Raw genomic sequence first — 115343 nt, forward strand, 5'->3', positions numbered from 1 at the left:
GATGGCAAAGAGGCCACACCCGTTCCCATCCCGAACACGGAAGTTAAGCTCTTTTGCGCCGATGGTAGTTGGGGGTTTCCCCCTGTGAGAGTAGGACGTCGCTGGTCTGTTTTTTTTTGGTCCCGTGGTGTAGCGGTTAACATGCCTGCCTGTCACGCAGGAGATCGCCGGTTCGATCCCGGTCGGGACCGTATTTCAAGAATAAACACAGCGATCCCGCTGTGTTTATTTTTTTTGTGTTTCTATCGCTAATCAGAAAATAATAATGGGTTCTTATGCCAAATGGGCTTTTGAAGAAAGATATTTTGATTTACTGCTATTTCTTCGCTAAACTATGTTAAGACTCAAACGAGGTGACACGCTAAATGATGTATACAATAGAAGTTAATTCTCCAGAAGAAACGGAAGAATTTGCAGCCAAACTTGCGGGCTTTCTGCAGCCGCAGGACCTTTTGACATTGGAAGGAGACCTGGGCGCCGGAAAGACGACGTTCACAAAAGGGCTCGCCAAAGGGCTCGGAATTGAACGGATGGTGAATAGCCCGACGTTTACGATCTTAAAGCAATATGAAGGGGACTTGGATCTAAACCATTTTGATGTCTATCGTTTAGAAAACAGCGATGAAGATATCGGTTTTGAAGAGCTTTTCGAAAGCGAAGCAGTTTCCGTGGTTGAATGGGCCTCCTTTATTGACGAGTACTTACCGAAAGAACGGCTGGAAATCATCATTACCCGGCAGGCTGAAGAGAGCCGGAGCATTGAGCTTCATCCCATTGGCAGCCGTTATGAAACTTTGTGCAAGGAGCTAAACTTATCATGATTTATTTAGGCATCGATACATCAAATTCTCCATCAGCCATTGCGCTGATGTCAGACGATACCGTTCTAATAGAGGAAATCACCAACTTAAAAATCAATCATTCGTTGACAGCCATGCCGGCTATTGAAGAAATGATGAAGAAGGCCAAAATTGCTCCGAAAGATTTAACCCATATTGCGGTGGCTGAAGGACCGGGTTCTTACACCGGCGTCCGCATTGGCCTGACCATTGCCAAGACGCTTGCCTGGTCATTAAAATTGCCTTTGCATATGGTTTCAAGTTTAAAAGTACTGGCAGCAAACGGCCAGTATTTTGACGGGCTGATTTGTCCGGTTATGGATGCGCGCCGCGGCACGGCTTTTACTGCGTTATACGACGGGGAAACCCTGGAGCCGGTCATTGAGGATCAGCACAGCCATTTCAAGGAGTTTTTAATAAAAGCCGAAGCATTGGGCAAACCGGTATTGTTTACAGGGATTGATGTTTCCATCCACGAAGAAACCATTCGGGAAGTATTGGGCAGCCGGGCATTTTTCACGGCGCCTCAAAACCGTTTGCCGCGTGCTGTGAATCTGATCATGCTGGCGAAAGAAGTTCCGGCAGCAGATATCCATCACGCCGTTCCGGAGTATCAACGCATTACGGAAGCTGAAGCGAATTATATCAAAAGCCAGGAAGGGCAAAACTCATGAGCGAAGATGTGATTTTCCGCAAAATGACGGTAAAAGACATTGATGAAGTGTACGAAATTGAAAAACTTTCGTTTACCTTGCCTTGGACAAAAGAATCGTTTTACTATGAAATGCTGCATAACGAAAACGCCTATTACGTGGTTGCGGAAACCGAAAAAGGAATTGTCGGCTATTGCGGGATGTGGCTCATCATAGATGAAAGCCATGTGACGAATATTGCGATCCTTCCAGACCAACGCGGCAAAAAATTAGGCGAACGCTTGATGCGGGCAGCGATAGAGATTGCAAAAGCGCACGGCGCGGTGCTGATGACCTTAGAAGCGAGAGTCAGCAATCATGTGGCGCAAAATCTGTACCGGAAATTAGGATTTCAAAATGGTGGCATCCGGAAACGGTATTATACCGATAACCTGGAAGATGCCATAGTGATGTGGGTGAATTTTAATGAGTAAAGATATTTATGTATTGGGAATTGAAACCAGCTGCGACGAAACAGCCGCTTCCATTGTGAAAAATGGACGGGAAATCATTTCAAATGTCGTAGCTTCACAAATCGACAGCCATAAACGCTTTGGCGGAGTGGTGCCTGAAATCGCTTCACGCCATCATGTGGAACAGATTACACTGGTAATCGAAGAAGCGCTTCAGCGCGCTCAGATGGAGCCGCAAGAGCTGGATGCAGTAGCAGTAACGGAAGGGCCGGGATTGGTCGGTGCATTGTTGATCGGCGTTAATGCAGCAAAGGCATTTGCGTTTGCCAACAGCCTGCCGCTTGTCGGCGTCCATCATATCGCCGGGCATATCTATGCCAACCGCTTAGAGCAGGAAATGGAATTTCCTTTGCTTGCCTTAGTCATTTCCGGCGGCCATACGGAACTGGTCTATATGAAAGAACATGGCAGTTTTGAAGTGATCGGGGAAACGCGTGATGATGCAGCAGGGGAAGCGTATGACAAAGTGGCAAGAACCTTGAATCTGCCTTATCCAGGCGGGCCCCATATTGACCGCTTGGCGCACGCCAGCGACGGTGCCATTGATTTTCCGCGGGTATGGCTTGAAGAAGGATCGTATGATTTCAGTTTCAGCGGTTTAAAATCTGCTGTGCTGAATTATATGCACAATGCCAAGCAGCGCGGAGAAGTGGTTCTGCCTGAGCACGTCGCTGCCGGGTTTCAAAACAGTGTCGTCGAAGTGGTAACAGCGAAAGCGCTGCGTGCTGCAAAAGAGTACAAGGTGCGCCAAGTCATCGCAGCAGGGGGCGTGGCTGCCAACAAAGGGCTCAGAACGTCTCTATCCGGAGCGTTTGAACAGCAAGGCATTCCGTTCTTCATCCCGCCTCTTTCCTTGTGTACGGATAACGCAGCTATGATTGCAGCAGCTGGCACCGTCATGTTCGAAAAAGGCCTTACAGGAAATATGGCGATGAACGGCCGGCCAGGAATGGTCTTGTCTTCCTGGGGATAAAATTATTTGCCCTGTGGAAAGCCGATCTGTCTCAATAAACTATTAAAGTTCAAAAAAAGCGCAGTTGCTTCCTGAAAAGGAATGCCAACTGCGCTTTTTTTCTGTTTTCAGATTATTTATTACACAAAAAATCCGTTCGTTGTCAATAGAGAACATTTGTACTTATGCACAATTTGTGCATAACATGTTCATAACTTTCTGAAAAACACCCTTATTTCTATATCTTGTGTACTAGTTAGGGGAAAACTTTGTGGACAATAATTAAATTGCCTGTGGATAATGTGGAAAAGCCTGTTGATAGTTGATTTAATAAGAGGAGACATGTGCGCAACTTTGTGGAAACAAAAATTTACGGAAAAGGTATTGACCTATATATAGAAAAAGAAAAACCGCATACAATAGTATGCGGTTAACTGTGGACTTTTTCAAGCTTTTCTTGCAATTCGAGCCAAAATAACATTTTTTCTTCGTGCGCTTCTTTCAGCTCGTCCAACTGGCTTTGGAGCGGCAAGACCTTCTCGTGGTCCTGGAAAATTTCAGGCTGGCACAGCAATTCCTCGACTTCGGCGATTTGCTGATCGAGCTGCTCCATTTCCTGTTCGGTTTCTTCGGATTGGCGCAGCAGCTGGCGTTCCAGTTTTTTAGCTTCTTTGTTGATCTGGGAGGTGGTGGCAACGGGAACTGTCTTTGTGACGGTTGCTTTTTCTGCATCTTCCAATGCCTGCAGCTCTTCGGTCTCCAGTTTCTTTTCCACGTAATAGTCGTAGTTGCCCAAATACTCGGTCGTGCCGTCACGGGTCAATTCCACGACTTTTGTCGACAGGCGGTTCATGAAGTAACGGTCGTGGGAAACGAAAAGAATAGTGCCCGGATAATCGAGCAGGGCGTTTTCCAGCACTTCTTTGCTGTCGAGGTCCAAGTGGTTGGTCGGCTCATCCAAAAGCAGCACATTGGCTTTTTGCATCATCAGCTTAGCGAGTGCCACACGGGCTTTTTCGCCGCCTGACAGTGTAGAAATCGGTTTTAATACGTCGTCTCCGGTAAACAGGAAGCGGCCCAGAATGCCGCGGATGTCTTTTTCGTTAACGTGCGGATAGTCATCCCATAATTCATTCAGAACAAGCTTATTGCCTTTTAAGTTGGCTTGTTCCTGGTCGTAGTAGCCGAACTGGATGCCGGTGCCGTAGTGGATGGTTCCGGCAAGCGGCTCTAACTCTTTCATGATGGTTTTCAGCAAAGTCGACTTGCCGACGCCGTTAGGGCCGACAAGCGCCAGGCTGTCCTGGCGGTACAATTTCATAACGATGTTTTGCGAAACGGGCTGGCCGCCGTAGCCAATGGCGAGCGACTGGACATTCAGCACGTCGTTGCCGCTTTGCTTTGCAATGGTGAAACCGAAGCGGGCGGATTTCTCGTCGCCGTCCGGAGCATCCATCCAGTCGGTTTTCTCAAGCACCCGCCGGCGGCTTTGCGCCATTTTGGTAGTGGAAGCCCGGACAAGGTTGCGCTGGACATAATCTTCGAGCTTCGCTTTTTCGCTTTGCTGCTTCTCAAACTGCTTTAAGTCGAGTTCGTATTGTTTCGCTTTTTCGTCGAGGTAGCGGCTGTAGTTGCCTGTGTACTTTTTAACGCGGTGGCGCGATACTTCGTAGACAAGCGTTACGACTTGATCGAGGAAGTAGCGGTCATGCGAAACGATGAGAATCGCACCCGGGTAGTTCTTCAAGTAGTTCTCAAGCCAGCTCAGCGTTTCAATATCCAAGTGGTTCGTCGGCTCATCGAGAATTAGGAGCTGGGGTTTGCTAAGTAAAAGCTTCGCCAGCATCAGGCGTGTTTTCTGGCCGCCGGATAACGACACCACTTTTTTATCGTAGTCTTCCGGATAAAATTTCATGCCGTGGAGAATGGCGCGTGTATCGGCTTCAAACTGGTAGCCGCCCGCATCCTTGAAATCATGCTGCAAAGTATCGTATTCTTTCATGACTTTTTCGTATTGGACGGCATCGTCGTAGACAGCTGGATCGGCCATTTGAGCTTCCAGTTCCCGGAGTTTTGCTTCCTGTTCACGGAAATGACTAAAAATCGTCATCATTTCGTCCCAGATGGTCGCTTCCGATTCGAGGTCGGTTTGCTGTTCCAAATAACCGATGGTCAGATCTTTCGGCATGATGATATCGCCGCTATCGTATGACATTTCACCGGAAATGATCTTCAGCAAAGTCGACTTTCCTGCGCCGTTGCGGCCCACGAGTGCAACGCGGTCGCGGTGTTGGACTTCCAGTTTGACGCCGGCGAGAATCTCATCGGCGCCGAACGATTTATGGACTTGGTTAACTTGTAATACAATCATGTGGGTCACCTCTATTCCTCTTAAGTGTAGCTGATGGGCGTATTGTTCGCAATCAAGCCAGCTTTACATATCGAGCCGCCTCAGGTAAGATAAAATCGATTTGATTCAGCATTCATAGACGCGGGGAAAAAGAGAATCCCCAATGAGTTTTTAGACGACCGCAGGAGGTAACGTTGCATGTTACACGAACCATCAAAAATTCCACAAGCCACTACGAAACGGTTGCCGCTTTATTACCGCTTCCTCCAGAATTTCGCGAATGCCGGGCAAAAACGGATTTCTTCGCAGGAATTAAGTGAAGCGATGAAAATCGATTCGGCCACAATACGCCGCGACTTTTCCCATTTAGGTGCACTGGGCAAAAAAGGGTACGGCTATGACGTTCAGGACTTATTGGCGTTTTTCCGCAAAACACTCGACCAGGATGAAGCGACCAATGTGGCGCTGATCGGCGTCGGGAACTTGGGAAGCGCATTTTTAAAGTATAATTTCCAGCGCAATCACAACACGAAAATCGTGCTGGCGTTCGATTCGAATTCACCTCTTGAAGGCGAGAAAATCAGCGAAATCGATACATTCCATCCCGACCGGATCGAAGAGAAAATCGAGGAATACGGGATTGAACTGGTGATTTTGACGGTTCCTTCGCGCTCGGCCCAGGAAGTTACGGACCGCTTGGCGAAAACGAACATTAAAGGCATCTTAAACTTTACGCCTGTCCGCATTTCAGTGCCGGACCACATCCGCGTGCAGACCATCGATTTATCGGTCGAACTGCAGACCTTGATCTACCAAATCAAACAGCATTGAAAAAACCTTCCGCCGAAACGAGTTCGGGGAAGGTTTTTTTATTGGCGAGTTTTTTCACTGCATCTGTTCAAGCTGTTTCAGGAAATTTTCGAGTTTTTCCATGTTTAATTGCGCAATCATGACAAAGCCGTTGAGCATCACGTGGGCTATGATCGGCGTAATGATCCGCTTCGTTTTCTGGTAAAGGAAAGCGAGCACAAGGCCGGTCGAGAAGTAAATCAGCAAATGGCTGAATTCCAAGTGCACAGCGGCGAACACGAGCGCGCTGACCGCGGTGGCGAGAAAGAAATTGGTGGTCTGGTTCAAGGAACCGAATACCACCCGGCGGAACACAAGCTCTTCCAGTACGGGTCCAAAAAAGACAACCGCCAGAAGCGCCCACGGGACGACTTCAACCAATTTGGTGATGGATGCGGTATTTTGAGATCCCGGAGCGATGCCGAACAATTCTACTTCTATCAGCGCCGCGATGATTTGGGCGAAGTAGACAAGGAAAAAGCCGAGTATACCCCAGCCGATTGCTTCAAGCAAACCGGCTTTTTTGCCTTTCCAAATATTGAAGAATTGCTTGTCCCGGAGAATAAGGATCATCGCTGCAATAAACCCGATGCCCATCGTCCAGACAATCAGCCAACCGGAAGTGCTGGCGGCCGCTGTCGCTTGGTCCATGCCTTGGCCGCGGAAATAATTAAGTGTCGGTGTTATAAATAAAATCGGTGCAAGCTGCACAGCGATAAAAATCAACAGGATATAAAGCGGCGTTCTTTTGCCTTTTCGGCTCGCTTTGACACTGTACTTGGAGCGGCCTGTATCGGCTTTTGCTTTAATATTCATTTTCATAAAGCGGATTTCCTTTCGTTTAACAGATTACTTTCATTGTAGAGGTTTCAAATCGGAACCGCAAAGAATAAAAAAAAGTGAATGTTTAGACTTGCAAACGGCAATGGATTTTATTAAACTGAGAAGTGGGTTAGCACTCTAGGTGTTAGAGTGCTAATGTGGAATATTTAGATAATCTGAGGAGGGTGTTTCAATTGTTAAGACCATTAGGAGATCGCGTTATTATTGAGCTTATCGAAGCAGAAGAAAAGACTTCAAGCGGAATCGTATTGCCGGGTTCGGCACAGGAAAAACCGCAGGAAGGCAAAGTGATCGCTGTAGGTAATGGAGTTATCCGTGACAATGGACAGCGCACTGAACTGGAAGTCCAAGAAGGCGACCGGATTATCTTCTCAAAATACGCAGGCACTGAACTTAAATATGAAGGCAAAGAATATTTGATCTTACGCGAAAACGATATTTTAGCGGTATTGGGCTAAAAATAGAAGTTGATATTCCGCAAAACAGCTTTGCTTTCCCGCGGGAGTCTCCGCTGTTTTGCTCCATATCATGACTTAAAATACTTGGTAATTAATATAGAGGAGGAAACTATTCATGGCTAAAGAAATTAAATTCAGCGAAGATGCACGCAGTTTGATGGCTGCTGGTGTTGATAAATTAGCAGATGCAGTAAAAGTGACGCTTGGGCCAAAAGGGCGCAACGTGGTACTTGAGAAGAAATTCGGTTCACCTCTTATCACCAACGACGGTGTGACGATTGCAAAAGAAATCGAGCTTGAAAATGCATTTGAAAACATGGGTGCGAAATTGGTAGCTGAAGTCGCTTCTAAAACGAACGACATCGCAGGTGACGGTACGACAACTGCAACGGTTCTGGCGCAAGCTATGATCCGTGAAGGCTTGAAGAACGTAACTGCAGGCGCTAACCCTGTCGGCATCCGCCGCGGGATTGAAATGGCTGTAGAAAGCGCTGTTGAAGGCTTGAAAGCTGTTTCCCAGCAAATCGAAGGCAAAGAATCGATTGCGCAAGTTGCAGCGATTTCTTCTGGAGACGCTGAAGTCGGAAACTTGATCGCTGAAGCAATGGAGCGCGTTGGCAACGACGGCGTTATCACTTTGGAAGAATCACGCGGCTTCACAACTGAACTGGATGTAGTCGAAGGGATGCAATTCGACCGCGGATACCAGTCTCCTTACATGGTAACGGATTCCGAGAAAATGGAAGCTGTCCTGGACAACCCATTCATCTTGGTAACAGATAAGAAAATCGGCAACATTCAGGAAATTCTTCCTGTGTTGGAGCAGGTTGTACAACAAAGCAAACCGCTGTTGATCGTTGCGGAAGACGTTGAAGGCGAAGCCCTTGCTACATTAGTAGTGAACAAATTGCGTGGAACATTCAATGCAGTGGCTGTTAAAGCTCCTGGATTCGGTGACCGCCGCAAAGCGATGCTTGAAGACATTGCAACATTGACTGGCGCTGAAGTGATCACGGAAGATCTTGGCCTTGAGCTGAAATCAACGAACATCACACAACTTGGCCGCGCTTCTAAAGTGGTTGTTTCGAAAGAAAACACCACCATCGTTGAAGGTGCCGGAGACCAGAAGAACATTGTGGCTCGCGTATCGCAAATCCGCAGCCAATTGGAAGAAACAACTTCTGAATTTGATAAAGAGAAATTGCAGGAGCGTCTGGCAAAACTTGCGGGCGGCGTTGCAGTCATCAAAGTCGGAGCAGCTACTGAAACTGAGTTGAAAGAACGCAAACTTCGCATTGAAGATGCATTGAACGCAACTCGCGCAGCAGTTGAAGAAGGCATCGTTGCCGGCGGCGGTACTGCGCTTGTCAACGTATACAACAAAGTAGCTGAACTTCTTGAAACACAAGAAGGCGACATTGCTACAGGCGTTAACATCGTTCTTCGTGCTTTGGAAGAGCCGGTTCGCCAAATCGCAACAAACGCAGGCCTTGAAGGATCGATCATCGTTCACCGCCTGAAATCAGAAGAAGTCGGCATCGGCTTCAACGCAGCTAACGGCCAATGGGTCAACATGCTTGCAGAAGGAATCGTTGACCCAACGAAAGTGACGCGTTCAGCACTACAAAACGCAGCTTCTGTTGCGGCTATGTTCCTGACAACTGAAGCAGTTGTTGCAGACATCCCAGAACCAGCAGCACCAATGGGCGGAATGCCTGATATGGGCGGTATGGGCGGCATGATGTAATATACATCCCGAAAACCTCGGCAAACCGAGGTTTTCGGTTTTTTTGTTTTGTGGTGTCACAAAAAATAAATGAAATTCATCCTAAAAAGATAGCCAATAAAATGGCTGTCTTTTTATTTGTTTAAATAGGATTGTTAATGGAAAAGAGGTGGTATAGAATAGGAACAAGTGTTCTTATTTAGATTAGGAGGCAATGGGGATGGAAATTAATCAACAATTAAGGGTCATTAAGGACCGGGGAACCATCAAGTGGCAAGGCATGTTGTTAAATGAACCTGTAAAAATGCGGCGTGAAGAAGTGGAAGAAGATAAACCAATGCCTCAACCGAAATTGGACGCTTATGACCTGCAGCTGATCGAGGAAGAATTGGAATCGGCCCTTAAACGCCGATGCAATGTCATTATCCATACGTGGAAGGAAGGCAAAGTGACCAGGCACTATGGCACGATTTTAAGTATTGATCGGGATGCCTGCATCCTTACTTATGCAGATCCATTTAAAGACCGAACATTAAATCCAGATGAGATTGTGTCGGTAAATATTGTTGAGTAAAAAAAGACTCCCCCTATGCATTCATTACAGGAGGCAGAGGGGGATGCCTAAAAATGATGCTTTAATTTACATGGCTAAAGAAGCGCAGCAGCAATCTTGGGATGAATAAAAGAACATTCCAGATGATACTAAATATGATTTCAAAAACTAATGTGAAACTAAACTCCGTGAATAATTCCACAAACCAATTGTCTCTTAGTTTCTTTTTCTTTTTCTCAATCTCCATGATCAGCACTCCGTTTCCTTTATAAATTCTGCTGCAGCAAATCTCTTTATTAAGAGTATTCATCGTGAAATCCTATTTCTTCCAGTATACTTGATATCGCAAAACCAGCGATATATAGAAATGAAATTTTTTGCTTACTCAAACTGCAGCTATACATCGATGGACAAATCGCGCCGCTTTCCACAATCGCACGAGTCATGTAAACTAGTTAAAGTTAATGGGAAATAAAGTGGCAGCACAACGAAAATTGATATTTTTATTTTGAAGATAGATGCAGAGAAGATGATTGGATGAAGGGCTCATTCTTCGTCCCGCAACGAAAGGATTGGAAGTTAGAGATGACAGAGAATTTTTGGCTCGATTTGCCGCGGCCGTTTTTTATTCTGGCGCCAATGGAAGAAGTCACGAATGTGGTGTTTCGCAAAGTGGTGGCGAAAGCGGCTCGGCCGGATGTGTTTTTTACGGAGTTTACGAATACGGAAAGCTACTGCAACCCGGACGGGGTTTTCAGTGAAGAAGGGCGCTTAACGTTTGAAGAAGATGAACAGCCAATTGTCGCGCATATATGGGGAAACATTCCTGAGCAATTCCGGGAGATGAGCATCGGAATGGCGAAGCGGGGCTTTAAAGGCATCGACATCAATATGGGCTGTCCGGTAGGGAACGTGGCTGCGAAAGGCAAAGGAAGCGGCATGATCCGCTATCCCGACAATGCGGCGGAAGTCATCCAGGCCGCCAAAGCGGGCGGTTTACCAGTCAGTGTAAAGACGCGGCTTGGCTATACGGATGTCGAGGAGTGGAAAGGCTGGCTGACCCATGTCTTGGAACAGGATATCGCCAATTTATCGATCCACCTGCGCACCAAGAAAGAAATGAGCGCTGTCCCGGCGCACTGGGAACTGATTCCGGAAATTAAGAAGCTCCGGGACGAAGTAGCGCCTCATACCTTATTGACGATTAACGGAGATATTCCGGATTACCAAACCGGTGTGGAACTTGCCGAAAAATACGGCATTGACGGTGTTATGATCGGCCGTGGGATTTTCCAGAATCCGTTCGCCTTTGAAAAAGAGCCGCGCGAGCACAGCTCTAAAGAAATGCTGGACCTGTTAAAGCTGCACCTGGATTTGCATGACAAATATTCCACTGAAGAAGAGCCGCTGCCGTTCCGGCCGCTGCGCCGTTTCTTCAAGATTTATGTCAGTGAAATCCCGGACGCCGATGAATTGAGAAATCAATTGCTGAAAACGGATTCGACGGACGAAGTGCGGGCATTGCTTCAGGCGTTCGAGCAACGAATTGCTGTTCGTTGAATAAAGCAGGCTTCCATGAAGAGTCTAATTAGGTTCTTCATTAAACCGGGAGTGTTTTGTTTGCCGTTTAGGTCAACCCAATCGAGAAAGCCTTACACCATTTCAAGAAATCGGTGTAAGGCTTTTTATATTGCTGACGGATGGATAAGTAAGATAAGTTCAAATTATGTCTGCGCTTTCAAAAGATTGAGCTTATGTGACACCTGTCACTAGGCGCCCCCTTGCTTCCTCAGGTAAATTATCCGTAGCAGAAAGCTGCTTCCGATACGGAATTGCATTTAAAGGAGAATTTATTCATGAAGAAAATAGCTTGGATTACGGACACAGCAGCGCAGCTGGATGAAGCATTCATCGAAAAGCATGACGTGTATGTTCTGCCTCTTAGCGTCATTTTTGGGGACGGTGAATACAAGGAATCGATCGATCTGACACAAGAGGAATTTTACAGTAAATTGCGCTTGGCGAAAGTGTCGCCTAAAACATCGCAGCCTGCAATCGGCGAGATGCTTTCCTTGTATGAAAAACTGCAGTCGGAAGGATACGATTTTGCGATTGCTTTGCATTTATCCAGCGGACTTTCGGGCACATTTGCGACGGCACAATCTGCTGCAGAGATAGCGAATTTTAAAGTCTATCCGATTGACTCACTGATTGGATCATTTCCAATGGTGAAGATGATTGAGACTGGGTCTAAGCTGTTTTCAGAGGGCAATGAGGTAGAGGCAGTTGTCGCAACACTTAAAAGTATGGCGGCAAATTCCCATCTGTCCTTTATTCCATCAAGCCTGAACCAATTGCATAAAAGCGGGCGTGTGTCCGGGACGCAGGCATTTTTGAGCAATATCCTAAACATCAAATTGGTCATCACGTTTGAAGACGGCAAAACAGTCATGAAAGAGAAGGTCCGCTCGAACAAGCGGGCAAAAAACTCGGTCATGGATGCACTCCGTACAGATATGGCGGCGGGCAGCGTGCCCGAAGTGGCGGTTAATCACTGCAATAATGCCGCTGATGCAGAAAGCTGGAAGAATGAGCTCTTGCGGGAGTTTCCAGACCTAAAAGTCCAGGTGGTTCAGCTTAGTGTGTGCGTTGGAGTACATGCCGGAGAAGGGACGACTGGCTTAAGCTGGGTGGCTTATTGAGTTTGATGCCCCATTTCGAATACCAATATTTATAGAGATAGACCTGTGGATGAACACACTCGTTGAGTGCCAACCATCTGGCGTTCTGTCTTTATTGGGAAATTAAACTTTTGATGTTTTCATGGGCAATCCTTGGCACCAGTAAATACATCAAATAGAAGGAGAACCCTTAGTTTCCTATGTTAAACTTTAGGGAATAAAAATTATATTGAATTTCCGAAAAATGACATGCAAAATTATTGGTGAATTAAAGATGATGTAGATGAGGTGCTTTATGGGGATGACATTTCAAGAACTTCAGATGTATGCGAATTTTGAAGAGCTGTCCAGGGATGTCCTGGATCTGGCAAAAGAGATTTTGCCTGACCAATTGCTTTATTTGAGTTCGATCAACGGGACGCAGCAAATCATTTTAAAACTTTCGAGCGAAAAGTCAAAAATTCCGATGAGCGAAGGGATGACATTAAACCTTAACCAATCGCTGTGCAGCTTTGTGGATTTTGAAAAAAATCAGCCGGCAATTTTTGAAGATGTGCGGGAAGAGCACCGACTGGACGATTTAAGAAATGCGCTCGAAAAAGCCAATGTCCGGTCTTACTTGGGAATTCCTATTTCGCTTGGAAATGGCGAAAGGTTTGGAACCTTATGCGCCATCCATGATGAAAAAAGCCATTTTGATGAGAAGAGCGTCGGGCTGCTGCAGAGAATCGTACGGATGTTTTCTTATTACCTCAATCTTGAACGTTTTGCTTATCGAGATGCCTTGACTGACCTTTACAACAGACGCTATCTTTCCAATTTTTTTGAAGATCATCCTAAAGCGGAAGGCGTGATTTTCTTTCTTGACCTGGATGGTTTTAAAAAGGTGAACGATGTCCACGGCCATGATGCGGGGGACTTGGCATTAAAAGAAGTCGCTTTAAAGCTGCAGAAATTTGTGGCGGAGTATCAAGAAGCTTTTGCGGTTCGGTTAGGCGGCGATGAATTCGTCGTGCATTTCTCCAGTCTATCCAGCAAGGAAACAATGCAACAGCGGGCGGAGCAATTGCTCGACAGCTTAAGTACTTGGGATACGGGGTATGAGCTTTCCACCAGCATTGGAATTGTCACGTATACAGAAGATGGCATCTCCGATTTAAATGCACTGCTTAAAAACGCAGATGAGGCTTTGTATCGTGCCAAGCAGGCGGGAAAGAACACGTATAAGTTTTTTTAGCCGCGGAAATTGTTTTGCGTTTTCCGAAGCTTCAAAGCTTCCAATAAAAATAAGCAATGTTGATGAGTGCCTTCAAATGACAAAGAGCACTGCTTCCCAATGACGTGGAGCAGTGGTCTTTTTTTTTTATTTTCATTTTTTCATTGTATCCGTAATTTTAAAAGTTTCCCTGCATGCGAATCATAAATCATATTTAACGTTCCCCCGCAATAAACTGGATGGGCAATTGCCCCAACGTCGAATAGTTATGCGGGTGTTAGCCTTCTATATGGCTCTGAAAAAAAGGATATGATTTTTTATTAAATGATGGTTATGCTATAATAACTTGAAAGTTCTGATAATTTATATCTTTTTAGTTTCTTTTTAACGTAAAATCCATTTATGGAAGGAGAGAGAACATGAAAAAGTATTTGGCAGAATTTATCGGTACATTCATCTTAGTGTTCTTAGGGACAGGCACTGCGGTGGTTTTAGGCGGTTACACAGGAGGGACCGACACCGGATTTCTTGGAGTAGCGGCCATTGCCCTTGCTTTCGGTCTGTCGATTGTGGCAGCAGCTTATGCCATTGGCCACATTTCAGGGTGCCACGTGAACCCGGCGGTTTCGTTAGCTGTCTGGATGTCTGGAAATTTAACCACTAAAGAATTTGGCGGCTATGTCATTGCACAAGTAGTGGGTGCATTTGCAGGAAGCACGTTCCTTGCTTTCGTCATTGCCAATTCTACAAGCCTGGAAGGGTACGGGGCAAACGGCTACGGCGAATTGAGTGCAGTCGGCTTAAACTTGATCGGTGCGCTTGGCGTCGAAGTGATTCTTACTTTTATCTTCGTGTTAGCTATTTTAGGTGTAACTTCGAGCAAGGCAACTTCGCATATGGGCGGAATTGTCATCGGCTTAACCCTGACGCTGGTGCACATCATTGGCGTCCCGTTGACGGGCACCTCGGTCAACCCGGCAAGAAGCTTGGCTCCGGCCGTTTTTGCTGGCGGCGATGCACTGGCGCAGGTATGGGTGTTCTTACTCGCCCCTCTTGCCGGGGCAGCGCTTGCAGCCCTAGTCTTTAAATCATTCTTTACGGTAAAAGAAGAAACCGGACTTGAAGTAGCCGGTGATGAACGGCTTGACGGGGCTCGTGATTCCCGCCATGACAAAACGCGCAGATAAGCAAGAGGGGGCTGTCCAACAAGTCGAATAATAGACTTATTGGACAGCCCCTTTCTTTTAAAAAAGGGTGTGGTAATACTTTTGCTCCTGTCTCTGCATCGCTGCGCTAGCTTCGTCGCAAAGGGAGTTATCCCAAATTACTTTTGGGATAACTCCCTTTTTTATGGATCCGGAAGAATCACAAATTCTTAATAAAGAAGATGATTTGGATATACATTTCCGCCATTTCACTCGGCGTCTCGGCCAGCCCGTTTTCGAGCCATTGTTCGATCAAGCCAAGGAAAGCGGATGTGGCGAACGAAGACAGGTAATCTTGTGGTACAGCCACGCCTTTGAAAAAGTTTTCGTTTTTCATCATTTTATCCATAAAGTGCTCGACGAAAAATTGCTTGAGCCGTTTGTGAAAACCGATGTGGTTGTTTTCCCCCAGGAAGACTTGAAAGCGTTCGGCGTTCATCTGAATATAACGGAACACTTCCACCGCGTGCATCGAGATATTGCCTTTTTCTGCTTCTTCCAGCAGTACGTCCGGCTTGAGCCGTTCCAAATGCTTTTCGAGGTCCAGAAGCAAGCCTTCTTCCATTTGGTCCAGCAAATCGTATTTGTCCAAGTAATGCAGGTAAAAAGTGCCTCTGTTGATTTCTGCTGCCTCAGTGATATCCCGCACCGACACTTTCATGAAGTTCTTTTCCTTTAAAAGCTGCAGGAAGCTTTGCTGGATTTTCTCTTTTGTCTTTTCAACCATTTCGTCGTAAATCGAAGCCATTTGATTCCCTCCGGACCACTGAACAGTCACGCCTATTCTGTTTATTGCTTTCATTATAGCAGGGGCATAAAATTAAACCATACCAATCAACAGAGTGTTGAGTGGAATCTGCGGAATGGGTGATAAAGATGAAGAAATCATATATAGCGATGATTGTTGCGTTTTTGATTGGAGTCGGTATGTTGGCCAAAGGTTTTATATTCAATGAAGACATTAAAGTGTTTCTGCTGATTTTCTGGGGTATTGGGATGGCACTCGCGTTCTTGCGTCTCTTTGTAAATAATTCGATCAAGAAGATGAAAGGCAAGAGCTGGACGGTAAAAGTTGTGTTTTTTGCCGTATTGTTAGGATTCGGGTTGCCGTTCCAGTCCTGGTTCAGAAATGAAGTCTTGTTTAAAATGGATTCCGCTTACTTAGGCGGCAGTGTCCTGATGCTGGTAGTCGGCATGGTGTTCATGACCTTTTTCACTGGAATTGCAAAAGAGAAGTTTCAGTCTGCAAAGTTAGAGCCGTCGAACAGTTAACACTTTACGGCTGTATGTGAATGCAAGAGGCCAAGTAAATTCCAATTATATTATTTGTTACAAAAAATTATGTATTTTATTTACATTTCTTAATGGTTAATTAATATCCACTCCATATTCACTTCCTATAATAAGGGAGACATCAAATAAGGAGTGGTTAAATGAAACGGATCGTGACAATTTTAGTAGTAAGCCTGGCAGCAGCATCTTTCAGCGGACCTGTACTTGCGGCTGAACACGGAGAAGTGAGCAAAGTGATTTCGAAGCAGGAACAGCAAAAAATGGTGAACGTCGCACACCGAGGCGCTTCGGGGCATGCACCTGAAAACACGATGGGCGCTTTCCAAAAAGGTTTCGAAATGAAGGCAGATTACATTGAAATTGACGTTCAAATGACCAAAGACGGCGAGCTTGTCGTGATCCATGACACCACGGTTGACCGCACCACAAATGGAACGGGCAAAGTCGGCAGTTTAACGTTCGAGGAAATCAGGCAGCTGGATGCCGGCAGTTGGTTCAGCGAATCCTACGCGGGTGAGAAAGTTCCGACCTTTGAGGAAGTAATCGATGCGTTTCGCGGGAAAGTCGGCATTTTAATCGAGTTGAAAGCGCCGGAGCTTTATCCAGGAATGGAGAAGAAAATTGCGGATGCGTTGATGGAAAGAAACATGCATCTTTCGAACAACGGAAAAGTCATCCTGCAATCCTTTAACCACGAATCCATGAAGAAATCCAAAGAGCTGCTGCCGAATCTTCCTCACGGCGTTCTAGTAGGAGCGGGCTGGAAGAATGTAACGGAAGAACAACTGGCTCAGTTCGCTACGTATGCCGATTTTTTCAATCCGACGATGAGCATTGTAACGGATGAACTGGTCAGCGATGTCCACGAAGCGGAGATGAAGATTTACCCATACACTTCAAGAACCCAGGAACAAGCCTTGCGCCTATTCGATTTAAATGTAGATGGAATCATTACCGATTACACGGAACATGTCTACTACCATCCTGTAAAAAATAATTAACAGTAGAAAGCATCGGTGCAACAAGCCGGTGCTTTTTTTATTGCCGAATGGAGTCCGGGTATACAGCGGTGCAGCAGCGTGAAGTCAGGTCCGAAATTGTACAGTTGGATTAGGTTCTCCTTCTGTGCGCATCCGTGCTATAATGAAGAACTTAGGATGATGCCGGCATTTGCTCGAATTGAACGGATGGCGAACCGCCTACCAATAAACTATAGAGGTGTAAGAAAATGAATAAACGATGGACGATCGATAAAATCAGAGAATTTACAGAGAAAAACTCGGACAGCAAATTGCTGTCAACGGAATACCACGGATTTTCCCAGAAGCTGCTGTTCAAATGTTCGTGCGGCAATAACTTTGAAAAAACCTTCACGAAATTCAACAAGAACAACCAGCGCAAATGCGACGTATGCCAGCCGCCAAAAGAAGCACGTTGATCAAAAAGTACAGCGAAGCACCGGTTTCCATTTCATGGAGATTGGTGTTTTTTTATTAGAGGTGTAAAAATACATTTTCTATTGAAGAAAGCTGGTTAATTTAAAAACAAAAAGTGCTAGACGGTGTACAGGTTCATGTACAGGTCTAGCACTTTTTTTAATTAATGCTGATGGGTTTCTTCTAAGTTTTCGTTGTGTTCACTCGGAACATTGGTCCCAACCGCAATTCCTAAAAAGAGAAGGAGGCTTGTCCCGGCTACAATCAGCGTCAATTTGCCGAAACTTGGTTTCTTTAAATTGTTCCGGGCTTTTTGAGTTCCTGTTTCTTCTCCAATATGTTTGATCAACAGAACAACAACCAGTCCGGAAACCAGCATCAATACGAGGCTGAGGAGATAGATGAATTCCACAATGAGCATTTCTCCGAGCATGGCTCCCATCAGTCCGCCCATGACACCGCCCAACATTCCTTCAATGGCTGTCATGGAGTTGAACGTAGCGCCTAAGATCACACCGGTACTCATACCGACAATCAAAGACAGAATACAATTCACTGAAAAGGATTGAGTCAATGCGAGCATTGTCCCCATGATCAATCCATTCATCGTTCCAAGCGCCATTGCAGCAATCATAATGCTGTTGCAGGACACTTTTTCACGGACTGGAAGGATTCTGAAGTAGACAGCAGCAGTGAATGCTATTACGGCTGACAAGGCAATGAATTGTAAAAACAGTTCCATTCAATCCACGCTCCTATAACCACTCATTTTTATTTCTTAATGGCTGCAGCCGCATGAGCATGAGCCGTTGTCATTTTCTTTTTTGGTATCGCTGACTTTCGGCAAAAGCCATAACGGATTGTTGCAATATTTATGCTCCGCTCCGACCATGCTCATGAATAATGGATGGTAATTTTCACAGATGTTCAATTCTGTCAGGACCCAGTCTTCCGGATCTTTGGCATAATGCTCCCAATAATCTCCCCCCATGTTCAAGCCAGGGACCGCTGGAATCCAAGATTCAGACAATAAGATGTCCGGATCGCCGAATTTAGCCGCAATTTCACGAATTTCCGGATCATCGAGCGCCATTAAGTGGCCGTCTTGAATGATGGTTTCCGTCGTCCCATCCAGCATTTCGCAAGTCATCGTCGGGAAGTAAAGATGTACGTGCCAGTGGCCTACCGGTAAGCCTTGCTTGGCAGCTTCACGCTCGGCATGGCTTGAAATGATCGTGCCGAAGCCTAAATGGATAACGCCGCTGCGCATTCTTTCGTACAAGCAGTTCAGCCAGCCATTCAAGAAGTCTTTTCTTGGGCGGTGGATATGTGGGTTCGTCCCAATTGAAGCTTCCCACCATCTGAATAATCCTTGATCAGGGAAGCCGGGGTATTGCAGGTGGTCGGTTTCGGCTTTCAATTTACGGAGCTTGTCGCCGTACTCGCCGCCTTCGTGGATTTCTGTGATTTTTCCGTTCACCACTTCCATCTGAATCCATGGAACCGGACCGATATGGTTGCTCGTTCCGGCAATGACGCCAGTTGCATCTTCATTTGGCAAATACATCCAAGGACGTCCAAGAACATGGCCCGGCAAATTTGTTTTCCCGAATTCTTCATTGCCTTTCCAGAACTTGCTCACCAAATCCGGATTGAAAAATTCGCGGTTTTCATCGTAGTATTCCGCATGGTTTGTATATGTTAAATCAGTGCCTTCCGGATCTACGATATGGATGCGGCGTGAATTTCTGATTTTCTTCCATGTCCAGGCATCGATGGCTTCGATGATTTCATACGGAATCGTATGGGCAGGGGAGGCTGTGAGTTCTGGAGTGATAAACGGCATCCGCTGGATTTTGATTTTATTAGCTTTCAGTACCGGACCGCCGTAACCCCAAAGCAGTTTATCGTACTCGTCCGCTTCCTCCATTTCTTCCCATTCATCCATCCACTCAGCCAATTCTTTTGTTCGGGCTAAGTAGTATTCGACTTCGTTATGGCCTTTCCATTTGATGATTGGCCCTTTATCGATATGTTTGATTTCATATTTCGTATTGTATTTTTCCAAAATCATTTTACAGGCTTCGATGACCATTGGATCGTGCCAGTTATCGACTCTGAGCAGCACGCGTTCGCCCGGCTGAAGATCCCAGCCTGCATGCAAACCGTGGTTGTAAGGTCTTTTTGCAACCGCATCCAAAAACGGCAGCAAGTCTTCCGGACCGTCGATTTTTACCATAGGCGGACATCTCGGTTTTTGCTTGTTGATCAATGGAGGCGTATCGTATTTCGGTTTTCCTTTTACCACTTTTTCATTTTCTGAGATTTTCATTATGCCACTCCTCTTTTCAAAAGTTTATTTGTTAAAAGAGTAGCATCTGTTCAAATATTCGTAAAATATATATTAAGTCTATTGTTTATATGAAAAAAATATATATGTCTTTGTTAATGAAATAAAAAGAGTTGTCCCAAATTACTTTTGGGACAACTCCTTAGCTAAAGTATTCCATAAATCTTTTCACCACAATGGAGAGGCGCCGTTCTTTCAGCCAGATCAAAGCGGAAGGCCTGGCCATGATGTCGGGATTGATAATGCGCTTGTAAATTAATTTAGAGTCGGGAATCAGCTTTCCTCCGGACCGAGGAATGATTGTGATGCCGATATCATGGTTCGCCCAACTCAATAAAGTCATCAAATTGCTGCTCTCACAAATAATGTTAGGTTCAAAACCGGCATCCCGGCAGGCACTTTTCACCATATCAATGTCGTACATCGATTGGTTATAGATGGAAGTTCCGGCAGCACGTCTCAATAGCATTAAGGGTTTATCTTTTAAATCAGCTAAATTTACAAAGTCGGGATCATCATTGAATTCCAGATTGCGGCTCATCGCAGCAACCATGGGTTCATCCGGCAAGCTGATCAACTCAAAGATTTCCTTATCGATGGGCAAGCGAACAATGCCCAGTTCGATAATACGCTTTTCGAGAAGCTCCATAATCCGGTTTGGATCTCCTTCCCACACTTGGAAAGTGACTTCTGGATATTTCATCCGGAAATCCTTCACTTTTATCGGCAGGATTTCTGCTCCGAGCGACGGAATCGTACCGATGTTCAATGTGCCGGTTATGCCGTGGGAAAGTTCTTTTAACTCCTGTTCCGTCTGGTCCAGCATTTCCACGATTTCTAAAGCTTTCTCATATAAAAACCGGCCCTCATCCGTAAGAATCAATTTTCTTGTATTTCGCTCAAATAAAATTGTCCCTAACTCTTCTTCAAATAACTTAAGCTGCTGGCTCAGAGGAGGCTGTGATATATTCAGTTTTTTAGCAGCGAGAGAAATTTGGCCTTCTTCTACTATCGCGATAAAGTATTTCATCCGTCTTAAATCCATCGATAATGCCACCTTAATTAATATTTGTAAATAATTTAGATAATAGCATTATTTATAGGCAAAAGGTATAAGTAGACAACTATTTTTGTATTTTTTATAATTTTCAGTTTATGGTAACTTGAATTAACTCTCCTTGCATGAAGTAATCTTCTATTCGAAATTACTGTTATATTGCTCTTGATATTCGGGGAGGCAAAAGAGCAGTACAGCAAAAAGAAAGGGCTTACAAAAAACAGGATATTAAGAGGAGGATAAAAGATGAAAAAATTTTTACTGGCGGTATTGGTGGCAATGGTGGGGATTTTTGTGTTATCGGCATGTAATTCAGAAGAACCCACTAAAGGGGTGTCTGCAGAAAGCGGTTTGAAAAAGACAAGCCTTGAACCATTGAGCAGCCCGGTCGATATTAAGATTGGTTACCCGACACAAGGCGTTTCACAATTGCCGTTATGGGTCGCAAAAGACACTGGCATCTTTGAGAAATACGGTGTAAACGCTGAATTGGTGTATATAGCAGGTTCGCCAAAAGTACAAGAAACTTTAAATGGCGGTGGCATCCATGCTGGATTTACGGGAATTGAACCGGCAGGCAATGCAAAAGCAGCTGGTATTGATACCGTTACATTTTCCGCTACTGCCCATAAAATTGCTGTATATATTTACGCGTCAAAAGATATCGATACATCGAATATAAAAGAAGAAATACAAGGGAAAACGATTTTAGCTGGAGCTGAAGGTTCTTTATATGATCTGCTGGCGCACTCCTATATAAGAGAATTAGGCCTTGACCCTGAAAAAGATGTGGAATTTTTATACATGGGCGGGGAAGGAGACCGGACGGCAGCATTTCTTAAAGGAGCGGTAGATTTTTACTTAGTAGCGCCTCCCACTTCTTTCAAAATGGATGAAATGGATTATCCGAGAATTTATGATTTTTCCGATCAAGAAGTGTTGATTCCTGGACTTGTTATGAAAACGGATTATTACAACGAAAATCAGGAGTTGGCTAAAGTGCTGGCTGCCTCGTTAATCGAAGCGAATAACTATATCAAGGCAAATAAAGAAGAATCATTAGAAATTATCTCAAAATGGACAGGCATGGACGATCCGAAATTGATGGACAAAACGTATGAAATCAACTTAATGACAATCCCAGAAAAGCCTTATATCTCAGATGAAACCGTACAGTTTTATTTAGAGAACTCACAGTTTGAGGAAGTAAGGGCATTGAAGCCGGCAGATTTGGTTGACAACTCGATTATCCAACAACTTGATGATTCGGGCTTTATTGACGAGGTATCCACTCAATAAACAATTGTAATTCAGAAAGGGGCAGAGGCAGGATGAATAAAACTTCAACTAAACTTCAGTCGGAAAATGTGTATATTACTTATCCATTAAAAAATGGGGGAGAAGTGACAGCGGTAGAAGATTTTAATCTGACGGTAGAAGAAGGCGAATTTGTCTGTATCGTTGGGCCAAGTGGCTGCGGGAAATCAACGGTGCTTGGTGCTGTTGCCGGCTTCCACGACATCAGTTACGGCAGTTTGTATCTGGACGGAAAAGAAATCACCGGCGCCGGACGGGACCGGGGAGTTGTCTTTCAGGATGCTTCTCTCTTTCCGTGGCGTACAGCACTCGGCAATATCATATACGGCTTAGAAGTGGCGGGGGTTCCGAAGAGTGAACGCCAGAAGAAAGGCGACGAATTACTGGAGTTAGTCGGATTAAATTCTTTCGGTAGCCACTACCCGAACCAGCTTTCGGGCGGCATGCAGCAGCGTGTCAACGTAGCCCGCGCATTGGCGATTGAACCAAGTTTGATGCTATTGGATGAGCCATTTGGTGCTTTGGATGCGCAGACAAGAGAATTTATGCAGCTGGAATTGCTGCGCATCTGGAAAGCGACAAAACAGACCATCCTATTCGTCACGCACGATATTGCAGAAGCTGTATATCTTTCTGATCACGTGGTCGTCATGACTGCCCGTCCGGGGAAACTGCTGGAGAAAGTGAAAATCGATTTGCCAAGGCCCCGTCCGTTGGAGATTAAAAGAAGCAAGGAATTTACGGAGTACGAAAAATATATTTGGGATTTGATCGTAACCGAAAAACAAAAAAATGTTGTGTAAAGGAGGATTCATCATATGGAGAATTTAAAAAGTGCTGAACAGAAAATAGCACCTGCTCTAAACAATCCAATAGCATCGTTAAATTTGAAGAAGAAGAAAAAGACCTCTTTTTATGACACTTTCTTGTTTCGGCATATCGGGTTGATTACTTTTATCACCGTGTTAATTCTGTGGGAACTGATTTACCGCTCAGGCATTGTCAATCCAGTTTTCCTAAGTTCACCTGTACAAATTGTTAAAGTCGGCTACCAGCTTACATTAAGTGGTGTGCTGGTTGAAAACCTGCTCTTTACGCTGCGGAATTTTATCACTGGATTCTTGCTGGCTGCTGTAAGTGGCGTATTTATCGGGCTGATCATGGGCTGGTATAAACCGATTGGCAAAGCCTTCGATCCATTCCTGACCGCCATGCTGGGCACACCGCGTATTGTGCTTCTGCCTTTGATCACACTTTGGGTTGGTGTCGGCTTTGCCAGCAAAGTCCTTGTCGTATTTCTTGCAGGAATTTTCCCGATCATCCTGAATACGATGATCGGTGTTAAAAATCTTGATCCAAATCTGACGAGGGTAGCGAAAGCGTTTGGTGCTTCACCGATTCAAACCTTTATTACAGTCGCTTTGCCGGGCGCGATGCCGCAAATTGTCTCTGGTTTACGGGTGGGCATCGGCCAATCCTTGGTGGGGGTTATCGCTGCTGAAATGTTTGTTTCAACAGGAGGAATTGGTTACTTTGTGGCTCAATCGTCCGCAAACTTCAATGTGGACCGTGTGTTTGTCGGAATTGTCGTGATTATTATCACAGGAATGCTGATTACACAGTCAGTGAAATGGATCGAATCCTATTTACTCAAGCATCGCATTGATTGAAAAAGTGGTGTGCTTTGGCAGGAAGGTTCTCTTTTAGAGAACCTTTCTTTTCATTTACTGGCCGAAAAGAGAAATTGCATCTTCTCCAAGCTTTATGATTAGTTTCCCTTAAAGCAGTAATCAAATATATATGAAAAAGATATGAATGTACGATTATTTAAGTATTTTTCTAAAGTTTCTGACTATGGTAGGTTATATTTATTCCTTTTTTACAAGTCAATTGCATTCAGCAACTATTCACTTTAAAGAGAAGTTGGCTGTTGAAATTAGTGAAAAAGGTGTAATAGGAAATAAATGTAAGCGTTAACATGAAATTGCCGCCAGTCAGAAATCGGTTAATCCAAATCTTTAAAAGGAGGAGATGACAGAATAAACAGACGCCTTTACAAGTCCTGAATGGCAAGCCATTTCTGCAAGACTTATACCTTATATGAATGGAGGAGTTAAGATGGCTACAGTTAACATCACAGATGTTGTAAATGAAGGGAAATTTAATCGCTTTCACCTAGGACTATTGGCTTGGTGCTGTTTTATCGTTACTTTTGACAGCTTCGACCTTGTTATATACAGTTCTGTAATTCCTTTGATCATGGAAGAATGGGCCATCACACCTGTTCAAGCAGGGGCAATCGGGAGTTACGGATTTATTGGAATGATGATTGGAGCCGTTCTTTTTGGAATCATGGCAGATAAGTTGGGAAGAAAGAATGTACTAATCCTAAGTGTCGTCTTATTTAGTGTTTTTTCTTTCTTATGCGCATTTGCTCCTGGTCCAACAAGTTTTTCTGTTTTACGTTTTATTGCTGGAATAGGAATCGGTGGTGTAATGCCAAATGTCATTGCACTATTAACAGAATATACGCCGAAATATCGGGTGAATATTGTGATTTTGATTATGCTTTGCTGCTTTTCTGTAGGCGGTATTTTAGCAGCAATCGTTGGAATTTACTTTATCCCGCTGATGGGCTGGCATAGTGTTTACTGGGTAGCCGCAATTCCATTGTTATTCATTCCGCTGATGATGAAGAATTTCCACGATTCTCCAGTAATTCTATTAATGAAAGGGAAAACGGAAGAATTGCGATACGTTCTTAAGAAAGCGAATCCTGCGCTTTCTCTGACACCAGATACGAAATTCATAGCCTCTAATGAAGAAAAAGAGAGTGGGTCTCCTGTCACAGCACTGTTTAAAAATAAGCGGGCATTAGGGACAGCGATGATTTGGATTGCCTTTTTTATGTGCATACTGATGATCAATGGATTAACGACATGGCTTCCTAATTTAATGTTCAGTGCCGGCTATGCACTCAACTCCAGTTTGAGTTTTGTCATCGCACTGAATGCTGGATCCGTAATCGGCACATTGATCCTTGGAACCCTGGCAGACAAGTTCGGAGTTAAAAAAGTGCTCGTTCCAATGTTTGTTATGGCTTCTGTTTGCCTGATGCTCCTGGGCTTTAAAAACAATATGATTGTCCTTTATCTGCTGATCGGGATTACGGGTGCTTGCACAATTGGAGCACAAAATCTTTCTTATTCATTTGTATCCCAGTACTATCCTTCATTGATCCGCTCGACTGGCGTGGGCTTTGCATCGGCAGTTGGAAGGATCGGAGGAATTATTGGTCCCATCTTCGGAGGAGTCTTGGTTTCGCTCAGCCTCTCGCTGCAAATGAATTTCATGGCGTTCGCGATTCCAGGTATTATCGCAGCTATCGCATTTACTTTTGTGCCTTTGAAAATTGCTTCCAGCAGTAAAAAAATAAAAGGAATAGCTAAAGAAGAAGACAGCGTTGAAATTAAAGTCTGAGTGCCTACAGTGCAGGCACATTTAAGATAAATATTTAGCCCGTGCTTAACTTCAAAAAGAAAGTCCAGTTCCATCAGGATTGGACTTTCTCTTTAAATTATTCCACCCTCCAAATTGCTCATTTCAAAGTACCGAGTAAAATGACCGGGTCTTCCACTAAAAACACTGCCATTTCAAGAGTTGGCTGTTTGGAATCAATCAAGCAGGAAAGCAAAAACCTCTTAATTCAAGAGCGAAATCTACCAAACTAACTCTTTATTCTATTCAAAAGAGTCTGAAAAAAGTGTTTGACTTTGGTATAACAATATTATAATGTATCAATAAGAATCAATTGTTATACCAAAGCAAATTACAAGAAAGCGTTTACAGTTCGTGGATAGAAATGTTATTTCAGAAAGATAGATAAAGAACTAGTAAAAACAAAGGCAATATAACAGGAGTTATCAAAACGACAGGAGGTTTTACAATGTTACAAAATCAACAAGAAATCAGCACTGGGGTGGTCCGGACGGTTTTAGGGCCAGTAGCGGCACAGGACTTGGGCATTGTACTAATAAATGAATCACTTCTTTCGGTTTATCCAGGTGCGGATTTAGCGCCGGAAATTAATATGGACAAGAGCGAAATCTTTGAGACTTTAAAGCGCAAGTTGAATGATTTCCGCCGCCAAGGCGGACAGACAATCGTTGATGCCAGCGGAATGTTTCATGGCCGCGATGTATGGCTTTACCAGACACTTTCAAAAGCTACAGGTGTAAATATCATTGCAACAACCGGTTTAGGGCCTGAGAAGTTGCTAGGCGGTTATTTTGTAACACCGCAAACCAATCCTCCCACTCCATGGCCAGCAGAGAAATTTGCCGGATTGTTCACCCAGGAAGTGGTTGAAGGGGTTGTGGTCCCGCGTGTTGAACGTTCGACAGCTGCAGGCGCAGTCGTTTCCATCGCTAACCCGGAAGGCATCACGAACGAAGAAAAGAGCCTGTTCCGTGGTTCGGCTCAAACGGCACGCGAAACTGGTGTTGTGGTTTCCGTCCAGCACGGGGCTGATGCCATTGCAGATTTGGAATTGCTACTGGCTGAAGGCGTTGATCCGAGCCGCGTGGTTATCGGCGGAGTTGACCGCCAGACAGCAGTGGGCAGCAAAGCGGCTTTCGAAATCGCCCGCCGCGGAGCTTATGCTTCAATTGATCATATTGGCTGGGGTTCGGAAGAAGGTTATATAAGCGATGCAGAACGAGTGAGATTGGTAGTGGAGTTACTGGAAGCAGGATTCAGTGAGCGTGTCCTTCTATCAACAAGTGCGGTTGGCGTAGCGAAAGGCCATCCAGCAAAAGAATTAGCATTCGATTACTTGCTTTCAACGTTCGTTCCTTTATTGAAAAAAGCAGGGGTGACGGACGAACAGATCCGCGTCTTATTGGAAGAAAACCCGCAGCGTGTACTGACGGTGGATACCACAGCAGCACTGAAAATCAAAGAATATTCCGTGGCGGGCTGGAGACAATGGTTCTCTCCTGTCGATCATTAATAAACCACAAATCATAATCGTTGGTTCATATAGAAAAAACTCAAAATGAGGAGTGACACATATGGGTAAAGTGAATACGGTTTTAGGGCCGATTGCATCAGAAGATTTAGGGGTTACGTCGCTGCATGAGCACATCGGATTTGGACTTCCGGGCTGTGACTTGGACACACAATGGTGGAAAAAACCGGATGAAGCGTTTGAAGTGACGATTGCCAAACTGCGCCGCTTCCGTGAACACGGCGGAAAAACATTTGTTGACTGCACAGGCATCGGCAACGGCCGCGACTTGGAATATTTCCAAGTGCTGTCGCGCAGAACAGGCGTCCATATTGTCGCTGTTACAGGATTTGTCGCCGGGGATTCAGCGATGGCGTACTTCCGCGAGAAATCTGTCGAATACTTAACGGATTTATTCGTCCATGAAATTACGGTCGGCATTGCCGGGACAAGCGCAAAAGCTGGAGCGATTAAAGTCGGAGTCAGCCGCGGCGGCAAGTTGAGCGAACTGGATAAGCGGATTTACCGGGCTGCAGCACGAGCGGCATTGAAAACAGGCGCACCGATCATCACGCATTTAACAACAGATCCGCAGACGGCTCTTGCGATTTTTGATGAAGAAGGCCTGCCGCTGAACCGTGTGTTGATGGGACATGCAGATGTCGGGCAAGACGTCGACGAAGAACGCGATTCACTTATTGCAGGACGCGGTGGTTATGTCGGCTTCGACACGATCGGCTACGACTTGGATATGGAAAACCCGCCGTATTGGGGACGTTACCGCAAAGACCGCGTCGACCATTTCATGCGCTTTCTTGGAAAAGGTTTCCTGGATAAAGCGGTTATTGCAGCGGATGCAAACTGCTGCGCACTTGGATGGCCGGGTTTGAAAGGTCATTCGGTCAACTATTTGTTTGAAGAGTTCCTTCCAGATATCCGTAAAGCAGGAGTAAGTGAAGAAGCGATTGAACAGCTGTTGGTGCATACACCAGCAACCTTCCTGACACTTCAAGAACCTCAACCGGTTCGACGGATTGAAGAAACAGAAGCGGTACTGGCAAAGAATTAGAAGTTCGGCGGCGGACGGCTTCTAATTCTGGAGAGTCCGTCGCTTTTCTACTCTTACAACAGCATCACAAACTGAATTCGACATCACCGGGAGGTAACGGACATGGCTATTAAAGGAAAAGCTTATATCGCAGGGGCATTTGAGCACCCGACGCGCAAGGCAGAGAATAAATCCGTGGCAGCTTTGCATGCGGAATGTGCCAAAGGGGCACTTGAAGACGCAGGGCTTTCATTTGGGGATGTAGACGGTTATTTTTGCGCCGGTGACGCTCCGGGCGGAGTCTTGTCGATGGTCGATTATTTAGGGCTTAACGTCCGCCATTTAGATGGTACAGATATTGGCGGTTCATCGTACATTGCACATGTTTCACATGCCGCAGAAGCGATTGCGGCAGGCAAATGCAATGTTGCCTTAATTACAATGGCAGGGCGTCCGCGCTCTGAAGGCAGAAGTGGATTGAAACAGAAGATCGTAGGGGCAAATGTTCCGGATACGCCTTTTGAACTTCCGTTCGGACCGACTGCAGTAAATGAGTACGCGATGGCCACGATGCGCCATATGCATGAATTCGGCACGACGAGCGAACAATTGGCATGGGTCAAAGTAGCAGCTTCCCACCATGCCCAGCACAACCCAAACGCAATGCTCCGTGATGTAGTGACTGTTGAAGATGTATTGGCTTCTCCGATGATTGCCGATCCTTTGCACAGGCTCGATTGCTGTGTGGTAAGTGACGGAGGCGGCGCATTAGTCGTCGTAAGCCCTGAAATTGCCAAAAGCCTGAAGCGCCCGCTGGTGCGGGTGATGGGCAGCGGCGAAGCGCCAAAAGGGCAGGCGGCTGGCAAAACAGACCTGACGTATTCAGGCGCAATCTGGTCCGGCCCTGCAGCTTTTGCGGAAGCCGGCCTCACACCTCAAGACATCAAATACGCTTCCATCTACGACAGCTTCACCATTACGGTGTTGATGCAGCTGGAGGATCTAGGGTTTTGCAAAAAAGGCGAAGGCGGCAAATTTGTCGCTGACGGCAATTTGATTTCCGGTGTCGGCAAACTGCCGATCAATACAGACGGCGGCGGATTGAACAACAACCATCCAGCAAGCCGGGGCGGCATTGTGAAAGTGATCGAAGCGGTCCGCCAGCTGCGCGGCGAAGCGCATCCGAATGTGCAAGTGAAAAATTGTGATATCGCATTAGCTCATGGCACCGGCGGCGGGCTTTCAAGCCGCCACGGCAGTGCAACACTTATCTTGGAGAGGGTGTAAATCATGGCAACTACGTATGAAACGAGAAAAATGGCAGTTCCTGAAGTGCATCCGGAGCATAAGGAGTACTGGGAAGCCGCTGCACTAGGAACGCTGCTGATCAAACAATGCGATTCCTGCGGCGAAGCTCATTACTATCCACGCGTGCTGTGCCCGCATTGCATGAGCGACAACACGAAATGGAACGAAGCAAAAGGAACCGGCACCATCTACACCTACAGCGTCATGCGAAAAGGAACACCTTACGCCATCGCATTTGTGGAGCTTGATGAAGGCCTTAGAATGATGACCAACATCGTCGACTGCGATTTGGATACGATCCATATCGGCCAAAAGGTCAAAGTGGCATTCAAGCAAAGCGGCGACCAAGACAATCCCGGTCCATTCGTTCCATGCTTCACACCGATTAAAGAATAATAAAATATCGCAAAATATATTCTAAAAGAAAGAGCGAAGGGGCGACTCCAGTGGGAGCAGGCGACGGAGCGACATGAGCTGAAGGCCCCGCAGGAGCACAGCGACGAGGAGGCTGAAGCCATGCCCGCGGAAAGCGTCCGCCCGTAGCGATTTCTTGAGACGATTTTTTATAGAAGGATTCAAAAAGAGGAGCGAAACCACATGATTATCACAAAGGATGAACGGATTCAAATGCGCGATGGTGTACATATTGCGGCAGACATTTACCGTCCTGAAGGAACCGGAAAAGTACCGGCCTTGCTTGCCATCAGCCCATACGGCAAGGAACTCCAGGCCCAGGCTCTGACATTGCCGCCACAAGCACGTCCGAGCCACCTCTGGAATGGAGCGATTGAAGCAGGCGACATCAATGAAGTCGTTGGGCGCGGCTATGCGCATATGATTGCGGATATACGCGGTACCGGAGGTTCAGAAGGCGAAATGGTCGGCAACTACAACTCCGGCGGCCACGGCGATGGCAAAGATATTTATGACCTTGTTGAGTGGTTAGCAGAGCAGGAGTGGTGCGACGGCAATATCGGCATGATCGGCATATCCTATTTCGCCTCGGTGCAGCTTCTCGGTGCAGCGGAACAGCCGCCGCATTTGAAAGCGATTTTTGCAAACGGCGGCCATTTCGACCTTTACGAACTTTGCTACCACGGTGGAATCATGTGGCTGATGCCGCGCGCTTCCCGCGAAGGACGCGGCGGCGACAGCGGCAATGCGTTCAATAACGTCGCAAGCAAAAGTTCAAAAGTGTTTACACCAGAAGAAATGAAACAAAAAACGCAGGAGCGCTTGAACGATCCGGACATCGCGCATTGGTCCGACTTTGTCCACCTCCTTCATTACCAGGACCGCCACGAATTGTGGATGGATTATTTATTAAACCCATTGGATGGCCCGTTCTGGCAACAAGATTCAGCCATACAAGTAGCAGATAAAGTAACAATTCCGACGTACTTCCAGGCTAAATGGGGCCGCGGTTGGAACGTTGAAGGCACGCTCGAAGCGTTCCATAAAGTATCCGGAATTAAAAAACTTGATATTCAGGCGCTTCCGCCGATGCTGGAACGCCCCTTCCATGAAAACCATGATGAAATGTTCCGTTGGTATGACTACTGGCTGAAAGGCATTGACACGGGCATCATGGATGAGCCGGCCGTTCAGTTCTCGGTAGAAGGAACATATAAATGGCGCGGCGAAGATCATTGGCCCTTGCTGCAAGAAGAAAAGAAAGAATTCTACTTGCGTCCGCGCCATAAAATCAGCGACAAGCCGGAACCGCTGCCAGCTGAACACGCTCATCCGGACGGCTTTTACCAGGCGCCGTTAACGGTAACAACCACTTCAGAAGCAATCAAATGGACAAGCGATAAATTCCGTGAGCCTGTAGAAATGACGGGCACAGGTGCATTATACCTCTTTGCTGAAATCGATACCGACGACACGAATTTCATCTCGAAACTATACGATATTGATCCAAGCGGCAAACGCACCTTGATGACTACCGGGTATTTAAAAGCCTCACATCGCGAGCTGAATGAAGAGAAATCAACTTACGGCGAACCGTGGCACCCGCATAACCAGGCAGTCCCTGTAACACCAGGTGAAATTAACGAATATGCGATCCGTTTATATCCATTCTCATTCCTGATCAAGCCGGGACACCGCATTGAACTGGAATTGATGTGCAACGAACCGCTGGACGGCGAAGATGCGAAACTTTTGCCGCCGGACAGCTACCATTTGCCGAGCGGACGCGCGACAACCCATAAAATTTACCGCGATAAAGATCATCAATCGCGTTTAGTGCTTCCGGTCATTCCGAAAGAACATAATGTTTTAAATCAGACAGACAAAAAATAATCCGCACTGAATTGGCTGGACTTCCTGCTTAAGGACCGCAGCGCAGCCTCTTCGAGAAAGCGTTGCGGCCGTATATCCGATTAAAGGAGTGAACAACATGACAGATTCAGTTCGCGTGATTCCGATTGAATGCAAGTTTGGCCCTACATCAGCTTATGCCTACTATATCGATGCACCAGAGCCGGCACTGATCGACACTGGAGTGGCATCATCAGCTTCACAGGAAATTGAATCGGTGCTGGCAGATAACGGCATCCGAATCGAAGGGATCCGCTGGATTCTTCTGACGCATGGACACGTTGACCATCTCGGCGGCGCCCGGGCGGTTTGGGAGAAAACGGGTGGACGGGCAGAAATTGTGATTCCGAAAAAAGAAGCCAGACTGCTGCGTGACCGCAATGAACACGTTGTGGATTACGAAGGACTGCAAGGGAAATACGTAGCTCCGGAAATTCAAGAAAAGCACAAAGCCATTTTAGTGAATGACATTGGTGAAGGAATCGAGCCTTCAATGGAAGTCGTCGAGGGGGATAAGCTATCACTTGGAGATGGCATCTCAATAACTGTAGTGGAAACGCCTGGCCACTCGATCGGATCTGTAACTTTTGTGCTGGATGGGCTGGATTGGGCGTTTGCAGCTGATGCCGTGCAAGTATACGGCGGCGCAAAAAGCGGGATTCCTACTATTGAAGAACCAGGTCTCTACCGGCAGAGCCTGCAGCGGCTGCTCCAGGAAGTACGGCCAAAGCGCTTGTATTTAGGCCACCATTTCCAGGTTGCGGGTGGCGAGGTTATCAGTCCGATTGTAGAAGAAGAGCAAGTTTCGATTGTTCTTCAAGAAAGCCTGGAACTGGACGCCAAACTGGCTGAAGTTGTCGGACGCCATTTGTCCGGCAATGCAACATCTGGCGAAAACGATAGTTTATATGGTCCATTTGCCTCGATTGCTGAAGAAATCAGCTATACAGGAGATCCAAGAAATTTGCCTTGTGCATTCTTTGTAACGATGAACGGCTATCGAAAAGAATTAGCGGCTTTGCAAAAAAAATGAAAGGGGGAACTCGGAATGATTCAGAAAAAATTTGAAAGCGCAGCACAAGCAGTTGCAGATATGCAGGACGGAGCAACGCTTCTCGTTGGAGGATTTGGAGGCAGTGGGTTGCCATCGCACTTGGTTGCAGCTCTCGTAGAACAAGGAGCGAAAGACTTGACGATTGTGTCAAACAATATTGGCGCGGTCAGCGATGGTGTAGCAGCCTTAATCAGCAATGATCAAGTACGCAAAATCAGCTGTTCTTTCCCAGTAGGACCTCACGCGGATGATTTGATTGCACGCCTTGAGAAAGGCACGATTGAACTCGAAATTGTTCCTCAAGGAACATTGGCCGAACGCATTCGGGCCGGTGGAGCGGGAATTGCGGCTTTCTACACGCCGACAGGTGCTCATACGGAGCTTGGAGAAGGTAAAGAAGAACGTGAATTCAATGGCCGCCTCCACCTGATGGAACATGCCATTGTCGCGGATTATGCTTTTATCAAAGCACACCGGGCCGACCGCTGGGGGAACTTGGTTTACCGAAAAACCCAGCGCAACTTCAATCCGGTGATGGCGACAGCTGCACGGATTACCATCGCTGAAGTGGATGAAGTCGTGGAAGTCGGGGAAATCGATCCGGAAACGGTCGTTACACCAAGCATTTATGTGCACCGTTTGGTGGAGTTGAGTCCACAGAAAGAAGGGAAGGTGTTAGTCAATGGTTAAAGAACCCAAAGAAACGATTGGCTGGACAATGCCGGAATTGGCTTCTAAAGTTGCTCATGACCTGGAGGATGGCTGGTTCGTGAACCTTGGAATCGGTTTGCCGACACTTGTAGCAGATTCCATTCCTGAAGGAAAAGAAATCATTTTGCACAGCGAGAACGGCCTTCTCGGATTGGGGCCGAAACCGGAACCGGGCGAAGAAGACTGGGACCTCGTCAATGCAGGAAAAGAGCCGATTACCCTTTTACCGGGTGGTGTGTATTTTTCGCAATCTGAATCGTTTGCCATGATTCGAGGAGGACATATCGATGCAGCCGTGCTGGGTGCTTTCCAAGTATCTCAGCGCGGCGACTTGGCCAGCTGGAAGTTGCCGAACACGCTTCTTGGCCGTGTCGGCGGCGCGATGGATCTAACTGCTGGCGCTAAACGCGTGTTTTTGTTCATGCAGCATACAAGCAAACAAGGGCCTAAAATAGTTGAGGAGTGCACTTATCCGCTGACGACTCCGGGATGCGTCGATCGCATTTATACAAATCTGGCGGTGATTGAGGTGACAGATGATGGGCTTGTTGTACGGGAACTCGCTCCTGGTGTAACATTTGATTATGTTCAGGAACGCACTGCAGCACCACTTACGCTGCAGGCCGACAACCCATCAGAGAAAGTAGGAGTCTAATCATGACAAGTTTTACACAGAAACAAACAATAGACCGCAGTTCAGCTGTCCCTTTATATAAACAAATTAAAGAGATTTTGATCAAGGAGCTGCAGACAGCTTCCGCTGAAACCGGCCGCCCATTCAGCACGGAGCATGAACTGGTTGAACGCTTCCATGTAAGCCGGGCACCTGTTCGCCAGGCGTTGAAAGAGCTGACAAATGAAGGATACGTTTACCGGGAACGGGCAAAAGGCACTTTTCCTGTTCAGGAATTGCCAGCCCGGCCTCCTGGGCTCGAACTGGGAGGGCTCGTTGCCTACCTGCGTGGTCAAGGGCTGGATTGCAAGTCGAAGATATTGAGTGTGGACCGTGTATTACCGACCGAAAAGCTGAGTGGGATTCTCCGGATTGAACCGAATACAGAAGTATTGCGAATTTCCCGGTTGATTTTGTTGAAAGGCAAACCGCTTGTTTGGACTCAAACTTACTTGCTGGTCCCAGAGTATTTCCAACCGACTGTACAGGAACTGGAAGAAGCGGACAGCGTCTTTGTCATTTTAGAAAATGAACAAGGTACCTTCATTTCCCGTGGAGATCACCAAATCTATGCTTCCGCTGCTACTGAAATGGAAGCCGATGTCCTGGATCTCGGAGATAAAGATCCGGTTCTGGTCACCGAAACTAAATTGTATACACGCACCGACCAACTGATCGGCTGGAGAAAAGCCGTCCATATACCGAATGAATATAAATTATCATTTTCAGTGAATCGATGAAAACATCAATTACTTAAGCAGATCAAGTCTTATGAAATCAATCTTTACATGGTTGGGAGTCCGGGGTGTAAGAAAATACGAATGTGATTTTTTCATTAAGGGCCAGGCGTTAAAGCGGTGATTGCATAATCGTTGTTCTGTTGAAATTATCCAAACCACATCCGAGGGGGAAATGTTTATGAAAACGAAAAACGACTTGAGAATTGCAATTATTGGCGGCGGCATTGGGGGAGCATCAGCAGCAGTTGCATTAAATGCAAAAGGAATTCGTGCAGACGTATACGAGCAAGCGCCAGAGCTTGGTGAAGTTGGGGCTGGTGTCGGAGTACGTCCTCCAACGGTAAGATGCTTCAAAGAATGGGGTCTTTTCGAATCCCTGGAGAAAGTATCAACGCTAAGCAAGCACATGGAAATCATTGCTGGAGATGACCATTTGCTGATCAAGGAAGCATGGCCGGTATTAACTGACGATACATCAGAAGCTTTTGCCCGTTTAATTCACCGTGCCGACTTGCTGGACACGATTGTAGGAGCGATTCCTGAAGGCCAGCTTCATTTAGACCATCGCTGTGAAGCCGTCATCGATCATGGCGACTATGCAGAAGTGAAATTCGCGAATGGCAAAACAATTGAAGCGGATCTTGTCATTGCAGCAGACGGCATTCGTTCACCAGTGCGCAACAGCGTATTTGAATCTGTGCAACCTGTTTTTTCCGGCTACCTGGCACACCGCGTATTAATCAATACGGAAGAATCACTTGGCATGGCTTCAGATGAAAACATTTTGCGCATTTATGTAGATGGCGACAATTCATGCTATTTCCTTCCATTGCACAACCGCAACCAAATTTCGGTTGATGTCACGGTTCCTGGTAAGTTTGAATGGCGTCCGGAAATCACCCAGCAAGATCTTTTGGAAAGCATGCAAGGCTTCGGTCCAACTGTCCGTAAAGTAATCGAAAATACGAAGTTTGAAGACATCGTTAGCCGTCCTTTATGTGACCTTGAACCAATCGACAAATGGACAACGAACACAGTCGCCTTGATCGGTGATGCGGCTCATGCCATGCTTCACAACCAAGGCCAAGGTGCAAACATGGCGATGCAAGACGGAGAGGCATTGGCCAAAGCACTTGCTGAATCGGATTCAGTAGCGGAAGCCTTGCAAAAATATGAAGAAGCTCGCAAACCAATCGCTCAGCTATACCAAAAGCTTTCTCGCATGTTCCCGACCGAGCAAGCTGAAACCGCTTTTCCGGAAAAAGCACACTTCTCAGAAGCTTAATTAGTTGGCACGGCCTGATCATATAAAACATAAGAAAAGAAGATTTCCTTATCTATTTAATAGGTAAGGAAATCTGTTTTATTATCATTAACACAGAACCCAAGAAATAAGGAGGACTCTAAAATGCCCGTACATCCAGAAATAAAGAAAGTCTTAGAATTCATTCCTGAATCCGATCCGAATTTTAAAATCATTCCGGAAGAACACCGAAAAATATTTGATGCCCCAGTATTGCCTGTAGAACAGCGTGTGCAAGTCCATTCGGTAGAAGAAAAGACGATTTCAACGCCAGAAGCGGATATTCCCGTAAGAATTTATACGCCGGAAGAAGGGGACTCTTTCCCGATTCTTATGTATTTCCACGGTGGCGCATTTTTCTCTGGCAACTTGGAAAGCCACGATGAAATCGTCCGCCCGATTGCTGCAGAATCCGGTTATAAAGTGATTTCAGTCGGTTACCGCCTTGCTCCGGAGCATCCATATCCAGCAGCGCTCAAAGACTGCTACAACGTCACCAAATGGGCGACAGAGCATCAGGAAGAATTGCAATGGGACGGCAAGAACCTAGCAATTGCAGGCGATAGTTCAGGCGGCAATCTAGTTGCAGCTGTAACCTTGATAGCTCGCGAAAAACAGGAAATCACGATTACAAAGCAAATCCTGTTTTACCCGTCGCTCGATCTTGATTTCAGTGAATTCCGCTACCCGTCATTGGTGGAGAATGCAAAAGGTTATTTTGTGGAAAGCCACACATTGGCCGAACACAATTCCTTCTATTTAAAAGGAGGCGTTGATACAGATAATCCACTTGTTTCACCAATCAGAGAAGAAAACCTGGAAGGCCTGCCTGAAGCGCTAGTCATCACCGCGGAATACGATCCGATGCGGGATGAAGGGGAATTATACGCCGAGAAATTAGAGAAAGCCGGGGTGCCGGTTGAATTGAAGCGTTACGAAGGCGTTACTCACGGCTTCCTCGGCAAATTCACACATTTGGATGAGTATAAGGACATTTATGCGTTTACAGGCGATTTCTTAAAATCAGCAGTGAAAAGTTCTTAAGAAGTAAATCAATTTAAAACCAATATATAAATGAGCCTGCATCTATACAAAAGATGCAGGCTCATTTTTATGTTTTATTAAAACTTATGGATTAATTGCAAGACCATCTTCAGCGATTATGATTTCTCCTTCGAAATCCATATCGGTAAATGCCTTGTCGATGTTCTCTGTGTCTTCTCCACCCAGTCCAATATGAGTCAGAACCACTTTCTTCACTCCTGCATCAGCTGCCATCTTCGCCAGTTCTTCAGTTGTCGCGTGAGATACTTTTAAGCCATTCTTTAAGTTTTCACGTGCTTGTTCGGGAATCGCGGAGAAATATTCACAAAAATATAAAGAGAAGCCCGTCACCAACACTTCAGAAGGGACGAGCTAGATTTAGCTATAATATATTAAGGCTGCACCGGAACTGTTGCTTCTGCTGCTTGCTCCTGTTGTTTTGCCATTTTAGAAGGCAATGTTTCGATCAGGAAGAAAGAGCACAAGAAGGCTACCGTTGCAGCGCCAGCACTGATGAATAACACTGCCTGAAGGCCAAATGTATCTCCAGCGATCCCACTGAGGATAGGAGTCAAAAACCCTCCGAACAGTTCACCGATTCCAATTGTCAATCCTACCGCAATTCCTGCAAATTTAAATGGTACCGATTCCACAGGGATGGCGGACATCACGATTGAACCGACAGAAGGTCCTGCTGCCAGGATAAATACTGAAGCCATCAGCAAAGGCACTGACTGCACGTAGAGAATAACCATCGGCAGCAAAATCGAAAGGGTGGAGAAAACGGTATACGTCACTTTTCTTCCAATCTTATCGGAAAGGGCAGGGATCAATAAACCGAAGATTGCATAGCCGGCTCCGAATGCCGCCATTACCATACTCATCGTGCCTGGTGTGAAGCCTTTAACTGTTACCAAGTAAGTCGGTGTATAAATGCTGAACGCCATTAGAGCGGACATGAACAAGCTGAAAATGACAACACTCAGCCAAATATTGCGGTGCTTCAACACTTCTTTGTAACTTACTTTTACTTTTGCTTTTTCCAATTGTTGTTGTTCTTCTTCCAGTTTCACAGGATTTCTCATGAACTTCAGAACAACCAGCGCTAAAATGGCTCCTGGAATAATGGTCAAATAAAATGCCGTGTGCCAGTCGAATTTGCTTGCCAGTGCCACGATGATGATTGGAGCAAGCAAGCTTCCGAATAAGGCGTTTGCTGTATTCATCGTGAAGCCGGTGTTAAATCCGCGCCGGTTTTCAGAAGACTCCATCGCAATGACCGACTGTGTAATCGGAATAATTGGACCTTCTGCAATCCCCATGATCAAACGGAGAATGAAGAGCATCGCAAACGAGGCAACCAAACCATGAAGCAGGGAAATAGCCGAGAATAAAAGGATGAAAATCGCCAAAACTGTTTTTTTGCTTTTCACTTTATCCGATAATAATCCGCCTAATGGACCGGCAATTGACCAGGTTAACGCCAAAGCTGCACTCGCCAAACCGATTTGGGTATTCGTCAGCGGGAAATCTCCTTGCATGAATGGGATTAAGTAGTTGATTGCCAATCGATCAAAAAATACAAACCCGATGACGAAGAAGAAAATGATTGTGATTTTGTTTTCATAAGTCCAAAATTTCTTTTTTTCCATTGATAAAACACCCTTCCTTAAAAGCACATATTGGTGGAGCGGTTAAAATACAGTAATACCGGGAGAGTTGTAAAAGTAAACCCATTTGGATTTCCAAGTTTGCTAATAAAGAGCGCTAACAGACCTTTAATAACAACCAAAGAAATAGGAAGTAAGCAATGATTGGAGTTCTATTAAAATAGTTCGAAATATTGGAAATACTCGAGATGGATTTGTTCTTCAACTTCAATCGATGCTACTGGTTACGATGATGCGCTATTAAAAAGGGGAGTTCCTTAATCACTATTGTGCGTGCGCTTGGCACCGTTGCACCACCTCCTTTAATATTCATTTTTAAAAGCGAAAGTTATACTGATATAAAGATTAAGCGCTTACATTTTATTCGATTAAAAAAATTTATAAATTAAGTAGAAAAAACACCCCGTAAATGTGAGCGCATTGTCTGTCATTTACGGGGCAGTTTCTTTAATCAAGTATTAACGGAATGCTGCTTTAAATTCACCAGTAACTTCCTGGTGGCCATTATTGGAATCGAATGATTGTTGTTGTTCCAACTCAAAGCGATCCATGATTGGAATATCGTTGACAGAGAACAGATAAGCGTCTTTCGTCGCTTTATGCTCATACCATGCCCAGTTCGGGATTACGAAGTAATCGCCGGCTTTCCAGTCAAAGCGCACGCCATTGATGACCGTGTATCCTTCGCCTTTATGCGCATGGTAAACAGTGGAGTGGGTGTGGCGCAATGCTTGTGTATGCATACCGGCAGGAAGATGCTGCATGCGTGTTCCTAAAGTGGGAGCAGCAGATTTTCCTGTTGACGGGTTGATGTACTCAAGCGCGAAGCCATGGTGCTTATCAGGCTCATACTGCATCAAGCCGTTGATGCCGTCTACAGTGCGGCTCCATTTGTAGTTCGCAAGCGGGGCAACTGTATACTTGTCGTCTCCTACAGGGCGCATCATGCCGCCGCGGTAGCGGACTTCTGAAAAGTTATCAGGAACTTCCGGCTCTTGAAGGCCGCCTTCATATGGTTCAAAGAAAGTTCCGCCGATTGAATACAGGGTAGGGATGTCGAGTGCATCCATCCACAGCATCGGCTCTTCACCTAAATGTTCGTGGCCATGCCACAAGTTTTTAGGCGTCGTCAAGAAGTCGCCTTCTTCCATGAAAATACGTTCGCCTTGCACGATTGTGTAAGCGCCTGTTCCTTCAGAAATAAAGCGCAACGCCGATTGTGAATGGCGGTGTGAAGGCGCTTTCTCGCCTGGAAGAAGCATTTGGACAGCTGCATAAATGGTCTGGGAAGTTGAAGCCCAGCCCCATGGTTTGCGGTAAGTCAAGCCAGGGTTTTGGAAATAAAGCGCGCGGCGTTCACCACCGCGGTCAGGCGTGAAAATCTGGCAAGCTTCCGCCATTTTTGCCGCAATCAATTCTTTTGACCATAAATAAGCTTCGGCTTGCGGCTTCGGTGTTTTGTTCATGATTTCAGGAATTGCTTCCCAAAGAGGCCCCAAGTTATACTGGGCGATTTCTTTGTTATAGTCTTTTACCGTTTGGCTTTTCATGAATTCTGCTACTTCTGGAGATACTCCGGCCATTTTTCTTCGACTCCTTTTTAGATAGATTGGTTTGGAAATTAGTATAAAACACCGCAAGATAATTGATCTTGCGGTATTGTGGAAAGCTTTTGGGCAGTAAATACTTACGCATTAACTAAAGTAGTTGCTGCTGTCGCAACTTTGTTTTCAAGTGCGCCGACTTTGTCGATTTCGATGCGTACAACATCTCCGTCTTTCAGGAATTGCTGAGGTTTCATCGCGACTCCGACTCCACCAGGCGTTCCTGTCAATACCACATCACCAGGCTCAAGCGTCATCAAATTAGATAGGAATGCCACTAATTTCTGAACAGAGAAGACCAGATTGGCTGTATTTGTTTTTTGGCGGACTTCACCGTTTACAGTCAAGACAACATCCAAACCGGATGGATCTTTCAATTCATCAGAAGTTACGAGGTAAGGGCCCATCGGTGCAGAGCCGTCCACTGTTTTACCTTGCAGCCACTGCAAGGTACGGCGTTGGATATCGCGGTAAGTAACGTCGTTTGTAATCGTGTAACCGGCTACATAATCGAGCGCGTCTTCCTCAGAAACATTGCGTGCTTGTTTGCCGATAACGAATGTAAATTCTGCTTCGTAATCCAATTGCTCAGAAATCGGGTAAAACGGAATATCGTCTTCCGGCCCTAAGATTGTATTTGCAAATTTTGCGAAGATTACTGGATGAGTCGGCAACTCGCGGCCCATTTCCAAGATATGTTCACGGTAGTTGTGTCCGACACAAATGATTTTTCCTGGATTAATAACTGGAGCTTCCACTTTTACTTCTTCAAGCGGATAAACAGCTTTTTGAACTGATACAGAAGGATTAGCCAAAATGAAATCTACAGCTTCCTGTGCCAATTGAAGCGATTTTTCTCCACCTTGATACAATTCATCTGTTGTAGATGGTACGTAAGCGTGTGCAATTTCCTTGTAACGGTATTCACCAGCTGTTTGCAATTGCGCTTGGTAAGCAAGATTTAAGTCAACTACCTGCTCGTCTACAATTGCGCCTGCACGTGTTAAGCCATTATGTGTATAGTTAATTAATTTCATAATAGAACCTCCTAGTTATAAAAATAGAATACTTAGTTCTCTATTTATAGAAAACATAAACCATTTGGATGGGCATTGTCAATACTTTTCAGAATACTTTTGGAGTCTTATGCTCCTTTATTTAAAGTAATGGGATAGTTGCTGCGCTAAATCAAGCATTTGCTGTGCAATTTCATGCTGATGGTCCTGCGGGATTAAATTTTTGTAACCGACTGCTGTAATTGCTGCGACCAGCTGCTTTTGATGGTTGAATACAGGAACGCTGCAGGACGAGATGTGTTCAATGAGCGGTTCGTTTTTGGCCGCAAACTGTTGCTCTTTGACTTGCGCAATTTCCTGATTATCGACTGATTCGGCTTCAATTGGCATAGCACGGCGAGATTGATCGATCCAGTGGTTCAGCTGCAGCCCTTCCTGAAATGCATAGAAAATATAGCCGGTTGAAGAGAACAGCGGCAAAGTGGTGCCGTTTTGTGCACCGATATCGATGCCGTACGTAACGCTCCAGATTTCTTTAATGAAAGGGCCATCTATAGAAGGAAGGGCAATCAATGCCGTCAGCCCCGTTTGTTCGGTGAAATTTTTCATATAGGGATCGGCTATTTCTGCAATCGATGTTTCACTTTGCGCCATATTGCCGATTTCGATTAACCTATTGCCCAGCCTATAGGTATTCGCCACAGGATCTCGGTTGAGGAATCCGGCTTGTGCAAGCGTTGTTAAGTATTTATGGATATTGCTTTTGGTCATATTGGACAACAGCAGAATTTCTGTGAATTTCATCGGCCTGCGTTCCCGCGCAATCAATTCCAGGACGTCCAAGCCATTTTGGAGCGATTGGATGGTAGCCGGTTTTCTTTCTGCCAAGTGAATTTCCTCCTTTCCTTTAACTCAACGGCGTCCGGTAGAAAAATACGAAGATTGTCTAAAAAGATAGAATATTATTTTTTCTTATTGACAAGCATAACAGAAAAGTTTAAAGTTTTCATTAATAAGAAACTTTGTTCTCTATTTATGGACTAAGTGTATTCGGGAGGTTTTCTAAATGACAAAAGTAAGCGATATCATTGTAGTGGGTGGAGGAATTGGAGGTTTGGCGACAGCGCTTTCAATCGTACAGCGCACAGATAAAACCGTAGCAGTCTTAGAGCAGGCGCCTGAGTTCGGTGAAGTCGGTGCAGGAATTCAGCTGGGGGCAAATGCAATGCATGTGCTTGATCAACTGGGCGTGAAAGAAGAAATCGCAAAAGTGTCGGTCTTTCCGAAGCGTCTTGTGCTGAAAGATGTATACACGGCAAAAGAGCTGGCGGTATTGGATTTGACAGAAGGGTTCCAGGATCATTTTAAACAGCCGTATGTGGTATTGCACCGTTCGGACTTGCACCGCGTCTTGTTTGAAGCGTGCCAAAAGCAAGGCCGCATTTCATTCATGAACAACCAGATCATCCAGACAGTGGAGCAGTCGCCAGAACAAGCAAGCGTTACCAACCAAAACGGCGAAACTTATCATGCGGAAGCAGTTGTCGGCGTGGACGGCTTGAAGTCGAATGTCCGGAAACTATTCTCGGATGATGAGCCAATTTGCTCAGAGTATGTGGCTTACCGTGGAACGATTCCGATTGATGAAATTACAGCAAAAGGCGATATCGCCATGGATGATGTCATCATGTGGGTCGGGCCAAACCTACACTTGGTGCAGTACCCGGTACGCCGCGGCGAACTTTATAATCAGGTAGTTGTTTTCAAAACCTATGACTATAAGCCGGATGGAGACTGGGGCACACCGGAAGAAATGGTGGAACGCTTCAAAGGCGCTCATCCATTAGTAGAAAAAGCCTTGGAATTTATCTCCACACAATTCCGGTGGGGCATGTTTGATCGCCTGCCGATTGAAAACTGGACAGAAGGCAATGTGACTTTACTGGGAGATGCAGCGCATCCAATGCTGCAGTACTTGGCGCAGGGGGCAGCACAGGCTCTTGAAGATGCATACGTTTTAGGGGAAGCGCTGGAAACGGAAGCTACTTATAATGAAGCTTTCATGAAATATCAAGAGGAGAGATTGCCGCGCAGTGCGATGGTCCAAACATCAGCACGCAAATGGGGAGAAATCATCCATGCAGAAGATGAAATCACAACACTCTTGCGCAATACAATTTTCAACCAGCACAAGGATACCAATTATGAAGTGGCCGATTTCCTATACAACTACTTCAATGTCCGCAAAAACGAAGTAAAAGCGTAAAGAAATAAAAAAAGAGAAAGAGGGGGTTACTCCTCTTTCTCTTTGTATCCATATATGGCAGACATTTCTTTGCTCATGGCAAGAATGCTTTGAATGATTTCTGAATCCCGTTCATGTGGAACGTCTTCGGAGAAGCCGACAACCGAAAAAGCGCCGACCAGTTCGCGTTTGAAGTTAAGGATCGGGAAACCGAGAGACGATACATGGCGTACAAGCGGTTCATAGGAGTATGTAAATTGATTTTCCCTTATTTGTTTCAGCTCATGCTGAAACTTGGAAATGTCAAAACCTTCAATGGTTTGCTGTTCGCGTTCAATCCAGTTGGTCATCTCCAGTGAATTTGCATAAGCAGCGAAAATTTTTCCGGATGCTGAAGACATTGGCAGTTTGGTGCCGACTTGTGCACCGATGTTCAATCCGTAATTGGTGTTCCAAATATTGGTGATGACTGGTCCGTCATTAACCCATGTGGCAAAGAGCGTTGTCATACTGCTAAGTTTGCTGATTTCTTTGAAATAAGGCGTCAGCCGGCCGACAAAATCAGCATTTTGCGAAGCGGCATTGCCGTACTCCAAAAACTTATAGCCGAGCGAATAAGCGCCGCGTTTATGGTCGCGATACAATAAATCCATTTGCGTCAGGGTGTTCAAGTATTTGTATAAATTGCTTTTGGAAATGCCCGTTGCTTCCTGGATATCGGAAAACTTCAGCGGAAGATCACTTTGGGCAACGGCATCAATGATCTGGATTCCCAGTGCTAACGAGCCGATTGTCGAATTGCTGGACATGAAATTCATTCCTCTCTTTGTGCTTTGTTGCAACGCAAAACAAATAACGGTTTACAACCGGAACTAAGGAGTATTTTACAGTGACTATTGAAAAATTGAAAGAAAGTTCAACAAACATCAAATCCACAATCAACCAAATGGTTAGCCTGTTGGAAACGACAGAAACAAGCTTATTGTATAAGAAGCCTTCTGTAGAAGAATGGTCGGTTATGCAAATTGCAAACCATGTCATTGAAGCAGTAGAATTCTGGGCTGCTGATCTCGAAGCTCTGCTTATTGTTCCGGGTGCAAAATGGGGGCGCAATCATGAGCACGTAAGGCGTTTAGCGGCTGTTGAAGAAAAACAAGTTAAAGCTGTTTCAAAAGACGAAGTTGTTCTGTGGCTGCAATCCCTGGTTCCTTTAACAGAAGATGCATTCGAGAAAGTACAAGCGGAAGACTTGGAGAAAACGGCGCCAAGCTACAACCCGAACTTCGATGGCAAACCCTTGTCATTCCTGATTGACCATCTGATTGTGAAGCACATTGAAGGCCATTTGGGCCAGATGGAACGCCATTTGGCAAAAGTGCAAACCGAAGCCGTTAAGTAAAGCCATTTTAAAAGCACAGGAGAAATCGCTCCTGTGCTTTTAAATTTGTGGTGAAAATTCAGCAGACTAGCCTTTATTCTCTGCAAACGGTTGTTTACGGATCCCCTTTCCATCACCCTTCACAAATTGACAACCCCAATCGGAATCGGTATATTAGGTGGCGAAGAAGTTGATTGGAGTGAATCGTTTGAGTCCGAACTCTGAATTGCAAAATTTAGATTTGATAGATTTATTGAGTGAGCGCCATAGCTTAGTGCGCGGAATCTCGGAGAAAGCCTGGAACAGCCAAAGTGATATCTACATTTCCAACTCGGAATGGTATATCATGGCGAGGATTTACAAAAAGCAGCCGACCATTTCCCATATCAACAAGACAGTGGAAATTTCCCGGCAGGCGATACATAAATTCATTAAAAACCTGGAAGCTAAAGGATTAGTGGAAATCAACAATGTAGAAAACAACAAAAAGGAAAAATGGCTTCAGCTGACGGCGCTGGGCGAAGAATGCTACGAGAAAAATGAAGCGTTGAAAGCCGGGCTCGAAAAAAGAATCGTGGATGCAATCGGTTTAGAGCAAGTGAAAGCTCTCAAAGACATTTTAAAATTGGATTGGAGCATCTGAATCCCTCAATGGAAAAATTATTGGCCGGCTAATGTTTCGAGAAAACGAATGGAGTTGAAAAACACGAAAAGCCCTTAAGTGCGCTTTTCGTGTTTTTTGTGATGGAATCAAATGAACGCCTTTTTTGGGCCTAAGGCATTAGGAATGGAGGTGAACCCGGATTATGGCCGGTAGAGAAATTCCATAGCGGGATGACATAGGCAATGGCAATCGAAAGGAACGCCAATGTCACCCAAATGGACCAGCGATCCATAAAGAGCGGTGAGCGGTCTTTTTCATTGTAATCTTCGCCAATGGGAAATTCCGTTTTTCCTTTTGGTGCGAAAAAGGCGAGCTGCACCCAAATATAGATCAGCAAAAGAATCCCGATAAACAGAATGACTCCGCCCATCGCCATGATGGTTTCGTATATCGCCCATCCCGAAGCTTCGCTGTGATTATTATAAGTAGTGTTCGCGGTTCGGCGAGGGCTTCCCAAAAGCCCATTGGCATGCATGGCGCCTGACATGAGAAGCATGCCGCTTGCCCATATGATCGTCTGGGCGATCGCCAGTTTATTGAGTGTCTTTGTCATCGTTCTTCCGGTCAGAAACGGAATCAGCCAGTAGGATACGCCGAAAAACGTCAGCATAACGGTCGTGCCAACGGTCAAATGCAAATGGCCGGTTACCCAGATGGAATTGTGGACAACTTGGTTGACCTGGTTGCTGGCATTGATGATTCCGCCGAGCCCCGCAGGGATGAAAGCGAACATCGCGACAATCAAAGCAAAGAAACGGGCATCCCTCCATGGCAAGACCTTCCACCAGCCTAGCAAACTGGTGATGCCTTTTGATCGGCCGGCCCGTTCCATCGTTGCGAGCATTGCAAAAGCGGTCATGAGAGAAGGGAAGATGATCATGAACGTTTGGATGACATGCAGGAATTTCAGCTCAACCGACAAGCCGGGATCAAGAATCTGGTGATGGAAGCCGCCGGGTACGTTGGCGACCACCAGGATGACAACTGCGACCCGTGCCAGGGAATCGCTGAAGATCTTTCCGCCGATGATTTTCGGCATCGAAACGTACCAGGCAGAAATTGATGTCAGCATCCAGATGTTGACGAGTGTATGGCCGAACGCCCAGAAAAGGGTCCGCCCGATCATCGGATCGATTGTCGGCACCCAGCCGAACGCCCATGGAATGACCATGCCGACCACAAACACCGCAATAAAAAGCGATGCCAATACCCATAGCACAAATACGGCATTGGCGAAAAAGGCAAAAAGCGGAGTGAGCTGCCCCGGATTCTGCTTGCGCCAGCTTTGGTACGTGATAAACATGCCGACGCAGTTCAGGAGGATGCCTACTACAAGAAGCGCCAAGCCGACATAGAACCAGGGGTTGGCCTGCATCGGCGTGTAGAACGTATAAAGAACATTGGCTTTGCCGGAAAGAATGAAAAATGCAGCAATCGCTGTGCCAAGCGCCATCAGCCCGAACCCTGTCCAGCCGAAAGCGATGGTTTTAGGAGCCAGGCCGCCAAGCACCCGTGAAGTACCGGCATATAAGTAGCCGATGCTGAAAAAAGAACTGAGAACCAAAACTAGAAGAACGCCGTGCGCCGTCAATAAAGCGTAATAGCTGATCCAGGAAGGGAGTTCCAGAAAGCCGCTGCGGACGAAGCCTTGCAGCAAACCGGCAATTCCGCCGAGCAATAAAGCAGCAAAGGCGATGAATAAGTTAGCCATCGATAAGCGGAAATCCCGTCTGGGAATGCCGGCCACCAAATCCGCGTCCACTGCTTTTCCTTTGTGAAGGGCCGATGCATCGGTCAAGTGCGTCATTTTTTCCCCTACTTTCTTTTATTAGTTGACAGTGATGGTGCTGGCCATGTATTCGTGGCCAAGGCCGCAGTATTCATTGCAAAGAATCAAATATTCACCCGGCTCATCGAATGTATGGCTTACTTTTGAAATGTGTCCAGGCACCACCATCACATTGACATTCGTGTCGGTGATTTTAAAGCCGTGCGTCACATCAGGGGAGGCGAGAGTGAAATGGACGGTAGCTCCGGCCGGGATTTCCAAATCTCCGGGCTGGAAAGCGAACATCTCAGAAATGATGGCAATTTCATATTCGTTCTCGCCGATTTCCTTCAATCCCGCGTCTGCAAAAATCTCCGAATCGCGGACCGTTTGCGGGTCAATCGTTTCCGCATGGCTCGGCGGACCCATTTCCAGGAAAAAGGTTTGAATCGCCAAAATGATCAGGAAAATAAGCAGAATCAAGGAGCCGATGATTAACCAGACTTTTTCATAGCGGTGGATGTGCATAAGCTGAATTCTCCTTTCCACTGTTTGTTTGGGGTACTAGTTGCGCGACAAAAACAAAAGGAATACACCAGACCAAGCGATAAGCATAAACGCCGCTAAAATAAGAACCGATACAAAAGTGCCTGCCAACGAAGTTTCCGGAAGGCTGACAGGTTTTTTTTCTTTCTTTTCTTCAGGAGAAGCATTCCTCATTTTTCGTTCCTCCTTTCGCTGCATGTCTTTTAGCCAAACTGGATACAGGTTTTCAGCAGGAATATGGTGATAGGAAGTAAAAAGAGCAAAAGTTAACCAATATCAACTTAATTATACTTAATATTCTGATAATTGATACTGCTGTAAAAGTAATTGAGTATTTAGTCTTACCTGCAGGTTTACTTTCAACAAGCAAAGGGGCGTGATGGACACAGCAGCAAAGAGTTTTGCAGAAAGAAATTAAAAATGGATGGAAATTGGACAGAAGAGATGCAAGGAACCGCTAATATTTCAACCTATTCTGAGGGGATCCACATGCTACTGGTCATGTCGTTAGTGCTCCTTGCCACAGTCATCTTAACGCTCATCATTTCTGTAGAAGGAAGCGAAACGAATGAAAAGAGTTAGCGGTGGTTTTAAAAAACTGCCGCTATCTGCGAAAAGAAGAATCCCCCACTCAGGAAGTTAGGCTCCCTGAGTGGGGGATTCTTTGTATTATAGGTTATCGTTGATCAGCTTGGCAGCCAGTGCATTGATTTCCTCAAATGTGGTTTCAAGCGAAATCGCCAACTCTTTGAAAAGGATGGCCTGGGCGGTGTTCAATACTTTATGGTCGCGTTCATACAAGTTTTTGTTTAGCTTTTTCACTTCGATTTTTTTGCGCATGAGCGTATTGACGACCTTGGCGATTTCCCGCCGGTCGCCGGTATTGAGCAAATCAAAAAAGAACGCTTGCCGCGCATTGGGATTGTCAATCCATTCGAGACCGGGTTCGTTGAAATTCTCAAGCAGCTGCATGGCTTGGTCTTTGTGAAGCATGCCAAGCATTACCACTTTATCATTATTGACTGGCGTACTGATTGTGACACGCTGGCTGTTTTCCATGGGATGCAATTTATAGTATTTCTTCGTAATGCCCGAAACGGTTTTTTCACTGATATCGTCAATTTTGCAAATGCCGTGAGCGGAATAAATAATTAAGTCCCCGATTTTAAACATTTGGCCCTCCTAATACACATTGTCAACTAGATTTACAATAACAGAAAAATTAAATATTGTCAACTAAGTTGACATTAAAGAAAAATTTTTGGTATAGTTAACCAATCGTTCTGCACCTCGAGGGCGGACGCATACACCTGCAATCCCAATTTGAATAGAGGAGTTTGAATAAGTGGCTACTACACAAACAGCAACAAACACGGCAACTAAACAACAGATCAAAACAGGCCCGATCATGGCCGCCCTTTTAGTGGCAGGCTTTGTCGGACTTTTTAGCGAAACGGCATTAAATATTGCTTTGGGAGAACTAAGCCAAATTTTCGCTGTCAACGCGACAACGGTTCAATGGCTGGCAACAGGCTATTTCTTAACTTTGGGGATTTTAGTACCCGTATCCGGCATTCTGATGCAAAAATTCACTACACGCCAGATGTTCATCACTTCGGTTCTGCTGCTTCTTGTCGGGACAATCATAGCAGCATTGGCCCCTGTATTCGGTGTTTTATTACTGGGCCGCGTTATTCAAGCGGCAGGTCTGGCCATTAACTTGCCTTTGACACAAAACGTCATTTTCACCATTTTCCCGCCAAATAAACGGGGCGCTGCCATGGGAGTCATGGGACTGGTTATGCTCGCAGGCCCGGCACTTGGCCCAACCATCGCTGGCCTTATTTTAGATACATTGTCTTGGGAATGGATTTTCTGGGTAACAGCGCCGTTTCTATTATTTTCGCTGATCTTCGGTTTTATTTTCTTGCCGAACGTCAACGAAATCCGCAAAGTTTCAATTGATGCACTTTCGGTCATCCTTTCGACCATCGGATTCGGCGGGGTTGTTTACGGAGTGAGTACAGCTGGTGAAGCCGGTTGGATGAGTGCGACTGTTCTCGGATCGATCATCATCGGACTTCTTGCAATCATTCTTTTTGCAGTCCGCCAGATGAAGATGAAAAATCCGATGCTGAACTTAAGAGCATTCCGTTATCCGCTTTTCGTTCTTGGCGTGTTCATGAGTTTCATCACGTTCTTTAATATGTTGTCGATGCTCGTCATCTTGCCGATGTACATGCAGATGGCCCTACTGATGGCAGCTTTCACAACCGGATTGGTGCTGCTTCCGGGAAGCTTGCTCAATTGTATATTAGCGCCGATTATCGGCCGATTCTTTGATAAATACGGACCGCGAGCCGTCATTACGCCAGGTACGATTCTGGTAGCTATCGGTTATATCTTGTACGCGCAGTTCGGCACAGGTACGCCTGTCTGGTTGATTGTCGTGACATTCATCATCATGATGCTTGGGGTAGGCGCAGTTCTGGCTTCGGTTCAAACAAACACATTGAATTCGTTGCCGAAACGATTTTATCCGGATGGCATTGCCATTACACAAACCATACAGCAGGTAGCTGGTGCAATCGGGATTGCAGTAATGGTTTCGCTTATGGCGGCAAGACAAGGAAGCTTATTGGCCACAACTTCTGCAGCACCAGCTGAAGCCGCAGCCTCAGGATCGTCGCTTGTCTTTACGGTCAGCTTGATTTTTGCCATCATTAATGTCGTGCTGTCATTATTTCTTAAAAAACCAAGCGCTGCCATTAACTAATTTGCACTGAACTCACAGCGTTTAATTTGTATTAGAAGGGAAGTAAGAAAAATGGCAAATCATTATCAGAACATCGTAGTTGCAATCGACGGATCCCAAGAAGCGGAGTACGCATTCCGGAAATCAATCGATGTTGCAACACGCAATGCCGGGGCTGTTTTAAACCTGGTGAATGTCATCGATACGCGTGCTTTTGAAGCATACGAACGGACAAGCATTGACAGTGCCCAACAAACTTCGGAAGAAATGCTGAACCGCTATAAAGCGGAAGCAGAGCGCCAAGGCATCAAAGATGTAAAATTGGCCATTGAATACGGTGCACCGAAAACCGTCATCACCAAAGAACTTTCTAACTTAACCGGCGCGGATTTAATCATCTGCGGTGCTACCGGAGTAAGCGGCGTTGAGCGTTTTCTGCTTGGCTCTGTATCAGAATCCATCGTTCGTTCAGCGAAATGCGATGTCTTGGTCATCCGTACACCGGAGTGAAAATTAATCGTATAGGAATGGAACTTTTTAAGATCCCTCGTGAAGCATGTCTTCATGGGGGATTTTTTGTGCTTCTTAGTACTTTCGCTTAAAAAGCTAAAAAATTACAGTTAATGTTAAAAGAGTGCTGATGATAACGCTTACATTTGGTGTTCTGAAATTTATACTGAACTTGTACTTAATTTTATTTATAAAGGGAGAGGGGTTAGAAGATGAGAAGAAATTCCAAAGGCTTCTTGTTATTCGTGATTTTGGCCGTGTTCGCTTTGATCGCTGCTGGATGCAATGGCGGAGGAGAAGAAGGTTCAGGGTCTGGTTCAAGTTCGGGTGTAGATATTGGGATTGTCTTGCCGACAAAAGATGAGCCGCGTTGGGTCCAGGATGAAGAACGCTTTAAAGCAGCGTTGGCAGATTCGGATTATTCGACTGAAATCCTGTTCAGCCAAGGGTCTTCAGCAAAAGAGAAAGAAAACGTGGAAGCACTGTTGAACAAAGGCATCAAAGTCCTGATCATCACGCCGCATGACGGAGCAGCAGCTGCTGCCGCAGTGGAAGCTGCGAAAAAGGACGATGTCACGGTGATCGCTTATGACCGTTTGATCACCGATACGGATGCTGTTGATTATTACGTAACATTCGATTCATTGGCAGTAGGGGCTGCACAAGCCCAGTATTTGGTGGACAATGCAGAAGGCACGGGCGTACCGCTTTACTTGTATGCAGGGGCATCTTCTGACAACAACGCATTCTTATTCTTCCAGGGCGCATGGGAAGTGCTGCAGCCGAAAATTGCAGATGGCACATTCAAAATTGCCAACTCCAGCCAAGCGGAAGCTTTGAAGGATACAAAAGAACTGAACCGTGACCAGTTGAGCCAGATTATCGGCCAGGTCACAACCAACTGGGATCCGAACGAATCCAAAAACAAAGCACAGACGCATTTGACTTCTGTCGGCGACGACATGAAAGGCAATGTAGCCATCCTTGCACCAAATGACGGCACTGCCCGTTCGATTGCCGATGTATTTGCATCAGACACGGCCGTAACGGATTACATGATTACCGGACAGGATGCAGAGAAAGCTTCCGTCCAGTACATCATCGATGAAAAACAATCGATGACCGTATTCAAAGATGTGCGCACATTGGTGGAAGATGCAATGGGCATGGCAGTTGAAATCATGGACGGCAACACACCGGAAACAACGGGTTCTTACGACAACGGCATGACGGAAGTAAAAGCGAAGCAAACAGACGTCATCGTTGTGGACAAAGAAAACGTCAAAGCGGAATTGATCGATTCCGAGTATTACAAAGCGGATGAATTTACGGGCTTAGAGTAAAAATCACATAGGACGGAAGAAATAGTGGTAGAACCTTCTATCACTATTTCTCCATTCCTTGGTGTTTGCGCAAGGGAGGCGAAGAAATGAGCGACTATATTTTAGAAATGAAGAACATCTCGAAATCGTTTACCGGGGTGAAAGCCCTGTCGGATGTCAACTTCAAGGTGGAACGCGGAGAAATCCATTGCTTGATCGGAGAAAACGGCGCCGGCAAATCGACGCTTATGAAAGTTCTGAGCGGCGTTTATCCTCACGGCACATACGAAGGCGATATCGTTTTTGAAGGGAAAGTCCAGCAGTTCAACGAAATCAACGACAGCGTAAAAGCAGGCATCGGCATCATTTATCAGGAACTTGCGCTGTTCCCGGATTTGACGGTATACGAGAACATCTTCGCCGGCAATGAAATCCGGAAAGGCCCATTTGTCGATTGGAATGAAACCATTGTCCAGTCATCCAAATTGCTGCAGAAAGTAAAGTTGAAAGTGGACCCGGAAACTTTGATCAAAGATTTAGGTGTAGGCAAACAGCAGCTCGTTGAAATTGCAAAATCGCTCAGCAAAGATGTGAAACTGTTGATTCTCGATGAACCGACAGCTGCTTTAAATGAAAACGACAGCGACAACTTATTGGAGTTATTAAAAGAACTGAAAAGCCAGGGAATCACCTGCATCATGATTTCCCACAAATTGAAGGAAGTCATTTCGATTGCCGACAAAGCGACCATTTTGCGCGATGGCAAAACCATTGTCACATTGGACGCCCATAAAGGGGAGTTGTCGGAGAGCGTTATCATTAAAAATATGGTAGGCCGTGAAATCGAAGATGTGTTTCCAAAGCGGATAGAGAAGAAAATCGGGGAGACGGTTCTTCAGCTGAAAGACTGGTCCGCATATGACCCGGAACTCGCACGCCAAGTGGTGAAACACGCCAACCTGGAAGTGAAAAAAGGGGAAATCATCGGCATCGCGGGATTGATGGGGTCGGGCCGGACAGAGCTCGCACTCAGCATTTTCGGCAATCCGAAAAACTATAGGCTGCAAGGCGAACTCGAGGTTTTTGGAAAACAGCGAACGCTGAAACACACGAGCGACGCCATCAAAGCTGGGATTGCTTATGTAACCGAAGACCGGAAAGGAAACGGGCTGTTTTTGATCAAAGACATCAAAAGCAATGTCACCGCGGCGCATCTGAAAGGGATTTCGGCAAGAGGCGTCCTCAATTTGAACGAAGAAGTGAAAGTCGGAACAGATTACAAAAATTCACTGCGGATCAAAGCCAATTCGCTTGAGCAGGCGGTTGGAAAATTGAGCGGCGGCAACCAGCAAAAAGTATCGCTGGGCAAATGGCTGTTTACTGGACCTAAAATTTTGATCCTGGATGAACCGACGCGCGGAATTGATGTCGGAGCAAAATTCGAGATTTATACCATTATGAACCAACTGATCAAAGAAGGATTAAGCATCATCATGATCTCGTCCGAATTGAATGAAATCATCGGCATGAGCGACCGCGTCTATGTCATGGCGGAAGGTGCCATAAAAGGTGAATTAACAATAGAAGAAACGACTCAGGAAGCCATTATGGAGCTTGCGACGCAATAGGGGGTAGAACAATGGGTTTTTTAGCAGAAGCAAAACATTTGATCAAAGCGAATATCCGCGATTACGGAATGTACATCGCCTTGCTTGTGATTATACTGACGTTTACGTTTATGACAGACGGCTTGTTCATGTCTTCACGTAACATCAGCAATTTACTCGATTCAACCGGGTATATTGCCGTTCTGGCCGTCGGCATGACTTTGGTCATCGTCATTCGGCACATCGACTTGTCGGTCGGATTTTTAGCCGGCTTTTTGGGCGCGATTGCCGCGATTTTCCTGTCGCAAATGGGCATGTCCGTTTTTCTGGTCATTCCGATCGTCTTGATTTTTGGCGTTATCATCGGGTTGTTCAACGGATTTTTGATCGCCAAAGTCGGCATTCCGGCGTTCGTGGCTACCTTAGCCGGAATGCTGTTTTTCCGGGGAGCTTTGCTGAATGTCACAGAAGGCACCGGGACAATCATCGTCAACAACGATGGCTTTAACGCACTGGGCAACGGATTTATCCCGTCGCTTATGGAAATCAACGGATTGCATCTATTGTCGCTGTTGATGGGGCTTGCCGGGATTTTGCTGTACATCTACAGCGAAATTTCAAACCGCCGGAACAAAGCGAAATACGGATTTGAAGTGGTTTCGTTTAAAATTTTCATCGTGAAGCTCGTGTTTGTGTCCTTTATTATCGGCTATATTACGTGGATTCTCGCGGGTTACAACGGCTTCTCCTGGACGGTGGTCATCATGCTGCTGGTCGTTGTCATCTATCATTTCCTGGCGACGAAGACCGTCCTGGGCCGCAACATTTATGCAGTCGGAAGCAATCCGGAAGCCGCCCATTTAAGCGGGATCAACGTCACGAAAATCACGCTTTTTGTTTTTGGGTCGATGGGGATGCTTGCTGCCCTTTCCGGCATTCTGTTTACTTCACGCCTGCAATCGGCCACAACGACTGCCGGGACGCTATTCGAACTTGATGCCATCGCGGCTGCCTATGTCGGCGGGGTTTCTTCTGCGGGCGGCGTCGGGAAAGTGACCGGTGCGATTATCGGAGCCATCGTTATGGCTTCGCTGTCGAGCGGCATGAACTTGCTTGGAACCGGGATTTCGTATCAATACATGATCCGCGGCGGCGTTTTGGCTTTGGCTGTAATTTTTGATGTGATGACCCGGAAACAACGGGCGTAAGCATTAAGTAAAACCGGCGTCTTCTTGCTTAAAGAAGGCGCTTTTTCTATATACGGAAAGTGATTGTGAATTTTCTGGCAAATGATATGATAAAAGCAGTTAGGACACGGAAAAGGAGCTGCACAACATGAGAAAAAAAGTCGTCGTCATCCTTTGTATGCTCTGTGCGGTTTTGGGATTTTTTACATTCATGTCAGCTGGAAAGGCATTCCGCTCCGATTGGCAATTGCCGTCGAGTGTCCCGGAAAACCAGGAAAAACCTCGCCTGGTCCTCGTTACCCAGGAAATGAAAACACCGTTTTGGAATCAAGTGGCAGCAGGGGCATCGAACGAAGCGGAAAAAGAAGGCGTCAGCCTCGAAGTATGGGGAAGCTACGGCAATGACCAGGACGAATTTTTAAAGCAAATTGAAATCGCCCTTCATTCCAAAGTGGACGGCGTCATCGTCCAAGGCCTGGATACCGAGGAATTCAAGGAACTGACGAAGATCAAAGCGGCGTCCTATGGCATTCCGGTGGTAACGGTGGCGAATGACGTGCCGGTTGCCGAGAGCTTGCGGAAAACCTATGTGGGATCAGACCAGTTTGCGGCGGGAAAACGGTTGGCGGAGCAATTGGTCGACAACATGGGAAGTGAAGGGCAGGTCGTCGTTCTTACAAATAGCGAACAGGCCTATAGCCAACAGCAGCGCCTTCAGGGAATGGAGGAAGTCTTGAACGTGCATTCCGGCCTCCAAGTGGTGCTGGTAGAAAGCGGCGATTCCACTGAAGAAGTGATTGAAACGACGCAAAATGTGCTGAACCAGGTGCCGGGAGCCGATGCCTTTATCGCGCTTAACGCCAACCATGTCGGGACGATGATGCAGGAAATCAGCAGGCGTTCGGCTCTTGAACGCTTCCATATTTATTCGTTTGACGACGGCGCGGACATTCCGGCGCTGCTGACGCAAGGCGGTTTGGATGCGGTGATTGGCCAGTCCCCTGAAAAAATGGGCAGCATGAGCGTCGAATTGATCATGGATTGGCTGAACAACGAAAAAGTTCCGCTGGATCCGGATGGTTATTTTACGGATATCCGGATTTTGGAAGGGGCGAAAAAACGCCCATGAACACAATACAAAAAAAGATTTGGGTGCTGGCTTCCGTTGTTCTTGCCATCATGATCGCCATTTGGCTGACGCTGACGTTCTATAACCAGAAAATGCAGACGCAGTACAACGACATCCTGCAGCGCTATTTGCAGATGAATGAAGTGACCAGCTCAAGCCAGGACATTGTCGCCAATTTGAACCGGTACTTGATGATTCCGACAGCGGGCAACGAAGCCGAGCTTGAAGAAAGCCGCGAGCGGCTGCTGAGCGTCCAGTCGACCGTCTATGAGCTGCGCAATGTGGACAATGAATTCATTTTGACCAATTACAGCCACTTAATCGACAGTTTTATTGAAACGGTGGACCGTTCGGTGATGTTCCAGGAGCAGGGGGAAGCGGAATCCGCTTTGGCAGAATTTGCGGAGGCATCGAACATCTCGCTTTATATTTCCGAAATGACGTTAAGCATTTTTGATACTGAGCTAAAAACCTATGAACGCTTTTACCGGGGCATCATCAGCCAGTCGGAAGAGCTGGAGAAACTGGGCGTTTGGCTGCTGCTGCTGATTACCTTGGTGCTTGTGCTGTTTACGTATTTGTTTTCGCGCAGCATCACCAAACCGGTGCAGCAATTGACCAAAGCGGCCAACGAACTGGCAATCGGCCGGTTTGACCGGCCCATCAAAGTGGATTCGAACGATGAGATCTCGTTTTTGGCCAAAACTTTTGACCATATGCGCAGCAACATCAATGCATTGATCCTGGAGATTCAGAAAAAAGCCCAGCTTGAGCGGGAGCTGCAGGAAAGCAAAATGCTGCTGCAGGAAAGCCAGCTGCGCAATTTGCAAAACCAGATCAATCCCCATTTCCTATTCAATACGCTGAACACGTTGTCGAAAAAAGCGTATCTCGACGGTGCGGAAGAAACGAGTGATTTGCTGGTCAGCGTGGCGGGCCTCTTGCGCTACAACTTAAAGCGGATGGACAAAGCAGTCTCGCTTTACGAAGAAGTGTATGTGCTTCAGCAGTACATCGACATCCAGAAAGCCCGCTACAGCGACCGCCTGAAATTCCACGCAGACGTACAAGAGTCTGCACTGGGCTTTCAAATTCCAGGGCTGACATTGCAGCCGCTGATTGAAAACGCGGTCATCCATGCCATCGAGCCGGAAGAAGACGGCGGCGAGATATGGTTTCGCATCCAGGAAGTCGGAGACGAAGTATGGATTGAAATTGAAGATAACGGGCCGGGCATTGATGAAGAAAAACAGCGGCAGCTTCTGGAGCAGGCCATCATCTCGAAAGAAGGGCATTCAACCGGCATCGGATTCGGCAATGTACTGAAGCGGCTGAACCTTTTCTTTGGACGGGAAGGCCTTGTTGAAATCGATAGTGAAGTCGGCCAAGGAACGAAAATTACATTGAAATTGCCAAAAGTAAAGGGGGTCCAAAATCATGGTCAAGCTGCTCATAGTGGATGACGAGCCGATTGAACGCGACGGCATGCAGGCGATTCTGCAAAAAAACTATCCGGATTTTGAATTCCGGCAAGCAAAGAACGGCAAGCTGGCCGTCGAAATCGCCGAAGACTGGAACCCGGATTGGATTTTCATGGACATCATGATGCCAGGGATGACAGGGCTCGAAGCGATCGAACAAATCCAGCGGTCCAATGAGGAAGTTCAGTTTGTCATGGTGACGGCTTTTGATATGTTCGATTATGCGCGGCAAGCGATCAAACTCGGCGTAAAGGATTATTTGCTGAAGCCGAGCAAAGCCAGTGAAATTGTGGCGACCGTCGGCAAACTGCTCGAACAGCAGCGGCAAAAAGAGCAGGAGTCGGCTGTGCGCCGGCAGGAACAGGATGCCTTTCAGCGGGCACTGAGCATTGTCGAGACCGATGTCGTCACCCAACTGCTTTTTGACCATGTCCACGAAGTGCATATTGATATGCTGGTCGAAATGCTTGAAATCCAGTCGGAAAACGAACAGTTTGTGCTGACGGTGCTTATCCCGGAAGGGGGCGAAGAAGCGTATTCAAAAATCAAAGAAAACATACGGCGGCAAGGCAATGCGTGGGTCGGCGCCTTATATGGGCGCCAGCTGCCGATCATCGTTTTCCGCGAAGCCGGCACGTCGTTTCGTTCCCAAGCCATCAAATTGGCAAAGGAAATCCTGGATATTTCAAAACAGCATAGCCAGGAAGACTGGTTTGTCGGCATTGGCATAGAATGCAGCTCGCTTGAAGAAATCCGGAATTCGTACCAGAAATCATTGATTGCGACGATGGATCTGGGCATTCCTTCAAAATACCGGTTTTATTCCGATGTGCCGGTGCTGGATAAAGAAAGCGACGCCGCATTTATCAAGCAGCAGGAGAAAAAACTGTTCGATTACGTCCGGCAGGGAGAATGGGAATGCATTGACCAGATTGTCCTGGATTTAATACGGCGCTTTGAACAGCAGGAAGCAAATGTTCTTCTTGCCCAGCAGCGGGCGCTTGAAGTGCTGTGGATTGCGTCAAGGGTCATGGAAGAAATGGGCGTCGAGGCGGCAGCGCCGTATTATCCGGTGCAGGCGCAGGATTACCGGCAGCTCAGTGCTGAGACGCGGCAATTGCTTGAAGGGATGAAGCAATTGTATGAGAGCCATTGCGGACGGCTGGAAGTGGATAAAATTCACCAGATCAAACAATACATCCGGGAGCATTCCCATGAAGACATTTCACTCGACACTTTGGCAAGACGGGTCGACCTGAGCCCGATTTACATCAGCAAGATGTTCAAGGAAAAACTCGGCGTCAACTACATCGAGTTCCTGACGGTCTGCCGGATGGAGCGGGCGAAAAAGCTGCTGGCCGATCCGCAAAAGAGCCTGAAGGAAATTTCCATTGATGTCGGCTACCACGAACCGAATTACTTCAGCAAAGTGTTCAAAAAGATGTACGAAATGTCGCCGAAAGAATACCGCAAGACGCTTTTGGGCATTAAGGAAGAGTAGGGAGGAAAATCCCATGAAGCAGATTCAGTGCCGGATTGCCGGCCTGCTGATGGCATTGGTTGCGGCAGGGATGCTTGCTGCTTGTGAAGGGCAAGAGCCCGAAGCGCAGAAAGAGAGGATCGTGCCGCCGGAAACCGGACAGGACGAAGCCGTCAAAATCGGGTTTTCAATGGATACCTTAAAAGAGGAACGCTGGCTGAAAGACCGCGACTTGTTCCGCCAAGCGGCTGAGAAATTGGACGCGGAAGTGGAGATAGCAGCGGCGAACGGCGACGATGCGCTGCAGATCGCTCAGGCGGAAGCCATGATCCAAGGCGGCATCGATGTGCTGGTGATTGTGCCGCATAACGCGGAAGCGACGGCAGCCATTGTCCATAAAGCGCACGAAGCCGGCATTAAAGTCATTGCCTATGACCGCCTGGTGAAAAATGCCGATGTTGACTTGTATGTATCGTTCGACAATGAGCAGGTGGGGGAACTGCAGGCGCGGGCCATACTCGAGGCGGTGCCGAAAGGGAATTATGCCTATATCGGCGGTGCCCCGACCGACAACAACGTCCACCTGATCAAAAAAGGCGTCTTGAATGTGCTTCAGCCGGCCATCGACCGGGGCGATATTAACATCGTCTACGACGAATGGACCGATGACTGGGCGCCGGAAAATGCCCAGTACAATATGGCTGAAGCCCTCAGAGCCAATGGCAATCAAATCGATGCGGTTATTGCGGCCAATGATGCAACAGCCGGCGGCGCCATCAAAGCGCTGGCAGCGCAAGGAATGAACGGAAAAATTCCGGTAGCGGGCCAGGACGCAGAACTCGCGGCAGCCCAGCGCATCGTTGCGGGCACCCAAACCATGACCGTGTATAAGCCGATCCAGAACCTCACCGCCCAAGTGGCGGAACTGGCGGTGCAGCTGGCAAAAGGCGAAGAAATCATGACGTCCGTCAGCGTCAACAACGGCAAGACCGAAGTGCCGTCGATCTTGCTGGCGCCCACTGCGGTGGATGCCGGAAATCTGGCAGACACGGTCATCGCCGACGGCTTTCATTCCAAAGAAGAAGTGTATCAAGAAGCAAAAAATGATTGAAAAAGCCGTTCATCAGGCAAACGGTCTGATGAACGGCTTTTTTGCCTTCAGGTAAAAGTCCTGAAAGCGTCTCTTTATGCTATTATTAAGGGTGGATATAAACAAGCAAACACCTGGAATGTATGCAATAAAAGGAGGTTATTTCAGATGGACAATAACGATTTACTGATCAGATTAAGGTACGCCCTTGATATAAAAAATAACGATATGGTGGAAATCTTCAAACTTGGCGGCATTGAATTTTCGAAAGAAGATGTATTGAAAGTGCTGACAAAAACGCCGGAAGACGAAGACCTTAAAGGGAAAGAAGACCACATCCCTTTGGACAACGAAGCATTTGAATCCTTTTTGAACGGCTTGATCGTTCACAAACGAGGCAAACAGGAATCAAAACCGGGCCAGCCGGCACAGCCGCCGCTTTCAAATGAGCCTTCCAACAACCTGTTGTTGAAGAAAGTGAAAATCGCCTTGCAGCTGACAAGCGATGACATACTCGACATTTTGAAATTGGCCGGCGTTACGGTCACCAAAGGGGAAATGGGCGGGATCTTAAGAAAGCAGGGCCACAAAAACTACAGCATCTGCGGCGACCGCTATGCCCGCAATTTCCTGAAAGGGCTGGCCATCAAATACAGAAAATAAACGGGACTCCGAATGCCTGGCAGATGGAGAACTGAAAAAAGGGTGCCGGATATCACATTCCGGCACCCTTTTTTTGCCTTGACCCGATTAACAACAGTCCCAGTTGTACACTACATCCGAGAAATTTCGCTTCTTTAAATTTTCTTTGCTGATGAAAAAATTGCCGACGCCGGTATCTCCCCATGCAATGCCCGCTTCTTCATCCGTATCAACCTGAAGCAATAGGACATCGTAATCGGCATATTGCTCATTTCCTCTAAGGTCGACTTGGGCGAAAAAAGGATAGCCGCCGATTTTATGGCCTTCTCCGGAAAACTGCTCGGAGTACAGTTGCCAGAAAATAATAGGTTGATTCTCCTCCATTTTCATCACTTCTTCATAGTCGATTCCTTTGAAAATAGCTTCAAAAGTCCGGTCGGTAATCGAGACAGCCTCCTGGTCCAAGACAAAAGACAAAGCCGATTCTTTGTACGGCGGGAAATCATCTTCTTTCGGCTCCTCGAGAAATGAAAAATCTGTAACGAGCCCGTCTTCCGGAATGGGTTCTTCGTGAAAAACCACTTTGAAATTGCTTTGGTTGGTTTGGTCGTCGAAGTCCAGGCCCATGCCATCAGCGTCCGGCGAAAGGAAAAATTGCAGGATGCCTTTCTCCGGCAAGTCTTCCAGCACCGAAGGGAGTTCTTCAAAATTAATTTGGGCTAGCAATCTCATGGCGGCGCCGGACGCATCTTTTGGCAGCTCCATACCGTTTGGCAAATACGGCAGGCCGCCGAACTTGCTTTGATGCCAAGCGGTGGCTTTTGGGTTTGTCTGAATCCGGATTACCGGTTTGACAGTTGGTTCGAGTTTTTCCCGGAATCTCTCTAATTCTGGCGACAAAGATAAGCGTGGCATGGTCATCTTCCTTTCATTTATGCATCAATTGGCATTTACTTTTCTACTTTAAATAAAAAAATATGGAAATTTACTATTACTTTAGTATAAGCTTTTAATTAACAGAAGTTTAGCAAAAATTGAGCGGAGTGCCAGTATAGTTGATGAGCAGAGGCCGAGCAAAGGGGATAGACGGGATGAAATGGCTGCCTACGAGAAAAAACAAAGTGGAAGCTTTTTGGAAATGGTTTAAAGAAAACGAACGCAATTATTATAAGTTAACTAGAGGCAATCAGGAAGAGCTGTTTGCCGTGCTGCAGCGAAAACTGCAAAAAGTGAATAAGCACCTGGTTTTTGAGTTCAGTATGGAGCCGGTAGGAGGCAAACGCGAGTTTACGATCAGCGCGGACGGCATGCTCGATGCATTTGATGCGGTTTTTGATTTGCACGAAGCAGCGCCGGAACTTGAACGCTTTGACATCGTGGCATTCCGCCAGCCTTCAGAAGAAGAATTCAGCGTCCAGTTCGGAAGCCGGCACCTGGCTTGGGGTGATGTGTATTATACAGCGCTTCAGGACATTGAGCACGAAGAAGTCAGCTTGACGCTTTATGTCAAAGGCCTGACCAAAGACAACGAAGACGAACTGTCGCCAGCCCTCTTTATCTTACTGGATTCCGTCATCGGGGAATACAACATGGGCGTCCATGTCGGAAACGTCGAATTCCGCCCGTATGAAGCACAACCGCATGCACGCCCCATCCAGACAGTCAAAGAACTTTTTCCGGTGGAAGTCTTATGAAAACTAAATGAAAGTTATTAAAGGAAATTTACCTCCGATGTCGTATAGACATAGTAATGCTAAACGGAGGTGTTTGTGATGAGAGTTGCCATACCGCTTGCAATCGTTGGACTTGCCGCTCTGTACAAAGGAGCTTTATGGAATTTTTCAAATCAAAGCAATAAACAAATTCAGCAGCAGCTGGATGGAGTGTCGGATGCGCCGCCGGTGAAAATCACCCAGGACATGCTCGAGCCGCTTCCACAATCTGTCCGGAACTGGCTGGTTGATGCCGGTGCCATTGGAGCGGACGAAATCCGAACGGTGACCTTAAAGCAAACCGGCTGGATGCGCCTCAAGCCGGAGCAGGAAAAATGGATGAAGGCGGAAGCGGAACAAACCATTACGGCCAATCCGCCGTCTTTTACCTGGACCGTCAAGACGAACATGGTGCCGTTTGGACAAGTGGTCGGCCGCGACCATTTCGAGTCGGGCAAAGCCGATATGCTGATCAAAGCAGCCGGCCTCCTGCCGATTGTCCAAGTCAGCAACAACACAAAAACCGATGAATCTGCGCTGCAGCGCTTTTTGATGGAGATGGCATGGTATCCGACAGCGGCGCTAAGTCCGTATGTAACCTGGGAAGAACTTGACGCTAATGCAGCGAGAGCGACAATGACGTACCGCGGCATTTCCGGATCTGCTGATTTTTATTTTTCCGAAGCCGGTGAACTGCAGAAAGTGATAGCTTACCGCTACAAAGACAATGATAAATCTGCCTCCCGCTTGCCTTGCGTCGCGGAAATTAAAGAACATCACAATGCAGGTGCGTATAAAATCCCTTCCAAAGTTGAAATCAGCTGGTATTTGGAAGAAGGCAAATTCACTTGGTACAAATTCGAAGTACACGGAGCAGAAATCGATCCGATCCGGGCAGTGCGCGATGCTGCGGTCACTTAAAGAAAAGCATGGAAATATCATTTAACACAGAAAGTTCATTGTTTTTCGACAAATCAACTTGACCTGCCCTTCCAATGAAGATAGGATAAGAAGATATATAGCGGAACTTCACTAAGTGAAAGTGCAGTTAATCATTCAAACCAAGAAACAGCATCATAATTGAATAGTGAATTCTTATCGAGAGAAGTCGAGGGACTGGCCCTATGACGCTTCAGCAACCAGCCGTAAAGGCTAAGGTGCTAAATCCAGCAGGCATGACTTTGCCTGGCAGATGAAAAGGAACGAGTTTAGCGACTATGAAACCTTCTTTTTCAAGAAGGTTTTTTTGTATATATGGGAGGGCGAAGAGCATGGGTTTATTAGACGAGCTAAAGACGAGAATCCTAACGGCGGACGGCGCGATGGGCACACTTTTGTATTCTTACGGCATTGAATACTGCAACGAAGAACTGAATCTGCAGCGGCCGGAAATCATTGAAAAGATCCACCAGGAGTACATCCAGGCAGGAGCGGACATTATCCAGACCAATACTTACGGCGGCAATGCCTTGAAACTGGCGCGCTACGGGCTGGAAAACCAGGTCAAGGAAATCAACGAAGCGGCGATCCGCATTGCGAAGCGGGCCGCAGCTCCAGGAGGCCAGTTCGTGTTTGGAACGATCGGCGGCATCCGGGGCATCCGGAAAAGCGATGCGACATTGGAGGAAATCATCACGATGGTGGACCAGCAAGCGGGCTATTTACTAGTGGGCGATCCCGATGCCTTGCTGCTTGAAACGTATTACGATTTTGAAGAATTGGCGGCGACCGTCACACATTTGCGGAAAGCGACCGATGTGCCGCTGATAGCCCAAGTGTCGATGCACGAACCCGGCATTCTGCAAAACGGCATGGCGCTGAACGACGCATTGCATCAACTTGAAGCGCTCGGCGCGGATATCGTCGGCGTCAATTGCCGCTTAGGCCCGCACCATACGATCCAGGCACTGGAAGAAGTGGCGCTGCCGCAAAAAGCGTTCCTGTCGGCCTATCCGAACGCAAGTTTATTGGACCTTGAAAATGGCCGGGTGGTCTATGAATCGGAAGCCGATTATTTCGGGCGCGCCGGCCTCTTGCTCAGAGAAGAAGGGGCGCGCTTGATCGGGGGCTGCTGCGGCACGACGCCAAAACACATCGAAGCCTTGAAAAAACGCATCGGCCATTTAAAGCCGGTTACGGAAAAAGAAGTGGTGAAGAAAAAGCCGATCATCATCCGCGAAGCGGAAGCGCTCGAAGAAGCACCGCTCCATGAGAAAGCGAAAACGGAACGCACGATAATTGTGGAGTTGGATACACCACGCCATTTGGATATTACGAAGTTTTTGGAAGGCTCGAAAGCGCTGAGTGCAGCAGGCGTGGACGCTGTCACGATGGCCGACAATTCGCTGGCCTCTCCACGCGTCAGCAATCTGGCGATGGGCTCGATTTTGAAACACCAGGAACAAATCCGGCCGCTGGCACATATTACATGCCGCGACCGGAACTTGATCGGCTTGCAGTCGCATTTGATGGGGCTTGATGCACTCGGCATCCATGATATCCTGGCAGTAACGGGAGATCCGACCAAAGTGGGCGATTTTCCCGGTGCGACGAGCGTCTACGATGTTTCCAGCATGGAATTGATTCAGCTGATCAAAAAGCTCAATGAAGGGATTTCCTTTTCCGGGAAGCCGCTGCGCAAAAAAGCGAACTTCTCAGTAGCGGCGGCATTCAATCCGAATGTCCGGGTGCTCGACCGGGCAGTGGCAAGGTTGGAGAAGAAAATCGAAAGCGGTGCGGATTATTTTATTTCGCAGCCGGTTTACACAAAAGAAAAAATCATTGAAATCTACGAAGCCACCAAGCATTTGGAGACGCCGATTTTCCTTGGCGTCATGCCGCTTACGAGCATCCGCAGCGCAGAATTCCTGCACAACGAAGTGCCGGGCATCAAATTATCCGAAGATGCGCTGGAGCGGATGCGTGCTTGCGGCGACGACAAAGAGCGGGCTACAGCAGAAGGCATCCAGATTGCCAAGGAATTGATCGATACTGCAGCGGAGTTGTTCAACGGCATTTACGTGATCACGCCATTTTTCCGCTACGATATGTCTCTGGAATTGATCGATTATATCCGCCAACTTGATATACAGAAAGAGAGCGATAACAGCCATGTCAAAACAGCTAATTGAACAGCAGCTCGACAAAAGAATATTAATCATTGACGGTGCCATGGGAACGATGATCCAAAATGCCGATTTGTCGGCGGAAGACTTTGGCGGGGAGCAGCTGGACGGCTGCAATGAATACTTGAACATCGTCCGCCCCGACGTTATCGAAGGCGTCCACAATGCGTATTTGGAAGCGGGCGCTGATATTGTCTGCACGAATACCTTCGGCGGCACGCCGGTTGTGCTCGATGAATACGGGCTTGGGAGCGAAGCGGCGGAAATCAACCGGCGCGCAGTGGAAATTGCGAAGCGCAGCACGGCTGCTTTTTCCACGCCGGACTGGCCTCGCTTTGTGGCAGGCGCCATCGGACCGACGACCAAAACCTTATCGGTGACAGGCGGCATCACATTTGATGAACTGCTGGATAACTTTTATGTGCAGGCAAAAGCGCTCGTTGAAGGCGGCGCGGATTTGATTTTGCTCGAGACAAGCCAGGATATGTTGAATGTCAAAGCGGCGACAATCGGCATCAAACGGGCTTTTGAAGAAACCGGCATCGAACTGCCGATCATGATTTCCGGCACGATTGAACCGATGGGGACGACGCTTGCCGGCCAAAGCATCGAAGCGTTTTACATTTCGATTGAACACGTCAAGCCTTTGTCGGTCGGCTTGAACTGCGCGACAGGTCCGGAATTCATGACCGACCACATCCGCTCGCTTGCGGAGCTGTCGGATGGCTATGTCAGCTGTTATCCGAATGCCGGCTTGCCGGACGAGGAAGGGCATTACCACGAGACGCCGGAATCGTTGTCGAAAAAACTGCGCGGTTTTGCGGAAAAAGGCTGGATCAATGTGGTCGGCGGATGCTGTGGCACGACGCCTGCCCATATCAAAGCCGTTCGAGAAGCGATGGAAGGCTTGGCGCCAAGAAAGCCGGAAGCAGTCGGCCATGGCCACGTCATTTCAGGAATCGAGCCGCTGCAATACGATGAAACGATGCGTCCGTTGTTTATCGGGGAGCGCACGAACGTTATCGGTTCCCGCAAATTCAAGCGCTTGATCATCGACGGCCAGTTCGAGGAAGCTTCTGAAATTGCCCGGGCGCAAGTGAAAAACGGGGCACACGTTATTGATATTTGCCTCGCGAACCCGGACCGCGATGAGCTGGAAGACATGACGAATTTCATGAAAGAAGTCGTCAAAAAAGTGAAAGTGCCGCTCGTTATTGATTCCACCGATGAAGATGTGATTGAAGCGGCTTTGAAGTTTTCGCAAGGGAAGGCGATCATCAACTCGATCAACCTGGAAGACGGCGAAGAACGCTATGATGCAGTCATGCCGATGGTGAAAAAATACGGTGCAGCCGTTGTAGTCGGAACGATTGATGAAGCAGGCATGGCCGTAACGCGCGAGCGGAAACTGGAAATCGCCGAACGCTCGTATGATTTATTGACAGGTAAATGGGGACTCGCGCCAGAAGACATCATTTTCGATCCGCTTGTGTTCCCGGTCGGCACGGGTGACCAGCAATACATCGGGTCTGCGGTGGAAACGATTGAAGGCATCCGCCTGATCAAGAAGAAGTTTCCGGAGTGCCTGACGGTTCTTGGCATCAGCAACGTGTCGTTTGGCTTGCCGCCGGTCGGCCGCGAAGTGCTGAATGCGGTGTATTTGTACCACTGCACGCAGGCAGGGCTGGATTATGCCATCGTCAATACCGAAAAACTGGAGCGCTACGCGTCGATTCCGGAAAAAGAAATCGCCATGGCGGACGAATTGCTGTTTACAACGACCGACCAGACGCTGGCGGATTTCACTGATTTTTACCGCGACAAGAAAAAGGAAAAAACCGAAGACGACATTCCGAAGACGGTTCCGGAACGCCTCGCTTATTATATTTTGGAAGGCACGAAAGAAGGGCTCATCCCGGATCTGGAAAGGGCGCTTGACATGTATGACACGCCGCTTGACGTCATCAACGGGCCGCTCATGGAAGGAATGGCCGAAGTGGGCCGTTTGTTCAACGACAACCAATTGATCGTCGCAGAAGTGCTGCAAAGCGCGGGCGTCATGAAAGCGGCGGTTTCATTCCTGGAAGGATTTATGGAGAAAAAGGAAGCAGACGATTCAGGCAAAGGCAAGATTGTGCTGGCAACGGTAAAAGGCGATGTGCACGACATCGGCAAAAACCTGGTGGACATCATCCTCAGCAACAACGGCTTTAAAGTGATTGATGTCGGCATCAAAGTGACGCCGGCAACTTTGATTGATGTAATCCGAAAAGAAAAGCCGGATATGATTGGTTTGTCCGGGCTGCTCGTCAAGTCAGCGAAACAGATGGTCATCACGGCGCAGGACTTCAAGGAAGCGGGCATTGATGTGCCAATTCTTGTGGGAGGCGCGGCTTTGTCCCGCCGCTTCACGGAAACGAAAATTGCTGCGGAATACGACGGCCCGGTCATTTACGCGAAAGACGCGATGCAGGGCCTGGACTTGGCGAACCGGCTGCAAAGCGGCGCCGGAAAAGCGGTGCTCCTGGAAGAACTCGGTGCGCAGCAGGAAAAACGAAAAGCCTCGGAAGCGGCGAAAGCATCGAAGCAGGCGGTGGCAGTTGCTGTCCGTCCGGTGAAAACGGTGCGGGAAGACGTGCCGGTCTACAAGCCGCATGACTTGCGCCGGCATGTACTAAAGGATTATTCGGTGGCGCATTTGTATCCGTACGTCAACATGCGGACGCTGATCGGCCACCATCTCGGCTTGAAAGGATACAACGACAACACGCTTGCCAAAGGCGATCCGCGTGCCGTCGAGCTGCACGAACTCGCCACCGGCTTTTTGCAGTCTGGGTTACTTAAGCCGTCTGGCATGTATCAGTTTTTCCCGGCGCAAAGCGAGGGCGACGATGTCATCATCTACAGCCCAGCGGATGCCAAGACCGAAATCGAACGCTTTACGTTCCCGCGCCAGTCGGTGGAGCCGTTCCTGTGCCTGGCGGATTATTTGAAATCCGTCGACAGCGGCGAAATGGATTATGTGGCATTCATGCAAGTGACGGCGGGCCACGGCGTCCGGGACGAGGCGGCGCGTCTGAAAGAAGCCGGCAAGTTCCTGGAAAGCCATGCCTTGCAGGCGACGGCGCTGGAACTGGCGGAAGGCTTTGCCGAGCGCATCCATCAGGAAATCCGCGACCAATGGGGCTTCCCGGATGCTACCGATTTCTCGATGCGCGACCGCTTTGCCGCGAAATACCAGGGACAGCGTTTTTCATTCGGCTACCCGGCCTGTCCGAATTTGGAAGACCAGGCGAAACTGTTCGGCTTGATCAAGCCCGAAGACATTGGCGTCCAGTTGACGGAAGAATACATGATGGACCCGGAAGCTTCCGTATCGGCAATCGTTTTTGCCCATCCCGATGCGCGTTATTTTGTGGTGGATTAATAAAAGCGAAAAGAAGGCCCTTCTGCTGTTTGCAGAAGGGCCTTCTTTGTTTTTGCAGCAGTTGGGCATATTTAAGCCGAACTTGGGCATATCGGGATAAAAGTCGGGCATAAATGCTTCCAGCTTATTCGTTCGCTTTGTAGATAAAGTAATCAAAATCAGCTGGCAAGTTCTGGCCGGACGTATCCTGGCACTGCATGCCGACAAATGCGCCGGTAAAGAAGCCGCCGCCTTGGATGTAATCGTCCGACAGCTTATGCGAACCGAACTTTATTGGAATCAAATTCCAATTCTCGCCGTCGAATGAATAGGAATACTGGTAAATGTCCGCTGCGACATCCACTTTCATATGCACATAATCCACTTCGTCCGGAATGGTGATTTCATTGCCTTGCAAAGGCTGGTCGAAGGAGAAGTTGTCGCACACCATAATATCGAGGATGCGTCCTTTTTCTTCATGCCACGTAATCTGCAAAGCCGTCCAGTTTTCGGTGTTGTAGTAGTTGACAAGGCCCGCCGCCTGCTGGAACGTATCCGGATTGAAGGCCACTTTCGTTTCCGCCGTAAAGTGGAAATGCTGCCAGCGTCTTGCAACGAAGGCCTGGGTGAATTTCGACGTCAGCGATTCTTTGCCGCGCAGGCGCAGATGGCCTGGATTCTCTTTCAACGAAACAATGTTTTCGCCAAGCGGAATGCGCAATGTCTGGAAATGCGGATTCAAAGTTTCCGAATCGAAATCGTCTTTTTCCGGGAAATCGGGTTCCCACTGGACTTCTTCGATCGCCGGCCCTTCGATTTCAAGTGAAGGGGCGTTGCCGCCGACGACATACGGCCAGTCGTTTTTCCATTCCACACGCTGGATGGCCGTTTCACGCCCAAGCGGGCAGAAGCCGCGCGGGTCAAGCAGGGCTTGGCCGGCTCTCGATAACGGGCGTCCTGTCAAATGCACCAGGAACCATTCGTCGGTATGCGTCTGGACAAGGGATGCGTGCCCCGATTTTTGCAGCGGGTTTCGCGGTGAGAAAAACGACGTGATCAACGGGTTTTCCGGATGCACTTCGTACGGTCCACGCAACTCTTTCGAGCGGGCAATCGTCGCCTGGTGATCGTATTTCGTGCCGCCTTCAGCCGTCAATAAATAATAATAGTCGCCGATTTTATAAAGGTGAGGAGCTTCAACAAGCGCCACATCGGTTCCTTTGAAAATGATTTTAGATTTGCCAATGAGCCTTTGTTCCTCAACGCTGTATTCCTGTAGCGAAATGCCGTAAAAGTTATGATGGCCCATGCGGTGGTCCCAATACATATTCACGAGATATTTCTTGCCGGATTCGTCGTGGAACAGGGAAGGGTCGAAGCCGGAGCTATTCAAATAGATTGGTTCTGACCACTCGCCGTCAATAGTGTCGCATGTCACGAGGTAGTTGTGGCAGTCTTTCCACTGGCCTTCGGTCACTTTGACGTCCGTGAAAATGAGCCAGAACTGGCCGTCGCTATAAGAAAGGGCTGGAGCCCATACGCCGCCGGAATTCGGGTTGCCCATCATATTCAACTGGCTCAGCCGGTTCAAGGGACGCGAAATCAAACGCCAGTTTTTCAAATCTTTCGAGTGGTAAATGCCGACGCCGGGGAACCATTCAAAGGTAGACACGGCAATGTAATAATCTTCTCCTACCCGGCAAATGCTCGGGTCCGGGTTGAATCCTGTTAAGATGGGATTTTGAATCGTTGTCATTTTTCGTCACCCTTTATGCAGTATTTTGGAAGCCCGCCCATTCCAATATGTAAGTGCTTACAACAATCAGCGGAAAAAGCACCCGAAAAAAAACTAACTCGCGATTTCATCTTTCTTTCAAACGCTAAAGCGTACCGAAAAGGAAAGGATGAATATCGAAAATTAGCAATTCTTCTAAGTTATATTCGATCATACACTACTTAGTCTAATGAGTAAACTAAGTAGTCTGAACCTTTTTTTATTATCGCAGGACCAATTTCGGCTGCATGCAGACGCTTAAAAAGTTCTCGATGGAGAAAGCGGCTACGCCAAGAGCGGTGGAAAGCGTGCTAAGCTCCGAGAAGTTGATTTGCAGATCATTCTGCTGGAACCAAAGCGCCTGGTTCGCGACCCGGTTCGTCAAGGATTTTTCCAGCCATTCTTTCGATGTTGCCATCCGGTTGCCGATGATCACTTGCTGCGGGTTGAATGTATTGATGATGTTGTTGATGCCGACGCCTAAATAATCGCCGGTCTGCTCGAACAATTCAATGGCTTGTTCATTTCCTTGCTCGGCAAGCTTCAACAGGTCCGATAAATCAAAATCGGCTTGTTCCGGGAAGATGCCCATTTTTTCGGCGCGGTCGATCAACGCTTGCTCTGACGCAAACAGCTCCCAGCAGCCTTGGTTGCCGCAGCGGCATTTCAGGCCATCAACCTGGATTGTCATATGGCCCATTTCGCCTGAAAATCCGTTGGCCCCTTTATACAAAGAACCGTTCAGGATCAACCCGACGCCGATGCCGATTCCGGCCGAAACGTAAATGATGTTTTCGCATTCTTTGCCGGCTCCGAATTTTTTCTCGCCGTAAGCGCCGGCATTCGCTTCGTTTTCGATAATGACCGGAAGATCGTATTTCTCCTCCAGCACGTTTTTCAAGTTCAGGTTTTTCCAGTTCAAGTTTGGCGCTAGGAGAATTTCACCGCCTTTGTCGACAATACCCGGTACGCCGACGCCGATGCCGACGATGCCGTGAGGGCTTTCGGGAGCGGCAGCCATCAGTTCATCAATGGTTTCGAATAGTTTTGCTTCAATCGCTTCATAGGACATTTTCTTGTAGCGGGCTTCTTTTTGGCTGACGACATTTCCTTCTAGGTCAGACAAGATGCCCAGCAAATAATTGACGCCTAGATCGATGCCGATGGTATAGCCGGCCGTTCCGTTGAACAGCAGCATGACGGGCCGTCTGCCGCCGCTTGATTCTCCGGGGCCGGACTCAAAGATCAAATGGTCTTCCAATAAGTCGTTGACGAGGGAAGAGACGGTGCCTTTGTTCAAACCGGTCTGGCTGGCGACGGCCGCCCGTGAAATCGGGTAGTCATTTTTGATTTTGTCGAGCACCAAAGATTTATTTCCTTCTTTTACAACATGATGGTTCCACGTTTGGTTCATGCCTATTTTCATCTGGCTCAGCTCTTTCTATAGTGGTTTAGATGGATCATTACCTGGTAAATACGCCTTCTTTGCCTATACGGGTTTGCTTCTATTGATTAATTTAAATCTAACAAACCCGCTGTTATAAAGACAGTATAACCTAAAAATAAAACTTTGTTTATCCACTAGACTAACAAGCTTCCCTTTGCTATAATGAAAACGCATACAACAATTATTCAGAAAATTGTTGTAACAACACACACGAGATGGGGGAGAAATAATGAAGTTTAAGAAACCGCTTACAATCGCTTTGTCCGCAGTTGTTTCTACAATGTTGTTGGCAGGATGTTCGTCCGACGAAAAAGAATCAGCAAATGCAAATGGGGATACTGAAATAAAATTTATGCACCTATGGCCTGAGGGAAGTTCGAAAAAGCATTATGACGTTGTCAATAACATCATTGCCGATTACGAAAAAGAAAACGAAGGCGTGAATGTAGATTTGGAAGTGTTGAGCAACGAACAATACAAAGACAAGCTTCGTGTTCTCTCCACCTCAAAAGAATTGCCGGATGTCGGGCTTACTTGGTCAGCAGGGTTCCTTGAGCCGTACGTTGGCGGAAACATGTTTGCACCGCTTGACGATGTAATCGAATCAGATTTGAAAGATGCGTTCGTTCCAGGGACTGCCGAAGCGTATGCTTTGGACGGGAAAACTTATGGTCTTCCATTAGAACTGAACATTGTAACGCTTTACTATAACGATAAAATGTTCAAAGAGCACGGCCTTGAAGCACCAAAAACGTATGAAGAATTATTGAATGTCGTGAAAGAATTCCGTGCAGACGGCGTCCAGCCGATTGCTTTAGGAAACCGCGATTCCTGGACAGGATCTATGTGGTATATGTACTTGGCTGACCGCATTGCCGGTGCTGAAGGTTTGAACAAAGCCATCGACCGTTCTGGCAGCTTTGAAGATCCAGCGCTTGTGAAAGCGGCTGAAGAAGTGCAGACGCTTGTCGATGCTGGCGCATTCGTTGACGGCTTTAATGGCCTTGCCGATGAAGAAGCGAAATCGATGTTCATGAGCGGCCAGGCGCCAATGTACTTGATCGCAACATGGGATCTTCCGAACTACACGACAAACGAAGATGTACCTCAGGAATTCAGAGATTCCGTACAATACTTGAAATTCCCGACTGTTGAAGGCAATGGCGACATGAACAGCTATGTCGGCGGACCAGGGGTTGGCTTGTTCGTTGCTGAAGACTCTGAAGTAAAAGAAGAAGCAAAAGACTTTGCTGCTTACTTTGTAAAAGAGTGGGGCGAAAAAGCGGTTACGGAAGCTGGCGTAATTCCGGCAACAAAAGTGGACGCTGAGTCACTGGATCTTCCGCAAATGTACACGGATATCTTGAACGAGCTTAACAATGCAAGCAACATCACATTGTTCGCAGATGTTCAAATGAGCCCGGGTGTCGCACAAACGCACTTGGATTCCATCCAGGCATTGTTCGGGAAAGAAATGACTCCGGAAGAATTCGGAAAAGCCCATGAAGATGCGCTTTCCAAATAAGAGACAGTAATTTCATTTTGGCAAATTACAGCAAGGAAGAAGGGGACAGATCCTGCATGTTGGATTGTCCTCTTCTCCTTTCTAAGATATGGAGTTGAATGTGATGAACAAAGTCATGTCCAATAAATTATTTATCGGATTTTATATTGCGCCGGCTCTGTTGCTGATCACCGTACTGATCTTTATTCCACTCGGCTTGTCCGGATACTACGGATTGATGGAATGGGACGGCATTGGCGCAAAGACATTTATCGGACTGGATAATTATATTGCAGGGATTCAGGACAAGCTGTTTTGGAACAGTGCGCTGCACTCGTTTTTGCTGGCCCTTTTCTCAGCATTGAGCTTGGCCGTTTATTTGGTTGTATCGTTCATTTTGGCTTCGAAAATCAAAGGCGCGGATCTGCTGCGCAAAATCTATTTGATTCCGATGCTGTTATCCTCTGTAGCGATCGCCCAGCTTTGGGTGAAAGTCTATAACCCTTCGAATGGTATTTTAAATGCGTTTCTAGTCCAGATTGGAGTGGAAAATCCGCCCGCTTGGCTGGCGAATCCATCGATTGTGCTGTTTGCGATTTTCGTGCCGATTCTTTGGCAGTATGCCGGGTTCTACATCTTGATCTATTATGCGGCATTGAAAAACATTCCGGAGTCGCTCATTGAAGCGGCGCGCATTGACGGGGCAACGCCTTTCCAAATTGCCACGCGGATCAAACTGCCGCTGATCAAAGAAGTCGTCAGCGTCACCATCGTCTTGGCGATTGTCGGTTCATTGAAATACTTTGACTTGATTTACGTTATGACGGCCGGCGGACCGAATGGCGCCAGTGAAGTAATGGCGTCTTATATGTACAAACTGGCTTTCTCCAGCTATAACTTCGGATACGGCAGTGCCATCGGGTTCCTGCTTTTGATCATCACGTTGATCGTGACGTTCATTATCCGAAAAGCAACCGAAACAAAAGAAAGAATCGAATATTAAGAGGAGGGCTATAAATGAAGCGCATTGGTTATTTACTTCTCTATTTGTCCCTGATTGTCGTAGCGTTATTCCAGATCCTCCCGCTCCTTTGGCTGTTCGCCTTCTCGCTTAAGAGCAACCAGGAAATCTTCGCCGGATCGCCGTTCGCTTTGCCGACGGAATTCCGTTGGGAAAACTACCAGAAAGTTTGGGAAGGCGGCATCAGCACGTATTTCTTCAATAGTGTGTGGATCACTTTAGCGGCTATTATTTTGACGGTGTTGTTTGCCAGCATGGCCACGTTCGCGATTACGCGCATGAGATGGAAATTAAGCGGTTTGGTGCTTGGCATGATCATGGTCGGCTTGATGATTCCGATCCACTCGGCATTGATCCCGCTGTACAGCATGTTCTTGAGCGTCAACTTGATCGACAATCCGCTGGCAATCGTCCTGACGTATACGGCGTACAACCTGCCGATCACGATGATGATTCTGCTCGGCTTTTACTACACCTTGCCGCATGAAATCGAAGAAGCGGCAATCATTGACGGCTGTTCGGTGAACCGGATGTTCTTCCAGGTGATCCTGCCGATGACGACGCCGATTATGGCAACAACCGTTGTCATCAACATGATCTACAACTGGAACGAATTCGTTTTCGTCAACACGTTCATCAGCTCCGAGAAATACAAAACTTTGACAGTCGGCATCCAAAACTTCATCGGCCAGTACATGACCGATTGGGGAGCAATTGGAGCAACACTGATCATCAGTGTGCTGCCGATTATCGTGGCGTTCATCTTCTTCAGCAATAAAGTCGTGGAAGGCATTTCTTCCAGCGCTGTGAAAGGCTGAGCCCAGCAAAAAAGCTTCACCCGATCCAGGAACCGATTCCTGTTGGGTGAAGCTTTTTTATTCGCTGGAAACTTGTCCGCTCCTTTGCTGGGCTTTATCGAAAGCGTGGAGGCAAACCCACATCGTAATGAACGCATACAAACTGCCGCCGAAAATAACTGCAAGCGCCGGAACGAGCTGCATGATGAAAAAGAGCGGCACCAGACACAGCAGAATAATCACACTGTGGAGCGGATTGACGAGCATGAGCAAAAACGCATTCTTAATCACTTTTCCCGGCTTCATGTCAAAATGCACGAAGGTCGGGAAGAGGAAGAACAGGAACAACAGAAACAGCAGCATAAAAGCGAATAAGGGAACGTTCGTCCAGCCTAACCCGCTGCCGCCGTTCGCCTGGATGAACAGGATATCGATGGCAATAAGAGCGGCGATGCCGGCGACAAACAGACCGACCACATTGCTTTTCCAAAAATCTTTCCGGTAATAGTCCCAAAACGTTTTCAATACCGGGTCATCCGTGTTGCCCCGCAGCCATTGCCGGGTGACGGCGAACATGGCAGTCGTGGCCGGGAAAAGACCAAAAACCACAGCACCGAGCAAAGAAAACAAGATCCATAACAAGTTCACGTAAGCAAACCGGGTAATCCATTCTGTCACGCTATAAATAAAACCTCTGGTAGAGTTCATTTGAAACCGCCTTTGTTTGGATGATTTATTTTATTATACAAGGACAACAAGAGAATTGCCTTTACCGGTATTCGTTAAAGTAAGGCGACATTGAGTAATCATCCTGTCTTCACTGTAGCAGCCAATTCAAATTACTAAAATAACAATTTTCACATTATTTTTGCTAAAAACTTAGTTTAATCAATAGACAAACTAATTGTATATTGTTATAATCTTAAATGAAAGCCTTTACATTTAATTTCTTTTTAATTATCGGTTTATGGGTAAATAAATATAAAACATTGGAGGCAAAAAACTATGGCATATTTCCAGAATATTAACAAAATCAAATTCGAAGGTGCTTCTTCCACGAATCCATTCGCGTTTAAATTCTACAATCCGGAAGAAAAAGTCGGCGACAAAACGATGGAAGAAATTCTGCGCTATGCAGTTTCTTACTGGCACACATTCACAATGGATGGCTCGGATCCTTTCGGCGCCGGTACGATGAACCGTGCTTGGGATAAATACTCCGGAATGGATTTGGCGAAAGCGCGCGTTGAAGCTTCTTTCGAATTCTACAATAAACTGGACGTTCCTTTTTTCTGCTTCCATGATGTAGATATCGCACCAGAAGGCAGCAACTTGAGAGAATCCAACCAGAACTTGGATGCCATCGTTGGCATGATTAAGGATTATATGAAAGACAGCAAAGCGAAATTGCTTTGGAATACGGCGAACAACTTCACGCACCCGCGCTTTATTCACGGAGCAGCCACTTCAAGCAATGCAGATGTCTTTGCTTATTCGGCAGCGAAAGTGAAAAAAGGCTTGGAAATCGGGAAAGAGCTTGGCGCTGAAAACTATGTGTTCTGGGGCGGCCGCGAAGGCTACGAAACGCTTCTTAACACGAACATGAAATTGGAATTGGATAACCTGGCTCGCTTCTACCACATGGCAGCGGATTATGCGAAAGAAATCGGATTCGATGGCCAGTTCCTGATTGAACCGAAACCAAAAGAGCCGACAACCCACCAATACGATTACGACGTGGCAACGGCTCACGCATTCCTGCAAAACTACGGTCTTCAAGACCTGTTCAAATTCAATATCGAAGCGAACCACGCAACACTTGCAGGACATACATTCGAGCATGAACTTCATTATGCCCGCATCAACAATATGCTTGGTTCAGTTGATGCCAACCAAGGCGATCCGCTTCTTGGATGGGATACGGATGAGTTCCCGACAGACCTTTGGACAACGACGCTTGCAATGTACGAAATCCTTCAAAACGGCGGACTTGGCCGCGGCGGGTTGAACTTCGATGCAAAAGTGCGCCGTGGTTCATTCGAGCCGGAAGATTTGTTCCATGCCCATATCGCAGGGATGGATGCATTTGCAGTCGGCCTGCGCGTAGCACAGAACTTGATCGATGACAAAGTGTTGGAAAACATTCTTGACGAGCGCTACAGCACATACAAAGAAGGAATCGGCCTGGATATCGTTTCCGGCAACACGGATTTCCACAAACTTGAACAGTACGCATTTGGCTTGACGGACATCAAACAAACTTCCGGACGCCTTGAGCAAATCAAAGCAACAATCAACCAGTACTTGCTGCAAGCTTTTGCGAAAACAGCAAGCTTCAAATAAGCAATAAGTTTGAACAGGCAGGAGAGCGGTCGCGATGAAATATGTTATTGGAGTAGATTTAGGAACCAGTGCAGTCAAGATTTTGCTTGTCGACCAACTTGGTGAAGTTGTCCGCAGCGTCTCAAAATCATTTGCACTGATCCAGGAAAAAACCGGTTACAGCGAACAAAACCCGCAGGACTGGGTTGAAGGGACAACCGCCGGATTGTTCGAACTGTTGAGCGGCTGGAACGGCCGCGCTGAAGACATCGAGGGCATCAGTTTTTCAGGGCAGATGCACGGGCTTGTGTTGCTGGATGAAAACAACGAAGTACTGCGCCCGGCCATTCTTTGGAATGATACACGGACGACGGCACAGTGCCAGCAAATCTACGAGGCAGTTGGTGAGGAGCGCTTGCTCGAAATCACTAAGAACCCGGCGCTTGAAGGCTTTACATTGCCGAAACTGCTATGGGTAAAAGAGCATGAGCCGGAAATCTACAGCCGCGCGAAAGCCTTCGTGCTGCCGAAAGATTATTTGCGCTACAAGATGACCGGCCAGCTGCAGATGGAGTATTCCGATGCAGCCGGCACACTCCTATTGGATATCAGCAAAAAAGAGTGGAGCACGGAAATCTGCAGCTTACTTGAAATTGATCCATCGCTTTGCCCGCCGCTTGTTTATTCGCATGAAGAAGTCGGTACGGTTAAAATGGATTATGCAGAAATCACCGGATTAAGTTCTGCGACACGCGTTTTTGCCGGCGGAGCGGATAATGCCTGCGGCGCCATCGGTTCAGGAATTCTGGAAGACGGCAAAACCTTGTGCAGCATCGGAACATCTGGTGTAGTTCTGTCCTATGAAGCAAGCGACGACAAAGATTTTGAAGGCAAAGTCCATTACTTTAACCATGCGGCACCGGATGTTTTCTATACCATGGGTGTAACGCTTGCAGCCGGCTATAGCCTGACTTGGTTCAAGGATGTCTTTGCGGCCGATGAATCATTCGAAGATTTGCTCGCCGATATCCATTCGGTTCCGGCAGGGTCAAACGGGCTGTTGTTTACACCGTATTTGGTCGGTGAACGGACGCCTCATGCAGATGCGGCCATCCGTGCAAGCTTTATCGGCATGGACGCTTCGCATCAACGAAAAGACTTTGCGCGTGCAGTGCTTGAAGGGATCACCTTCTCTTTAAATGAATCCATTGATATTTTCCGCCGCAGCGGCAAAGAAATCGACACCATTGTTTCGATTGGCGGCGGAGCACGCAATGAAGACTGGCTTCAAATGCAAGCCGATGTTTTCAATGCAAAAATCGTAAGGCTCAACAGCGAACAAGGTCCAGGCATGGGAGCCGCAATGCTCGCAGCGTTTGGATGTGGATGGTTTGCCACATTGAAGGACTGCGCAGACCAGTTTTTGAAAGAAGACCGCCAGTTCCAGCCGATTCCATCCAACGTGGAAACGTATAAAAAACTGTTCGCCATTTATCAGGACGTATACGGCCAAACAAAAGAGCTGAATAAAAAACTTTTGGAGTTCCGTAAGTAGTCCATTAAAATAAGAGTCTCAACTTTCTGTTGAGGCTCTTATTTGTAAAGATATCAATTGTTTTAAAATATGGAGATGTGGGAGTGTGGAGAAATGAATTATCGTCAGATTGGCAGCACCGATTTAAAGGTCAGTGAACTTAGTTTTGGCACATGGGCAATTGGCGGTTCGTGGGGAACCACGAATGACCAGGAGTCATTGAAAGCACTGGATTACGCAATGGGCGAAGGCGTCAACTTTTTCGATACGGCTGACGTATACGGAGATGGCCATAGCGAAGAGCTTCTGGCGAAGGCGACCAAAGGCCGCCATTCTGAAATCCACATTGCCACGAAGTTTTGCCGGGCGGGAGACATACATGACCCTAAAACCTATTCCATGGAAAGCGTCACGAAATATTGCGAAGACAGCTTGAGACGGCTGGAGCGCGAGCAATTGGACTTGTTCCAGATCCATTGCCCGCCGATTGAAATCCTGCAGGACGGCCAAGTATTTGAAGTGCTTGACCGCTTGAAGGAACAAGGGAAAATCCGCTACTACGGCGTCAGCGTCGAGACCGTAGAAGAAGGCTTGCTGTGCCTGAATAATCCGAATGTCAGCAGTTTGCAGGTCATCTTTAATTTATTCCGCCAGAAGCCGCTGGAAGAATTATTCCCGAAAGCCAAAGAACAAGGTGTTGGAATCCTGGCACGCGTGCCGTTGGCCAGTGGATTGCTGACAGGGAAATTCAAGGCGAATGCCGAGTTTGAGGCGGACGACCACCGCAATTTCAACCGCGACGGCGCCGCGTTCAATGTCGGAGAAACATTCGCAGGACTGGAATTCGCCAAAGGCGTTGACCTGAGCAGCCAGTTAGGCTGGATTGCAGACGGCCGCGGCAATATGACCCGCGCTGCATTGAAATGGATTTTGGAGCACGATGCCATTTCTTCAGTTATTCCAGGCTTTAAAACAGTCAAACAAGTACAAGATAACTTAAAAGCACTCGATGCCAAGGACTTCACTGCAGAAGAACTGGATAAACTGGCGAACTTCTACCAACAAGAAGTCCATCCGGCCATTCGAGGACCTTATTAATAGAAAAGCAGAAGCTCCTGGTTAGCCCCGACGAGCGCTGGAGGGCTTAGCGTGAATGGCGTTCTTTGCCATTCGGGATAAGGCCGAAGCGACCTCGAGGGGCTAGGAGCTGCAGCTGGACAAGAAAAGCGGAAGCTCCTGGTTAGCCCCGACAAGTGCTGGAGGAGCAGCTTTTTTAAAAACCGGAAGCCTAGTCAGAAATATTACACAAGCAAAGCAAAACGGGAGGGAATAGAATGGCAGACTTGCAATTGAAGAACGTGAAAAAGGTATACGACAAAGGGGTAGTTTCAGTAAAAGATTTCAACCTTGAAATCCGCGACAAAGAATTCCTGGTACTGGTCGGCCCGTCCGGCTGCGGAAAATCGACGACGCTTCGCATGATTGCAGGGCTTGAAGATATCTCGGAAGGTGATTTGTTTATCGGCGGCAAACGCGTCAATGACTTGTCGCCGGCAGACCGTGATATCGCAATGGTATTCCAGAACTATGCGCTTTATCCGCATATGAGCGTGTACGACAATATGGCGTTTGCACTGAAGCTGCGGAAATTGAAAAAGCCGGAAATCAAAGAGCGTGTAGACAACGCCGCGAAGATTCTGGGTCTGGAAGAATATTTGACGCGCAAACCGAAAGCGCTTTCTGGAGGGCAGCGACAGCGTGTGGCATTAGGCCGTGCGATTGTCCGCGATGCCGAAGTGTTTTTGATGGATGAGCCGCTTTCCAACTTGGATGCGAAACTTCGTGTGCAAATGCGTGCGGAAATCCAGAAACTCCACAGACGCCTGCAAACGACTACGGTTTACGTGACGCATGACCAAACAGAAGCGATGACGATGGCGACGCGCCTTGTCGTGATGAAAGATGGCTTGATTCAGCAAGTGGGGACGCCGAAAGAAGTATACGATGAGCCGAATAATGTTTTTGTTGGCGGTTTTATCGGTTCGCCGGCGATGAATTTCCTCACCGGCAAACTGGAAGGCGAACATTTCGTGATGGACACAGTAAAAGTCCGGGTTCCGGAAGCGAAATTGAATTTATTGCGTGAGCAAGGCTATAACGGTAAAGAAGTGATTCTGGGGATCCGTCCGGAAGACATCCACGATGAGCCGCTATTCCTTGATCACTCGCCGGGAACAAAAGTGCGTGCATCGATTGAAGTGGCTGAGTTGATGGGATCGGAAATCATCCTTTATTCGAATGTCGCCGGACAGGACTTCATCGCGCGAATCGATGCCCGTTTCAATGTGGAAGCAGGGCAGACGATCGACGTGGCGTTTGATTTGAATAAAGCGCATTTCTTTGATCAGGAAACGGAAGCCCGCATTAAATAAGAGGTTAGCAAGAAGCGGTAGCTGTCTTGAAATTGAAACCGCTGAAGAGCTGGAAATAGCTCTTTGGCGGCTTTTTTTGTTACGATGACTAAATCACAGCTGGAGGGAGATTCGAGATGAAAAAAGTTCGTTGGGGCATCATCAGTACAGCCAATATTGCACAGACGCAATTGATTCCGGCCATTTTCCGGTCAGACAATGCCGAAGCGGCAGCGATTGCAAGCCGCAGCAACAAGGTCCACGGCGTGGCGGCAGCGCTGAACATACCAAAAGCATACGAAAGCTACGAAGAACTCTTGGACGACCCGGAAATTGACGCGGTTTATATTCCGCTTCCGAATCACTTACATAAAGAATGGGTGTTAAAAGCGGCCGCAAAAGGCAAGCACATCCTTTGCGAAAAGCCGGCCGCCCTGAATGCGAAAGAAGCAGCGGAAATGATTCAAGTATGCCAGGCATCGGACGTCAAGTTCATGGAAGCGTTCATGTACCAGCTGCACCCGCAGCATGCGCGCGTCAAAGAAATCATGGCTTCCGGTGAAATCGGCGACGTCAAACTGATCCGCTCCAGTCATTCGTTTTACCTGGAAAACCGGGAAAGCGATATCCGGATGGATAAATCGATGGGCGGCGGTTCCATCTACGACCTTGGCTGCTACTCGATTCAGGCTATCCGCCACCTGACCGACGCCGAACCGGTGGAAGTGCAAGTTGTCTCCGGAAGAGATGCGGCTACAGGCGTCGACATGCTGTCCAGCGCTTACCTGGTGCTTGATAACGGCATGACCGCCATTTTTGATTGCAGTTTTGATATGGTGAGCCGCAACGAATACGAAGTGGTCGGCACAAAAGGAACCATCAAAGTGCCGTATGCTTTCCGTCCGGACATCAATGCCGGCATGGGGCTGGTGATTGTCGAAACCGACGGCACGGTGCGGCAGGAGAAGATTTACGGCGACCTTTACCGCTTGGAAGTGGAGCATTTTTCTTCGGCAGTGTTGGACGGTTCGGAGCTTGTGATAACGGCTGAATCAACCATTCAAAATATGCGGGTAATCGATGCCTGCTACAAAGCGAGCGAAACCAGAGAGACGGTTTCGTTGAACGTAGATTGAGTTTAATTTCCGGAGAAGTTGAAAAAGTTCGACGGACCATGAGAAAGGAATGAATGGAATGGAAGTGCAACAGCGTTTATTCGGCCATCTGGAGGGGCGTCCGGTAACTTTGTTTACCGTCCGAAACGCCAATGGATTTCAGGTGTCGTGCATCGATTGGGGCTGCATCATTACGGAAATACAGGCTCCAGACCAAAACGGCAAACTGGAAAATGTCGTCCTTGGTTTTGATACGCTTGAAGAGTACGGCAACAATCCGCATTTTTTAGGAGCAGTGGCGGGCCGTTTTGCCGGCAGGATCAAAGGCGGCGCTTTCAAGCTGGACGGCAAAGACTATCAGCTCGCAGCGAACGCCAACGGCCATCATTTGCACGGCGGCACTAAAGGCTACAGCCATGTGCTTTGGGATTCGCATGTCATTCAGAGTGAAACGGAAGCCCGCATTGAATTTACATATTTGAGCCCGGACGGTGAAGAAGGCTATCCGGGAAATCTCGAACTGAAAGTGACCTATGCAATTTCGGACGATGCGAATGATCTTCTCATCAGTTATTCTGCTCTTACCGATGAGACGACTTTAGTGAATCTGACCAATCACAGTTACTTCAATTTGAGCGGCGATTTGAAGGAAGATGTCTTAAGCCATCGACTGACGCTCGACAGCAGCGAATTTCTGGAACTCGACGAAGAATTGATTCCAACAGGGGAAGCGATGCAGGTCGACCGCTCGGTGTTTGATTTCCGCGAAGGCCGAAAGATCCACGACGGAACAGTATCGGGCGACCCGCAAAATCTTCAGGCCGGCTGCGGGTACGACCATCCGTTTCTGCTCGATCGCAACCAGCAGGAAGAAATTGTGCTTGAACACGAAGCAAGCGGCCGGAAGCTGACCGTCGAGACGACGGAACCGGCAGTCGTGCTGTATACGGGCAACGGCCTAGAAGGCCCCGGCGTATACCGGGGAACGAAAGCGTGCAATTACTTGGGGCTATGCCTGGAAACACAAGGCTTGCCGGATTCAATCCATCATCCGCATTTTCCTTCTGCCGTATTGAAGGCAGGCGAACGCTACACGAGCGAAACCCGTTATTCGTTTGGCGTTATGAATAAAGCGTAATAGGCTATTGTCAGCGCCGGCTCCCATTGCTTGGGAGTTGGCGCTTTTCTTTTGTTTTCGGTATGGTAGGAAGAGTAAAAAGATAAAGAAAAGGGGGAGTCCGATGTTTGCACTGAATATCCTGGACTACTCGCCGATCGATGAAGGGTCTTCGGCGCGCGAAGCCCTGCTTCAGACGACCGAACTGGCAAAGCTTGCCGAAAGCATGGGCTATAAACGCTTTTGGGTAGCGGAACACCATAAAGTCATGTCGGTTGCCGGCAGCACACCCGAAATGCTGATGATGCATTTGGCGGCTTCGACTTCGTCAATCCGGATCGGCTCGGGCGGCGTGATGCTGCCGCATTACAGTGCCTATAAAGTGGCTGAGAACTTTCGCATGCTTGAAGCGCTTCACCCGAACCGCATCGATCTTGGCATCGGGCGTTCGCGCAGCTATTTGAAAGTCAATCAGGCGCTGAACGGCAATAAACAAATTTCGTATGACCAGCAAATAGACGATTTGCAGCAATATCTGACAGACTCCGGTGAACTAATTGCCACACCAGTTACGGAAACAGCACCGGAACTGTGGCTGCTCGGGACAGGCGGAGGCAGTGCGGAACTGGCAGCTGAAAAAGGCACCGCTTACGCGTATGCCCATTTTGCCCGCCCTGCTGCATCCGGAGTAGAAGTGGTGAAAACGTACCGCAACAGCTTCCGGCCGTCGAAACTGTTGGACGAGCCGAAAGTCATCCTCGCGGTGTTTGCGGTTGTTGCGGAAACCGCCGAGGAAGCGGAAGAAATCGCGAAAGCTTTTGATTTGTGGTTGCTGTTTGTGGAATCGGACATGCCGCCTCCGTATTACCCATCCATCAAAACGGCAAAAGCGCGCGGTTTTAGTGCGCGCGAACAGGAAAAAGTCGACAAGAACCGCCAGCGCATGATTATCGGCGATGCCAAAAGCGTGAAGGCGGAAATCGAGCGTGTTGCCGAACAGTTTAAGGCCGACGAAGTGACAATCATTCCGAATATTTCCGGTGCAAAAAACCGGATGAACGGCACCCGCCTGCTCGCTGAAGCTTTCGGCCTTTCCAAAAACTGAAACCTTTCTTGCTGATCCGCGTATTATGAATAAATTCGGTTGAAGGGGAGACGGCGGATGGAGAAAAAGAGGCGAAAAAAAGAGAAGAAGGATCGCTGGTGGATTTGGGATGTGATTGAATTCTTTCTTGAGCTGCTGGATCTTCTTCTGTATATTCCAAGGATCATCATTCGGGTCGTACGGGAATTTTAAAAGCTTTGTAAAGTTAAAAAACGTTCAAAAACGGTTATCCGTTTTTGAACGTTTTTTCATTTTTTGAAGCAGCGCAAACAAATCCTGAAGACGACGAATAAATCCTCAGCAACGCGAATAAACCAGCCCGAAAATAACACTCTCTTGTCTGGCTCTTGCTGAAGAAAAGAACAGCGGATCCATCCCAGGAACCTCTGCGGCGTTTTAAGTTTCCGGCTTAATGGGTAGAGATAGAGACGGAATAAATGAGCAAGCAGCTTGTCCGGCACAAACTTTGCGCTGAAAGCTGTTAAACCAAAAGGAGTGTTAATTAACATGATTACAACCGACTTTACACAGCTTTATTTTGAAGGGAAATGGCAGAACGGATCCAGCGACAATAAGATGAAAAACACGAATCCTTATTCAGGAGAAGAACTCGTGACGATTCAGGCAGCTGACAAAGATGATTTGGACCGCGCCTATAAAGCAGCGGCGGAAGCACAAATCGAGTGGGCGAAGGAATTGCCGCAGAACAAGCGCAAAGTTTTGGAAAAAGTTGAAGAGGTCATGACGGAAAACAAGGAGCTCATTATCGACTGGCTGATCAAAGAAGCTGGCAGTACGTATATGAAAGCAGCGACGGAATTTGGAGCAGCTTTGAATGTTGTAAAAGAAGTAGCGGCATTTCCGTTCAAGATGGAAGGCAAGATTTTGCCCTCCCAGACGGCTGGCAAGGAGAACCGGATTTACCGCAATCCGATCGGGGTCATTGGAGTCATCAGCCCGTGGAACTTCCCGTTCCATTTGGCGATGCGCTCGATTGCACCCGCTTTGGCAACGGGCAACGGCGTCGTGGTGAAACCGGCAACGGACACTCCTGTGACCGGCGGACTGCTGTTTGCGAGCATTTTTGAAGCGGCGGGATTGCCGAAAGGCCTGCTGAATGTCATCGTCGGACGCGGTTCGGAAATCGGCGACGATATCGTCAAACATCCGATTCCCCGTTTGATTTCGTTTACGGGGTCGACGCCGGTCGGAAAGCGCATAGGCGAACTGGCGGGCGGCAACCTGAAAAAGACGGCGCTTGAACTTGGCGGCAATAACGCCTTCATCGTACTGGATGATGCGGATATCGATTACGCAGTCAATTCAGCGTTGTTCGGCAAGTTTTACCACCAGGGCCAGATTTGTATGGCGACTAACCGGATTCTTATTCATGAAGACCGCTACGAAGAATTTGCTGAGCTTTTTGTAGCCCGCGCGAAGAAATTGAAATACGGCAATCCGGCGGAAAAAGATACGCATGTCGGGCCGCTGATCAACCGGGACCAGGCCGACCGCATTTTGCAGGATATTAAAGAAAGCGTGGAACGCGGAGCGGAATTGCTGCTTGGCGGCGAATGCGACGGAAACGTCATGCAGCCGACGGTACTCGGCGCAGGCACAAACGATATGCCAATCGCAGAAAACGAGATTTTCGGACCTGTCGCTGTGCTCATTCCATTTAGCAGCGACGACGAAGCAGTGGAAATGGTCAATGCCTTCCCATACGGCTTAAGCGGCGCCGTTCATTCTTCCAATATTGAACGCGGCACGCAATTCGCCCATAAGATCAACACGGGCATGATCCACGTGAATGACCAATCGGTAAACGATGAAGCACATGTTCCGTTTGGCGGCGAGAAAGAATCCGGCCTTGGCCGTTTTAACGGAGACTGGGTGCTGGAAGAATTCACGACGATGAAATGGATTTCTGTCCAGCATACGCACCGTGATTACGGTCCGTTTATTGAAGGGCTGAAATAAAGGCAAAACGATGAGTGCCAAAGGCAAGTATAGCGCCATTATGAATTTGTTGAATGGCCATTTACAGCCTTTTCTAACAAGGTTAAAGTGAAAAAGGACACGAATGATTTATATGGAAATGGAGCTGGAATACCAATGGCAACAAGCAAAACGGCAATTATAACAGGTGCAAGCAGCGGCATCGGGCAAGCGGCTGCAAAAGAGCTGGCAGGCAGAGGATTTGCCGTCATGCTGGCAGCGCGCCGGGAAGATCGCCTCGTGGAACTGAAAAAAGAAATCGAAGAAGCGGGTGGACAGGCAGCGTATAAAGTGACGGACGTCACTTCATCCAAAGAGATGAAAGCTCTGGCGGAAGCGGCCATCGAACAATTCGGCCAGATTGACGTGCTGGTCAACAACGCTGGGCTGATGCCGTTGTCTTATATGAATAAACTGAAGATTGAAGAATGGGACAAAATGGTCGATGTGAATATCAAAGGTGTGCTGTATGGCATCGCTGCCGTTCTTCCGCATATGGAAGAACGCCGGGAAGGGCATATCGTCAATATTTCGTCGGTTGCCGGACATGACGTTACCCCTGGCAGCGCAGTTTACAGCGGAACGAAGTTTGCCGTCCGTGCCATTACGGAAGGCTTGCGCCAGGAACTGAGCCCTGATATGAACATCCGGGCGACGATTGTATCACCGGGGGCAGTCGCTACGGAATTGACGGATACGATTACCGATCAGGACATCCTGGACGGTTTTGCAAGCGGCAACCCGATGAAGTTTTTGGAAGCGGAAGACATCGCCCGTGCCATCGGCTATGCAGTCGAACAACCGGATTATGTCGACGTCAACGAAATTCTGATTCGCCCGCGCCAACAAAAATAAGAATAAGTTCCTAGAAGCTGCAGATTTTCTAATTAACTTAGAAGATTTTGCAGCTTCTTTTTTTAGTTAAAAGCCTGATAGCTCGCAGTGCTGGAAGTTTTCGACGAGCTGTAGCAAATGGTTCATTTTACAGAAAATTTAAAGATGCCTTGATTTTGAAAGCACTTTCACATATAATTCTACTAAACCGATTTAGTAAACCGATTTATTGAATTTATATAGACTGTGAGAGGGGTAATTGAGTTGTTGAAGACTTATCGTGTTTTTACATTGGGTGATGCGTTGATCACGTTCAATCCCTCTGAAACCGGACCGCTTCGCTATGTTCCGGCCTTTACGCGCAAAGTGGGCGGCGCGGAATTAAACTTTGCGATTGGGTGTGCACGTTTAGGGCTGCATACCAAATGGGCAAGCCGTTTAGGCGGAGATGAATTTGGCCGTGTGATTTATAATTTTGCACGCGGTGAAGGCGTCGATATGGAATATGTGGAATTTGTTGAAAATTATCCGACATCGCTGAATTTCAAGGAAATTCGCGAAGACGGTTCTGGAAAAACTTTTTATTACCGTTACCAGTCGCCGATCTTGACGCTGGAACCGGAAGACATGACAGAAGATTTGTTTGCGGACATTGATTTGATTCACCTGACCGGTGTTTTTCTGGCAATCGATCCGAAAAACCTGGCGATTGCCAAACAGGTCTTGGCCATAGCTAAAGACAAAGGAATTAAAGTGTCGTTTGATCCGAATATCCGTTTGAAGTTGTGGACGCTTGAACAAGCAAATGCAGCGTATCAGGAAATCTTCCCATCGGTTGATATTTTACTGACCGGGCTCGATGAAATCGACATGATTATCGGAGATTCTGCCGAAAGCGCTTTGGAGAAATTTGCAGCTGAATTCAATATTGAGCAGCTGGTCATCAAAGACGGCGGCAATGGTGCAAAGCTTTACCGGGACGAAACCTGGTATACGAAAGAAGCATTCAAAGTAACGCCAATTGACACAGTTGGAGCAGGAGACGGCTTTGATGCCGGCTATGTCTACGCCATGCTTCACGGCTATTCGCCGGAAGAGGCGCTGGAGTTTGCGAACGGAGTTGGAGCGCTGGTGACGACCGTATCCGGCGACAACGAAGGGCTTCCGTATTTAGAGGAAGTGCAGGCTTTGATCCGCAACGAAAAGATCGTTGAACGTTAACCAGAGGAGGAAGACCAGATGTTGAAACACGAAGTTTTATCCCGGCTTACTGAAACAAAAGTGGTGGCAGTGATCCGCGGCGGCGATGCAGAAGAGGCGATCACCTTATCGAAAGCGGCAGTGCAGGGCGGCATTCCAGCCATCGAATTGACGTATACGACGCCCCACGTGCAGAAGGTTTTTGAAGCTTTGGCGGAAGAAGACGTCCTGCTTGGTGCAGGAACTGTCCTGGATCCGGAGACTGCGCGCCACGCGATTTTAGCAGGGGCTAAATTTGTAGTCAGCCCCCACTTCAACGAAGAAATTGCGACCGTGTGCAACCGCTACGGCATCCCGTATTTGCCTGGCTGTATGACCATCCGTGAGATGGTGAAAGCTCTGGAATCCGGCAGCGACATCATTAAATTGTTCCCGGCGAACAATTTCACACCTTCCTTCATCAAATCAGTCAATGGACCGCTTCCGCACGTGCGCATCATGCCGACCGGCGGAATTAACTTGAACAACATTCAAGACTGGTTATCGGCTGGAGCAGTGGCAGTCGGAATCGGCAGTGATTTGAACAAAGCATACGCAGCCGGCGGATTTGACGCCGCTGTCGAATTGAGCCAAAAATACATGCAGCAAAGCGCGCAATAAAAAGGAGTGGCACCGATGAACATGACATTTCGCTGGTACGGCAGAGGCAACGACACCGTAACCTTAGAACACATCAAACAAATTCCAGGCGTCAAAGGCATCGTCTGGGCACTTCATAACAAGCCGGCCGGAGAAATCTGGACAAAAGAAGAAATCAAAGATGAAGTAGAATACATCAAATCTCACGGGTTCCACATAGATGTCGTAGAAAGCGTCAACGTCCACGAATCCATCAAACTGGGCAATGCAGAACGCGGCCGCTACATTGAAAACTACAAAGAATCAATCCGCAACTTGGCGGAGTTTGGCATAAAAGTGATTTGCTATAACTTTATGCCGATCTTCGACTGGACGCGCACTGAGATGTTCCATCCGCTTGAAGACGGTTCAACGGCGCTGTTCTTTGAAAAAGCGAAAGTGGACAACATCGATCCAAAAGAACTGGTACGGGAAGTCAGCGAAGCGTCTGATTTGACGCTGCCAGGCTGGGAACCGGAAAAACTGGATCGCATCACCGAACTGTTCGATGCGTACAAAGAAATCGATGAAGCCAAACTGTGGGAAAACTTAGCATATTTCTTGAAAGAAATCATTCCCGTTGCAGAAGAAGCCGGCATCCAAATGGCAATCCATCCGGACGATCCGCCGTTTTCAATCTTTGGTCTGCCGCGCATTATCACAGGGGCAGCAAGCTATGAGAAATTGATTGAAATTTCGGATTCGCCATCCAATGCATTTACGATGTGCACAGGTTCAATGGGAGCGAGCCCTTCCAACAATATGGTGGAAATTGCCGAGAAATATGCAAGCCGTTCGCCATTCGCCCATATCCGCAATGTAAAAATCTACGACAACGGTGATTTTACGGAAACTTCCCATTACACACAAGACGGCTCAATCGATGTCAAAGGTGTAGTCAAAGCATTGCATGAACAAAATTACACAGGCTATGTACGGCCTGACCATGGCCGCCACATTTGGGGCGAAGTATGCCGTCCGGGATACGGCTTATACGATCGGGCACTCGGCATCATGTACCTGCTCGGCTTATGGGATGCTTACGAAACAAAAAGAACGGAGGAGTCCCGATGATTCCCATTCATGAAAACCTGAAAGGCCGCGTTGCGGTCATCACAGGCGGCAGCGGTGTATTGTGTTCCGAAATGGCACGTGAACTGGCGCGCCAAGGCGTCAGCGTCGCAGTGATCAACCGGACCGCTGAAAAAGGCGAAACCGTCGCCAAGGAAATTACTGAAGCAGGCGGCAAGGCGCTGGCGATCCAAGCCGATGTTTTAAACCGCAGTGAACTGGAAAGCGCAAAAGACGCCGTACTGAAAGCATTCGGCAAAGTCGATATCTTGATCAATGGCGCAGGCGGCAACCACGCCGATGCCATTACCGGACCCGAACTTCACGAAGAAGAGGCGGAAGGGAAATCGTTCTTCGATTTGGAAGAAAGCGGATTCAGCAATGTTTTTTCGCTCAATTTTACAGGCACATTTTTGGCTTGCCAAGTGTTCGGAAAAGAATTGCTGAAAAGTGAGGCTCCTGCCATTGTCAATCTTTCCTCCATGAGTTCGTATGCACCTTTGACAAAGATTCCGGCATACAGTGCGGCGAAAGCGTCGATCAATAATTTCACCATGTGGATGGCAGTCCATTTTGCAGAAACCGGTTTGCGCGTCAACGCCATTGCTCCCGGATTTTTCAAAACGACCCAAAACAAAGACTTATTGGTCGATGCAGACGGCAACCTGACTGCCCGTTCACAAAAAATCCTGGCAGCGACTCCGATGAAGCGCTTTGGCCAGCCTGAAGATTTGCTGGGCGCCTTGTTGTTCCTGGTGGATGAGTCGTATTCTTCATTTGTAACCGGTACCACTCTGGCAGTCGATGGCGGCTTTATGGCCTATTCGGGGGTTTAAGCTTATGGCGAAAAATATAACCATTGCCCAAGTAGCGGAACAAGCGAAAGTATCCAAAAGCACCGTCTCCCAGTATTTGAACAAGCGCTATGAATACATGAGTGAAAGTACGCGCCAACGAATTGAGGCAGCTATTGAAGAACTGAACTACCACCCGAATAGCATCGCCCGCAGCCTAAAACAGAAATCGACGTATACGGTAGGGGTCATCGTCGCCAACATTCTTCACTCGTTTTCAACGCAGATTCTGCGGGCCATTGAAAACAATTTCAATGCCAACGGGTTCCATATCATTATCTGCAATGCAGACGATGAGCCGGAAAAAGAACGGAATTATATCGAGATGCTGCTGGCCAAACAAGTCGACGGCCTCATCATTTTTCCGACAGGCGGCAATTTGGATCTTTACGAACAAATGAACAAGCAGAATTTTCCTGTCGTCTTCATGGACCGGAAAATTGATGGACTTGAAGTCAATACCGTCATGCTCGATAACCATCAGGCTTCAAAATTGGCGATTGATGCTTTTGTTGAAAGCGATTACAAGAGGATTTCCATTATTACAACTTCCATCATCCGCAACACGAGTCCGCGTGTGGAACGGATTGAAGGTTACCGGCAGGCACTCGAAGCACATGGAATTCCGGTCCGGGAAGAATACATCCGGACAGCTGATGCAGCCAATATCCAAAATGAGTTGAAAAAGCTTTTTGCATTGGAAAGCCCTCCAGAAGCGATACTTGCCGGGAATGACAGAGTTCTGCTCGAAGTGCTGAAATACATGAAAGAACATCAACTGGTCATACCCGATGATGTTGCTGTTATCGGCATCGATGAAGTAGCCTTCGCCAGTTTTTATACACCGCCGCTTACGGTGGTCACCCAGCCGGCAATCGATATGGCCGATAAAGCTACAGAATTGCTGCTGGAACAAATCAAATCAGAAAACAAAACAGCCAAAACTGCCATACATCGATTGCAGCCTAGCTTGATTAAGAGAGGTTCTTGTTAATTTGATTGGAAACGGGTTTTTTGTTTTAGAATAGGTGGGAATAGGAATGGAATGGTTTATTGATAAGCTGCCGATTATCTCGGTAGCGCTGGGCGTAGCCTTGCTGTTGTTCTTGAACATGAAAGTGAAACTGAACAGTTTCCTTGCGTTATTGATTTCTGCAATTTTTGTCGGAATTTTAAACGGCCTCAGATTGCCGGATGTCATCGAATCAATCAAAGCCGGCTTCGGCGGGACACTCGGAAGTTTGGCATTGATCATCGGACTGGGTGCCGTACTCGGTAAGTTGATGGTCGACTCTGGAGCTGCCCAGCGCGTAGCTTCTACCTTGTTGAAGAAATTCGGTGTGAAGAACATCGAATGGGCAATCCTGATCGTCGGCGGAATCTTCGGGATTTCCGTGTTCTATGAAGTCGCGTTCATCATTTTAGCGCCGCTTGTCATCAGTATTGCAATTGAAGCAAAAGTTTCATATATGCGCCTTGGAATCACGATGGTTGCTGCGGCCACAATGGCCCATAGCCTATTCCCGCCACAACCTGGCCCGACCGCACTTGTTGCAGCATACGGCGCAGATATGGGGATGGTGTACATACTCGGCGTCGTGGTATTTATCCCGGCAGTTATTGCCGCAGGTGTCATCTTGCCGAGATTGCTGCGCAATCTGGACAAGCCGGTTCCACCTCTTTTGAAAAAGCCAAAAGAATTCAGCGACGATGAAATGCCTGGATTTGCCATCAGTATTTTGGTTCCGTTATTGCCAGCAATCATTATAACCAGTGCAACAATCATCAATTACTTTATCGTAGAAGGTTCTTTGACGCACGACATCGTTAACTTCATCGGCAGTGCCGAAATCAGTTTGCTTTTAGCTGTGCTGGTTGCGATTTATGTATTCGGCCTTCGCCGCGGACGCAAAATGCATGAAGTTATGGATTCGTTCTCAAGCGCCATCCAAAGCATCGCGATGATCATCCTGATTGTCGGTGCCGGTGGTGCCTTCAAACAAATCATCCTGGATTCCGGCGTCGGCGATTTCATCGCCGGCATGATGCAGAATACCAGCGTTTCGCCGCTTATTATGGCGTGGCTCATTACCGCCATTCTGCGCATTGCAACAGGTACAGGCGTGGTATCCGCTATTACCGCTGCAGGAATTGTTGGTCCACTAATCGATACTTTTGATGTAAACCCGGTATTGATGGTGCTCGCAACAGCTGCCGGAAGCAACACGATTACACATGTCAACGATGCTTCGTTCTGGCTGTTCAAAGAGTACTTCAACTTATCGATCAAAGAAACATTCAGAACATGGGGCCTTCTGCTGTTGACCACTTCTCTGGTCGGTCTTGGCGTGGTTCTATTGCTCAGCTTGTTCATTTAATAAAGAGGCCCGTTCTGCTCCAAGCAGAACGGGCTTTTTATCTTGTTCTTAAAAACCGGACGGTTCTAAATTACGTTGAAAGTTTAGGAGTCATCTCATGGAAGAGAGGGACCCGGAAACTTAAAAGCTGGATTTAAAAACAGGAGCGTGCAGGAAGTTCTTGATTGCGGGAAAAATCATTCTCCTATAATATTCAATGAAAGTGGCACACACCATAACAAAAAGCAGTTGGGAGATATGCAATGAAATCGTTACTTACAAAAATTGAACTCGACCTGGAGCAATTGTCGGCAGCGGAACGGCGCATCGGCGAATACATCATCCAGCAGCCGGATGCCATTCCGCATATGACCACAAAAGAACTGTCGGAAAAAGCGGGCGTGAGCGAAGCGACCATCATCCGCTTCTGCAAATCGATCGGCATGGGAAGCTTCAAATCCTTCAAATTGGCGCTCATGAAAGACCTGACCCTGACCGATACGAACCTGACGGACTTTTCGGTGCTTCAGCAGAAAGATTCCCCATATGATTTATTCCATAAAGTCATCCACGTCAACAAGTCGGCCATTGAATCCTGTTCAGATTCGATGGACCGGAAAGAATTGGTGAAAGCGGTCGAAGCGATGAAAGATGCGAAAAAAATCGTCTTTTTCGGCGTCGGCGGTTCTTCGACGGCGGCTGTGGATGCCCAGTACAAATTCATGCGGCTCGGCTATCAGTCCATCACTTCGCTGGATTTCCATTACATGCTGTCATTGATTCCGCATCTGACGGAAAACGACGTGTTTGTCGCAATTAGCATGTCGGGGCGGACAAAAGACGTGCTGGAACTGTCGCGCTTTGCGAAAAAAAGAGGCGCAAAAGTGATTGCCATTACGAACTTGAACAAATCGCCGCTTTATAAAGAAGCGGACATCCGGCTGTGTACACCAAACGTTGAACAGGATTTCCGGAGCGGCAGCATCGCTTCCCGGATGACCCAACTCACCGTGGTCGACACCCTTTATATGAGCGTTTTCCACCACCTCGGCGAAAAAGTGCTGCAGCAGTACTACGACGCCCGCAGTGAGATGGAAAGTTTGAGAAGGTAAAGAGAGCTGAGAAATCAGCTCTGAGCTTGTAGACAAAAGAATTTTTATACTTGAGAGATGAATTAACATACAACTGGACATTCCGGATCCTCCGTTTCAGCCGGACGCGTTCCGCGGGCTCGCGCCGAACTAACTCGGAACTAGCGTTCCAAGTGGATTTCGGCACTTCGCTATCCCGCAGGAGTCGCCGGCTTCCACTCCGGATCCTAAACATGAAGGCTATTAAGCGGCGCCGCTTTTCCTCATAAAGATGTTTGTTTAAACTTGAAATTGGATTCAATTCACATTCACTAATGAATCAAAGAGAAGCTCCAACCGGTCCAGTTGGTTTTATGCATCACTATACATCTCATCTAGATTTTGTCTACAGTTTGAGAGCTGAGAAATCAGCTCTTTTATATTTTTTATTTATGAAATTAAAATTCATAATTTAGATAATTTATATTGACATGGAATTTCTTAAGGGTACAATAAAGTCAAGAAATAACCAAATAAAGGATGAGCCGATGTTAGAGAATTTGTCTACAGAGAAAAGAAATGACGACACGATGAAGCTGGATGAAATGTCGACGCTGGAAATCCTTGAAACGATGAACCGGGAAGACCAGACGGTTCCAGGTGCGATTGCCAAGGAGATAGACCGCATTGAACAAGCGGTGCAAGCAGTGATCAAATCGTTCCATGCTGGCGGCCGGCTGATTTATGTAGGGGCAGGCACAAGCGGACGTCTTGGCATTTTGGATGCAGTGGAGTGTGTACCGACTTTTGGCGTCTCGCCGGATGTCGTGCAAGGTTTCTTAGCGGGTGGAATGGAAGCGTTCACAATGGCTCAAGAAGGAGTGGAAGACAACCCGTCTCTTGCCAAGGAAGAATTGAAAAAAGTTTCCTTAACGGAAAAAGACACGGTGGTCGGCATTGCAGCAAGCGGCAGAACGCCTTATGTAATCGGGGCGCTGGAGTATGCAAGTGAAGTAGGCGCGAAAACGGTAGCCATTTCCTGCAATACGGAATCGGAAATCAGCCGGTATGCGCAAATTGCGATTGAAATCGAGACAGGTCCGGAAGTCTTGACCGGTTCTACGCGTTTAAAAGCCGGAACGGCCCAAAAGCTCGTATTGAACATGATTTCAACAGCTTCGATGATCGGCGTCGGCAAAGCTTACGGAAATTTGATGGTGGATGTGCAGGCGACCAACAAAAAACTGATTGAGCGTTCGAAGCGTATTATTATGGATGCTACGCAAGTGGATTATGAAACAGCGGAGCGTTTTTACGAAAAAGCTGATCGCCATGTCAAAACGGCCATCGTCATGATTTTATTGGATTGCTCAAAAGAAGAAGCGGCTGAGAAGCTGGAAACAGCTGGCGGTTTTGTAAGAAAAGCTTTATAACACAATGGGAGAGCGGGGGGACAGTATGAAAAAAGAACAAAAAATGGCGCAGGATATTCTTAAGCAAGTCGGGGGAAAAGAGAATATCCAACGGGTAGCCCACTGTATGACGCGTTTGCGGTTGTCGCTGAAAGACGACAGCAAAGCGAATATCAATGACTTAAAACGAATTGACGGCGTAATGGGCGTCGTTGAAGACGACACGCTTCAAATCGTGGTAGGACCCGGAACGGTCAATAAAGTCGCAGCTGAAATGAGCAATGAAACAGGGCTTGCAATCGGGGAAGAAGCGGCTGTCAACGAAGGCGATATGGATTTCAGCGAAAAAGCGGAACTCGACCGCGAAAAAATGAAGCAAAAAAACAAAACGCCGTTCAAGATGTTTTTGCGCAGAGTCGGCAATATCTTTATTCCGCTGATTCCTGGTTTGATTGCTTCGGGGATTATCAACGGTGCAGCGAACTTCGCTAAAAACGCCGGAGTGGATGAAACAGCAACGTATATGCAGATTTTATTGCTGCTGGGAAGCACGGTCTTTACATACTTGGCTATTTTAGTCGGTTGGAACACAGCGAAAGAATTCGGCGGTACGCCGGTGCTTGGTGCAATTGCCGGGGGTATTTTGTTCAATCCGTTATTGGCGGATATTACGATTTACGGGGAACCGCTCGTCGTCGGGCGCGGCGGATTGTTCGGAGTCATTTTTGCAGCTTGGCTGATGACTTTTGTTGAAAAGAAAGTGCGTTCTGTCATGCACAGTTCGATTGATATTCTTTTTACACCATTAATTACGGTTCTTGTAGTTGGATTTATTTCTTTGTATGCGATTGTTCCAGTTGCCGGTGTATTGAGCGACATCATTACTACCGGGTTGATTTCAGCGCTTGATGTCGGCGGAGTGGTAGCCGGCGGCGTCTTGGCAGCATTCTTCCTGCCGCTTGTTATGCTCGGGCTTCACCACGGGTTGACGCCGATTCACGTGGAATTGATGAACACGTTCGGCAGCACGGCGTTATTGCCGATCTTGGCAATGGCAGGTGCGGGGCAAGTCGGCGGCACGATTGCCATTTACGTGAAAACGAAAAACCAGCGTTTACGCAATATCATCAAAGGCGCATTGCCGGTTGGAATCCTTGGAATCGGAGAGCCGTTGCTGTACGGTGTCACCTTGCCGCTTGGGCGTCCGTTCATCACCGCTTGTATGGGTGCAGCATTCGGCGGTGCCTTCCAGGCAGTGATGCACACGGCGGCGCAAGGCATCGGCGTATCGGGCATCTCCTTGATCCCACTGATCGCTGACAGCAAGTACATCTGGTACTTCCTGGGGCTCGTTGTTTCGTACGTCTTTGGATTTATCTTCACGTATTTGTTTGGATTCAAAGAGAGAATGGCAGAAGGGATCTAGAAAAGCGGAGGCGGCCATCTAGCCCCGACAAGCGCTGGAGGGTTTGGCAGGAATGGCGTACTTTGCCATTCAAGACAAAACCGAAGCGACCTCGAGGGGCTGGCCGCTGGAGCTGGACACTAGAAAAGTGAAAGCGGCCCTTCATATACTACACACCATGAAAAACATAAGAGTAAGACAACCAAAAAGGGAGAACCAGTTCTCCCTTTTTTTCTTTAGCCAAAAGGAGGAATAGCATGCGCGGCATATCAGTTTATTTAGGAGAAGGCTCGCCGAAAGACCTCGAGCCATATATTCAAAGGGTCCGAAAGCTCGGATTCAGTGCAATTTTCACGTCGCTGCACATCCCGGAAGAAGACCCGTCGTTGTATAAGGAAAGGCTGCGGGAGCTGGGAGTACTGGCGCGGGCATACGACATGGAATTGATGGCGGACATTTCGCCGAAATCGCTGGGGCATCTCGGATTCACTTGGGACAATGCTGAAGGCTTAGTGGAATGGGGAGTCACCGGGCTCCGGATCGACTACGGCATCAAAGAGGACACGATTGCTGAGCTGTCTGGGAAAATGAAAATCGCCTTGAATGCCAGCACCTTAACGCAAGAAGGATTAGCACGTTTAAAAGCAGCTGGCCTTCGGACAGAAGCGGTTGAAGCTTGGCATAATTTCTATCCGCGGCCCGAAACCGGGTTGGATACGCAAGATTTCTATGAAGTAAATGAGTGGCTGAAAAGCGAAGGCTTGGCGGTCATGGCCTTTATACCGGGAGATGGCAAGCGCCGGTGGCCTTTATTCGAAGGACTGCCCACTTTGGAAGAGCATCGCAGCGTTTCGCCATTTGCGGCGTATGTGGCATTCGAAAAAAGCGGGCTGGTGGATAAGATTTTGGTGGGCGATATCACACTCAGCGAAGAAAGCCTGGCGCAATTCGCTGCTTATGAGCAAGGTGTCCTCCAATTGCGTGCAAAGAAGCTGACCGAAAATCAGGCTTTGCTAGAAACAGCCGGTCTGGTCCAAACCAACCGGATGGATGCGGCAAGAGACTGCGTCCGTTCGATGGAGTCAAGGGAATACGGCTTGTTCGGCACATGGCAGCTGGCACCGGAACACACCATTGAACGGCCAACCGGCAGCATTACAATCGACAATGAACGCTACGGCCGCTACAAGGGCGAGATGCAAATCACAAAAAGAGACTTGCCGGCAAACAATAGGGTCAATGTCATTGGAAGAGTTCTGCAGGAAGATTTAACATTGCTCAAGCATGTAAAATCCGGAGTGAAATTTCAGTTAATATGGGTATAAAGAAGAATTTTAATTTCTAATTTTCTTCCTCCAAAAGGCGTACTTCTGCCCCTGAACCTGAGCAAATATAAACGGAACGAAAAATGGAAAGCGCAAAATCCATTTAAAGACAGAGCTATTGGGGCATGGGCAATAAAAGAATTGTCAGATAATATTGGACAGTAGAGGTAAATAAATACAAAAAAGAATAAGGGGAGGAAAGAAATGAAAAAAAGAACGAAGCTCAAAGTCCTGTCGTCTGCCTTGGTTTGTTCGCTTGCTTTCACATCTGTTCTCGCTTCACCGGCAATGGCGGCTCCGGCGAACCAGTGGAACCAACCGGGTCCGATGTCGCCTGTACTCCATCCGGGTTCAGTGAAAGGGGCGGGCATGATCCAGGAACCGCTGGACCGTTTTGACACTGAAATTGAAAGCGCTTTAACGGCGAAGACAACGCCGGGTGCGGTCGCGTTTGTCGCCCGAAGCGGGCATATCGTTAAGCACGACGCGTATGGTTATGCATCTCTGTACGCCGACGACCAGTTTACTCCGGTGGACAACCCGATTGAAATGAAAGAAGACACGATTTTTGACTTGGCTTCCATCAGCAAAATTTTTACGACGACTGCGGCGATGAAGCTGTACGAAAAAGGGCATTTTAAACTGGATGACCCGGTGGCTCTGCACCTTCCTCAATTTGCAGAGAACGGCAAAGAAGCAGTCACCATTCGCCAGCTCATGACGCACACGTCCGGGTTTATCGCCTGGGTGCCGCTCTATCAGCAAGGAAAGACGCGCGAAGACCGCATCGAATACGCGCTGCGCTATCCACTGGCCAATCAGCCGGGCACCCATTACACATACAGCGATTTGAACTTGATTACGCTCGGGGCATTGATCGAGAAATACTCCGGCAAACGGCTTGATCAGTTTGTAAAAGAGGAAATTACGGACCCGATCGGCATGAAAGACACCATGTACAACCCGCCTGCGTCGTTGAAAAACCGCATCGCGGCAACGGAATACCAGCCGGCGCTTGGGCGCGGCATGGTATGGGGGGAAGTCCACGATGAAAACGCCTGGTCCTTGGGCGGTGTTGCGGGACATGCCGGTGTTTTCTCTACAGCTTCGGATCTGGCGAAATTCGCCCATATGTTTTTGAACAATGGCAAATACGGCGGCAAGCGGATATTGGAACCGGAAACGGTCCGGCTGCTTGAAACCAACCAGATTCCGGAATTTCCGGGAGATGACCACGGGCTTGGCTGGGAACTGAACCAGGGTTGGTACATGGACGCGTTAGCAGATTCAGCGGCATTCGGTCACACCGGCTACACGGGCACAAGCATCGTCATCAACCGGAAAAACAACACGATTGCCATCCTGTTGACGAACCGCGTGCATCCATCGAGAAGCACGATTTCGACAAACGGCATCCGCCGGGCATTTGCCAGATCGGTAGCGGACACCATTTCAGCTCCGGTGCCAAAACATCAGGAGGCTTGGTTCTCGGGCTACGGCGATAAATTAAACAATGAAATGCAAGTCGCTGTTCCGGCGGGCGCCACTGCAGCCTCATTCGATTCATGGCATCGTCTGGAAGCCAACTCGGATTTCGGTTTTATTGAAACGTCTTCGGATGGTGTGAACTGGACGCAAGCGGCTGCTCCTCTTACGGGTGAAAGCGGCGAATGGGGACGCACTTCAATCGAATTGCCGGAAGGTACGAAGCATCTTCGCTTCCGTTACCAAACCGACGCTTCCGTTAATGGACGCGGCTGGTACGTCGGCAATATCCAGATAGACGGCAAACGGATCCAGCCGAAAGCGGAAAACAACAACTGGACTGTACGCAGCAATTAAGTTAGAGGGGGATAGAATATGAAAAAAATTCATAAATTATTGGTTTTGCCGCTGGTGATCGCCGCCTTGGTGGTTTCTTCACTGGCAGCCGGCGCAGGAGCAGCAAAAGCGCAAAATTCTGCGGCCGATTTGGTGATTCTTCAAAACGTGCCTGAAGTCGAAGTCGACAGCAGCGGGGAGCTCACATTAAAAGCCGTGCATTTGTATGAAGACGGCCACTTTTTGGGGGCTTCGGAAGGATTGGAATGGAGTTCGACGAATAAAACCGTAGCTTCTGTAGACGCGGAAGGTACTGTAACGGTTCTTGGAAAACCGGGGAAAACGTTTATCACAGTAACCGACGGCAGCTACACGGATCGAATCGCCGTGCAGGTGAAGCCGGATGGGTCCGCTAAAACCGGCAAAGGCAAACCGCCGGTAAAGGTGTCGGTAATTAAAAGCGGCGGAGAGCGCTACAACTTGATCGAAAAAGCAGTAGCCGGCATGACGATGGAAGAAAAAGTCGGCCAGATGCTGATGCCGGATTTCAGAAACTGGAAAGGGCAAAACGTCACACAGCTGCTTCCGGAAATTGAACAGCTGGTGAAGCAATACCATCTGGGCGGCGTCATCTTGTTCCGTGAGAACGTTGTGACAACCGAACAAACGACAAAACTTGTCTCGGACTATCAGGAAGCGGCAGAAAAATACGGCCTCTTGATGACGATTGACCAGGAAGGCGGCATCGTGACGCGTCTCCAGTCCGGAACCGATATGCCGGGCAGCATGGCGCTGGGAGCGACGCGCTCTGCAGAAATTACGGAGAATGTCGGGAACGCAATTGGCGAAGAGCTTTCCGCTCTTGGCATCAACATGAACTTTGCCCCGTCATTTGATATCAACAACAATCCGGATAACCCGGTCATCGGCGTCCGTTCATTCGGCGAAAATCCGGAACTGGTCGCAGAACTGGGAGTGGCTTATACGAAAGGGCTGCAGGCATCCGGAACAGCTGCAACTGCGAAGCATTTCCCGGGACACGGTGACACAGCGACCGATTCCCATATCGGCTTGCCGGAAGTGCCCTATGATTTGGAACGATTGAAAGCAGTTGAACTGTACCCGTTCCAAAAAGCGATGGAAGCGGGCATTGATGCCATCATGACCGCGCACGTGACGTTCCCGAAAGTGGACGGCACGAAAGTCATTTCGAAAAAAGACGGCAGTGAAATCACGTTGCCGGCTACGCTCTCACACAAAGTACTAACAGAATTGATGCGGGATGAAATGGGCTATGAAGGCGTCATTTTCACCGATGCCTTGAATATGCAGGCGATCGCCGATCATTTCGGACCGGTTGAAGCCGTGATCCGTGCGGTCAATGCCGGAAGCGATATCGTCCTCATGCCGGTTGGGCTTGAAAGTGTCGCAAATGGCTTGTACGAAGCAGTCCGTTCAGGAGAAATTTCCGAAGACCGCATCGAAGCTTCAGTCAAGCGCATCCTGGCATTGAAATTAAAGCGCGGCATTGTGAAAGAAGAAACACCGAAGCCGGTTGAAGAAAAAGTAGCGAATGCGCTGCAGGTGGTTGGCTCGGAAGAACACCAGCAAGTGGAACGTGAAGCATCGGAAAAATCCATCACGCTTGTGAAAAATGAAGGCGTCTTGCCGCTGGCACCAAATCCCGAAGATTTAGTGGTGGTTGTCGGAAATGCCTATTCCGATGAGTTGTACGCAGGATTGAAAGCGCGCCATGGCAACACCATCTGGATTCAAAAAGATAATTTATTGACCGAGCAGGAACTGGCCCAAGTCCAAGCGGCAAAAGCAGTGGTAGTCGGAACGCGTACATCCACCGTATCGCAGCGTTCGCCGAACAGCGGTCAAATGAAAATGGCCAACCAGATCATTGCCTCTACCGATGCACCGGTCATTGCAGTCGGCATCCAAAATCCATACGACATTATGGCTTATCCGGAAGTGGATGCGTATTTGACGCAATACAGCTTCCGAACAGCAAGCTACGAAGCGATGGCTTCAACGATTCTAGGGCAATTGTCGCCAACCGGAAAATTGCCGGTAACCATTCCGGATCTCTCAGGTGGCACATTGTATGAATACGGACACGGACTGACATACTAAACGGATAGGGAGAGATGACTTTGAAAAAATGGATTGTAATGCTGCTCACCGCCATGCTCGTTTTATCTACACTTTCGATCGCATTCGCCAATCATGACAACGGCAACGGCAAATCGAAAGACCGCGGCAAAGGCAAAAAAGACCAATTTGCCATCGGGATTGAAGTGCTGCTGGAAGACCAGAAACACTTGATTGAAGGGAAAAACGTCGGGTTGATCACCAATCCGACCGGCGTGGACAAAGACTTGAACAGCATCGTGGACCTTTTGCATAATGATCCCGATGTGAACTTGACGGCCTTGTACGGGCCGGAACACGGCGTGCGCGGCGATGCGCAGGCTGGGCAATACGTGGAATTCTATAACGATGAAGTGACCGGCCTTCCGGTTTACAGCCTATACGGCTCTACCAGAAAACCGACACAGGAAATGCTCGAAGGCGTTGACGTGCTGCTGTTTGACATCCAGGACGTCGGCACTCGTTTCTATACGTACATCTATACGATGGCGCTAGCGATGGAAGCGGCCAAAGAAAAAGGCATTCCGTTTATCGTGCTTGACCGTCCGAACCCACAAGGCGGCGTTAAAGTGGAAGGGCCGGTGCTTGATCCGAAATTCGCTTCATTTGTCGGCCAATACGCGATCCCGCTTCGCCACGGCATGACGGTCGGCGAACTGGCTGGACTGTTCAATGAAGAATTCAACATCGGTGCCGACCTGACCGTCGTCAAAATGAAAGGCTGGAAGCGGAATATGTTCTACGATGAAACCGGGCTGGAATTTGTCGCCCCTTCACCGAACATGCCGACACTTGAAACGGCACTTGCTTATCCGGGCACTGCTTTAATTGAAGGCACGAACGTATCGGAAGGCAGAGGCACAACCAAGCCGTTCGAATACATCGGCGCACCATTTATCAACAGCACCGAACTGGCAAAAGAATTGAATGCGCTGGAATTGCAGGGCGTCGCTTTCCGGGCAGCCTCGTTCACACCGGCATTCTCGAAACACTCCGGCAAACTGTCGCACGGCATCCAAGTCCATATCACGGACCGTGACGCATACCTGCCGGTTGAAACCGGACTCCACATCGTCAAAACGATTTACGATCTGTATCCGGGCGAAGTTACATTGACTGCGTTCTTCAACAACTTGATCGGCAACGACTGGATTGCCCAGGGCATCAAGGATGGCATGACCGTTGAAGAAATGAAAAAACAATGGAAACCGGAACTGAAAGAGTTCGAGAAAGTCAGAAAGAATTACTTGCTGTATAAATAGGAAGCTATAATTTCATAATCGATATTCCGCAAACCAGCTGCGCTTGCCGCGGACGAGCGCCAAGCCTCCTCAGTCGCTTCGCTCCCTCCGGGGTCTCGGCTGTCTCGCTTTCCCGCAGGCGTCTCCGCTGATTTGCTCCATATCTAGAGAGGAAATCAATAAAAGAATGCCTCATTTATCACTCTCTATAACAAAAATAGCTCTGTATCAGAAGAATAAACAGAATGAAGCGGAAAGTGGCGAGGACAAACACTGTGCTCCTGCATCGCTGCGCTAGCTTCGTCGCAAACAAGTCTGCTTTGCAGCCTTGTTTCCTGCGGGAGCAGCGCGAGCTGGAGCCACTGGACTGAGCGCAGCGAGGGAAGCGGCGGAGGCCGTGCCCGCGGAAAGCGTCCACTTGGAGCGAAATGATTAAGGCAGTTGAGAGTTTCTCGACTGCCTGAGGAGTTGTCCCCTAATCTAGGGGATAGCTCCTTTCTCTTTTTAGCGGAGCTGTTCTTAAAGAGGTTTTATAATGAGTATCTAGTTTACTGATGTAAAAAAGAAAACGCATACATTTTTTTGCTCAAATCACTAAATTGGTATAGACATCTATACATATTAACTCTATAGTAAAAATTAAGACTAAGAAAAAAGAGGTGGATTCACTTGTTCAGTTTTCTGCAGAAAATAGGGAAATCATTGATGTTCCCGATCGCAACATTGCCGGCAGCGGCTTTGCTTTTGCGGTTTGGCCAGGATGACTTGCTCGGCATTCCGTTCTTATCGGCAGCCGGTGCGGGAATCATCGACAACCTTGCCATCATTTTTGCCATCGGCATCGCTTTCGGGCTTGCCCATGACAGCAACGGCGGGGCGGCTCTTGCGGGTGCCATTGCTTATCTCGTATTGACTTCAGCGATTGTCACAATCAATGAATCAATCAATATGGGCGTATTTGCCGGAATCCTTTCCGGGATTGTCGGCGGGCTATTATACAATAAATTCTATAACGTGAAATTCCCGGCCTGGCTCGCGTTCTTTGGAGGGCGGCGCTTTGTTCCAATCATAACTGCCGCCACCATGACGGTGCTGGCAGGGCTATTAGGCTACGCATGGCCGCCGATCCAGGATTTGATCGACAGTGCAGGCGACTGGATTTTAAACGCAGGCATGTTCGGGGTAGGGGCTTATGGTTTCTTCAACCGTTTGCTGTTGCCAACAGGCCTTCACCACGTCATCAACACGATTGTCTGGTTTGATTTTGGTACATTCACGGACGCGACTGGAGAAGTCGTGCGCGGTGAGATCAACCGTTTCCTAAAAGGGGATCCGACAGCGGGGCCGTTCCTTTCCGGTTTCTTCCCGATCATGATGTTCGGGCTTCCGGCAGCATGTTTGGCTATGTATGCGGCAGCTAAAAAAGAACGCAAAGCGATTGTTGGCGGGATGTTGTTCAGTATCGGTTTCACGTCATTCCTTACAGGGATCACTGAACCGATCGAATTCTCCTTCATGTTCTTATCGCCATTGTTGTATGTTGTCCATGCTTTATTGACAGGCGTATCGATGATGATCGCTTATGCACTTGATGTCCATCACGGCTTCGGGTTCTCGGCAGGCGCCATCGATTTCGTCCTGAACTACGGGCTGGCACAGAATCCGCTGGTGCTCTTGGTTATGGGACTTGGAACCGGTGTCATCTACTTTGCCATTTTCTACTTGCTGATTGTCAAATTGGATCTGAAAACGCCTGGGCGTGAAGATGAAGATGCAGAAGACGGCAACGCAGATACAGGCAATAAAGGAATCGACATCCGTGCGTACCACACGATTGAAGCATTGGGCGGCGCGGATAACATCGCAGCAGTTGATTATTGCACAACGCGCCTTCGCATGTCTGTGAAAGATGCAGACCGGGTAAATGAAAAAGAATTGAAGCGCCACGGGGCAATGGGCGTTATGAAAGTGAATAAAACAAACGTCCAAGTGGTCATCGGAACAGCGGTTGAATTCCTGGCAGACGCCATGAAGAAACGTTTGGCCAATGGCAACCCGGCACCTGAAAGTTTGAACGTGCCGGAAGAAGAAATGTCTACAGAACCTGAAATGGTGAAAGCGATCCGTGCAGAAGACTTTGGCATGCCGATTGATGGAGACATCATCCCATTGTCCGAAGTGCCGGATGAAGTGTTCGCCAAAGCGATGATGGGGCCAGGATTCGGAATCGTGCCATCAGGAAACACGCTTCATTCACCGGTTGACGGCCGCGTAGTGACGGTTTTCCCGACGAAGCACGCCATCGGCATTGAAACGGATACCGGCATCGAAATCCTGATCCATGTAGGGCTCGATACGGTCAAACTGAACGGCGAAGGTTTTGAAACCCTAGTGGAACAAGGCCAGCTGGTTCAGCGCGGAGATGCATTGCTGAAAATGGATCTGACTTACCTTGGAGCCAACGCACCTTCAGTAGTTACGCCGGTTATTTTCACCAACTTAACGGGCCAGGAACTGGAAATGCTGAAAAAAGGTTCTCAAAAACAAGGCACTGTTTCCATTCTTAGAATTCAATAAACGAAAAAACAGTGGAGCTCACCCCTCCACTGTTTGCAGTTAGAGCACTTACAGGGCGATAAAACAAAACCAGGAAACTCATCCGTGATGTTCCTGGTTTTTCGTAAGGAGAGGCAAAAAATGAAGAAAACCATCTTGATTTCATCTATTTATATTGCAGATGCAAAAAACGAACCGTTTCTTGGAGATGTCTACTTGGAAGACGGAAAAATTGCTGCACTCGCTCCGTCGCTTGTAAAAGAAGCAGATCTGCATATTGATGCAGCCGGAAAAGATTGGACGCTCGTTCCTGGATTTATTGATGTCCACATCCACGGTGCAGCAGGTTTTGATACAATGGACGCGACGCCGGAAGCGCTGAGCGGCATGGCAGGCGCCTTGCCAAAAGAAGGCACGACGAGCTTTTTGGCAACGACAATGACACAATCCGATGAAGCTGTGTCTCAAGCACTTCAAAATGCAAGCGGATTTGAATCGGGTGAAGGCCAGGCCGAAATGGTGGGCATCCACCTGGAAGGTCCGTTCATTTCGAAAAAGCAGCCGGGCGCACAGCCGGTGGAACACATCATCCCGCCATCGATTGAACTGTTTCAGAAATGGCAGAGCCTGAGCGGCGACCGCATAAAGCTCGTGACGATGGCGCCCGAAACAGAAGGCGGCTATGGCTTTATCGACGAAGTGACGTCAACGGGTGTGATTGCTTCCATTGGCCATTCAGACGGCACCTGGGAAGAAATGCAGCATGCCATTTCGGTTGGCGCAAGCCACGTGACGCATCTCTACAACCAGATGAGTGCATTCCATCACCGGGAACCGGGGGTTGTGGGAACGGCTTTTGTGGACAAACGCTTGTCGGTGGAAATCATTGCGGATTTTATTCACAGCCATCCGAAGTCGGTAGAGCTGGCGTTCCGCCAAATCGGAGCGGAGCGCCTCGTCCTGATCACCGACGCAATGCGGGCAAAAGGGCTTAAGCCAGGTACGTATGATTTGGGCGGACAAGATGTATTCGTTACAGAAAACGGCGCGCGCCTGGAAAGCGGCGCTCTCGCCGGGAGCATCCTGACAATGGATGAAGCGATGAAAAATGTGCAGAACTGCACAGGCTGTTCGATTTCGGAACTGGTCGCCATCACTTCTTACAACGCGGCAAAAAAACTGGGCTTATCCCATAAAGGCAGCATCGAAAGAGGCAAAGATGCGGATTTGGTCATTCTCGATGAACATTTGGATGTGCAGCTGACAATTTGCCGCGGCACCATTGCGTATCAGAAGGAGGGGCTGGCATGAAAGTAGTTGTTGTGGAAAACTACGATGAAATGAGCCTGCGCGCTGCAGAAATCGTGGAACAGCAAGTTTTGAAAAATGCAAAATCGATTCTTGGACTAGCTACCGGTTCCACTCCGATCGGCCTTTATGGCAAAATGATTGAGGGGTTTAAAAACCGAAGCGTTTCCTATGAGCAGATCAAGACCATCAACCTCGACGAATACCAAGGGCTGAATCGCAACCACCCAAACAGCTACCACAGTTTCATGTACGAAAATTTATTCAAACACATCAATATCCAGATGCGCAATACTTACCTTCCGGACGGGCAAGCCCGTTCCGTGGAAGAGGAATGCGAGCGCTACGAGGCGTTGATTGACCGGATCGGGCCGGTGCATCTGCAGATTCTCGGCATGGGCACGAACGGCCATATCGGATTCAATGAACCCGGTACGCCTGAAGGCAGTTTGACGCATTGCGTGGAACTGGATGAATCCACGCGCAAAAACAATGCCCGCTTTTTTGAATCGCCGGATGCCGTTCCGACACATGCGATCACGATGGGAATCGCTTCGATTTTAAAAAGCGACCGCATTCTGTTGCTCGCTTCCGGGAAGAAAAAAGCCCCGGCAGTAAAAAAGCTGATGGAGCAGCAAGTAAGCGAAGATTTTCCGGCTTCGTATTTATGGAACCATGATGATGTGACACTTATTGCAGACCGGGATGCCTATCAATTGGTGGAACCAGAAAGGCAGTGATGGCGGTGCTCGATAAACAATCACGTATCCCGATGTATGTCCAAATCGAAGAAGAGCTGAAGCGCCGGATCAAAGACGGCGAAGTGGCGGTGGGGACAGCGATTCCGTCAGAACGGGAATTGACCGAGCAGTTTGGCGTCAGCCGCATGACCGTCCGCCAGTCGATCACCAACCTGGTGAACGAAGGCTTGTTGTACCGGGAAAAAGGGCGCGGCACTTTTGTCGCTTCCCTGAAAGTTGAACAGCCCCTGAACGGTTTGACGAGCTTTACGGAAGATATGAAAGCCCGTGGGCTGACGCCAAGCAACAAAGTCATCCGATTTGAAAAAATGCTGCCGGAGCCAGATATAGCGGCAGAGCTTCAGCTGGAACCCGGGGAAGAAGTGTTCACGGTGGAACGGATCCGCTACGCCAATGAAAAGCCTATGGCGCTCGAACGCACGTACTTGCCGGCCAGACTTTTTCCGGCTCTTGACGAACAGGCATTGGACGGTTCGCTGTATTCGCTCATTGAGTCCGGCCAGCAATCCATCAGCCATGCTTCCCAGCGCATGGAAGCGGCGCTGGTCCGGAAAGAAGAAGCGGAACTGCTTCAAATCGCCATGCCGGCAGCCATTCTGATCATTGAACGGATTTCTTATTTAACAAACGGCACGCCGTTTGAAGTGGTCCGCAGCATTTACCGCGCCGACCGCTACAAATTCGTTACCGAAATTCAACGCTAAAAACAAACCCAAAGGAGAACTGAACAACATGATTGAAAAAAACTACACCATTACAAGCGACGAGGGCCTTCACGCCCGCCCGGCTTCACGCCTTGTGCAGACCGTAACACCATTCTCAGCTGAAGTGAAGTTGGAGTTTAAAGACAAGCAAGTGAACATGAAATCCATCATGGGCGTCATGTCGCTTGGCATTTCAAAAGGCAAGGAAATCAAAATCATTGCAGACGGCAAAGACGAAGAAAAATTGATGGCTGCAGTCGACGAACTCATCGTAGGCGAAGGCCTCGGTGCGTAAGCATTCCTTAAAGACAGGAGCGGATAAAGCATGCTGACGGCGTATTTTGAAAAAGCACGCGAACGGCTGCGGCTTGTCGAAGAACAAGAAGCGGAATCGATGGCCAAAGCGGCAAGAAAAGTCGCGGCAGCTATACAGAACGGCGGCATTGTGCAGCTGTTCGGCTGCGGCCATTCCCACATCCTGACCGAAGAAGTGTTTTACCGGGCAGGCGGGCTCGTTCCGGTCAAACCGATTTTCATTGAACCGCTGATGCTTCATGAAGGCGCAGTCCGTTCTTCGCAGCTTGAGCGGCGAAACGACTACGCCGAAGAAGTGCTGCGAGAGCAGGATTTCCGTCCGGAAGACGTGGTGTTTGTATTGTCCACTTCCGGACGCAATCCTGTGCCAATTGATTTCGCATTGGCGGCGCGTGAAGCGGGTGCATTCACCATCGGCCTGACTTCGCTGGAATACGCCAACAGCCAGGTATCAAGGCACCGGAGCGGCCAACACCTGCACGATGCGGTAGACCTCGCCATCGATAACCATTCCGTAGTGGGCGATGCCGTACTCCAGGCTGAAAACGTCAAAGTGCCGTTCGGTCCGACTTCGACCGTCGTAGGCGCCACCATCCTGAACGCCATATTCGCTGAAGCGATCCAGCAAATGGCCGACAACGAATTCGAGCCGCCGGTTTTCCTCAGCGGCAATATCGACGGCGCCGACGGCCACAACAATCAACTGATTGAAAAATACAAAGAGCGGATTCCGGCGTTAGCATGAGAAGAAGCAGATTCCAAGCAACCACTTGGAATCTGCTTTTTTTGCTTTTCAAGTGAAAACGGAGCAACGCGAATAAAACTTCACAAGCACGAATAAACCCGGTTGTGCTACTATATAAAGTAAATCTAAGGGGGAATTGGCATGTTTATACATAAAATTGACGATGAGTTGGCGTTGAAACTTCCGGAACTGAAAGACGCAGAGCGGATTTTCGAATTGACGGACAGCTCGCGCGAGTATTTGAAAGAATGGCTTCCGTGGGTGGATTTCACTGCGAAAGTAGAAGACACGCAGGATTTTATTAAAGCAGGCAGAAGCAATTTCGCAGAAGGCAAAACCTTGAACGCCGCTATTTTGTTTGAAGGGGAAATCGTGGGGATGGGCGGTTTCAACAGCATCAGCCAGGCGAACAAAGCGGCTTCGATCGGCTATTGGCTTGCGCCGCAATATCAAGGGCACGGCATCATGACGCGCGTCGTAAAAGCATTTACCGAATATGCATTTGACGAGTTGAAGCTGAACAGAGTGGAAATCCGCGCCGCTGTCGGCAACCAGAAAAGCCGCAGCATCCCAGAGCGCCTTGGCTATGTAGAGGAAGGCGCCATCCGCCAGGCAGAATGGCTGTACGACCATTACGTTGACCACGTCGTTTACGGCATGCTGGCCGAAGAGTGGCACAATCGAATAAAAAACACCCAGCAATAAGCTGGATGTTGGAAGTTAAGAACCGCGTTTCAGTTTTCCGATGGTCTTTTGGAATTTGCCTTTGGTCTTGTCAAACTTTCCTTCATTCTGCAGGCGCGGATTGTCTGTAGCATTGCCGACTTGATCTTTGACCTCACCTTTTGTCCGGCTGACGACGCTTTTCAGTTTGTCTGAGAACCCTTTGTCACGGGCCATTTTAGACGCCTCCTATTGAAGTTTCTTACTCTTTGTATAGCACCAGAACGGAAATTTTAAACTTTTTCCGGTACAATGGAGAGAAAGTTTAATTGGAAGGAGGGACGGCATGGAAAAACGAGACCCGAGACAGATTCTGGAACAGAAAATGCGGGAAACCCGCCCAAAATGGACGCGGAACCAGGCGCCGAGCCCGAAGAAATACAAACCGAGCATGGAACTGGTGGAAAATTACGTCGTCCTGGATTTTGAAACAACCGGCCTGCGGGCAGGAAGCGATAAAATCATCCAGATTGGGGCAGTGAAATACATCGGCCACAACCGGGAAGACACGATGTACTTGCTGATCAATCCGGAACAATACATTTCTCCGACCATTACGCGCATCACCGGCATTAAAAACCAAGACGTCCAGGATGCGCCGACAATTGACGAAGTGGCGCACGACTTGATCGAGTTTATCGAAGGGCTGCCGCTCGTGGCGCACAACGCACCGTTTGATATGGGCTTTTTGTATGCCCTCGATAAAATCACGCCGATTCCGGAGTACACGGTCATCGATACAGTGAAGCTGGCGCGGAAAGTCATCCGCGAAACACCGAACCATAAGCTGGGAACTTTAGCGCAATACCTGCAGCTTGAGCACAATGCCCACGATGCATTAGGCGATTGCCTGGTGACAGCGGAAATCTACCAGTATTGCATCAGCCGAATGAAACGATAAGAGCAATCTCCTTAGTGGAGATTGTTTTTTTATTGCCTAAGCGGCTATGAATCAGAGCGGAAAAGAGTAAAATACAGAGTAATCACGCATTCGTTTTTGAAATGGGGGCTTGTCCATGAACGCCAGCATTGAGTTGAAAAACGTCAGCAAAAGCTTCGGCAAGAAAACCGTGCTGCAGGAAATTAATTTGTCGATTGCGGAAGGCCAGATTTACGGATTGATCGGGCCATCGGGGTCGGGAAAGACCACTTTGGTGAAAATGATCGTCGGCATTGATGCACCGGATTCAGGTACGGTCCGGGTGCTCGATGTGAAAGTCCCGGATCTGGAATTGCTGAATGAGATTGGCTATATGGCGCAGTCTGATGCCTTGTATCCCGAACTCACCGGCAAGGAAAACCTGGACTTTTTTGCATCACTGTATCCGATGAAAAAATCCCATATGAAAAAGCGCATTGCCTATGCGGCGGACCTGGTCAAACTGTCTGGTGACCTTGGAAAGAAAGTATCGGCTTATTCAGGCGGCATGAAGCGCAGGCTGTCGCTCGCGATTGCATTGGTGCACGATCCGAAAATCCTGATTCTTGATGAACCGACAGTGGGGATTGATCCGGAACTGCGCGTAGCCATCTGGAACGAATTGTTTCATTTGAAAAGCGAACAGCAAAAAACCATCCTCATCACGACGCATGTCATGGACGAAGCGGAAAAATGCGACCAGGTGGCAATGGTGCGGGACGGTGCCATTTTGGCGAGCGGCACACCAGCTGAATTGAAGCGCCATTACGGCGTCAATCAATTAGAAGAAGCCTTCCTAAAAGCGGGGAGGGAGCAGCGATGAGAATTGCCGCGTTGGTGCGCCGGATTATCAAACAAATGCTGCGGGACAAGCGGACCTTGGCGCTGCTGTTTCTTGCGCCGCTATTTGTCCTGACGCTCATGTATTTCTTTTTCAACGGCAACACGGTTCAGCCGGAACTTGGGACAGTGAATGTTCCGGAATCGTTGGCTATGGCTCTGGAAGAAAGAGGGATGATCATCACCTCTTACGGCCAAGCGACAGAAGAAACGGTGATAGAAGAAGATTTGGACGGCTTGCTGGCATTGGAAAGCGGCAGGATGACCTTAACTTTGCTGAATGACGATCCGTCGCTGGCGAAAAATTTGTTGGCGCAGGTCAGCCAGACGGTTTTGCTGGCTTCTGGACAAACTCAGCCCATACCGCTCGAAATCGCGTATATTTACGGCAGCAGCGACACGGAATTTTTCGATGTGCTGTCGCCGGTATTGATCGGCTTTTTCGTCTTCTTTTTCGTCTTTTTGATTTCCGGGATCGGCTTGTTAAAGGAACGGGTATCCGGTACGCTGGAGCGTTTGATGGCGACGCCCATCCGCAAAGGAGAGCTGATTGCGGCCTATTTAATCGGGTTTGGCATTTTCGCGGTCATTCAGACGGTCATTGTGGTGGCGTTTTCGATTACGGTGCTGGATGTGGTATTGGTCGGCTCGGTGTGGCATGTGCTGCTCATCAATTTACTGTTGGCATTAGTGGCCTTGTCGCTCGGTATTTTATTGTCGACTTTTGCATCTTCTGAATTCCAGATGGTCCAATTCATCCCGATTGTGGTCGTGCCGCAAATCTTTTTTGCCGGCATTTTCCCGGTCGAAGGGTTGGCAGACTGGCTGCAGGCAATCGGCCGCATCATGCCGATTTACTATGCGGCGGACGCATTGAAAGCGGTCATGTACAAAGGGCAGGGCTTCAGTGAAATCAGCGGAGATCTGCTGGCATTGGTAATTTTTGCGTCCGTCTTTATTGTGCTGAATCTTGTTGTATTGAGAAGACATCGGAAACTGTAACAGATGGATTGGACTTTCTGTATTTTGAAAGTTAGGAAGAAACCCTCCAAAAGGAG

104 protein-coding genes, 1 tRNA gene, 1 rRNA gene and 1 riboswitch are annotated in these 115343 nt (G+C 47.8%); of the genes, 85 read left to right on the plus strand and 21 right to left on the minus strand.

Annotated elements, in window-relative coordinates; genetic code table 11:
• The 6 genes from rrf to tsaD all read left to right on the plus strand — a co-directional run.
• Positions 1–107: ribosomal RNA gene (gene rrf, locus BLQ32_RS07945) — 5S ribosomal RNA — on the plus strand; the annotation flags it as partial.
• 11 nt (positions 108–118) lie between these two features.
• Positions 119–191 (plus strand) — tRNA-Asp (locus BLQ32_RS07950).
• A 174-nt stretch (positions 192–365) separates the two neighbouring features.
• Positions 366–821 carry a tRNA (adenosine(37)-N6)-threonylcarbamoyltransferase complex ATPase subunit type 1 TsaE gene (gene tsaE / locus BLQ32_RS07955; RefSeq protein WP_074509926.1) on the plus strand — a complete coding sequence of 152 codons (456 nt, stop codon included), beginning with the start codon at positions 366–368 and terminating at the stop codon, positions 819–821.
• Entirely contained in the window at positions 818–1513 is a 696-nt protein-coding gene (gene tsaB / locus BLQ32_RS07960) for a tRNA (adenosine(37)-N6)-threonylcarbamoyltransferase complex dimerization subunit type 1 TsaB (RefSeq protein WP_074509928.1), read from the plus strand. The genes tsaE and tsaB overlap by 4 nt, the downstream gene beginning before the upstream one ends.
• The gene (gene rimI / locus BLQ32_RS07965; protein WP_036812136.1) at positions 1510–1965 is read left to right on the plus strand and encodes a ribosomal protein S18-alanine N-acetyltransferase; all 456 of its coding nucleotides are present in this window, start codon (positions 1510–1512) and stop codon (positions 1963–1965) included. Before tsaB ends, rimI begins: the two co-directional genes overlap by 4 nt.
• Positions 1958–2977, plus strand: coding sequence for a tRNA (adenosine(37)-N6)-threonylcarbamoyltransferase complex transferase subunit TsaD (tsaD, locus tag BLQ32_RS07970; protein ID WP_074509930.1), 1020 nt, complete (start codon positions 1958–1960; stop codon positions 2975–2977). The genes rimI and tsaD overlap by 8 nt, the downstream gene beginning before the upstream one ends.
• Positions 2978–3386: 409 nt before the next feature.
• On the opposite strand, the gene BLQ32_RS07975 is transcribed toward tsaD, so the two are convergent.
• Positions 3387–5327: an ABC-F family ATP-binding cassette domain-containing protein gene (locus BLQ32_RS07975; RefSeq protein ID WP_074509932.1), complete on the minus strand. Its 1941-nt coding sequence runs from the start codon at positions 5325–5327 to the stop codon at positions 3387–3389.
• A gap of 177 nt (positions 5328–5504) precedes the next feature.
• Between BLQ32_RS07975 and BLQ32_RS07980 the strand changes: the two genes are divergently transcribed.
• Complete coding sequence (locus BLQ32_RS07980) at positions 5505–6137, plus strand: redox-sensing transcriptional repressor Rex (protein ID WP_036812144.1); 633 nt, start codon at positions 5505–5507, stop codon at positions 6135–6137.
• A 54-nt stretch (positions 6138–6191) separates the two neighbouring features.
• Here BLQ32_RS07980 and BLQ32_RS07985 read toward each other — a convergent pair whose 3' ends face one another.
• Positions 6192–6977, minus strand: a complete 786-nt coding sequence (locus BLQ32_RS07985) for a CPBP family intramembrane glutamic endopeptidase (protein WP_244890337.1) — start codon at positions 6975–6977, stop codon at positions 6192–6194.
• A gap of 194 nt (positions 6978–7171) precedes the next feature.
• Between BLQ32_RS07985 and groES the strand changes: the two genes are divergently transcribed.
• From groES to BLQ32_RS08025, 7 genes are all read left to right on the plus strand, one after another.
• Entirely contained in the window at positions 7172–7456 is a 285-nt protein-coding gene (groES, locus tag BLQ32_RS07990) for a co-chaperone GroES (RefSeq protein ID WP_036812147.1), read from the plus strand.
• A gap of 115 nt (positions 7457–7571) precedes the next feature.
• Positions 7572–9203: a chaperonin GroEL gene (gene groL, locus BLQ32_RS07995; protein ID WP_074509934.1), complete on the plus strand. Its 1632-nt coding sequence runs from the start codon at positions 7572–7574 to the stop codon at positions 9201–9203.
• Positions 9204–9402: 199 nt separating this feature from the next.
• A complete protein-coding gene (locus tag BLQ32_RS08000; protein ID WP_074509936.1) occupies positions 9403–9756 on the plus strand; it encodes a YolD-like family protein in 354 nt (117 codons plus the stop codon).
• A gap of 564 nt (positions 9757–10320) precedes the next feature.
• Positions 10321–11295 (plus strand): tRNA dihydrouridine synthase, encoded by a 975-nt coding sequence (locus BLQ32_RS08010; protein WP_074509937.1) that lies wholly within the window; start codon positions 10321–10323, stop codon positions 11293–11295.
• Positions 11296–11591: 296 nt separating this feature from the next.
• Positions 11592–12437 (plus strand): DegV family protein, encoded by an 846-nt coding sequence (locus BLQ32_RS08015; protein ID WP_074509939.1) that lies wholly within the window; start codon positions 11592–11594, stop codon positions 12435–12437.
• A 274-nt stretch (positions 12438–12711) separates the two neighbouring features.
• On the plus strand, positions 12712–13653 hold the full coding sequence (locus tag BLQ32_RS08020) for a sensor domain-containing diguanylate cyclase (protein ID WP_074509940.1): 942 nt from the start codon (positions 12712–12714) through the stop codon (positions 13651–13653).
• Positions 13654–14051: 398 nt separating this feature from the next.
• Positions 14052–14819, plus strand: coding sequence for an aquaporin (locus BLQ32_RS08025; RefSeq protein ID WP_074509941.1), 768 nt, complete (start codon positions 14052–14054; stop codon positions 14817–14819).
• A gap of 178 nt (positions 14820–14997) precedes the next feature.
• Here the strand turns inward: BLQ32_RS08025 and BLQ32_RS08030 are convergent, their stop codons facing one another.
• Positions 14998–15585 carry a TetR/AcrR family transcriptional regulator gene (locus BLQ32_RS08030; RefSeq protein ID WP_074509942.1) on the minus strand — a complete coding sequence of 196 codons (588 nt, stop codon included), beginning with the start codon at positions 15583–15585 and terminating at the stop codon, positions 14998–15000.
• Between the two features lie 128 nt (positions 15586–15713).
• On the opposite strand from BLQ32_RS08030, the gene BLQ32_RS08035 reads away from it, so the two are divergent.
• The 3 genes from BLQ32_RS08035 (at position 15714) to BLQ32_RS08045 (ending at position 17568) form a co-directional block, all read left to right on the plus strand.
• Positions 15714–16109, plus strand: a complete 396-nt coding sequence (locus tag BLQ32_RS08035) for an MFS transporter permease (protein ID WP_074509943.1) — start codon at positions 15714–15716, stop codon at positions 16107–16109.
• 161 nt (positions 16110–16270) lie between these two features.
• Positions 16271–17131: a glycerophosphodiester phosphodiesterase gene (locus BLQ32_RS08040; protein ID WP_074509944.1), complete on the plus strand. Its 861-nt coding sequence runs from the start codon at positions 16271–16273 to the stop codon at positions 17129–17131.
• Between the two features lie 227 nt (positions 17132–17358).
• A complete protein-coding gene (locus tag BLQ32_RS08045; protein ID WP_036802011.1) occupies positions 17359–17568 on the plus strand; it encodes a hypothetical protein in 210 nt (69 codons plus the stop codon).
• A 161-nt stretch (positions 17569–17729) separates the two neighbouring features.
• Here BLQ32_RS08045 and BLQ32_RS08050 read toward each other — a convergent pair whose 3' ends face one another.
• The 3 genes from BLQ32_RS08050 to BLQ32_RS08060 form a co-directional block, all read right to left on the minus strand.
• Positions 17730–18308, minus strand: a complete 579-nt coding sequence (locus BLQ32_RS08050) for a hypothetical protein (RefSeq protein WP_074509945.1) — start codon at positions 18306–18308, stop codon at positions 17730–17732.
• Positions 18309–18344: 36 nt separating this feature from the next.
• Entirely contained in the window at positions 18345–19898 is a 1554-nt protein-coding gene (locus BLQ32_RS08055) for a hypothetical protein (RefSeq protein ID WP_175557090.1), read from the minus strand.
• Between the two features lie 160 nt (positions 19899–20058).
• Positions 20059–20961 (minus strand): LysR family transcriptional regulator, encoded by a 903-nt coding sequence (locus BLQ32_RS08060; RefSeq protein WP_074509946.1) that lies wholly within the window; start codon positions 20959–20961, stop codon positions 20059–20061.
• A 258-nt stretch (positions 20962–21219) separates the two neighbouring features.
• Between BLQ32_RS08060 and BLQ32_RS08065 the strand changes: the two genes are divergently transcribed.
• The 15 genes from BLQ32_RS08065 to BLQ32_RS08135 all read left to right on the plus strand — a co-directional run bounded on the left by BLQ32_RS08065 (position 21220) and on the right by BLQ32_RS08135 (position 37504).
• Entirely contained in the window at positions 21220–22272 is a 1053-nt protein-coding gene (locus BLQ32_RS08065; RefSeq protein WP_074509947.1) for an ABC transporter substrate-binding protein, read from the plus strand.
• Between the two features lie 32 nt (positions 22273–22304).
• Positions 22305–23093 carry an ABC transporter ATP-binding protein gene (locus BLQ32_RS08070; RefSeq protein ID WP_074509948.1) on the plus strand — a complete coding sequence of 263 codons (789 nt, stop codon included), beginning with the start codon at positions 22305–22307 and terminating at the stop codon, positions 23091–23093.
• 15 nt (positions 23094–23108) lie between these two features.
• Entirely contained in the window at positions 23109–23960 is an 852-nt protein-coding gene (locus tag BLQ32_RS08075) for an ABC transporter permease (protein WP_074509949.1), read from the plus strand.
• 448 nt (positions 23961–24408) lie between these two features.
• Positions 24409–25770, plus strand: a complete 1362-nt coding sequence (locus tag BLQ32_RS08080; protein ID WP_074509950.1) for an MFS transporter — start codon at positions 24409–24411, stop codon at positions 25768–25770.
• Positions 25771–26236: 466 nt separating this feature from the next.
• Positions 26237–27301: a phosphotriesterase family protein gene (locus BLQ32_RS08085; RefSeq protein ID WP_074509951.1), complete on the plus strand. Its 1065-nt coding sequence runs from the start codon at positions 26237–26239 to the stop codon at positions 27299–27301.
• A gap of 61 nt (positions 27302–27362) precedes the next feature.
• Complete coding sequence (locus BLQ32_RS08090) at positions 27363–28367, plus strand: phosphotriesterase family protein (protein ID WP_074509952.1); 1005 nt, start codon at positions 27363–27365, stop codon at positions 28365–28367.
• Between the two features lie 102 nt (positions 28368–28469).
• Positions 28470–29633 (plus strand): thiolase domain-containing protein, encoded by a 1164-nt coding sequence (locus tag BLQ32_RS08095; RefSeq protein WP_074509953.1) that lies wholly within the window; start codon positions 28470–28472, stop codon positions 29631–29633.
• A 3-nt stretch (positions 29634–29636) separates the two neighbouring features.
• A complete protein-coding gene (locus BLQ32_RS08100; RefSeq protein WP_074509954.1) occupies positions 29637–30050 on the plus strand; it encodes a Zn-ribbon domain-containing OB-fold protein in 414 nt (137 codons plus the stop codon).
• A gap of 201 nt (positions 30051–30251) precedes the next feature.
• Positions 30252–31961 (plus strand): CocE/NonD family hydrolase, encoded by a 1710-nt coding sequence (locus tag BLQ32_RS08105; RefSeq protein ID WP_074509955.1) that lies wholly within the window; start codon positions 30252–30254, stop codon positions 31959–31961.
• A 97-nt stretch (positions 31962–32058) separates the two neighbouring features.
• Positions 32059–33012 carry an MBL fold metallo-hydrolase gene (locus BLQ32_RS08110; RefSeq protein ID WP_074509956.1) on the plus strand — a complete coding sequence of 318 codons (954 nt, stop codon included), beginning with the start codon at positions 32059–32061 and terminating at the stop codon, positions 33010–33012.
• 15 nt (positions 33013–33027) lie between these two features.
• Positions 33028–33723: a 3-oxoacid CoA-transferase subunit A gene (locus BLQ32_RS08115; RefSeq protein ID WP_074509957.1), complete on the plus strand. Its 696-nt coding sequence runs from the start codon at positions 33028–33030 to the stop codon at positions 33721–33723.
• Positions 33716–34399, plus strand: a complete 684-nt coding sequence (locus BLQ32_RS08120) for a 3-oxoacid CoA-transferase subunit B (RefSeq protein WP_074509958.1) — start codon at positions 33716–33718, stop codon at positions 34397–34399. The genes BLQ32_RS08115 and BLQ32_RS08120 overlap by 8 nt, the downstream gene beginning before the upstream one ends.
• A 2-nt stretch (positions 34400–34401) precedes the next feature.
• Positions 34402–35157, plus strand: a complete 756-nt coding sequence (locus BLQ32_RS08125; RefSeq protein WP_074509959.1) for a GntR family transcriptional regulator — start codon at positions 34402–34404, stop codon at positions 35155–35157.
• Positions 35158–35335: 178 nt separating this feature from the next.
• A complete protein-coding gene (locus tag BLQ32_RS08130) occupies positions 35336–36442 on the plus strand; it encodes an FAD-dependent oxidoreductase (protein ID WP_074509960.1) in 1107 nt (368 codons plus the stop codon).
• A gap of 123 nt (positions 36443–36565) precedes the next feature.
• Positions 36566–37504, plus strand: a complete 939-nt coding sequence (locus BLQ32_RS08135) for an alpha/beta hydrolase (protein WP_074509961.1) — start codon at positions 36566–36568, stop codon at positions 37502–37504.
• A gap of 84 nt (positions 37505–37588) precedes the next feature.
• On the opposite strand, the gene BLQ32_RS08140 is transcribed toward BLQ32_RS08135, so the two are convergent.
• The 5 genes from BLQ32_RS08140 to BLQ32_RS08160 all read right to left on the minus strand — a co-directional run bounded on the left by BLQ32_RS08140 (position 37589) and on the right by BLQ32_RS08160 (position 42682).
• The gene (locus BLQ32_RS08140) at positions 37589–37858 is read right to left on the minus strand and encodes an MBL fold metallo-hydrolase (RefSeq protein WP_139150517.1); all 270 of its coding nucleotides are present in this window, start codon (positions 37856–37858) and stop codon (positions 37589–37591) included.
• Between the two features lie 38 nt (positions 37859–37896).
• Positions 37897–39156, minus strand: coding sequence for an MFS transporter (locus tag BLQ32_RS08145; RefSeq protein ID WP_074509963.1), 1260 nt, complete (start codon positions 39154–39156; stop codon positions 37897–37899).
• A gap of 476 nt (positions 39157–39632) precedes the next feature.
• Positions 39633–40757, minus strand: a complete 1125-nt coding sequence (locus BLQ32_RS08150; RefSeq protein ID WP_074509964.1) for a cupin domain-containing protein — start codon at positions 40755–40757, stop codon at positions 39633–39635.
• Positions 40758–40861: 104 nt separating this feature from the next.
• Entirely contained in the window at positions 40862–41815 is a 954-nt protein-coding gene (locus BLQ32_RS08155; protein WP_074509965.1) for a fumarylacetoacetate hydrolase family protein, read from the minus strand.
• Between the two features lie 117 nt (positions 41816–41932).
• Complete coding sequence (locus BLQ32_RS08160) at positions 41933–42682, minus strand: IclR family transcriptional regulator (RefSeq protein ID WP_074509966.1); 750 nt, start codon at positions 42680–42682, stop codon at positions 41933–41935.
• A 178-nt stretch (positions 42683–42860) separates the two neighbouring features.
• Between BLQ32_RS08160 and BLQ32_RS08165 the strand changes: the two genes are divergently transcribed.
• Positions 42861–44060: an FAD-dependent monooxygenase gene (locus tag BLQ32_RS08165; RefSeq protein ID WP_074509967.1), complete on the plus strand. Its 1200-nt coding sequence runs from the start codon at positions 42861–42863 to the stop codon at positions 44058–44060.
• Between the two features lie 26 nt (positions 44061–44086).
• Here BLQ32_RS08165 and BLQ32_RS08170 read toward each other — a convergent pair whose 3' ends face one another.
• Positions 44087–44848 (minus strand): IclR family transcriptional regulator, encoded by a 762-nt coding sequence (locus tag BLQ32_RS08170; RefSeq protein ID WP_083335292.1) that lies wholly within the window; start codon positions 44846–44848, stop codon positions 44087–44089.
• Positions 44849–44928: 80 nt separating this feature from the next.
• On the opposite strand from BLQ32_RS08170, the gene BLQ32_RS08175 reads away from it, so the two are divergent.
• Together BLQ32_RS08175 and BLQ32_RS08180 are read left to right on the plus strand one after the other, a co-directional pair.
• Complete coding sequence (locus tag BLQ32_RS08175; RefSeq protein ID WP_074509969.1) at positions 44929–45438, plus strand: DinB family protein; 510 nt, start codon at positions 44929–44931, stop codon at positions 45436–45438.
• A 169-nt stretch (positions 45439–45607) separates the two neighbouring features.
• A complete protein-coding gene (locus BLQ32_RS08180) occupies positions 45608–46060 on the plus strand; it encodes a MarR family winged helix-turn-helix transcriptional regulator (RefSeq protein WP_074509970.1) in 453 nt (150 codons plus the stop codon).
• A 130-nt stretch (positions 46061–46190) separates the two neighbouring features.
• On the opposite strand, the gene BLQ32_RS08185 is transcribed toward BLQ32_RS08180, so the two are convergent.
• The 4 genes from BLQ32_RS08185 to BLQ32_RS08200 all read right to left on the minus strand — a co-directional run bounded on the left by BLQ32_RS08185 (position 46191) and on the right by BLQ32_RS08200 (position 49568).
• Positions 46191–47792 (minus strand): cbb3-type cytochrome c oxidase subunit I, encoded by a 1602-nt coding sequence (locus BLQ32_RS08185; protein WP_244890338.1) that lies wholly within the window; start codon positions 47790–47792, stop codon positions 46191–46193.
• Between the two features lie 117 nt (positions 47793–47909).
• Positions 47910–48377, minus strand: a complete 468-nt coding sequence (locus BLQ32_RS08190; protein ID WP_074509971.1) for a cytochrome c oxidase subunit II — start codon at positions 48375–48377, stop codon at positions 47910–47912.
• Positions 48378–48413: 36 nt separating this feature from the next.
• Entirely contained in the window at positions 48414–48569 is a 156-nt protein-coding gene (locus BLQ32_RS19590; protein WP_139150518.1) for a cytochrome c oxidase subunit 2A, read from the minus strand.
• Positions 48570–49064: 495 nt separating this feature from the next.
• Positions 49065–49568, minus strand: coding sequence for a CarD family transcriptional regulator (locus BLQ32_RS08200; RefSeq protein WP_074509972.1), 504 nt, complete (start codon positions 49566–49568; stop codon positions 49065–49067).
• A 235-nt stretch (positions 49569–49803) separates the two neighbouring features.
• Here BLQ32_RS08200 and BLQ32_RS08205 point away from each other — a divergent pair, with 235 nt between their 5' ends.
• From BLQ32_RS08205 to BLQ32_RS08250, 10 genes are all read left to right on the plus strand, one after another.
• On the plus strand, positions 49804–51171 hold the full coding sequence (locus BLQ32_RS08205) for a DHA2 family efflux MFS transporter permease subunit (protein ID WP_074510076.1): 1368 nt from the start codon (positions 49804–49806) through the stop codon (positions 51169–51171).
• A 51-nt stretch (positions 51172–51222) separates the two neighbouring features.
• Complete coding sequence (locus BLQ32_RS08210) at positions 51223–51660, plus strand: universal stress protein (protein ID WP_074509973.1); 438 nt, start codon at positions 51223–51225, stop codon at positions 51658–51660.
• A 212-nt stretch (positions 51661–51872) separates the two neighbouring features.
• Positions 51873–53003 carry a sugar ABC transporter substrate-binding protein gene (locus BLQ32_RS08215; RefSeq protein WP_053166190.1) on the plus strand — a complete coding sequence of 377 codons (1131 nt, stop codon included), beginning with the start codon at positions 51873–51875 and terminating at the stop codon, positions 53001–53003.
• Between the two features lie 86 nt (positions 53004–53089).
• Positions 53090–54610 (plus strand): sugar ABC transporter ATP-binding protein, encoded by a 1521-nt coding sequence (locus tag BLQ32_RS08220; RefSeq protein ID WP_074509974.1) that lies wholly within the window; start codon positions 53090–53092, stop codon positions 54608–54610.
• Positions 54611–54621: 11 nt separating this feature from the next.
• The gene (locus BLQ32_RS08225; RefSeq protein ID WP_053166188.1) at positions 54622–55797 is read left to right on the plus strand and encodes a sugar ABC transporter permease; all 1176 of its coding nucleotides are present in this window, start codon (positions 54622–54624) and stop codon (positions 55795–55797) included.
• Positions 55798–55924: 127 nt separating this feature from the next.
• Complete coding sequence (locus tag BLQ32_RS08230) at positions 55925–56905, plus strand: sugar ABC transporter substrate-binding protein (protein WP_074509975.1); 981 nt, start codon at positions 55925–55927, stop codon at positions 56903–56905.
• Positions 56902–58368, plus strand: coding sequence for a sensor histidine kinase (locus BLQ32_RS08235; RefSeq protein WP_036802029.1), 1467 nt, complete (start codon positions 56902–56904; stop codon positions 58366–58368). The genes BLQ32_RS08230 and BLQ32_RS08235 overlap by 4 nt, the downstream gene beginning before the upstream one ends.
• The gene (locus BLQ32_RS08240; protein ID WP_074509976.1) at positions 58343–59887 is read left to right on the plus strand and encodes a response regulator; all 1545 of its coding nucleotides are present in this window, start codon (positions 58343–58345) and stop codon (positions 59885–59887) included. The genes BLQ32_RS08235 and BLQ32_RS08240 overlap by 26 nt, the downstream gene beginning before the upstream one ends.
• 13 nt (positions 59888–59900) lie before the next feature.
• Positions 59901–60977, plus strand: coding sequence for a D-xylose ABC transporter substrate-binding protein (xylF, locus tag BLQ32_RS08245; protein ID WP_074509977.1), 1077 nt, complete (start codon positions 59901–59903; stop codon positions 60975–60977).
• Between the two features lie 147 nt (positions 60978–61124).
• The gene (locus BLQ32_RS08250; protein ID WP_074509978.1) at positions 61125–61619 is read left to right on the plus strand and encodes a YehS family protein; all 495 of its coding nucleotides are present in this window, start codon (positions 61125–61127) and stop codon (positions 61617–61619) included.
• Positions 61620–61706: 87 nt separating this feature from the next.
• Here BLQ32_RS08250 and BLQ32_RS08255 read toward each other — a convergent pair whose 3' ends face one another.
• Positions 61707–62513, minus strand: coding sequence for a YwqG family protein (locus tag BLQ32_RS08255; RefSeq protein ID WP_175557091.1), 807 nt, complete (start codon positions 62511–62513; stop codon positions 61707–61709).
• A 176-nt stretch (positions 62514–62689) separates the two neighbouring features.
• Here BLQ32_RS08255 and BLQ32_RS08260 point away from each other — a divergent pair, with 176 nt between their 5' ends.
• From BLQ32_RS08260 to metH, 4 genes are all read left to right on the plus strand, one after another.
• Positions 62690–63292 (plus strand): hypothetical protein, encoded by a 603-nt coding sequence (locus BLQ32_RS08260; RefSeq protein WP_074509980.1) that lies wholly within the window; start codon positions 62690–62692, stop codon positions 63290–63292.
• A gap of 78 nt (positions 63293–63370) precedes the next feature.
• The gene (locus BLQ32_RS08265) at positions 63371–64231 is read left to right on the plus strand and encodes a DUF6920 family protein (protein ID WP_074509981.1); all 861 of its coding nucleotides are present in this window, start codon (positions 63371–63373) and stop codon (positions 64229–64231) included.
• Between the two features lie 171 nt (positions 64232–64402).
• Positions 64403–64509: riboswitch (SAM riboswitch) on the plus strand.
• Between the two features lie 72 nt (positions 64510–64581).
• Complete coding sequence (locus tag BLQ32_RS08270) at positions 64582–66441, plus strand: bifunctional homocysteine S-methyltransferase/methylenetetrahydrofolate reductase (protein WP_074509982.1); 1860 nt, start codon at positions 64582–64584, stop codon at positions 66439–66441.
• Positions 66422–69862 carry a methionine synthase gene (metH, locus tag BLQ32_RS08275; protein ID WP_074509983.1) on the plus strand — a complete coding sequence of 1147 codons (3441 nt, stop codon included), beginning with the start codon at positions 66422–66424 and terminating at the stop codon, positions 69860–69862. Before BLQ32_RS08270 ends, metH begins: the two co-directional genes overlap by 20 nt.
• 124 nt (positions 69863–69986) lie before the next feature.
• Here metH and BLQ32_RS08280 read toward each other — a convergent pair whose 3' ends face one another.
• Positions 69987–71597, minus strand: a complete 1611-nt coding sequence (locus tag BLQ32_RS08280; protein ID WP_074509984.1) for a glycoside hydrolase family 43 protein — start codon at positions 71595–71597, stop codon at positions 69987–69989.
• A gap of 241 nt (positions 71598–71838) precedes the next feature.
• Entirely contained in the window at positions 71839–73041 is a 1203-nt protein-coding gene (locus tag BLQ32_RS08285) for an ROK family protein (RefSeq protein WP_074509985.1), read from the minus strand.
• 250 nt (positions 73042–73291) lie between these two features.
• Here BLQ32_RS08285 and BLQ32_RS08290 point away from each other — a divergent pair, with 250 nt between their 5' ends.
• The 3 genes from BLQ32_RS08290 (at position 73292) to BLQ32_RS08300 (ending at position 76405) form a co-directional block, all read left to right on the plus strand.
• Positions 73292–74587 (plus strand): extracellular solute-binding protein, encoded by a 1296-nt coding sequence (locus BLQ32_RS08290; protein WP_036802051.1) that lies wholly within the window; start codon positions 73292–73294, stop codon positions 74585–74587.
• Positions 74588–74690: 103 nt separating this feature from the next.
• Positions 74691–75569, plus strand: a complete 879-nt coding sequence (locus BLQ32_RS08295; RefSeq protein ID WP_036802053.1) for a carbohydrate ABC transporter permease — start codon at positions 74691–74693, stop codon at positions 75567–75569.
• Between the two features lie 14 nt (positions 75570–75583).
• The gene (locus BLQ32_RS08300) at positions 75584–76405 is read left to right on the plus strand and encodes a carbohydrate ABC transporter permease (RefSeq protein ID WP_074509986.1); all 822 of its coding nucleotides are present in this window, start codon (positions 75584–75586) and stop codon (positions 76403–76405) included.
• Between the two features lie 57 nt (positions 76406–76462).
• On the opposite strand, the gene BLQ32_RS08305 is transcribed toward BLQ32_RS08300, so the two are convergent.
• Positions 76463–77092, minus strand: coding sequence for a YesL family protein (locus tag BLQ32_RS08305; protein ID WP_074509987.1), 630 nt, complete (start codon positions 77090–77092; stop codon positions 76463–76465).
• A gap of 297 nt (positions 77093–77389) precedes the next feature.
• On the opposite strand from BLQ32_RS08305, the gene xylA reads away from it, so the two are divergent.
• From xylA to BLQ32_RS08455, 30 genes are all read left to right on the plus strand, one after another.
• On the plus strand, positions 77390–78727 hold the full coding sequence (xylA, locus tag BLQ32_RS08310; RefSeq protein ID WP_074509988.1) for a xylose isomerase: 1338 nt from the start codon (positions 77390–77392) through the stop codon (positions 78725–78727).
• A 34-nt stretch (positions 78728–78761) separates the two neighbouring features.
• The gene (xylB, locus tag BLQ32_RS08315; RefSeq protein ID WP_074509989.1) at positions 78762–80261 is read left to right on the plus strand and encodes a xylulokinase; all 1500 of its coding nucleotides are present in this window, start codon (positions 78762–78764) and stop codon (positions 80259–80261) included.
• A gap of 93 nt (positions 80262–80354) precedes the next feature.
• Positions 80355–81338, plus strand: coding sequence for an aldo/keto reductase (locus tag BLQ32_RS08320; protein WP_074509990.1), 984 nt, complete (start codon positions 80355–80357; stop codon positions 81336–81338).
• Positions 81339–81574: 236 nt separating this feature from the next.
• Positions 81575–82672, plus strand: a complete 1098-nt coding sequence (locus tag BLQ32_RS08325; RefSeq protein WP_036802067.1) for an ABC transporter ATP-binding protein — start codon at positions 81575–81577, stop codon at positions 82670–82672.
• A gap of 116 nt (positions 82673–82788) precedes the next feature.
• Positions 82789–83787: a Gfo/Idh/MocA family protein gene (locus BLQ32_RS08330; RefSeq protein ID WP_074509991.1), complete on the plus strand. Its 999-nt coding sequence runs from the start codon at positions 82789–82791 to the stop codon at positions 83785–83787.
• Between the two features lie 58 nt (positions 83788–83845).
• Positions 83846–84904 carry an aldose epimerase family protein gene (locus BLQ32_RS08335; protein ID WP_074509992.1) on the plus strand — a complete coding sequence of 353 codons (1059 nt, stop codon included), beginning with the start codon at positions 83846–83848 and terminating at the stop codon, positions 84902–84904.
• A 103-nt stretch (positions 84905–85007) separates the two neighbouring features.
• Positions 85008–85988, plus strand: coding sequence for an LLM class flavin-dependent oxidoreductase (locus tag BLQ32_RS08340; protein WP_074509993.1), 981 nt, complete (start codon positions 85008–85010; stop codon positions 85986–85988).
• A 57-nt stretch (positions 85989–86045) separates the two neighbouring features.
• On the plus strand, positions 86046–86180 hold the full coding sequence (locus BLQ32_RS20125; protein WP_280513353.1) for a hypothetical protein: 135 nt from the start codon (positions 86046–86048) through the stop codon (positions 86178–86180).
• Between the two features lie 315 nt (positions 86181–86495).
• Positions 86496–87968: an aldehyde dehydrogenase family protein gene (locus BLQ32_RS08345; protein ID WP_175557092.1), complete on the plus strand. Its 1473-nt coding sequence runs from the start codon at positions 86496–86498 to the stop codon at positions 87966–87968.
• A 135-nt stretch (positions 87969–88103) separates the two neighbouring features.
• Positions 88104–88841 (plus strand): SDR family oxidoreductase, encoded by a 738-nt coding sequence (locus BLQ32_RS08350; RefSeq protein WP_074509994.1) that lies wholly within the window; start codon positions 88104–88106, stop codon positions 88839–88841.
• A gap of 243 nt (positions 88842–89084) precedes the next feature.
• Positions 89085–90041: a sugar kinase gene (locus tag BLQ32_RS08355; protein WP_139150519.1), complete on the plus strand. Its 957-nt coding sequence runs from the start codon at positions 89085–89087 to the stop codon at positions 90039–90041.
• An 18-nt stretch (positions 90042–90059) separates the two neighbouring features.
• The gene (locus BLQ32_RS08360; protein WP_074509995.1) at positions 90060–90680 is read left to right on the plus strand and encodes a bifunctional 2-keto-4-hydroxyglutarate aldolase/2-keto-3-deoxy-6-phosphogluconate aldolase; all 621 of its coding nucleotides are present in this window, start codon (positions 90060–90062) and stop codon (positions 90678–90680) included.
• Between the two features lie 15 nt (positions 90681–90695).
• Positions 90696–91772 carry a mannonate dehydratase gene (gene uxuA, locus BLQ32_RS08365; protein WP_074509996.1) on the plus strand — a complete coding sequence of 359 codons (1077 nt, stop codon included), beginning with the start codon at positions 90696–90698 and terminating at the stop codon, positions 91770–91772.
• A complete protein-coding gene (locus BLQ32_RS08370; protein ID WP_074509997.1) occupies positions 91769–92605 on the plus strand; it encodes an SDR family oxidoreductase in 837 nt (278 codons plus the stop codon). The genes uxuA and BLQ32_RS08370 overlap by 4 nt, the downstream gene beginning before the upstream one ends.
• Positions 92606–92609: 4 nt before the next feature.
• On the plus strand, positions 92610–93617 hold the full coding sequence (locus tag BLQ32_RS08375) for a LacI family DNA-binding transcriptional regulator (protein WP_074509998.1): 1008 nt from the start codon (positions 92610–92612) through the stop codon (positions 93615–93617).
• A gap of 46 nt (positions 93618–93663) precedes the next feature.
• Positions 93664–95001: a gluconate:H+ symporter gene (locus tag BLQ32_RS08380; RefSeq protein ID WP_074509999.1), complete on the plus strand. Its 1338-nt coding sequence runs from the start codon at positions 93664–93666 to the stop codon at positions 94999–95001.
• 242 nt (positions 95002–95243) lie between these two features.
• Positions 95244–96092 carry a MurR/RpiR family transcriptional regulator gene (locus tag BLQ32_RS08385; protein WP_036802085.1) on the plus strand — a complete coding sequence of 283 codons (849 nt, stop codon included), beginning with the start codon at positions 95244–95246 and terminating at the stop codon, positions 96090–96092.
• Positions 96093–96598: 506 nt separating this feature from the next.
• The gene (murQ, locus tag BLQ32_RS08390; protein WP_074510000.1) at positions 96599–97483 is read left to right on the plus strand and encodes an N-acetylmuramic acid 6-phosphate etherase; all 885 of its coding nucleotides are present in this window, start codon (positions 96599–96601) and stop codon (positions 97481–97483) included.
• Positions 97484–97508: 25 nt separating this feature from the next.
• Entirely contained in the window at positions 97509–98888 is a 1380-nt protein-coding gene (locus tag BLQ32_RS08395) for a PTS transporter subunit EIIC (RefSeq protein WP_036802222.1), read from the plus strand.
• 236 nt (positions 98889–99124) lie between these two features.
• The gene (locus BLQ32_RS08405; RefSeq protein ID WP_074510002.1) at positions 99125–100192 is read left to right on the plus strand and encodes a DUF871 domain-containing protein; all 1068 of its coding nucleotides are present in this window, start codon (positions 99125–99127) and stop codon (positions 100190–100192) included.
• A 204-nt stretch (positions 100193–100396) separates the two neighbouring features.
• Positions 100397–102034 carry a serine hydrolase domain-containing protein gene (locus tag BLQ32_RS08410; RefSeq protein WP_074510003.1) on the plus strand — a complete coding sequence of 546 codons (1638 nt, stop codon included), beginning with the start codon at positions 100397–100399 and terminating at the stop codon, positions 102032–102034.
• Positions 102035–102052: 18 nt separating this feature from the next.
• Complete coding sequence (locus BLQ32_RS08415) at positions 102053–104155, plus strand: glycoside hydrolase family 3 protein (RefSeq protein ID WP_074510004.1); 2103 nt, start codon at positions 102053–102055, stop codon at positions 104153–104155.
• 20 nt (positions 104156–104175) lie between these two features.
• Positions 104176–105435, plus strand: coding sequence for an exo-beta-N-acetylmuramidase NamZ family protein (locus tag BLQ32_RS08420; protein ID WP_074510005.1), 1260 nt, complete (start codon positions 104176–104178; stop codon positions 105433–105435).
• A 648-nt stretch (positions 105436–106083) separates the two neighbouring features.
• Positions 106084–107991, plus strand: a complete 1908-nt coding sequence (gene nagE / locus BLQ32_RS08425; RefSeq protein ID WP_074510006.1) for an N-acetylglucosamine-specific PTS transporter subunit IIBC — start codon at positions 106084–106086, stop codon at positions 107989–107991.
• A 120-nt stretch (positions 107992–108111) separates the two neighbouring features.
• Positions 108112–109281 carry an N-acetylglucosamine-6-phosphate deacetylase gene (nagA, locus tag BLQ32_RS08430; protein ID WP_036802228.1) on the plus strand — a complete coding sequence of 390 codons (1170 nt, stop codon included), beginning with the start codon at positions 108112–108114 and terminating at the stop codon, positions 109279–109281.
• The gene (gene nagB, locus BLQ32_RS08435; protein WP_053166159.1) at positions 109278–110018 is read left to right on the plus strand and encodes a glucosamine-6-phosphate deaminase; all 741 of its coding nucleotides are present in this window, start codon (positions 109278–109280) and stop codon (positions 110016–110018) included. Before nagA ends, nagB begins: the two co-directional genes overlap by 4 nt.
• Positions 110019–110023: 5 nt before the next feature.
• Positions 110024–110743, plus strand: a complete 720-nt coding sequence (locus BLQ32_RS08440) for a GntR family transcriptional regulator (RefSeq protein WP_053166204.1) — start codon at positions 110024–110026, stop codon at positions 110741–110743.
• A gap of 28 nt (positions 110744–110771) precedes the next feature.
• A complete protein-coding gene (locus tag BLQ32_RS08445) occupies positions 110772–111038 on the plus strand; it encodes a phosphocarrier protein HPr (protein ID WP_036802232.1) in 267 nt (88 codons plus the stop codon).
• Positions 111039–111068: 30 nt separating this feature from the next.
• Positions 111069–111803, plus strand: a complete 735-nt coding sequence (locus BLQ32_RS08450) for an SIS domain-containing protein (protein ID WP_074510007.1) — start codon at positions 111069–111071, stop codon at positions 111801–111803.
• 141 nt (positions 111804–111944) lie between these two features.
• Positions 111945–112508: a GNAT family N-acetyltransferase gene (locus BLQ32_RS08455; RefSeq protein WP_074510008.1), complete on the plus strand. Its 564-nt coding sequence runs from the start codon at positions 111945–111947 to the stop codon at positions 112506–112508.
• Positions 112509–112523: 15 nt separating this feature from the next.
• Here BLQ32_RS08455 and BLQ32_RS08460 read toward each other — a convergent pair whose 3' ends face one another.
• Positions 112524–112703: a CsbD family protein gene (locus tag BLQ32_RS08460; RefSeq protein ID WP_036802238.1), complete on the minus strand. Its 180-nt coding sequence runs from the start codon at positions 112701–112703 to the stop codon at positions 112524–112526.
• Between the two features lie 109 nt (positions 112704–112812).
• Between BLQ32_RS08460 and BLQ32_RS08465 the strand changes: the two genes are divergently transcribed.
• The 3 genes from BLQ32_RS08465 to BLQ32_RS08475 all read left to right on the plus strand — a co-directional run bounded on the left by BLQ32_RS08465 (position 112813) and on the right by BLQ32_RS08475 (position 115287).
• A complete protein-coding gene (locus BLQ32_RS08465) occupies positions 112813–113427 on the plus strand; it encodes a 3'-5' exonuclease (protein ID WP_036802240.1) in 615 nt (204 codons plus the stop codon).
• A 115-nt stretch (positions 113428–113542) separates the two neighbouring features.
• Positions 113543–114268, plus strand: coding sequence for an ABC transporter ATP-binding protein (locus tag BLQ32_RS08470; protein ID WP_036802242.1), 726 nt, complete (start codon positions 113543–113545; stop codon positions 114266–114268).
• Positions 114265–115287 carry an ABC transporter permease gene (locus BLQ32_RS08475; protein ID WP_074510009.1) on the plus strand — a complete coding sequence of 341 codons (1023 nt, stop codon included), beginning with the start codon at positions 114265–114267 and terminating at the stop codon, positions 115285–115287. Before BLQ32_RS08470 ends, BLQ32_RS08475 begins: the two co-directional genes overlap by 4 nt.
• The last annotated feature ends 56 nt before the right edge of the window (positions 115288–115343 follow it).

The organism is Planococcus glaciei (assembly GCF_900099655.1).
In the GTDB taxonomy this organism is placed as follows: Bacteria; Bacillota; Bacilli; order Bacillales_A; family Planococcaceae; genus Planococcus; species Planococcus glaciei.

Bases quoted from the DNA above. Each gene is read 5' to 3' on its own strand.
- murQ (WP_074510000.1), top strand. From the start codon at position 96,599: ATGTTAGAGAATTTGTCTACAGAGAAAAGAAATGACGACACGATGAAG.
- BLQ32_RS08225 (WP_053166188.1), top strand. From the start codon at position 54,622: ATGGGTTTTTTAGCAGAAGCAAAACATTTGATCAAAGCGAATATCCGC.
- BLQ32_RS08250 (WP_074509978.1), top strand. From the start codon at position 61,125: ATGGACAATAACGATTTACTGATCAGATTAAGGTACGCCCTTGATATA.
- BLQ32_RS08230 (WP_074509975.1), top strand. From the start codon at position 55,925: ATGAGAAAAAAAGTCGTCGTCATCCTTTGTATGCTCTGTGCGGTTTTG.
- BLQ32_RS08305 (WP_074509987.1), bottom strand. From the start codon at position 77,092: ATGAACTCTACCAGAGGTTTTATTTATAGCGTGACAGAATGGATTACC.
- BLQ32_RS08210 (WP_074509973.1), top strand. From the start codon at position 51,223: ATGGCAAATCATTATCAGAACATCGTAGTTGCAATCGACGGATCCCAA.
- BLQ32_RS08280 (WP_074509984.1), bottom strand. From the start codon at position 71,597: ATGACAACGATTCAAAATCCCATCTTAACAGGATTCAACCCGGACCCG.
- BLQ32_RS08150 (WP_074509964.1), bottom strand. From the start codon at position 40,757: ATGGCCGGAGTATCTCCAGAAGTAGCAGAATTCATGAAAAGCCAAACG.
- BLQ32_RS08035 (WP_074509943.1), top strand. From the start codon at position 15,714: ATGAAGAAATCATATATAGCGATGATTGTTGCGTTTTTGATTGGAGTC.
- BLQ32_RS08075 (WP_074509949.1), top strand. From the start codon at position 23,109: ATGGAGAATTTAAAAAGTGCTGAACAGAAAATAGCACCTGCTCTAAAC.
- BLQ32_RS08015 (WP_074509939.1), top strand. From the start codon at position 11,592: ATGAAGAAAATAGCTTGGATTACGGACACAGCAGCGCAGCTGGATGAA.
- BLQ32_RS08345 (WP_175557092.1), top strand. From the start codon at position 86,496: ATGATTACAACCGACTTTACACAGCTTTATTTTGAAGGGAAATGGCAG.
- BLQ32_RS08350 (WP_074509994.1), top strand. From the start codon at position 88,104: ATGGCAACAAGCAAAACGGCAATTATAACAGGTGCAAGCAGCGGCATC.
- BLQ32_RS08265 (WP_074509981.1), top strand. From the start codon at position 63,371: ATGAGAGTTGCCATACCGCTTGCAATCGTTGGACTTGCCGCTCTGTAC.
- BLQ32_RS08020 (WP_074509940.1), top strand. From the start codon at position 12,712: ATGGGGATGACATTTCAAGAACTTCAGATGTATGCGAATTTTGAAGAG.
- uxuA (WP_074509996.1), top strand. From the start codon at position 90,696: ATGAACATGACATTTCGCTGGTACGGCAGAGGCAACGACACCGTAACC.
- BLQ32_RS08030 (WP_074509942.1), bottom strand. From the start codon at position 15,585: ATGGCTTCGATTTACGACGAAATGGTTGAAAAGACAAAAGAGAAAATC.
- BLQ32_RS08330 (WP_074509991.1), top strand. From the start codon at position 82,789: ATGAAAAAAGTTCGTTGGGGCATCATCAGTACAGCCAATATTGCACAG.
- tsaE (WP_074509926.1), top strand. From the start codon at position 366: ATGATGTATACAATAGAAGTTAATTCTCCAGAAGAAACGGAAGAATTT.
- BLQ32_RS08200 (WP_074509972.1), bottom strand. From the start codon at position 49,568: ATGTTTAAAATCGGGGACTTAATTATTTATTCCGCTCACGGCATTTGC.
- xylF (WP_074509977.1), top strand. From the start codon at position 59,901: ATGAAGCAGATTCAGTGCCGGATTGCCGGCCTGCTGATGGCATTGGTT.
- BLQ32_RS08450 (WP_074510007.1), top strand. From the start codon at position 111,069: ATGCTGACGGCGTATTTTGAAAAAGCACGCGAACGGCTGCGGCTTGTC.
- BLQ32_RS08320 (WP_074509990.1), top strand. From the start codon at position 80,355: ATGAATTATCGTCAGATTGGCAGCACCGATTTAAAGGTCAGTGAACTT.
- BLQ32_RS08125 (WP_074509959.1), top strand. From the start codon at position 34,402: ATGACAAGTTTTACACAGAAACAAACAATAGACCGCAGTTCAGCTGTC.
- BLQ32_RS08220 (WP_074509974.1), top strand. From the start codon at position 53,090: ATGAGCGACTATATTTTAGAAATGAAGAACATCTCGAAATCGTTTACC.
- BLQ32_RS08100 (WP_074509954.1), top strand. From the start codon at position 29,637: ATGGCAACTACGTATGAAACGAGAAAAATGGCAGTTCCTGAAGTGCAT.
- BLQ32_RS08205 (WP_074510076.1), top strand. From the start codon at position 49,804: ATGGCCGCCCTTTTAGTGGCAGGCTTTGTCGGACTTTTTAGCGAAACG.
- BLQ32_RS08080 (WP_074509950.1), top strand. From the start codon at position 24,409: ATGGCTACAGTTAACATCACAGATGTTGTAAATGAAGGGAAATTTAAT.
- BLQ32_RS08240 (WP_074509976.1), top strand. From the start codon at position 58,343: ATGGTCAAGCTGCTCATAGTGGATGACGAGCCGATTGAACGCGACGGC.
- BLQ32_RS08115 (WP_074509957.1), top strand. From the start codon at position 33,028: ATGATTCAGAAAAAATTTGAAAGCGCAGCACAAGCAGTTGCAGATATG.
- BLQ32_RS07985 (WP_244890337.1), bottom strand. From the start codon at position 6,977: ATGAAAATGAATATTAAAGCAAAAGCCGATACAGGCCGCTCCAAGTAC.
- BLQ32_RS08000 (WP_074509936.1), top strand. From the start codon at position 9,403: ATGGAAATTAATCAACAATTAAGGGTCATTAAGGACCGGGGAACCATC.
- tsaB (WP_074509928.1), top strand. From the start codon at position 818: ATGATTTATTTAGGCATCGATACATCAAATTCTCCATCAGCCATTGCG.
- BLQ32_RS08040 (WP_074509944.1), top strand. From the start codon at position 16,271: ATGAAACGGATCGTGACAATTTTAGTAGTAAGCCTGGCAGCAGCATCT.
- BLQ32_RS08375 (WP_074509998.1), top strand. From the start codon at position 92,610: ATGGCGAAAAATATAACCATTGCCCAAGTAGCGGAACAAGCGAAAGTA.
- BLQ32_RS08185 (WP_244890338.1), bottom strand. From the start codon at position 47,792: ATGGCTAACTTATTCATCGCCTTTGCTGCTTTATTGCTCGGCGGAATT.
- BLQ32_RS08095 (WP_074509953.1), top strand. From the start codon at position 28,470: ATGGCTATTAAAGGAAAAGCTTATATCGCAGGGGCATTTGAGCACCCG.
- BLQ32_RS08050 (WP_074509945.1), bottom strand. From the start codon at position 18,308: ATGGAACTGTTTTTACAATTCATTGCCTTGTCAGCCGTAATAGCATTC.
- metH (WP_074509983.1), top strand. From the start codon at position 66,422: ATGTCAAAACAGCTAATTGAACAGCAGCTCGACAAAAGAATATTAATC.
- BLQ32_RS08360 (WP_074509995.1), top strand. From the start codon at position 90,060: ATGTTGAAACACGAAGTTTTATCCCGGCTTACTGAAACAAAAGTGGTG.
- BLQ32_RS08130 (WP_074509960.1), top strand. From the start codon at position 35,336: ATGAAAACGAAAAACGACTTGAGAATTGCAATTATTGGCGGCGGCATT.
- BLQ32_RS08415 (WP_074510004.1), top strand. From the start codon at position 102,053: ATGAAAAAAATTCATAAATTATTGGTTTTGCCGCTGGTGATCGCCGCC.
- BLQ32_RS08445 (WP_036802232.1), top strand. From the start codon at position 110,772: ATGATTGAAAAAAACTACACCATTACAAGCGACGAGGGCCTTCACGCC.
- BLQ32_RS08295 (WP_036802053.1), top strand. From the start codon at position 74,691: ATGAACAAAGTCATGTCCAATAAATTATTTATCGGATTTTATATTGCG.
- nagA (WP_036802228.1), top strand. From the start codon at position 108,112: ATGAAGAAAACCATCTTGATTTCATCTATTTATATTGCAGATGCAAAA.
- BLQ32_RS08065 (WP_074509947.1), top strand. From the start codon at position 21,220: ATGAAAAAATTTTTACTGGCGGTATTGGTGGCAATGGTGGGGATTTTT.
- BLQ32_RS08260 (WP_074509980.1), top strand. From the start codon at position 62,690: ATGAAATGGCTGCCTACGAGAAAAAACAAAGTGGAAGCTTTTTGGAAA.
- BLQ32_RS08405 (WP_074510002.1), top strand. From the start codon at position 99,125: ATGCGCGGCATATCAGTTTATTTAGGAGAAGGCTCGCCGAAAGACCTC.
- BLQ32_RS08370 (WP_074509997.1), top strand. From the start codon at position 91,769: ATGATTCCCATTCATGAAAACCTGAAAGGCCGCGTTGCGGTCATCACA.
- BLQ32_RS08105 (WP_074509955.1), top strand. From the start codon at position 30,252: ATGATTATCACAAAGGATGAACGGATTCAAATGCGCGATGGTGTACAT.
- xylA (WP_074509988.1), top strand. From the start codon at position 77,390: ATGGCATATTTCCAGAATATTAACAAAATCAAATTCGAAGGTGCTTCT.
- BLQ32_RS08135 (WP_074509961.1), top strand. From the start codon at position 36,566: ATGCCCGTACATCCAGAAATAAAGAAAGTCTTAGAATTCATTCCTGAA.
- BLQ32_RS08470 (WP_036802242.1), top strand. From the start codon at position 113,543: ATGAACGCCAGCATTGAGTTGAAAAACGTCAGCAAAAGCTTCGGCAAG.
- BLQ32_RS08475 (WP_074510009.1), top strand. From the start codon at position 114,265: ATGAGAATTGCCGCGTTGGTGCGCCGGATTATCAAACAAATGCTGCGG.
- tsaD (WP_074509930.1), top strand. From the start codon at position 1,958: ATGAGTAAAGATATTTATGTATTGGGAATTGAAACCAGCTGCGACGAA.
- nagB (WP_053166159.1), top strand. From the start codon at position 109,278: ATGAAAGTAGTTGTTGTGGAAAACTACGATGAAATGAGCCTGCGCGCT.
- BLQ32_RS08045 (WP_036802011.1), top strand. From the start codon at position 17,359: ATGAATAAACGATGGACGATCGATAAAATCAGAGAATTTACAGAGAAA.
- BLQ32_RS08300 (WP_074509986.1), top strand. From the start codon at position 75,584: ATGAAGCGCATTGGTTATTTACTTCTCTATTTGTCCCTGATTGTCGTA.
- BLQ32_RS08335 (WP_074509992.1), top strand. From the start codon at position 83,846: ATGGAAGTGCAACAGCGTTTATTCGGCCATCTGGAGGGGCGTCCGGTA.
- BLQ32_RS08090 (WP_074509952.1), top strand. From the start codon at position 27,363: ATGGGTAAAGTGAATACGGTTTTAGGGCCGATTGCATCAGAAGATTTA.
- xylB (WP_074509989.1), top strand. From the start codon at position 78,762: ATGAAATATGTTATTGGAGTAGATTTAGGAACCAGTGCAGTCAAGATT.
- BLQ32_RS08165 (WP_074509967.1), top strand. From the start codon at position 42,861: ATGACAAAAGTAAGCGATATCATTGTAGTGGGTGGAGGAATTGGAGGT.
- BLQ32_RS08455 (WP_074510008.1), top strand. From the start codon at position 111,945: ATGTTTATACATAAAATTGACGATGAGTTGGCGTTGAAACTTCCGGAA.
- BLQ32_RS08380 (WP_074509999.1), top strand. From the start codon at position 93,664: ATGGAATGGTTTATTGATAAGCTGCCGATTATCTCGGTAGCGCTGGGC.
- BLQ32_RS08460 (WP_036802238.1), bottom strand. From the start codon at position 112,703: ATGGCCCGTGACAAAGGGTTCTCAGACAAACTGAAAAGCGTCGTCAGC.
- BLQ32_RS08290 (WP_036802051.1), top strand. From the start codon at position 73,292: ATGAAGTTTAAGAAACCGCTTACAATCGCTTTGTCCGCAGTTGTTTCT.
- BLQ32_RS08395 (WP_036802222.1), top strand. From the start codon at position 97,509: ATGAAAAAAGAACAAAAAATGGCGCAGGATATTCTTAAGCAAGTCGGG.
- BLQ32_RS08170 (WP_083335292.1), bottom strand. From the start codon at position 44,848: ATGTCCAGCAATTCGACAATCGGCTCGTTAGCACTGGGAATCCAGATC.
- BLQ32_RS08070 (WP_074509948.1), top strand. From the start codon at position 22,305: ATGAATAAAACTTCAACTAAACTTCAGTCGGAAAATGTGTATATTACT.
- BLQ32_RS08060 (WP_074509946.1), bottom strand. From the start codon at position 20,961: ATGGATTTAAGACGGATGAAATACTTTATCGCGATAGTAGAAGAAGGC.
- BLQ32_RS07980 (WP_036812144.1), top strand. From the start codon at position 5,505: ATGTTACACGAACCATCAAAAATTCCACAAGCCACTACGAAACGGTTG.
- BLQ32_RS20125 (WP_280513353.1), top strand. From the start codon at position 86,046: ATGGAGAAAAAGAGGCGAAAAAAAGAGAAGAAGGATCGCTGGTGGATT.
- BLQ32_RS08255 (WP_175557091.1), bottom strand. From the start codon at position 62,513: ATGCCACGCTTATCTTTGTCGCCAGAATTAGAGAGATTCCGGGAAAAA.
- groL (WP_074509934.1), top strand. From the start codon at position 7,572: ATGGCTAAAGAAATTAAATTCAGCGAAGATGCACGCAGTTTGATGGCT.
- BLQ32_RS08235 (WP_036802029.1), top strand. From the start codon at position 56,902: ATGAACACAATACAAAAAAAGATTTGGGTGCTGGCTTCCGTTGTTCTT.
- BLQ32_RS07975 (WP_074509932.1), bottom strand. From the start codon at position 5,327: ATGATTGTATTACAAGTTAACCAAGTCCATAAATCGTTCGGCGCCGAT.
- BLQ32_RS08110 (WP_074509956.1), top strand. From the start codon at position 32,059: ATGACAGATTCAGTTCGCGTGATTCCGATTGAATGCAAGTTTGGCCCT.
- BLQ32_RS08010 (WP_074509937.1), top strand. From the start codon at position 10,321: ATGACAGAGAATTTTTGGCTCGATTTGCCGCGGCCGTTTTTTATTCTG.
- BLQ32_RS08385 (WP_036802085.1), top strand. From the start codon at position 95,244: ATGAAATCGTTACTTACAAAAATTGAACTCGACCTGGAGCAATTGTCG.
- BLQ32_RS08270 (WP_074509982.1), top strand. From the start codon at position 64,582: ATGGGTTTATTAGACGAGCTAAAGACGAGAATCCTAACGGCGGACGGC.
- BLQ32_RS08085 (WP_074509951.1), top strand. From the start codon at position 26,237: ATGTTACAAAATCAACAAGAAATCAGCACTGGGGTGGTCCGGACGGTT.
- BLQ32_RS08325 (WP_036802067.1), top strand. From the start codon at position 81,575: ATGGCAGACTTGCAATTGAAGAACGTGAAAAAGGTATACGACAAAGGG.
- BLQ32_RS19590 (WP_139150518.1), bottom strand. From the start codon at position 48,569: ATGAGGAATGCTTCTCCTGAAGAAAAGAAAGAAAAAAAACCTGTCAGC.
- BLQ32_RS08155 (WP_074509965.1), bottom strand. From the start codon at position 41,815: ATGAAATTAATTAACTATACACATAATGGCTTAACACGTGCAGGCGCA.
- BLQ32_RS08190 (WP_074509971.1), bottom strand. From the start codon at position 48,377: ATGCACATCCACCGCTATGAAAAAGTCTGGTTAATCATCGGCTCCTTG.
- rimI (WP_036812136.1), top strand. From the start codon at position 1,510: ATGAGCGAAGATGTGATTTTCCGCAAAATGACGGTAAAAGACATTGAT.
- BLQ32_RS08465 (WP_036802240.1), top strand. From the start codon at position 112,813: ATGGAAAAACGAGACCCGAGACAGATTCTGGAACAGAAAATGCGGGAA.
- BLQ32_RS08055 (WP_175557090.1), bottom strand. From the start codon at position 19,898: ATGAAAATCTCAGAAAATGAAAAAGTGGTAAAAGGAAAACCGAAATAC.
- BLQ32_RS08145 (WP_074509963.1), bottom strand. From the start codon at position 39,156: ATGGAAAAAAAGAAATTTTGGACTTATGAAAACAAAATCACAATCATT.
- BLQ32_RS08215 (WP_053166190.1), top strand. From the start codon at position 51,873: ATGAGAAGAAATTCCAAAGGCTTCTTGTTATTCGTGATTTTGGCCGTG.
- BLQ32_RS08410 (WP_074510003.1), top strand. From the start codon at position 100,397: ATGAAAAAAAGAACGAAGCTCAAAGTCCTGTCGTCTGCCTTGGTTTGT.
- BLQ32_RS08285 (WP_074509985.1), bottom strand. From the start codon at position 73,041: ATGAAAATAGGCATGAACCAAACGTGGAACCATCATGTTGTAAAAGAA.
- BLQ32_RS08340 (WP_074509993.1), top strand. From the start codon at position 85,008: ATGTTTGCACTGAATATCCTGGACTACTCGCCGATCGATGAAGGGTCT.
- BLQ32_RS08025 (WP_074509941.1), top strand. From the start codon at position 14,052: ATGAAAAAGTATTTGGCAGAATTTATCGGTACATTCATCTTAGTGTTC.
- BLQ32_RS08120 (WP_074509958.1), top strand. From the start codon at position 33,716: ATGGTTAAAGAACCCAAAGAAACGATTGGCTGGACAATGCCGGAATTG.